This window comes from Enterobacter cloacae complex sp. HYC080_NIDB (assembly GCF_056673325.1).
Genome location: NZ_CP114212.1, coordinates 3,789,910 through 3,905,252, shown reverse-complemented (window position 1 = coordinate 3,905,252; position 115,343 = coordinate 3,789,910). Strand labels below are relative to the sequence as shown.

At 55.0% G+C, this 115,343-nt stretch carries 97 protein-coding genes, 2 pseudogenes, 1 riboswitch and 1 other annotated feature (2 of these 101 only partly in view); of the genes and pseudogenes, 53 read left to right on the top strand and 46 right to left on the bottom strand.

The features are described from left to right. Together O1723_RS18560 and O1723_RS18555 are read left to right on the top strand one after the other, a co-directional pair. On the top strand, positions 1-298 hold the 3' portion of the coding sequence (locus O1723_RS18560) for a patatin-like phospholipase family protein (RefSeq protein WP_014882451.1). It extends 755 nt beyond the left edge of the window; the window shows 298 of its 1,053 coding nt (coding positions 756-1,053); its start codon lies off the left edge, out of view; it ends in the stop codon at positions 296-298. After that, complete coding sequence (locus O1723_RS18555) at positions 295-1,077, top strand: TatD family hydrolase (protein ID WP_014882452.1); 783 nt, start codon at positions 295-297, stop codon at positions 1,075-1,077. Before O1723_RS18560 ends, O1723_RS18555 begins: the two co-directional genes overlap by 4 nt. Here the strand turns inward: O1723_RS18555 and O1723_RS18550 are convergent. Further along, positions 1,072-1,932, bottom strand: coding sequence for a YjjW family glycine radical enzyme activase (locus tag O1723_RS18550; protein ID WP_014882453.1), 861 nt, complete (start codon positions 1,930-1,932; stop codon positions 1,072-1,074). The genes O1723_RS18555 and O1723_RS18550 overlap by 6 nt on opposite strands. Further along, complete coding sequence (locus O1723_RS18545) at positions 1,907-3,442, bottom strand: YjjI family glycine radical enzyme (protein WP_014882454.1); 1,536 nt, start codon at positions 3,440-3,442, stop codon at positions 1,907-1,909. The genes O1723_RS18550 and O1723_RS18545 overlap by 26 nt, the downstream gene beginning before the upstream one ends. Before the next feature lie 262 nt (positions 3,443-3,704). Here O1723_RS18545 and deoC point away from each other — a divergent pair, with 262 nt between their 5' ends. The 4 genes from deoC to deoD all read left to right on the top strand — a co-directional run bounded on the left by deoC (position 3,705) and on the right by deoD (position 8,016). Continuing rightward, on the top strand, positions 3,705-4,484 hold the full coding sequence (gene deoC, locus O1723_RS18540) for a deoxyribose-phosphate aldolase (protein WP_014882455.1): 780 nt from the start codon (positions 3,705-3,707) through the stop codon (positions 4,482-4,484). A 109-nt stretch (positions 4,485-4,593) separates the two neighbouring features. Further along, complete coding sequence (gene deoA / locus O1723_RS18535) at positions 4,594-5,916, top strand: thymidine phosphorylase (protein WP_014882456.1); 1,323 nt, start codon at positions 4,594-4,596, stop codon at positions 5,914-5,916. A 53-nt stretch (positions 5,917-5,969) separates the two neighbouring features. Next, positions 5,970-7,193, top strand: coding sequence for a phosphopentomutase (gene deoB / locus O1723_RS18530; protein WP_014882457.1), 1,224 nt, complete (start codon positions 5,970-5,972; stop codon positions 7,191-7,193). Positions 7,194-7,296: 103 nt separating this feature from the next. Beyond that, positions 7,297-8,016, top strand: a complete 720-nt coding sequence (deoD, locus tag O1723_RS18525) for a purine-nucleoside phosphorylase (RefSeq protein ID WP_014882458.1) — start codon at positions 7,297-7,299, stop codon at positions 8,014-8,016. A 42-nt stretch (positions 8,017-8,058) separates the two neighbouring features. Here deoD and O1723_RS18520 read toward each other — a convergent pair whose 3' ends face one another. The 8 genes from O1723_RS18520 to O1723_RS18485 form a co-directional block, all read right to left on the bottom strand. Continuing rightward, complete coding sequence (locus tag O1723_RS18520) at positions 8,059-8,763, bottom strand: DUF1120 domain-containing protein (RefSeq protein WP_014882459.1); 705 nt, start codon at positions 8,761-8,763, stop codon at positions 8,059-8,061. A 112-nt stretch (positions 8,764-8,875) separates the two neighbouring features. Beyond that, on the bottom strand, positions 8,876-9,433 hold the full coding sequence (locus O1723_RS18515) for a DUF1120 domain-containing protein (RefSeq protein ID WP_014882460.1): 558 nt from the start codon (positions 9,431-9,433) through the stop codon (positions 8,876-8,878). Then, positions 9,430-11,820, bottom strand: coding sequence for a fimbrial biogenesis usher protein (locus tag O1723_RS18510; RefSeq protein ID WP_045307550.1), 2,391 nt, complete (start codon positions 11,818-11,820; stop codon positions 9,430-9,432). Before O1723_RS18510 ends, O1723_RS18515 begins: the two co-directional genes overlap by 4 nt. Positions 11,821-11,865: 45 nt before the next feature. Next, a complete protein-coding gene (locus tag O1723_RS18505; RefSeq protein ID WP_023332040.1) occupies positions 11,866-12,567 on the bottom strand; it encodes a fimbria/pilus chaperone family protein in 702 nt (233 codons plus the stop codon). Positions 12,568-12,636: 69 nt separating this feature from the next. Next, positions 12,637-13,353, bottom strand: a complete 717-nt coding sequence (locus tag O1723_RS18500; protein WP_014882463.1) for a DUF1120 domain-containing protein — start codon at positions 13,351-13,353, stop codon at positions 12,637-12,639. Between the two features lie 239 nt (positions 13,354-13,592). After that, on the bottom strand, positions 13,593-14,303 hold the full coding sequence (locus O1723_RS18495) for a DUF1120 domain-containing protein (protein ID WP_014882464.1): 711 nt from the start codon (positions 14,301-14,303) through the stop codon (positions 13,593-13,595). 234 nt (positions 14,304-14,537) lie between these two features. Further along, complete coding sequence (gene lplA, locus O1723_RS18490; RefSeq protein WP_248190957.1) at positions 14,538-15,554, bottom strand: lipoate--protein ligase; 1,017 nt, start codon at positions 15,552-15,554, stop codon at positions 14,538-14,540. A 39-nt stretch (positions 15,555-15,593) separates the two neighbouring features. Continuing rightward, entirely contained in the window at positions 15,594-16,238 is a 645-nt protein-coding gene (locus O1723_RS18485; RefSeq protein ID WP_014882466.1) for a YtjB family periplasmic protein, read from the bottom strand. 117 nt (positions 16,239-16,355) lie between these two features. On the opposite strand from O1723_RS18485, the gene serB reads away from it, so the two are divergent. From serB to nadR, 3 genes are all read left to right on the top strand, one after another. Continuing rightward, positions 16,356-17,324 (top strand): phosphoserine phosphatase, encoded by a 969-nt coding sequence (serB, locus tag O1723_RS18480; RefSeq protein WP_248190955.1) that lies wholly within the window; start codon positions 16,356-16,358, stop codon positions 17,322-17,324. Between the two features lie 74 nt (positions 17,325-17,398). Further along, the gene (gene radA, locus O1723_RS18475; RefSeq protein ID WP_014882467.1) at positions 17,399-18,784 is read left to right on the top strand and encodes a DNA repair protein RadA; all 1,386 of its coding nucleotides are present in this window, start codon (positions 17,399-17,401) and stop codon (positions 18,782-18,784) included. 35 nt (positions 18,785-18,819) lie between these two features. Beyond that, positions 18,820-20,052, top strand: coding sequence for a multifunctional transcriptional regulator/nicotinamide-nucleotide adenylyltransferase/ribosylnicotinamide kinase NadR (gene nadR / locus O1723_RS18470; RefSeq protein ID WP_023336735.1), 1,233 nt, complete (start codon positions 18,820-18,822; stop codon positions 20,050-20,052). Between the two features lie 42 nt (positions 20,053-20,094). Here the strand turns inward: nadR and O1723_RS18465 are convergent, their stop codons facing one another. Beyond that, on the bottom strand, positions 20,095-21,096 hold the full coding sequence (locus O1723_RS18465) for a zinc-binding alcohol dehydrogenase family protein (protein ID WP_023336736.1): 1,002 nt from the start codon (positions 21,094-21,096) through the stop codon (positions 20,095-20,097). Between the two features lie 109 nt (positions 21,097-21,205). Between O1723_RS18465 and O1723_RS18460 the strand changes: the two genes are divergently transcribed. After that, positions 21,206-22,105 carry a LysR family transcriptional regulator gene (locus O1723_RS18460; RefSeq protein ID WP_023336737.1) on the top strand — a complete coding sequence of 300 codons (900 nt, stop codon included), beginning with the start codon at positions 21,206-21,208 and terminating at the stop codon, positions 22,103-22,105. A 127-nt stretch (positions 22,106-22,232) separates the two neighbouring features. Here the strand turns inward: O1723_RS18460 and ettA are convergent, their stop codons facing one another. Beyond that, positions 22,233-23,900, bottom strand: a complete 1,668-nt coding sequence (ettA, locus tag O1723_RS18455) for an energy-dependent translational throttle protein EttA (protein ID WP_023336738.1) — start codon at positions 23,898-23,900, stop codon at positions 22,233-22,235. Positions 23,901-24,127: 227 nt separating this feature from the next. On the opposite strand from ettA, the gene sltY reads away from it, so the two are divergent. Then, the gene (gene sltY / locus O1723_RS18450; protein WP_023332044.1) at positions 24,128-26,065 is read left to right on the top strand and encodes a murein transglycosylase; all 1,938 of its coding nucleotides are present in this window, start codon (positions 24,128-24,130) and stop codon (positions 26,063-26,065) included. A gap of 55 nt (positions 26,066-26,120) precedes the next feature. Further along, the gene (trpR, locus tag O1723_RS18445) at positions 26,121-26,447 is read left to right on the top strand and encodes a trp operon repressor (protein WP_014882472.1); all 327 of its coding nucleotides are present in this window, start codon (positions 26,121-26,123) and stop codon (positions 26,445-26,447) included. Here the strand turns inward: trpR and yjjX are convergent. Then, positions 26,444-26,959, bottom strand: a complete 516-nt coding sequence (gene yjjX / locus O1723_RS18440; RefSeq protein WP_014882473.1) for an inosine/xanthosine triphosphatase — start codon at positions 26,957-26,959, stop codon at positions 26,444-26,446. The genes trpR and yjjX overlap by 4 nt on opposite strands. Positions 26,960-27,009: 50 nt before the next feature. On the opposite strand from yjjX, the gene gpmB reads away from it, so the two are divergent. Continuing rightward, positions 27,010-27,657 (top strand): 2,3-diphosphoglycerate-dependent phosphoglycerate mutase GpmB, encoded by a 648-nt coding sequence (gene gpmB, locus O1723_RS18435; RefSeq protein WP_014882474.1) that lies wholly within the window; start codon positions 27,010-27,012, stop codon positions 27,655-27,657. Here the strand turns inward: gpmB and robA are convergent. Further along, positions 27,654-28,523: an MDR efflux pump AcrAB transcriptional activator RobA gene (gene robA / locus O1723_RS18430; protein WP_023336739.1), complete on the bottom strand. Its 870-nt coding sequence runs from the start codon at positions 28,521-28,523 to the stop codon at positions 27,654-27,656. The genes gpmB and robA overlap by 4 nt on opposite strands. 211 nt (positions 28,524-28,734) lie before the next feature. On the opposite strand from robA, the gene creA reads away from it, so the two are divergent. Genes creA through creD form a run of 4 tightly spaced genes read left to right on the top strand, consistent with a single transcriptional unit; the run spans position 28,735 to position 32,742 of the window. Further along, the gene (gene creA, locus O1723_RS18425; RefSeq protein WP_023332045.1) at positions 28,735-29,205 is read left to right on the top strand and encodes a protein CreA; all 471 of its coding nucleotides are present in this window, start codon (positions 28,735-28,737) and stop codon (positions 29,203-29,205) included. Between the two features lie 14 nt (positions 29,206-29,219). Beyond that, on the top strand, positions 29,220-29,909 hold the full coding sequence (creB, locus tag O1723_RS18420) for a two-component system response regulator CreB (RefSeq protein WP_014882477.1): 690 nt from the start codon (positions 29,220-29,222) through the stop codon (positions 29,907-29,909). Further along, positions 29,909-31,333 carry a two-component system sensor histidine kinase CreC gene (creC, locus tag O1723_RS18415; protein ID WP_023336740.1) on the top strand — a complete coding sequence of 475 codons (1,425 nt, stop codon included), beginning with the start codon at positions 29,909-29,911 and terminating at the stop codon, positions 31,331-31,333. Before creB ends, creC begins: the two co-directional genes overlap by 1 nt. 56 nt (positions 31,334-31,389) lie before the next feature. Next, positions 31,390-32,742: a cell envelope integrity protein CreD gene (creD, locus tag O1723_RS18410; protein WP_023336741.1), complete on the top strand. Its 1,353-nt coding sequence runs from the start codon at positions 31,390-31,392 to the stop codon at positions 32,740-32,742. Positions 32,743-32,791: 49 nt separating this feature from the next. Here creD and arcA read toward each other — a convergent pair whose 3' ends face one another. Continuing rightward, positions 32,792-33,508 carry a two-component system response regulator ArcA gene (gene arcA, locus O1723_RS18405; protein WP_003856501.1) on the bottom strand — a complete coding sequence of 239 codons (717 nt, stop codon included), beginning with the start codon at positions 33,506-33,508 and terminating at the stop codon, positions 32,792-32,794. A gap of 95 nt (positions 33,509-33,603) precedes the next feature. Here arcA and yjjY point away from each other — a divergent pair, with 95 nt between their 5' ends. The 7 genes from yjjY to O1723_RS18370 all read left to right on the top strand — a co-directional run bounded on the left by yjjY (position 33,604) and on the right by O1723_RS18370 (position 40,458). Further along, positions 33,604-33,744, top strand: a complete 141-nt coding sequence (yjjY, locus tag O1723_RS18400; protein WP_085928893.1) for a YjjY family protein — start codon at positions 33,604-33,606, stop codon at positions 33,742-33,744. A gap of 399 nt (positions 33,745-34,143) precedes the next feature. Then, on the top strand, positions 34,144-34,830 hold the full coding sequence (locus O1723_RS18395; RefSeq protein ID WP_023336742.1) for a tRNA/rRNA methyltransferase: 687 nt from the start codon (positions 34,144-34,146) through the stop codon (positions 34,828-34,830). A 211-nt stretch (positions 34,831-35,041) separates the two neighbouring features. Next, positions 35,042-35,110, top strand: a complete 69-nt coding sequence (thrL, locus tag O1723_RS18390) for a thr operon leader peptide (protein ID WP_015572623.1) — start codon at positions 35,042-35,044, stop codon at positions 35,108-35,110. Then, positions 35,049-35,166 (top strand) — a sequence feature (Thr leader region). (Overlaps the previous gene by 62 nt.) 24 nt (positions 35,167-35,190) lie before the next feature. After that, positions 35,191-37,653: a bifunctional aspartate kinase/homoserine dehydrogenase I gene (gene thrA / locus O1723_RS18385; RefSeq protein WP_014882481.1), complete on the top strand. Its 2,463-nt coding sequence runs from the start codon at positions 35,191-35,193 to the stop codon at positions 37,651-37,653. Position 37,654: 1 nt separating this feature from the next. After that, on the top strand, positions 37,655-38,584 hold the full coding sequence (gene thrB, locus O1723_RS18380; RefSeq protein ID WP_014882482.1) for a homoserine kinase: 930 nt from the start codon (positions 37,655-37,657) through the stop codon (positions 38,582-38,584). A gap of 3 nt (positions 38,585-38,587) precedes the next feature. Further along, complete coding sequence (gene thrC / locus O1723_RS18375) at positions 38,588-39,874, top strand: threonine synthase (RefSeq protein ID WP_023332051.1); 1,287 nt, start codon at positions 38,588-38,590, stop codon at positions 39,872-39,874. 290 nt (positions 39,875-40,164) lie between these two features. Beyond that, complete coding sequence (locus O1723_RS18370; RefSeq protein ID WP_014882484.1) at positions 40,165-40,458, top strand: DUF2502 domain-containing protein; 294 nt, start codon at positions 40,165-40,167, stop codon at positions 40,456-40,458. A gap of 32 nt (positions 40,459-40,490) precedes the next feature. Here O1723_RS18370 and yaaA read toward each other — a convergent pair whose 3' ends face one another. Further along, entirely contained in the window at positions 40,491-41,264 is a 774-nt protein-coding gene (yaaA, locus tag O1723_RS18365; protein WP_038421288.1) for a peroxide stress protein YaaA, read from the bottom strand. A 66-nt stretch (positions 41,265-41,330) separates the two neighbouring features. Continuing rightward, the gene (locus O1723_RS18360) at positions 41,331-42,761 is read right to left on the bottom strand and encodes an alanine/glycine:cation symporter family protein (protein WP_023336743.1); all 1,431 of its coding nucleotides are present in this window, start codon (positions 42,759-42,761) and stop codon (positions 41,331-41,333) included. Positions 42,762-43,023: 262 nt separating this feature from the next. Between O1723_RS18360 and tal the strand changes: the two genes are divergently transcribed. From tal to O1723_RS18345, 3 genes and pseudogenes are all read left to right on the top strand, one after another. Further along, positions 43,024-43,977 (top strand): transaldolase, encoded by a 954-nt coding sequence (gene tal, locus O1723_RS18355; RefSeq protein ID WP_014882487.1) that lies wholly within the window; start codon positions 43,024-43,026, stop codon positions 43,975-43,977. A 110-nt stretch (positions 43,978-44,087) separates the two neighbouring features. Next, a complete protein-coding gene (gene mog, locus O1723_RS18350; protein WP_014882488.1) occupies positions 44,088-44,675 on the top strand; it encodes a molybdopterin adenylyltransferase in 588 nt (195 codons plus the stop codon). A gap of 122 nt (positions 44,676-44,797) precedes the next feature. Further along, positions 44,798-46,119: pseudogene (locus tag O1723_RS18345) on the top strand (MFS transporter). On the opposite strand, the gene satP reads toward O1723_RS18345, so the two are convergent. Beyond that, positions 46,096-46,662, bottom strand: a complete 567-nt coding sequence (gene satP, locus O1723_RS18340; RefSeq protein WP_023336745.1) for an acetate uptake transporter — start codon at positions 46,660-46,662, stop codon at positions 46,096-46,098. The pseudogene O1723_RS18345 and the gene satP overlap by 24 nt on opposite strands. 296 nt (positions 46,663-46,958) lie before the next feature. On the opposite strand from satP, the gene dnaK reads away from it, so the two are divergent. The 4 genes from dnaK (at position 46,959) to nhaR (ending at position 52,410) form a co-directional block, all read left to right on the top strand. After that, positions 46,959-48,872, top strand: a complete 1,914-nt coding sequence (dnaK, locus tag O1723_RS18335) for a molecular chaperone DnaK (protein WP_014882491.1) — start codon at positions 46,959-46,961, stop codon at positions 48,870-48,872. A gap of 87 nt (positions 48,873-48,959) precedes the next feature. Continuing rightward, positions 48,960-50,105 (top strand): molecular chaperone DnaJ, encoded by a 1,146-nt coding sequence (gene dnaJ / locus O1723_RS18330; RefSeq protein ID WP_014830600.1) that lies wholly within the window; start codon positions 48,960-48,962, stop codon positions 50,103-50,105. 172 nt (positions 50,106-50,277) lie between these two features. After that, a complete protein-coding gene (nhaA, locus tag O1723_RS18325) occupies positions 50,278-51,453 on the top strand; it encodes a Na+/H+ antiporter NhaA (RefSeq protein WP_023332057.1) in 1,176 nt (391 codons plus the stop codon). Positions 51,454-51,510: 57 nt separating this feature from the next. After that, on the top strand, positions 51,511-52,410 hold the full coding sequence (nhaR, locus tag O1723_RS18320) for a transcriptional activator NhaR (RefSeq protein ID WP_023339008.1): 900 nt from the start codon (positions 51,511-51,513) through the stop codon (positions 52,408-52,410). Between the two features lie 57 nt (positions 52,411-52,467). Here nhaR and rpsT read toward each other — a convergent pair whose 3' ends face one another. Continuing rightward, positions 52,468-52,731: a 30S ribosomal protein S20 gene (rpsT, locus tag O1723_RS18315; protein ID WP_003856458.1), complete on the bottom strand. Its 264-nt coding sequence runs from the start codon at positions 52,729-52,731 to the stop codon at positions 52,468-52,470. A gap of 327 nt (positions 52,732-53,058) precedes the next feature. Between rpsT and ribF the strand changes: the two genes are divergently transcribed. From ribF to O1723_RS18270, 9 genes are all read left to right on the top strand, one after another. Then, positions 53,059-53,985 (top strand): bifunctional riboflavin kinase/FAD synthetase, encoded by a 927-nt coding sequence (ribF, locus tag O1723_RS18310; protein WP_248190954.1) that lies wholly within the window; start codon positions 53,059-53,061, stop codon positions 53,983-53,985. 45 nt (positions 53,986-54,030) lie between these two features. Next, on the top strand, positions 54,031-56,847 hold the full coding sequence (gene ileS / locus O1723_RS18305) for an isoleucine--tRNA ligase (protein ID WP_023339009.1): 2,817 nt from the start codon (positions 54,031-54,033) through the stop codon (positions 56,845-56,847). Further along, a complete protein-coding gene (gene lspA / locus O1723_RS18300; protein WP_008502034.1) occupies positions 56,847-57,347 on the top strand; it encodes a signal peptidase II in 501 nt (166 codons plus the stop codon). The genes ileS and lspA overlap by 1 nt, the downstream gene beginning before the upstream one ends. Positions 57,348-57,464: 117 nt before the next feature. Then, entirely contained in the window at positions 57,465-57,914 is a 450-nt protein-coding gene (gene fkpB / locus O1723_RS18295) for an FKBP-type peptidyl-prolyl cis-trans isomerase (protein ID WP_003856450.1), read from the top strand. A gap of 1 nt (position 57,915) precedes the next feature. Then, positions 57,916-58,866 (top strand): 4-hydroxy-3-methylbut-2-enyl diphosphate reductase, encoded by a 951-nt coding sequence (ispH, locus tag O1723_RS18290; protein ID WP_023336749.1) that lies wholly within the window; start codon positions 57,916-57,918, stop codon positions 58,864-58,866. 205 nt (positions 58,867-59,071) lie between these two features. Continuing rightward, positions 59,072-59,893, top strand: coding sequence for a 4-hydroxy-tetrahydrodipicolinate reductase (dapB, locus tag O1723_RS18285; protein ID WP_023336750.1), 822 nt, complete (start codon positions 59,072-59,074; stop codon positions 59,891-59,893). A gap of 454 nt (positions 59,894-60,347) precedes the next feature. Then, the gene (carA, locus tag O1723_RS18280; RefSeq protein WP_014882498.1) at positions 60,348-61,496 is read left to right on the top strand and encodes a glutamine-hydrolyzing carbamoyl-phosphate synthase small subunit; all 1,149 of its coding nucleotides are present in this window, start codon (positions 60,348-60,350) and stop codon (positions 61,494-61,496) included. 18 nt (positions 61,497-61,514) lie between these two features. Continuing rightward, complete coding sequence (carB, locus tag O1723_RS18275) at positions 61,515-64,739, top strand: carbamoyl-phosphate synthase large subunit (protein WP_014882499.1); 3,225 nt, start codon at positions 61,515-61,517, stop codon at positions 64,737-64,739. A 139-nt stretch (positions 64,740-64,878) separates the two neighbouring features. Beyond that, positions 64,879-65,112 (top strand): YgdI/YgdR family lipoprotein, encoded by a 234-nt coding sequence (locus tag O1723_RS18270; RefSeq protein WP_014882500.1) that lies wholly within the window; start codon positions 64,879-64,881, stop codon positions 65,110-65,112. A 46-nt stretch (positions 65,113-65,158) separates the two neighbouring features. On the opposite strand, the gene O1723_RS18265 is transcribed toward O1723_RS18270, so the two are convergent. Further along, positions 65,159-68,077 (bottom strand): autotransporter family protein, encoded by a 2,919-nt coding sequence (locus O1723_RS18265; RefSeq protein ID WP_023339010.1) that lies wholly within the window; start codon positions 68,075-68,077, stop codon positions 65,159-65,161. A gap of 375 nt (positions 68,078-68,452) precedes the next feature. On the opposite strand from O1723_RS18265, the gene kefF reads away from it, so the two are divergent. From kefF to folA, 3 genes are all read left to right on the top strand, one after another. Beyond that, on the top strand, positions 68,453-68,983 hold the full coding sequence (kefF, locus tag O1723_RS18260) for a glutathione-regulated potassium-efflux system oxidoreductase KefF (RefSeq protein WP_014882502.1): 531 nt from the start codon (positions 68,453-68,455) through the stop codon (positions 68,981-68,983). Beyond that, positions 68,976-70,841 (top strand): glutathione-regulated potassium-efflux system protein KefC, encoded by a 1,866-nt coding sequence (gene kefC / locus O1723_RS18255; protein ID WP_014882503.1) that lies wholly within the window; start codon positions 68,976-68,978, stop codon positions 70,839-70,841. The genes kefF and kefC overlap by 8 nt, the downstream gene beginning before the upstream one ends. A 114-nt stretch (positions 70,842-70,955) precedes the next feature. Continuing rightward, positions 70,956-71,435, top strand: coding sequence for a type 3 dihydrofolate reductase (folA, locus tag O1723_RS18250; RefSeq protein ID WP_006173915.1), 480 nt, complete (start codon positions 70,956-70,958; stop codon positions 71,433-71,435). Between the two features lie 34 nt (positions 71,436-71,469). On the opposite strand, the gene apaH is transcribed toward folA, so the two are convergent. Genes apaH through lptD form a run of 6 tightly spaced genes read right to left on the bottom strand, consistent with a single transcriptional unit; the run spans position 71,470 to position 78,199 of the window. Next, positions 71,470-72,318, bottom strand: coding sequence for a bis(5'-nucleosyl)-tetraphosphatase (symmetrical) ApaH (apaH, locus tag O1723_RS18245; protein ID WP_014882504.1), 849 nt, complete (start codon positions 72,316-72,318; stop codon positions 71,470-71,472). Positions 72,319-72,322: 4 nt separating this feature from the next. Beyond that, positions 72,323-72,700 (bottom strand): Co2+/Mg2+ efflux protein ApaG, encoded by a 378-nt coding sequence (gene apaG, locus O1723_RS18240; protein ID WP_248190952.1) that lies wholly within the window; start codon positions 72,698-72,700, stop codon positions 72,323-72,325. Positions 72,701-72,703: 3 nt separating this feature from the next. Next, positions 72,704-73,525, bottom strand: coding sequence for a 16S rRNA (adenine(1518)-N(6)/adenine(1519)-N(6))-dimethyltransferase RsmA (rsmA, locus tag O1723_RS18235; protein WP_008502020.1), 822 nt, complete (start codon positions 73,523-73,525; stop codon positions 72,704-72,706). Next, the gene (gene pdxA, locus O1723_RS18230) at positions 73,522-74,508 is read right to left on the bottom strand and encodes a 4-hydroxythreonine-4-phosphate dehydrogenase PdxA (RefSeq protein ID WP_014882506.1); all 987 of its coding nucleotides are present in this window, start codon (positions 74,506-74,508) and stop codon (positions 73,522-73,524) included. Before pdxA ends, rsmA begins: the two co-directional genes overlap by 4 nt. Further along, the gene (gene surA, locus O1723_RS18225; RefSeq protein ID WP_014882507.1) at positions 74,508-75,794 is read right to left on the bottom strand and encodes a peptidylprolyl isomerase SurA; all 1,287 of its coding nucleotides are present in this window, start codon (positions 75,792-75,794) and stop codon (positions 74,508-74,510) included. The genes pdxA and surA overlap by 1 nt, the downstream gene beginning before the upstream one ends. Before the next feature lie 53 nt (positions 75,795-75,847). Next, complete coding sequence (gene lptD / locus O1723_RS18220) at positions 75,848-78,199, bottom strand: LPS assembly protein LptD (RefSeq protein ID WP_014882508.1); 2,352 nt, start codon at positions 78,197-78,199, stop codon at positions 75,848-75,850. Positions 78,200-78,438: 239 nt separating this feature from the next. Between lptD and djlA the strand changes: the two genes are divergently transcribed. Beyond that, positions 78,439-79,254: a co-chaperone DjlA gene (gene djlA / locus O1723_RS18215; protein ID WP_014882509.1), complete on the top strand. Its 816-nt coding sequence runs from the start codon at positions 78,439-78,441 to the stop codon at positions 79,252-79,254. 30 nt (positions 79,255-79,284) lie between these two features. Here the strand turns inward: djlA and rluA are convergent, their stop codons facing one another. The 6 genes from rluA to araB all read right to left on the bottom strand — a co-directional run bounded on the left by rluA (position 79,285) and on the right by araB (position 89,432). Beyond that, positions 79,285-79,944, bottom strand: a complete 660-nt coding sequence (gene rluA, locus O1723_RS18210; RefSeq protein WP_014882510.1) for a bifunctional tRNA pseudouridine(32) synthase/23S rRNA pseudouridine(746) synthase RluA — start codon at positions 79,942-79,944, stop codon at positions 79,285-79,287. Between the two features lie 13 nt (positions 79,945-79,957). Beyond that, on the bottom strand, positions 79,958-82,864 hold the full coding sequence (gene rapA, locus O1723_RS18205; RefSeq protein ID WP_038421285.1) for an RNA polymerase-associated protein RapA: 2,907 nt from the start codon (positions 82,862-82,864) through the stop codon (positions 79,958-79,960). A gap of 129 nt (positions 82,865-82,993) precedes the next feature. After that, entirely contained in the window at positions 82,994-85,351 is a 2,358-nt protein-coding gene (gene polB / locus O1723_RS18200) for a DNA polymerase II (RefSeq protein WP_479983846.1), read from the bottom strand. Between the two features lie 115 nt (positions 85,352-85,466). After that, complete coding sequence (gene araD, locus O1723_RS18195) at positions 85,467-86,162, bottom strand: L-ribulose-5-phosphate 4-epimerase (RefSeq protein WP_014882513.1); 696 nt, start codon at positions 86,160-86,162, stop codon at positions 85,467-85,469. Between the two features lie 47 nt (positions 86,163-86,209). Beyond that, entirely contained in the window at positions 86,210-87,712 is a 1,503-nt protein-coding gene (gene araA, locus O1723_RS18190) for an L-arabinose isomerase (RefSeq protein ID WP_023336752.1), read from the bottom strand. Positions 87,713-87,722: 10 nt separating this feature from the next. Beyond that, positions 87,723-89,432 (bottom strand): ribulokinase, encoded by a 1,710-nt coding sequence (gene araB, locus O1723_RS18185; RefSeq protein ID WP_014882515.1) that lies wholly within the window; start codon positions 89,430-89,432, stop codon positions 87,723-87,725. Positions 89,433-89,769: 337 nt separating this feature from the next. Here araB and araC point away from each other — a divergent pair, with 337 nt between their 5' ends. Continuing rightward, complete coding sequence (gene araC, locus O1723_RS18180) at positions 89,770-90,615, top strand: arabinose operon transcriptional regulator AraC (protein WP_014882516.1); 846 nt, start codon at positions 89,770-89,772, stop codon at positions 90,613-90,615. Positions 90,616-90,743: 128 nt separating this feature from the next. Continuing rightward, positions 90,744-91,511: a DedA family protein gene (locus tag O1723_RS18175; RefSeq protein WP_014882517.1), complete on the top strand. Its 768-nt coding sequence runs from the start codon at positions 90,744-90,746 to the stop codon at positions 91,509-91,511. 406 nt (positions 91,512-91,917) lie between these two features. On the opposite strand, the pseudogene O1723_RS18170 reads toward O1723_RS18175, so the two are convergent. The 9 genes and pseudogenes from O1723_RS18170 to sgrR all read right to left on the bottom strand — a co-directional run. Further along, positions 91,918-92,409 (bottom strand): annotated as a pseudogene (locus tag O1723_RS18170) (T6SS immunity protein Tli3 family protein); the annotation flags it as partial. 3 nt (positions 92,410-92,412) lie between these two features. Beyond that, entirely contained in the window at positions 92,413-93,108 is a 696-nt protein-coding gene (locus O1723_RS18165) for a T6SS immunity protein Tli3 family protein (protein ID WP_032664927.1), read from the bottom strand. 3 nt (positions 93,109-93,111) lie between these two features. Beyond that, positions 93,112-93,801 (bottom strand): T6SS immunity protein Tli3 family protein, encoded by a 690-nt coding sequence (locus O1723_RS18160; protein ID WP_419095432.1) that lies wholly within the window; start codon positions 93,799-93,801, stop codon positions 93,112-93,114. A gap of 2 nt (positions 93,802-93,803) precedes the next feature. Further along, positions 93,804-95,261 carry a T6SS effector phospholipase Tle3 domain-containing protein gene (locus O1723_RS18155; RefSeq protein ID WP_248190950.1) on the bottom strand — a complete coding sequence of 486 codons (1,458 nt, stop codon included), beginning with the start codon at positions 95,259-95,261 and terminating at the stop codon, positions 93,804-93,806. Beyond that, positions 95,261-97,771: a type VI secretion system Vgr family protein gene (locus O1723_RS18150; RefSeq protein WP_014882524.1), complete on the bottom strand. Its 2,511-nt coding sequence runs from the start codon at positions 97,769-97,771 to the stop codon at positions 95,261-95,263. The genes O1723_RS18155 and O1723_RS18150 overlap by 1 nt, the downstream gene beginning before the upstream one ends. Positions 97,772-98,051: 280 nt before the next feature. Then, a complete protein-coding gene (gene thiQ, locus O1723_RS18145; RefSeq protein ID WP_014882525.1) occupies positions 98,052-98,774 on the bottom strand; it encodes a thiamine ABC transporter ATP-binding protein ThiQ in 723 nt (240 codons plus the stop codon). Further along, positions 98,758-100,368, bottom strand: coding sequence for a thiamine/thiamine pyrophosphate ABC transporter permease ThiP (thiP, locus tag O1723_RS18140; protein ID WP_014882526.1), 1,611 nt, complete (start codon positions 100,366-100,368; stop codon positions 98,758-98,760). The genes thiQ and thiP overlap by 17 nt, the downstream gene beginning before the upstream one ends. Next, positions 100,344-101,327, bottom strand: a complete 984-nt coding sequence (gene thiB / locus O1723_RS18135; protein ID WP_014882527.1) for a thiamine ABC transporter substrate binding subunit — start codon at positions 101,325-101,327, stop codon at positions 100,344-100,346. Before thiB ends, thiP begins: the two co-directional genes overlap by 25 nt. A 31-nt stretch (positions 101,328-101,358) precedes the next feature. After that, positions 101,359-101,459, bottom strand: a riboswitch (TPP riboswitch). 36 nt (positions 101,460-101,495) lie between these two features. Then, entirely contained in the window at positions 101,496-103,151 is a 1,656-nt protein-coding gene (gene sgrR / locus O1723_RS18130) for an HTH-type transcriptional regulator SgrR (RefSeq protein ID WP_014882528.1), read from the bottom strand. Positions 103,152-103,239: 88 nt separating this feature from the next. On the opposite strand from sgrR, the gene sgrT reads away from it, so the two are divergent. The 3 genes from sgrT to O1723_RS18115 all read left to right on the top strand — a co-directional run bounded on the left by sgrT (position 103,240) and on the right by O1723_RS18115 (position 105,061). Beyond that, positions 103,240-103,392, top strand: a complete 153-nt coding sequence (gene sgrT, locus O1723_RS18125; protein ID WP_014882529.1) for a glucose uptake inhibitor SgrT — start codon at positions 103,240-103,242, stop codon at positions 103,390-103,392. Positions 103,393-103,512: 120 nt separating this feature from the next. Further along, entirely contained in the window at positions 103,513-104,691 is a 1,179-nt protein-coding gene (locus O1723_RS18120; protein WP_014882530.1) for a sugar efflux transporter, read from the top strand. A 217-nt stretch (positions 104,692-104,908) separates the two neighbouring features. Further along, on the top strand, positions 104,909-105,061 hold the full coding sequence (locus O1723_RS18115) for a Hok/Gef family protein (protein ID WP_010427008.1): 153 nt from the start codon (positions 104,909-104,911) through the stop codon (positions 105,059-105,061). Between the two features lie 92 nt (positions 105,062-105,153). On the opposite strand, the gene leuD is transcribed toward O1723_RS18115, so the two are convergent. From leuD to leuL, 5 genes are all read right to left on the bottom strand, one after another. After that, positions 105,154-105,759, bottom strand: a complete 606-nt coding sequence (gene leuD / locus O1723_RS18110; RefSeq protein ID WP_014882531.1) for a 3-isopropylmalate dehydratase small subunit — start codon at positions 105,757-105,759, stop codon at positions 105,154-105,156. A gap of 10 nt (positions 105,760-105,769) precedes the next feature. Next, complete coding sequence (gene leuC, locus O1723_RS18105; RefSeq protein ID WP_014882532.1) at positions 105,770-107,170, bottom strand: 3-isopropylmalate dehydratase large subunit; 1,401 nt, start codon at positions 107,168-107,170, stop codon at positions 105,770-105,772. A 2-nt stretch (positions 107,171-107,172) separates the two neighbouring features. Beyond that, entirely contained in the window at positions 107,173-108,264 is a 1,092-nt protein-coding gene (leuB, locus tag O1723_RS18100; protein WP_014882533.1) for a 3-isopropylmalate dehydrogenase, read from the bottom strand. Further along, on the bottom strand, positions 108,264-109,835 hold the full coding sequence (gene leuA, locus O1723_RS18095) for a 2-isopropylmalate synthase (RefSeq protein ID WP_014882534.1): 1,572 nt from the start codon (positions 109,833-109,835) through the stop codon (positions 108,264-108,266). Before leuA ends, leuB begins: the two co-directional genes overlap by 1 nt. A 91-nt stretch (positions 109,836-109,926) precedes the next feature. Then, positions 109,927-110,013 carry a leu operon leader peptide gene (gene leuL, locus O1723_RS18090; protein ID WP_099458923.1) on the bottom strand — a complete coding sequence of 29 codons (87 nt, stop codon included), beginning with the start codon at positions 110,011-110,013 and terminating at the stop codon, positions 109,927-109,929. 615 nt (positions 110,014-110,628) lie between these two features. On the opposite strand from leuL, the gene leuO reads away from it, so the two are divergent. The 4 genes from leuO to cra all read left to right on the top strand — a co-directional run. Then, entirely contained in the window at positions 110,629-111,573 is a 945-nt protein-coding gene (gene leuO / locus O1723_RS18085) for a transcriptional regulator LeuO (protein ID WP_032645142.1), read from the top strand. A gap of 379 nt (positions 111,574-111,952) precedes the next feature. Then, complete coding sequence (gene ilvI, locus O1723_RS18080) at positions 111,953-113,677, top strand: acetolactate synthase 3 large subunit (RefSeq protein ID WP_014882535.1); 1,725 nt, start codon at positions 111,953-111,955, stop codon at positions 113,675-113,677. Position 113,678: 1 nt separating this feature from the next. Continuing rightward, on the top strand, positions 113,679-114,170 hold the full coding sequence (gene ilvN / locus O1723_RS18075) for an acetolactate synthase small subunit (protein WP_014882536.1): 492 nt from the start codon (positions 113,679-113,681) through the stop codon (positions 114,168-114,170). 179 nt (positions 114,171-114,349) lie between these two features. Next, on the top strand, positions 114,350-115,343 hold the 5' portion of the coding sequence (gene cra / locus O1723_RS18070; protein WP_014168621.1) for a catabolite repressor/activator. Its footprint extends 14 nt past the window's final position; only the first 994 of its 1,008 coding nucleotides appear in the window; its start codon is at positions 114,350-114,352; its stop codon lies beyond the right edge, outside the window.

Genomic DNA, 115,343 nt, shown 5'->3' with positions numbered 1-115,343 from the left:
CATTGAAAAACCGCCGGGTAAGCTGCGAATTTTCGAAATCTATCCCCCTAAACCGTTGCTCAGCATGGCGCTGGGCAGCCGCGTCCCTGCGCTGCGCATGGACTACAAAACGGGGCGGCTGTGCGGACGCTACTTCCTGGCGACGGTCGGTAAGATGCTGGCGGAGCAACCGCCTCTGCATCGGCACAAACCCATCATTACGCCCCCTGCAATTGTCGCCAACGACGCCCTGACGATGCCGCTGGTGGACATTCCACAGGCGAATGACGCTTTATTAGATAACGAGGATCTGGCGTGACGCACCGCTTTGTTGATACCCACTGCCACTTTGATTTTCCGCCGTTTACGGGAAATGAGGCGCAAAGTATTGCGAAAGCCGCTGAGGCAGGCGTTCAGGCGATCGTTGTACCGTCGGTAGAAGCGGCTGATTTTTCGCGTGTGCTGACGCTCTCCACGCGTTACCCCGCTCTCTATGCTGCGCTCGGCCTGCATCCGATAGTGATTGAGCGCCACCTTGATGAGCATATTGAGGCACTTGATGAAGCCCTGCAGACCGCAGGAGACAAACTTGTCGCTATCGGCGAGATCGGGCTCGATCTCTATCGTGAGGATCCTCAGTTTGAACGCCAGCAGACGATCCTCGACGCGCAGCTTCGGCTGGCTAAGCGTCACGACCTGCCGGTGATCCTCCATTCAAGACGCACGCACGATAAGCTGGCGATGCACCTGAAACGCATCGATCTACCGCGTAGCGGCGTGGTGCACGGTTTTTCCGGCAGCCTGCAGCAGGCGCAGCGTTTTATCGAACTGGGCTATAAAATTGGCGTGGGGGGCACCATTACCTATCCGCGCGCCAGTAAAACCCGCGATGTGATGGCACAGTTGCCACTCTCTGCGCTGCTACTGGAAACGGATGCCCCGGATATGCCGCTGAGTGGTTTTCAGGGCCAGCCGAATCGTCCGGAGCAGGCTGCGCGCGTGTTTACCTCCCTGTGTGAGCTGCGAACGGAGCCTGAAGAGGTGATTGCCGATGCGTTACTGGAAAATACGCGTGCGGTATTTGGCATCACGCTATAGGTAAAGTGCCGGACGAATCACCGTTATCTTCTGTTTTTCCAGTGCCTGCGCCAGCGGTTCAATGTCCTCCGGCGTGGCGCTGCGCCATGACGCCGCCTCTCCGTAAACCCCATGCGCATGAAACGCGTTAATACGCACCGGAACATTCCCAAGCCCGCGGATAAACGTGGTCAGCGGCTTAAGATGTTCCAGATAATCGCACTGCTCCGGGATAACCAGCAAGCGCAGTTCCGTCAAACGGTGGCGATCGGCAAGCCAGCGAATGCTCTGTTTAATCAGCGGGTTTTCGCGCCCGGTCAGGAAACGGTGATGCGCGTTTCCCCATGCCTTGAGATCCAGCATCGCCCCATCCAGTACCGGCAGCAGTTTCTCCCAGCCGGTTTCGCTTAGCAGCCCGTTGCTATCCACCAGGCAGGTTAAATGCTGCAGTTCAGGATCGGTTTTGATTGCGCTAAAAAGGGCGATTAAAAACGGCAGCTGTGTTGTGGCCTCGCCGCCGCTCACGGTAACGCCTTCAATAAAGGGGGCAGCTTTTCGGATCTGCGTGAGGATCTCCTCCACGCTCAGGCGGTGCGCCATGGGCGTGGACTGCTGCGGGCAAAGATGAAGGCAGGTATCACACTGCTGGCAATGACTCTCCTGCCACCATACGCGTCCGGCCTGAATGTTGAGTGCATCATGAGGGCAGTGGGGCACGCAGTCGCCGCAGTCGTTGCAGCGTCCGATGGTCCATGGGTTGTGGCAGGTTTTACAGCGCAGGTTGCAGCCCTGCAGGAACAGGGCCAGGCGACTGCCCGGCCCGTCCACGCAGGAAAAAGGAATGACCTGACTAACTAAAGCGCATCTGTTGTTCATGGCTTATCACGCGCGGCTGACGTTCCAGGATGCGGGTATTGCGTGCGGCTTCTTCGCCAAGCCAGGTCGTATTGGTGCGCGAACCGGCTTCGCGGAATTTTTCCAGGTCCGACAGGCGCACCATGTAGCCCGTCACGCGGACCAGATCGTTACCCGCAACGTTGGCGGTGAACTCCCGCATACCGGCCCTGAACGCGCCCAGACAAAGCTGCACTATCGCCTGTGGGTTGCGTTTTACCGTCTCATCGAGCGTTAAAATATCGCTGATACCGGAGTGATAGTGTCTGTGGTGTGGCGCAACGGCCAGCAGATGGCTGATGGGATCCGGTTCGTCACCATAAGGCAGACGCGCGCCTGGCGTGGTGCCTGAATCAGAGCTGATGCCCGACTGCGCATGGAGCATGGCGCGCTGTTTCCAGCCGTGCTTCACCGGCGTGTTTTCTACAAACGCCGCAAGCTGTTCGCTGATGCGATAGCCCAGCGCGTTAGCCTGCTCGTCTTTGCCATAGCGACCGTTGATTCCGTCCTTCTCACAGAGCGTGTTTACCGCTTCTGCCAGGCCGTAAATGCCAAACATCGGCACAAAACGCCCGGCATCAATCAGCCCCTCTTTTACCAGGAAGCTATTCTCAAAGAAGCCTGATTGTTGATAGAGAAAATCACAGCGGGCATCAATGATGGCGATTTGCTGCTGACAGTAGTGCGGAAGCGTAAGGTTGAAGAAGTCGTCAACGGAGGTGCTGTGCTCCGCAATGGCTTTGAGGTTAAGGCGCACCAGGGTGCTGCCACCGCCAGCCAGCGGCAGGGAGTTGTAACAGCTCACCACGCCAAAACGGCATTTTGTGAAAATTTTATCATTCACGGGGCCGTTTGAAATATGCGGTTTACTGCATTCGCAAATGTTTTTTGCCACCTCAAGCAGCAAATCGTCCGGGGTGATTTCAGGATCGTAAATAAAGGTCAGATTCGGCGCAACCTGCTTAAGCTCAGCATCTGCACGTAGAATGGCGCGGATGATGGGGCCATCAGCGGGCCCGATGTTTGCGTGCATAAACGCATCAGGGAGCGTTCTGTCGAGATAGCGCCAGAAACGTTTTATTCGGCTATCGATTTCTTCTTGTGTTAGAATTCTAACATATGGATTCAGTATCGCATCAAGCTGCCCCAGATAGACCGGCATAGATGTCACTGAAGGAACATGATGGTAGAGAATGGTTAATAGCGAGAGGGCATCATCCAGATCCTTTGCCCCTTCCAGCTCCAGCCATTCAGAACCGTTAGCCAGGAATTTTTCATAATCCGGCAGGACGTAGCGCGGTTTGTAAGGCGCATGGCCTTCGAACATGTCGCAGATAAATCCCTCGTCCAGCGCGGCGCGGGCGGCTTCAGGAAGTGCCGGATAAGGCAGGTTGTTTTCCGCTTCCAGCGCCAGAAAATGACGTTTTTGTTCCGGGGTTAACACCGGACTTGTCACAATGTGCTGGCAACGTTGTTGCAGGGTATCTGGCATGTTCGCTTCCTTGAGTGTTCTGCTGATGATGAACAAATTGTAGAAAGCCAGCCTGTTGGGGCTTTTGATCCCACAGGGGGTATCGCGGCTTTAGTCAGCAATAAGTGCGCTAAAGTTTGAAGAGGATCTCATTACAGTAATGCAAATTTGTACGCAGTTTTCATTAACTGTGATGAATGTCGAAGTGTGGATGCGGGTGGATGTTAAAATACTCACAGACCCGCAAGGTAAAATTGATACGGCACTGCCGTTGGAGAATGTTATGACCGATTTAACTGCAAGCAGCCTGCGCGCGTTGAAACTGATGGACCTGACTACCCTGAACGATGACGACACCAATGAGAAAGTCATCGCCCTGTGCCATCAGGCGAAAACGCCAGTGGGTAACACCGCAGCCATCTGTATCTACCCGCGCTTTATTCCGATTGCCCGCAAAACGCTGAAAGAGCAGGGTACGCCGGATGTGCGCATTGCGACCGTAACTAACTTCCCGCACGGCAACGACGATATCGAGATTGCGCTGGCAGAAACCCGCGCGGCCATTGCTTACGGTGCAGACGAAGTTGACGTGGTATTCCCGTACCGCGCGCTGATCGCCGGTAATGAGCAGATTGGCTTCGACCTGGTGAAAGCCTGTAAAGACGCGTGCGCGGCGGCAAACGTGCTGCTGAAAGTGATCATCGAAACCGGCGAGCTGAAAGAAGAAGCGCTTATTCGTAAAGCGTCTGAAATCTCCATCAAAGCCGGTGCGGATTTCATTAAAACCTCTACCGGTAAAGTACCGGTGAATGCGACCCCGGAAAGCGCGCGCATCATGATGGAAGTTATTCGCGATATGGGCGTGTCCAAAACCGTTGGTTTCAAACCTGCCGGCGGCGTGCGTACTGCCGAAGACGCGCAGCAGTTCCTGGCGATTGCCGACGAGCTGTTCGGCGCCGACTGGGCCGATTCCCGTCACTACCGCTTCGGTGCGTCCAGCCTGCTGGCAAGCCTGCTGAAAGCGCTGGGTCATGGCGACGGTAAGAGCGCAAGCAGCTACTGATTGCCAGACAATGCCGGATGACGCTTTGCTTATCCGGCCTACAGGGTCGTAGGGCGGGTAAGCGTAGCGCCACCCGCCACAATTCCCCCGATTCCGCATGGAGGTTACCGTGTTTCTCGCACAAGAAATTATTCGTAAAAAACGTGATGGTCATGCATTAAGCGACGAAGAGATCCGCTTCTTTATCAATGGCATTCGTGATAACACCGTCTCTGAAGGGCAGATTGCGGCTCTGGCGATGACCATTTTCTTTCACGATATGTCGATGCCCGAGCGCGTGTCGCTGACCATGGCGATGCGAGATTCAGGAACCGTTCTGGACTGGAAAAGCCTTAACCTTAACGGCCCGATTGTGGACAAACACTCCACCGGCGGTGTGGGTGACGTGACCTCCCTGATGCTGGGCCCTATGGTGGCCGCCTGTGGCGGTTATATCCCGATGATTTCCGGGCGCGGTCTGGGCCACACCGGCGGTACGCTCGACAAACTGGAAGCCATTCCGGGCTTCGATATCTTCCCGGATGACAACCGCTTCCGCGACATTATTAAAGACGTGGGTGTGGCAATTATCGGCCAGACCAGCTCTCTTGCCCCGGCAGACAAGCGTTTCTACGCGACCCGCGACATCACCGCCACCGTTGACTCCATTCCGTTGATCACCGCCTCTATTCTGGCGAAAAAGCTGGCAGAAGGGCTGGACGCGCTGGTGATGGACGTGAAGGTGGGCAGCGGTGCCTTTATGCCGACCTATGAGCTTTCTGCCCAGCTCGCCGAAGCGATCGTTGGCGTCTCCAACGGCGCAGGCGTGCGCACCACCGCGCTGCTCACTGACATGAACCAGGTACTGGCCTCCAGCGCCGGTAACGCGGTCGAAGTGCGTGAAGCCGTCCAGTTCCTGACGGGGGAATACCGCAACCCGCGCCTGTTCGACGTGACCATGGCGCTGTGTGTAGAGATGCTGATCTCCGGCAAGCTGGCGAAAGACGAGGCGGAAGCACGCGCGAAACTGCAGGCCGTGCTGGACAACGGCAAAGCGGCAGAGATCTTTAGCCGTATGGTCGCCGCACAAAAAGGCCCGACCGACTTCGTTGAGAATTACGCCAAATACCTGCCAACCGCGACGCTCAGCAAAGCCGTATATGCCGACAGCGAGGGCTTTGTCTCAGCAATGGACACCCGTGCGCTGGGTATGGCGGTGGTCTCGATGGGCGGCGGTCGTCGTCAGGCGTCAGACACCATTGATTACAGCGTCGGCTTTACCGATATGGCCCGTCTGGGCGACAGCGTTGATGGCCAACGTCCGCTGGCGGTGATCCACGCCAAAGACGAAGCCAGCTGGCAGGACGCGGCGAAGGCGGTGAAAGCGGCCATTACGCTTGCTGATAAAGCACCAGAAAGCTCACCTTCGGTCTATCGCCGTATCACCGAATAGCGGTATACTGATCTGATCGAATTTTTATGAAGCACTACGTACGGAGAACAATTATGAAACGTGCATTTATTATGGTGCTGGACTCATTCGGCATCGGCGCAACCGAAGATGCAGAACGTTTTGGTGACGTGGGTTCCGATACCATGGGTCACATCGCGGAAGCCTGTGCGAAAGGCGAAGCGGACAACGGTCGTAAAGGCCCTCTGACCCTGCCAAACCTGACCCGCCTCGGTCTGGTGAAAGCGCATGAAGGTTCTACCGGTAAAATCGCAGCCGGTATGGACGGCAACGCGGAAGTGGTGGGCGCCTACGCCTGGGCTCACGAGCTCTCTTCCGGTAAAGATACCCCGTCTGGCCACTGGGAAATCGCCGGTGTGCCGGTCCTCTTCGACTGGGGTTATTTCTCCGATCACGAGAACAGCTTCCCGCAGGAGCTGCTCGATAAGCTGGTGAAGCGTGCCAACCTGCCGGGCTACCTCGGTAACTGCCACTCTTCCGGCACCGTGATTCTGGACCAACTGGGCGAAGAGCACATGAAAACCGGCAAGCCGATTTTCTACACCTCCGCTGACTCCGTGTTCCAGATTGCCTGCCACGAAGAGACGTTTGGCCTGGATAAACTCTACGAGCTGTGTGAAATCGCCCGTGAAGAGCTGACCGAAGGCGGCTACAACATTGGTCGCGTTATCGCCCGTCCGTTTATCGGCGATAAAGCAGGTAACTTCCAGCGTACCGGTAACCGTCACGACCTGGCCGTTGAGCCACCGGCCCCTACCGTGCTGCAGAAACTGGTCGACGAGAAAGACGGTCACGTGGTGTCCGTGGGTAAAATCGCAGACATCTACGCTAACTGCGGCATCACCAAAAAAGTGAAAGCCACCGGTCTGGATGCGCTGTTCGATGCCACCATCAAAGAGATGAAAGAAGCGGGCGATAAGACCATTGTCTTCACCAACTTCGTGGACTTCGACTCTTCCTGGGGGCACCGTCGTGACGTCGCGGGCTATGCTGCTGGTCTGGAACTGTTCGACCGCCGTCTGCCAGAGCTGATGGAGCTAGTGGGTGAAGATGACATTCTGATCCTGACTGCCGACCACGGCTGTGACCCAACCTGGACCGGTACCGACCACACCCGTGAGCACATTCCGGTGCTGGTGTACGGACCGAAAGTCAAACCAGGTTCACTGGGACACCGTGAAACCTTCGCAGACATCGGCCAGACCCTCGCGAAGTACTTTGGTACGTCCGACATGGAATATGGCAAGGCTATGTTCTGAGGTCATTGCCCGGTGGCGCTTCGCTTACCGGGCCTACGGTTTTGTAGGCCGGGTAAGGCGTAGCCGCCACCCGGCAAAAACAACAATGTAAAAGGAACTGAAGATGGCAACTCCTCACATTAACGCAGAAATGGGTGATTTCGCTGACGTCGTATTGATGCCGGGCGACCCGCTGCGCGCGAAGCACATTGCAGAAACTTTCCTCGAAGACGTGCGTGAAGTGAACAACGTGCGCGGCATGCTGGGTTTCACCGGTACCTATAAAGGCCGTAAAATCTCTGTGATGGGCCACGGTATGGGTATCCCATCCTGCTCTATCTACACCAAAGAGCTGATCACTGATTTCGGCGTGAAGAAAATCATCCGCGTGGGATCCTGCGGCGCGGTGCGCATGGATGTTAAGCTGCGTGATGTGGTTATCGGCATGGGCGCATGCACAGATTCTAAAGTGAACCGTATTCGCTTTAAGGATCATGACTTCGCGGCGATTGCTGACTTCGACATGGTGCGTAACGCGGTGGACGCGGCCAAAGCGCTGGGCGTTGACGCGCGCGTAGGCAACCTCTTCTCTGCCGACCTGTTCTACTCCCCGGACGGTGAAATGTTCGACGTGATGGAGAAGTACGGCATCCTCGGCGTGGAGATGGAAGCGGCGGGTATCTACGGCGTAGCGGCAGAATTCGGTGCGAAAGCGCTGACCATCTGCACCGTCTCTGACCATATCCGTACCCACGAGCAGACGACCGCTGCTGAACGTCAGACCACCTTCAACGACATGATCAAAATCGCGCTGGAATCCGTTCTGCTGGGCGATAAAGAGTAATGTTGTGCTGCCGGGCGGCGAAAGCCGCCCGGTTTCTGTGACTTACAGGTACACCACGCTGATGGTGGCCTGACCATCAAACTCGGTATCTTCTGTCAGAGACAGTTTCTTCAGGTTTTCCACTGCCAGCGAGATGTTCAGCGGGAAAGAGACGCTGGTCACCGCCATCGGGGCCGTTTTGCCCGCAGAGGCGACGCTCATCAAGCCCAGATCCTTATTGGCGATAGTGCCACCATTGGCTTTTTGCCAGCGACTCATGCTCACACCAGCAGTGACTGCCGTACGAATCGGTTCAACCGTCGCCCCGTTTGCCGTCACTTCACCGGTGCTGGTATAGATGGAATAGGCACCGATATTCTTGCCATCGTGCGTTTTGCCAAGGCCAAAGGTCGTCATGCTGCCGCGCAGTTCGCCGCCGTTTGACGTGGCGTTCTGCACCTTCAGGTTTGAGTCGGTTCCGGTGCTGGCGTTCGAATCCGTACGGTTGTCGGCAATACTCCAGCCCACTTTGGTAGGGGTAGGGCAGGTGATTGTCAGCGTCAGACCCTTTTCACCTAACTGCGTGGTCTGGGTTGGCGAGAGATCGCCAACCTGAACGGTACCGAAGTCAATCACGCCATCGTTGCTGAGTTCCGGCGTACAGGAGTTGCTGGTCAGTGAGGCTTTCACTTTCAGCACTGCCGTATCTCCCGCATGAGCACAGGTCGCTGTCAGCGCCAGCGCAGCGGCAAGGAGACTCTTTTTCATGGTTATTCCTTAACATAGATATATCGTTAAAATAAATGGACGAATCCACGTGTTTTACCTTTATTTTTCTTCTTTTCTCTTCACCCGAATAATCTATTCGGCGGTGAATGCGTTACTCTGTCGTTAATAGCTCCCAGGCGAGTGCGCTTTCCAGCTCGGTATTATCTGGAATGCCGCGCAGCTGATCGTCATTAATGACAGGTATAATTTTTATCGTCACACTCATTTGTTTGCCACGCACCGGCAGGCCATTTTGATATGCAAGGATGCCGTCATTATTCCTCAGAAAGACTTTTTCCTTGGGGGTTTCCGCAGAGGTGAACGATACCCGGTCAGAGGTCCTGACCAGATTATAGTGATGACCATCGACCAGAATATTGCTGGCAACCAGCGCCAGTCGGCTCTTCTGACCAAACAGAACGCCCCCGTTGCTGCCGGACGTGGATTGCAGAAAAAGCGCCATCACCCTTGGCTGCGGGCAAAAAACCGTGGCGGTGACCTCTTTACCCGGCATGCGGTTCCAGTTTTTACGCGAGGTGATAATGTCATCCTGTTTGAATCTGCCAAAGGAGACGTTCGGTTGCGACAGCGTAATTTGACACGCTTCGGCCACGACATAAGACGAAAAAAGTGATGCTGCACCGATGAGCACTGCGTTAACTATTTTCACTGGCAAACTCCTTCTGCTTTTTCGTAATAGGCGTCTTTATCTTTTTCGTCTTTCAGGGTGTAAGCGATCTGGCAGAGTTTGGTTAAATTGTCGTCCACCACATAAAGCGCAGGCGTATCCGACGCATCGGGAATAAATACGCTGCCGTTATCCATTACGCTGACAATATAGTTACCGTCCTGATCCACCACGCTCAGCCCTTTTTCCAGCCATGACCCGTTGACTCGCTTGACGTCCAGCATGACGCGACGCGTATTCAGCACGTTGAAATCGATCAGCGCAAAAGAGCCATACGCGGCGGAGACGGTCTGAATACCGTTTGATAAATCCATCCCCTGAGGTAACGAGCTGGCATTAATCACTATTTGCGATTTTTGCCATTCCCGAAGTCCGGGAACCACGGCCTGTCCCCAGCGATCTGTCCAGACGGTTCCATCGGGGGTGGTGATTTCAATACCGCTTTCCGGTTCGCTTAACCGGGCGATGCCGAATGTCTCTTTTACCGGATAGGGCGAAAACGTTATGCCATGACGATGCAGCGCTACGCCACCGTTTAAGGATGCGCTGTAGTTATGCTGATTGCCGTCATTCAGGCCAGCGGATAAACCGAGCTGCGTATAGTGAAGGTTGGTGGTGATATTGCCGTTAAAGGCGTTACTCTTATCCTGATTATCGCGGTCTGCAGAGACGTTGTAGTTAAGGTTTTGACCGATAGAGCCGCTTTCCTGAACGCCATAATTTTGTTTTTCCCCCTGAGCGCGCATGTAGGTACTGACGCGATCCTCGCCAAAAGGAACGATCAGGCTGACATAAAAGAGATCGTCATCGCGGCTGGTGCTGCTCTGGTTCTGGGTATCACTATTGCTCATGGCATGCTGCCAGTTTACGGACAGCGAGGTACGCCCGAGACTTTTACTCCAGGAAGCCATCAGATAGCGTGAATCACCGCTGTTTTCATCACCGGAATTCACGCTGTATTGCATTGAGATCGCGCCAATGTACTCATTGTTCCAGGTGAGGCTGGCGTTCCAGTTATTTTCGTAGGTCTGCGCCTCTTCATCCATGGCTTCCGTGAGTTCGCGGAAGCCGCCGCTGAACTGGGACGCACTTACCCCCATCGTCAGCTGGGCGGGCAGTAAGATATTGCTGCTAAGTTCAGCCTTGCTGCCTTTCAGTCGATCGTAAAAGTGGGACTGGCTCAGTAAAAAGCTCGGTGAGATCGCCCAGTTTTCGTTGATAGAAACGTCGAGTTTGGCACCGGTAGCCTGATATTTTTCTGCCAGTACGCCGGCGGCTACGGCGGACATGCGCGTGTTCAGCATCGTTCCGTCAGAGAGCGTAAATATCCAGGGCGTACTTGACTCATCCCCGCTGTCGCGAACCCGTCCGAGAGAGAGGTTTAACCCTTCGGCACGATTACTTCCCTGTATATTGAGGGCGGAAGAGGGAACGCTAAATTGCGTTGTCGAACCGTCCGTTTCCACCACGCTGACGTCAAGATCGACATTTCCGCGTACCAGGGGCACGTCCGTCAGGGAGAAAGGGCCGGCGTTGACCAGGGAAGAGTAGATCAGCTGTCCTGACTGGCGAACCTCAACGCGGGCCTGATTCGTCCGGGCAATTCCCGACACCTCAGTGGCCTGGATATTAGGCTGAAGGCCGGTTTCAGGCATTAGCTGAACGCCGGTGATTTGCGCGCCGCTAAACAGGGCCGAATTGACGTTGATCTGTCCAACCTGCGCCCGCATTTTCCGCTCTTCAAAAACGTGTTCAGCGTAGGTGTACAGGTTCTCTGTGCTGCGAGTCCCGTTGTCATCCGTCAAAATGAAATTGCTGCGCAGCGTCCAGTTCGCAAGGTTAATGCCTGCCCCCAAATTTCCCTGGGCATAACGGCTGCTCCCGCCCGAGCCGTACTCGTTAATGTTACTGAAGGCGCTATAGTTAATTAAGCCCGCAACACCGCCGTGCGAGTAATATTTCGCGGCATAAAATCCAGTGTCCATTGCCTCTGCGGGAACGAAAATCTCCAGTGATTCGGTATTCGGTAGAAGCGTTACCGTCGCGGAAGGGTAATCTTTCAGCAGGTTATGACATTTCTCTTTTTCGCCGATATTCAATGGCAGAAGGCCAGCAGCACGGGTGAAGTCATCATCAATGCAAAGCTGCCCCTCTTCTCCAACCCGAATGGCCAGGCTCCCCTTCTCAACGCCGTTAATTTTGACCTGCACGGCATGCTGGCCGGGCAGGTAGCGTTGTGCATCAGAGAAGTAATGGGCGAGATTAGTACTGATTCCCCGCGAGGCCAGTATATCGGTATTGAAATCCAGATCGGATGCATACAGCGCCGACGACGGCAGAAAAGCGACCGCCACTGCTGTTCGACGCATCGTGTTTTGCAAAGCGCGCAGTATCACTAAAAATTCCCTGTGATATCAGCGTGTAAGCGCGGCAGTGTACTTGTCCACTTCAATCCCGTAGCGACTGGCAGGGTTGAACTCGACGGCATTATCGCCGCTACCGATCGGGGTATTTGTCTGCACCTTCATGGTCTCACCCGGCAGGATAAAGGTTTTATTAACCACTCCCTCGGTGTGGGAAGGCAGTAGCGTCACTGATGTGGAAAAACGTACAACGTACGGCGAGGTATTACGGACCTGAACCTCTTTCTCTTGTACGGACCAGGTCAGTAATTTCCATGCATCCGTGACAACAGGAAGATTTTTAGGATGGATCAACACCGGTAAATCCTGACGAAGATTGATACCGACTTTAACGTTTTTATCTTTGGTTTTAGGCGGAATGCCTTCAAAGATCACGCGTTTATAATGTTCAACGGTCAGCGGTTCTTTGGTTTCAAGAATAAAGCGCACCTGCTGTTCCTGGCCTGGCTCAAGGCGTACAACCGGCTGAGTGACGTTGAGCTTGACCCCATTCTCCCCCTCGATGTCGTTAATGGAGGTATAAAGCAGGGTGGGGATGGAGTCCGTGTTTTTCACACTCATGACACCGCCGTGGTTGGCTTCATCAATCATCAGCAGTGTGGTTTCTGGCACCATGCCTGCAGCATAGACTGTCGCTGGAAGGGTGAGAAAAAGAGCGCAGACCAAAGGGGAGATTTTCACAATTCTTTCCATGAATATTGATATTGAACAATGGGTTAAAACTCCCCGCCTGAGCGGGGAGTTTGGCGTCGTGAATGCGGGTTACAGATAAACCAGCGTGATTGTGGACTGACCGTCCAGGTCAGTCCTGTCAGTCAGGGTCAGATTTTTGCTTGGCGCAATCGCCAGCGCGATCTTCAGAGGGAAGGCCGCCGTCGTGAAGGCCAGCGGAGCGCGTTCGCCGGTTTTGGCAACGGTCATGACGTCGGTACCATCGTTAGTGAGGATGCCGGTGGCCCACAGGTTGATCCAGCTTCTGCTGCTGATGGTACCGCCGGTATACATCGCTGCGGCGATAGGCTGAACGGTTGCACCGTCAGCAGTGACCGCGTTCATGTAAGTTGAAACTGAATAGGCACCGATACTTTCGCCAGCGCTGGTTTTTCCGACACCGTTGAGCTGGTAATCGCCGTATGCCTGTGCGCCGCTTGCGGTAGCGTTATCCACATGGAACTCGCTTGACGTTTTATGTGCGCCCGCGTTTGAGTCTTTGCGGTCATCTTTGATTGTCCAGCCGACGCGGGTCGCAGACTGACATGTGATGGTCAGAGTGACATCTTTATGCCCAGCCTGATAAGCCACACCGGAGGAGAGTGAGTCCAGACCCACTTCGCCAAAATCGGCCACGCCGCCGTTGCTAATTTCAGGAACGCAGCCTGCGCTGGTCAGCGTACCGTGAACTTTTAACATTGCAGTAGGTTCGGCATAAACTGCTGTCGCCGCCATCATCATAACGGTGGCGAGAAGGCACTTTTTCATTGTTATTCCTTAACCATAGAAAGAGATAATTCGGATATTTTTAATTTAAATGAATCTTGCCAAAAGATAATTTCTGGCATAAGAGTCGCGGCCGATTCTATTAACGAATCAACGCATTAAATAGTTAGATTTTCTTACGACAGTATTGAGATTTTATAATGTCGATTAAACATTTCTGAACGTATGTTTTATGCAGAAACGGCGGAAATATCCGCCGTTGAGTCACGCGTTTTTATCTGTTAGAGATAAACCAGAGTGATGGTGGTTTCGCCGCTCAGCTGCGCTTCGTCAGTAGTGGTCAGACGGTCAGTGTTAACAATGGCCAGAGAGACTTTGAACGGGTAGACAACGCTGGTGATGGCCAGCGGTGCGGTATAACCGGGTCTGGTAGCGGTCATGATCTCGGCGTTACCGTTGGCAATCACACCGGTGGCCAGGTTACGCCACATATATTCGCCTTTGCTGTTGAGGAAGTTTGGCGCAAAGATCGCCTGAGCAGGCACACCGTTAGCGGTGATCTCATTGATACGGGTACTGATTGCATAGGCGCCAATTTTATCGCCAGCAGCGGTGGTACCTACGCCGTAGGTGGTACCTGAACCGTAAACGTCCCCACCATTGTCTGTGGCGTCACGAATGTAAAACTCGCTGGAGTTCAGGTAGGTCGCCGCATTGGAATCTTCTTTGTTATCAGCAATACTCCATGCCACTTTAGTCGCTGACGGGCAATTGATCGTCAGAGACATATCTTTATGACCCATCTGGTTGGTCTGGGTTGGAGAAAGCTGGTCCAGCGCGATTGTACCAAAATCAATCGATCCGCCGTTACTGAGTTCCGGCGTACAGGATGCATGGTTCATCTTGCCCTGAACCTTCATGACGATGCTGCCTTCGGCGAATGCAGCCGAAGAGGTCATCGCAATCAGCGTTGCGAGAAGAAGCTTTTTCATTGTTATTCCTTAACCATTAATAAAATAAATGTATAAATTTCCGTGAAGTCATTAACTTGCTGAAATGCAAGCGCAGGGATTCTATTAATGGTTATTGTTATTTCTGTAATGAGTATATCTAATCTCTGAATTGAGTTTTATTAAAATGTGTAAATACATTCACGGTTGTATTTACACATTCCGGCAGGATAAGAACGGAGGAAGCTATTTTCTCTTCTTAACCGGGGGCGAGAATTATTTTATCGCCTGAGCGATCCACGCCGACAATTCCCGAAGTTCCCGCTCTTGTTCCGGATAATGTTCAAGCAACCCGTCGCACACATGTTGCAGCATATCGGGACGGTATACACAGCCCTGCAGGCGTGACGCCAACGCTTCCAGCGGTGCCGGGTTAAGACTATCCGTAAAAATTTGTGTGCGGGTAATATGACCTTTCTCCACGTCAAAGTGAAGCTCCACGCCGCCCCAGGTAAAACGCTCATCCAGCAGATGTGAAAACGCCGGTGCCTGGCCGAAGTTCCACTCCCAGCTGCTCTGGCGGGCAAAGGTTTCAACGAAGTTGGGCAGGTCAGGCGTTTTATCAGGGGAAATCACTTCCGCCTCCACACGCTCGCCGTAGTGCGCAAAGAAGGCCTCACGGATCGCGTCGCAAATCTGCTCGTGAGTAATACCCGGCAGAAGCTCCACCAGATTCGCCACGCGGCCGCGTACGGAGGTAATGCCCTTAGCCTGTGACTTTTTCTTGTCAGGATTGAGGTAGTTAGCCAGCCGGCTGAGATCGGCATTCAGCAGCAGAGTGCCGTGGTGGAACCCGCGATCCATTGTTTCGCGATAGGCTGAGCCGGAGACCTTCCGGTCGCCCTCGGGGGTCTTGACGACCAGATCGTTCCGGCCTGACGCCTCCGCGGTTACGCCGAGCGCATTCAGCGCGTTCAGCACAATCGACGTAGAGATGCTTTTGTCGTATTCCGGCTTGCCTGCCATAAAGGTAAAGCAAGTGTTGCCCAGATCGTGAAACACGGCTCCACCGCCGCTGCTGCGGCGCGCCAGGCGGACGTGGTCCTCTTCCATGCGGCGGGTGTTGCACTCTTTCCACGGGTTTTGCGCGCGGCCAATCACCACCGTGTCGGCATTGCGCCAGAGAAACAGTACGCGCTGGGTGGCGGGCATCTGGCGGAAGATGCACTCTTCCACCGCGAGATTAAACCAGGGATCGTAAGAGTCAGAGATAAGCAGGCGTAACGTCGTCATGGCAGAGTTCCTTTTCCATATCCTCCGCCTACTTTATCACTATTCTTTCTTCTCGCTCTCTTCGTCTTCCGGAACCGACTTGCTGGCGGTCAGCAGGAACGGCGACTGTTGCCATCGGGTGCGCTTACCCTGCAGCAGCGTGCGCGCCAGCACCACGCCAATCGCCAGTGAGAGCAATAACATCAGGCGCAGAATATTGGTGGTGTTATCCACCTGTTTGGCTTCGGTCGGCAGGGTGTGAGTGTCGAGCGTCAGGCGCAGATAGCCCAGCGGGCCATTTTTTCCCTGAACAGGTTCGACGAGCTGCTGGTTGAAATAGCCTCCGGCTTTTTTGCCGTCCAGCGCCAGCCTGTCGCGCACGTCGACGTGCTCACCGGCGCGGGCAATCAGGTCGCCTTTTTCATCGTACACGCCCGCATCGAGAATGCGGCTGTTTTCCGTAAGCTGACGCAGGATCTGGCCGATGCGCTTATCGTCCGGCGTCTCGGTGCGCATATAGGGGGCGACGTTAAGGGTCACCTGACGCGCCAGCGTGCGGGCCAGCTCTTCAAACTGCGGGTTACGCTGCCGCTGATGATTCTGGCTAAACCACGATGCCCCTTGCATCAATGCCACTAACAGTGCGAGACAGGAAAGGACAATCACGGCGCGATGAAGCCGGAATTTCAGTTTTGCGCGAGCCATATTCCACCTGCTGAAAATTTAGGGCTTAATGTTGCCAGAAGTGATGGTTACAGGGTAGCCTCATGCGTTATTTTCCCTCTGGAACCTTCCGGCGCGAACGAAATTACAGGAGCTTTGATGCCGAACATTACCTGGTGTGACCTGCCAACGGATGTCTCTTTATGGCCAGGATTGCCGCTCTCGTTAAGTGGCGATGAGGTGATGCCTCTGGATTACCACGCTGGCCGTAGCGGCTGGCTGCTGTATGGACGCGGCCTGGATAAGCAACGCCTGACCCAGTATCAAACCAAACTGGGTGCGGCAATGGTCATCGTCGCCGCCTGGTGCGTAGAAGATTACCAGGTTATCCGCCTGGCGGGTTCTCTGACGCAGCGTGCTACGCGTCTGGCGGATGACGCAGGGCTGGACGTTGCCCCGCTCGGTAAAATTCCGCACCTGAAAACGCCGGGTCTGCTGGTCATGGACATGGACTCCACCGCTATTCAGATCGAGTGTATTGACGAGATTGCTAAACTGGCAGGCAGCGGTGAGCTGGTGGCGGAAGTCACTGAACGTGCGATGCGCGGCGAGCTGGATTTCACCGCCAGCCTGAGACAGCGCGTGGCGACCCTGAAAGGGGCCGATGCTAACATCCTGCGCCAGGTGCGTGATGTGCTGCCGCTGATGCCAGGACTGACGCAACTGGTGCTGAAGCTGCAGTCCCTTGGCTGGAAGGTGGCGATTGCCTCCGGTGGCTTCACCTTCTTCGCGGATTATCTGCGCGAGAAACTGCATTTGACCACCGTGGTGGCCAACGAACTGGAAATTATGGACGGCAAGCTGACCGGACAGGTGATTGGCGACATCGTGGATGCGCAGTACAAAGCTAACACCCTGACCCGTCTGGCCGAAAAATATGAAATCCCGGTGGTCCAGACCGTCGCCATCGGGGACGGCGCGAACGACCTGCCGATGATCAAAGCTGCTGGTCTTGGCATTGCCTACCATGCTAAGCCAAAAGTGAACGAAAAGACGGAAGTGACTATCCGTCATGCTGACCTGATGGGGGTGTTCTGCATCCTTTCTGGCAGCCTTAATCAGAAATAACGGTCTGCTTTGTAGGCCGGGTAAGCGTAAGCGCTACCCGGCACGCAGTCCGCACAGAAATAACGAGGTACACCGTGGCGAAAGCTCCAAAACGCGCATTTGTCTGTAATGAATGTGGTGCGGATTATCCGCGCTGGCAGGGGCAATGCAGCGCCTGTCATGCCTGGAACACCATCACCGAAGTGCGTGGTGTGGCGGCTTCGCCGAGTGTGGCCCGCAACGAACGCCTGAGCGGCTATGCGGGCAATGCAGGCGTGTCGAAGGTGCAAAAGCTTTCAGACATCAGCCTGGAAGCGCTACCGCGCTTCTCCACCGGGTTCAAAGAGTTTGACCGCGTGCTCGGCGGCGGCGTGGTGCCGGGCAGTGCGATTCTGATCGGCGGTAACCCCGGGGCGGGTAAATCGACCCTGCTGCTGCAAACGCTTTGCAAGCTCGCCGAGCAGATGAAAACCCTGTACGTCACGGGGGAAGAATCACTCCAGCAGGTGGCGATGCGCGCGCACCGCCTTGGCCTGCCAACCGGCAACCTGAATATGCTGTCGGAAACCAGCATCGAGCAGATCTGCATGATCGCCGAAGAAGAGCAGCCGAAGCTGATGGTGATCGACTCCATTCAGGTGATGCACATGGCGGACATTCAGTCCTCGCCGGGCAGCGTGGCGCAGGTGCGCGAAACCGCGGCCTACCTGACACGCTTCGCCAAAACGCGCGGCGTGGCGATTGTGATGGTCGGCCATGTGACGAAAGACGGTTCCCTGGCCGGGCCAAAAGTGCTCGAACACTGTATCGACTGCTCGGTGATGCTCGACGGCGACGCGGATTCCCGCTTCCGCACCCTGCGCAGCCATAAAAACCGTTTTGGCGCGGTGAATGAATTAGGTGTTTTTGCCATGACGGAGCAGGGGCTGCGTGAAGTCAGCAACCCGTCGGCCATCTTCCTGAGCCGTGGCGACGAAGTCACCTCCGGCAGTTCGGTCATGGTGCTATGGGAAGGAACGCGCCCGCTGCTGGTTGAAATCCAGGCGCTGGTGGATCACTCGATGATGGGCAACCCGCGTCGTGTGGCGGTGGGTCTGGAACAGAACCGTCTGGCGATCCTGCTGGCGGTGCTGCACCGTCACGGTGGTCTGCAGATGGCGGATCAGGACGTCTTCGTGAACGTGGTGGGCGGGGTGAAGGTCTCGGAAACCAGCGCGGACCTGGCGTTGCTGCTGGCGATGGTCTCCAGCCTGCGCGACAGACCGCTGCCGCAGGATCTGGTGGTGTTTGGCGAGGTTGGCCTGGCCGGAGAGATCCGTCCGGTGCCGAGCGGCCAGGAGCGTATCTCCGAAGCGGCAAAACACGGCTTCCGCCGCGCGATTGTGCCCGCCGCTAACGTGCCGAAAAAAATCCCCGAAGGGATGCAGGTTTTTGGCGTTAAGAAACTCGCAGATGCGTTAAATGTCTTTGACGACTTATAATTACGTATTCGATTTTGCAGGAGGCACCGTAATTTATGTCATCATTTGACTACATCAAAACCGCAATCCGCCAGAAAGGCTGCACGTTGCAGCAGGTGGCGGACGCCAGCGGTATGACCAAAGGCTATTTAAGCCAGCTGCTGAACGCCAAAATCAAAAGCCCCAGCGCGCAGAAGCTCGAAGCGCTGCACCGTTTCCTGGGACTTGAATTTCCCCGTATGCAAAAGAACATCGGCGTGGTGTTTGGCAAGTTTTACCCGCTGCATACTGGTCACATCTACCTGATTCAGCGCGCCTGTAGCCAGGTGGACGAGCTGCACATCATTATGGGGTACGATGAAACCCGTGACCGCCAGCTGTTCGAGGACAGCGCCATGTCGCAGCAGCCGACGGTGCCTGACCGCCTGCGCTGGCTGCTCCAGACCTTTAAGTACCAGAAAAACATTCGCATTCATGCTTTTAACGAAGAGGGCATGGAGCCCTATCCGCACGGCTGGGACGTGTGGAGCAACGGCATCAAAGCGTTTATGGAAGAGAAGGGCATTGTGCCTAACTGGATCTACACCTCTGAAGAGTCCGACGCGCCGCAGTTCCGCGAGCATCTGGGCATCGAGACGGTGCTGATCGATCCGAAACGGACCTTCATGAACATCAGCGGGGCGCAGATCCGCGAAAACCCGTTCCGCTACTGGGATTATATCCCGACCGAGGTAAAGCCCTTCTTTGTACGTACCGTTGCGATCCTGGGCGGTGAGTCGAGCGGAAAATCCACTCTCGTTAATAAGCTGGCGAATATCTTCAACACGACCAGTGCGTGGGAATATGGCCGCGATTACGTTTTCTCGCACCTCGGCGGTGACGAGATGGCGCTGCAGTATTCCGACTACGATAAAATCGCGCTCGGCCACGCCCAGTACATTGATTTTGCGGTCAAATATGCCAACAAAGTGGCGTTTATTGATACCGATTTCGTCACCACGCAGGCGTTCTGTAAAAAGTACGAAGGGCGCGAGCACCCGTTCGTGCAGGCGCTGATTGACGAATACCGCTTTGACCTGGTGATCCTGCTGGAAAACAACACGCCATGGGTCGCTGATGGCATGCGCAGCCTCGGCAGCTCCGTAGACAGGCGCGAGTTCCAGTCCATGCTGGTGGAGATGCTCAACGAAAACAACGTTGAGTTTGTGCATGTTGAAGAGTCGGACTACGACTCCCGTTTCCTGCGCTGCGTCGAGCTTGTGAAGGAGATGATGGGGGAGCAGGGGTAAGCTTTAACCACCCTCTCCCTGTGGGAGAGGGCATCAGCTCCCTCAGAACGCAACCACCACTTTCCCTCGCATATGTCCCTCCAGCACTTTGCGGTGCGCCTCGGTAATGCTTTCCACGCTCAGTCCGTGAAGCGTTTCGCTGAGCGAGCTTTCCACCACGCCGTTGTCCACCAGCTTTGCAACCTCGTTTAAGATCTCGCCCTGACGCGCCATATCAGCGGTCTGGTACATGCTGCGGGTGTACATAAACTCCCAGTGCAGGGCGGCGGATTTCGATTTCAGCTTATCCTGGTTCAGCGGATGCGCGTTCTCAACGATGGAGCAGATGTGCCCCTGCGGTGCGATCAGTTCGCTGACGGCATCCCAGTGGCCGTCGGTGTCATTGAGGATGAAAATGTAATCCACATAAGTGATACCCAGTTTTGCCAGCTCACCTTTCAGGTCGCGGTAGTTCACTACCCGATCCGCACCGCGCTCGCGGCACCACCGGGCGGAATCTTCTCTTGATGCTGTCGCGATGATGTTCACCTTGCTGTTGTGCTTTGCTAACGGGATCGCCAGCGAGCCCACGCCGCCCGCGCCGCCAATAATCAACAGCGTTTTATCCGCGTCCGCATCCTGAATGTTCAGCCGTTCGAACAACCCTTCCCAGGCGGTCAGCGCGGTCAACGGCAATGCGGCTGCTGCCGCCCAGCCAAGGCTGGCAGGTTTGTGCCCGACAATACGCGCATCGATCAGCTGATGGGTGGTATTGCTGCCCGGACGAGTGATATCCCCCGCGTACCACACTTCGTCACCGGGTTTAAATCCCGTAACGGCCGTTCCCACGGCTGTTACGATACCGCTGGCATCCCACCCGAGAATGCGCGGCTCGTTCAGCCCGTTTTTGACAATGCCTGCATGCACCTTGGTGTCGACCGGGTTAACAGACACGGCTTTCACTTCGACAAGCAGATCGTGCTCGCCGGGCTGCGGCATCGGCGGGGCGATTTCAATGAACGTGCCGGGATTCGCAGGATTAACGGCAATGGCTTTAACTGACATGGATGGACTCCTCAATGGCATGCGTTTTGTTGAGGCTAGTCTATTAAGTGGTCAGCTGCATGATAAGATGGACAATCAAGAACGAAGTGTTCTCACAGGATGAACAATCATGTTTAAACAGCTTCAGGATATGGCGCTGTTTGCGCTGGTGGCCGAGATGGGCAGCTTTACTGCTGCGGCACAGAAGGCTGAACTGCCAAAATCCAGCGTCAGCCAGCGAATAAGCCAGCTGGAGCAGCAGGTAGGAATACGCCTGCTCAACCGCACGACGCGCAGAATCAGCCTGACTTTTGCAGGCGAGCATTATCTGGTGCACTGTCGCGAAATGCTGGCGGCCAGCGAGCGGGCGGAGTATGCCATTCAGCGGCTACGCGAAAACCCGAGCGGGCGGCTGCGCATCACCTGCCCGGCGGGAATTGGTGCGACGCTGCTGGCGCATATGAATGCCGAATTCCAGCTTCGCTATTCTGACGTGTCGCTGGACGTGTCGATCTCTGATGATGTGGTGGATCTGGTCGAGTCCGGCTTTGACGTGGCGCTGCGTACCGGTAAGCCGCAGGACTCCTCTCTGATTGGCCGGATGATCGGACATTGTCCGCGCTATATGCTGGCTTCACCCGACTATCTGGCGCGTCGGGAGCCGTTAATCCATCCCCGCCAACTGGTGGAGCACCGCTGCATTACCCACAAAGCCTGGTCTGAGTGGCTGCTGCGAAGCGAGAGTGAGGATTATCGCTACCTGCCGGATAACGCCCACATGACGGATAACCTGGTGTACGCCCGTGAATGTGCGATTGCTGGCGCCGGGATCACGCTATTACCCGCCTTTCTTCTGGAAGATAAGATTGAGACAGGATCGCTGGTAAAGGTGCTGCCGGAGTGGAACGTCGAGGGGAATGATTTGTGGCTGGCTTATCCGAGCCGCAAGCTGAACTCGCCTGCGCTGATGAGCTATATCGACTTTGCGATACAGTTTGACGAGGTGAAGCGGTATTACGTGGACAAATAAAAAAGCCGGGTGGAGCTGACGCTTACCCGGCCTACGAACTGTGCGGCCTGATGCCCTCACCCTGGCCCTCTCCCACGGGGATAGGGAACAAATACTAAAAACGGCAACCGAAGTTGCCGTTTTGCTTTTATTTCGCAATACGCTTGTACTTAATACGCTTCGGCTCCAGCGCGTCAGCGCCCAGCGTGCGTTTCTTGTACTCTTCGTATTCGGTGAAGTTACCTTCGAAGAACTCCACTTTCCCTTCATCCTGGTAGTCCAGAATGTGGGTCGCGATACGGTCAAGGAACCAACGGTCGTGCGAGATAACCATCGCGCAGCCCGGGAACTCCAGCAGGGCGTTTTCCAGCGCGCGCAGGGTTTCGATGTCCAGGTCGTTGGTCGGTTCATCGAGCAGCAGTACGTTACCGCCAACCTGCAGCAGCTTCGCCAGGTGCAGACGACCGCGCTCACCGCCGGACAGCTCGCCCACGCGTTTGCCCTGGTCGGTGCCTTTGAAGTTGAAGCGGCCAACGTAAGCGCGGCTTGGCATCTCGGTGTTGCCGATACGCATAATATCCAGACCGCCGGACACTTCTTCCCACACGGTTTTGCTGTTATCCATCGCGTCACGGAACTGGTCAACGGACGCCAGCTTCACGGTTTCACCCAGGGTGATAGAGCCGCTGTCAGGCTGCTCCTGACCGGACATCATGCGGAACAGCGTCGATTTACCCGCGCCGTTCGGACCGATGATCCCGACGATAGCCCCTTTTGGTACGGAGAAGGTCAGATCGTCAATCAGCAGGCGATCGCCGTATGACTTACGCAGATTGGCGACTTCAACCACTTTATCCCCCAGACGTGCTCCAGGCGGAATAAACAGTTCGTTGGTCTCGTTACGTTTCTGGTATTCGGTGTTGTTCAGCTCTTCAAAGCGTGCCAGACGGGCTTTGCCCTTAGACTGACGGCCTTTAGCGCCCTGACGAACCCACTCCAGCTCTTTCTCGATAGACTTACGACGCGCGGCTTCCTGAGAAGCTTCCTGCGCCAGACGCTGATCTTTCTGCTCCAGCCAGGAGGAGTAGTTACCTTCCCATGGAATACCTTCACCACGGTCCAGCTCCAGGATCCAGCCTGCGACGTTGTCGAGGAAGTAACGGTCGTGGGTAATTGCCACCACGGTGCCTTCGAAGTCGTGCAGGAAGCGTTCCAGCCACGCCACGGATTCCGCATCCAGGTGGTTGGTGGGTTCGTCGAGCAGCAGCATGTCTGGTTTTTCCAGCAGCAGGCGGCACAGCGCTACGCGGCGGCGTTCACCCCCGGAAAGATTGGCGATTTTCGCATCCCAGTCCGGCAGGCGCAGGGCATCGGCCGCGCGCTCCAGCTGCACGTTCAGGTTATGACCGTCGTGCGCCTGGATAATCTCTTCAAACTTGCCCTGCTGAGCGGCCAGCTTGTCGAAGTCTGCATCCGGCTCGGCGTATTTGGCATACACTTCATCCAGACCTTTCAGGGCGTTAACCACTTCGGAAACCGCTTCTTCAACGGATTCACGAACGGTGTGTTCCGGGTTCAGCTGAGGTTCCTGCGGCAGGTAGCCGATCTTGATGCCAGGCTGCGGACGGGCTTCACCTTCGATGTCTGTATCGATGCCGGCCATGATGCGCAGCAGGGTGGACTTACCGGCACCGTTGAGACCCAGGACACCAATTTTTGCGCCCGGGAAGAAGCTCAGCGAGATATTTTTAAGAATATGACGTTTCGGCGGGACAACTTTGCCGACACGATGCATGGTATAAACGAATTGAGCCACGTTGGACTTCGCCTCTTTTATCGTAATGAGAAGGAATTTCAGCCTCGAAGTGTAGCCTTTTTCACGCCCTAATCCCAGCCAGGAACGTCGGGAGTGTTAAAACGCGCAAGAAAGGTAAAAAAGTGTCCATAACGTGGCGCGTTGCAGGATGCCTGGTTAGCATAAGTTGGTGTGACTTTGACGTGGCAAGACGCTGCAATTGACGAAAAAACAATGAGGAAGAGCTTGTGGAAAAAGCCAAACAGGTGGTCTGGCGTCTGCTGGCTGCCAGCGTATGCGTAATGGCGGTAAGCCAGGCGGTGCATGCCGATTCACTGGATGAACAACGTAATCGCTACGCCCAGATTAAACAGGCGTGGGACAATAAGCAGATGGATACCGTGCAGGCGCTGATGCCGACGCTGAAGGATTATCCACTGTATCCGTATCTGGAGTATCGCCAGATCACTGACGATCTCATGAACCAGCCGACCGTCACTGTGAATAATTTCATTCAGGCGAACCCGACCCTGCCGCCTGCGCGAACCCTGCAATCTCGTTTTGTGAATGAACTGGCGCGTCGCGAAGACTGGCGCGGGCTGCTGGCATTTAGCCCTGATAAGCCGAATACCACTGAAGCGCAGTGTAACTACTACTATGCGAAATGGGCGACCGGACAGCAGGAAGAGGCCTGGGCCGGGGCGAAGGATCTTTGGCTGACCGGCAAAAGCCAGCCGAATGCCTGTGATTCGCTGTTTGGCGCGTGGCGAGCCTCCGGCAAGCAGGATCCGCTGGCCTATCTTGAGCGTATTCGCCTGGCGATGAAAGCCGGCAACACGCGCCTGGTGACCGCGCTGGCGGGGCAGATGCCCTCCGATTATCAGACGATCTCTACGGCCGTTATCGCGCTGGCAAACGATCCGAACAGCGTTCTGACCTTTGCCCGCAGCACGGGCGCGACTGACTTTACCCGTCAGATGGCGGCGGTGGCTTTTGCCAGCGTGGCGCGCGACGATGTGGAAAACGCCCGGCTGATGATCCCGCAGCTGGTGCAGGCGCAGCAGCTAAATGACGATCAAACCCAGGAGCTGCGTGACATCGTGGCGTGGCGACTGATGGGCACGGATGTGACCGACGAACAGGCACGCTGGCGAGATGATGCCATTATGCGTTCGAACTCCACGTCGCTGGTGGAGCGCCGCGTGCGCATGGCGCTGGGCACCGGCGATCGCCGGGGGCTGAATACCTGGCTCGCACGTTTGCCGATGGACGCCAAAGAGAAAGATGAATGGCGCTACTGGCAGGCCGATCTGCTGATGGAGCGCGGTCGTGATGATGAAGCCAAAGAGATCCTCCACGGCCTGATGCAGCAGCGCGGCTTCTACCCGATGGTAGCCGCGCAGCGCCTGGGCGAGGAGTATACCTTCCGCATTGATAAAGCGCCCGCGAATGCGAACCCGGCGCTGACGCAGGGGCCAGAGATGGCGCGCGTGCGCGAGCTGATGTACTGGAATATGGACAATACCGCGCGCAGCGAGTGGGCGAATCTGGTAACCAGTCGCACCACCGACGAGAAAGCCCAGCTTGCCCGCTATGCGTTTGATAACCACTGGTGGGATCTGAGCGTGCAGGCGACGATCGCCGGTAAGCTTTGGGATCATCTTGAAGAGCGTTTCCCGCTGGCGTACAACGATCTTTTCGAACGCTACACCAGCGGCAAAGATATCCCGCAAAGTTACGCGATGGCGATTGCCCGTCAGGAGAGTGCCTGGAATCCGAAAGTCCGCTCCCCGGTGGGGGCCAGCGGTCTGATGCAAATTATGCCGGGAACGGCGACCCATACGGTGAAGATGTTTAACATCCCCGGGTACAGTAGCCCCTCACAGCTTCTCGATCCGGATACCAACATCAACATCGGTACCAGCTATCTGCAGTATGTTTATCAGCAGTTTGGCAATAACCGCATTTTCTCTTCGGCGGCGTATAACGCGGGGCCGGGGCGCGTGCGTACCTGGCTCGGCAACAGCGCCGGACGCATCGATGCCGTGGCGTTTGTGGAGAGCATTCCGTTCTCAGAAACGCGCGGTTATGTGAAGAACGTGCTGGCGTACGATGCTTACTATCGCTACTTCATGGGGCAGAAAGATACCCTGATGAGCGATGCCGAGTGGCAGAGACGTTACTGATCGGCGTGGGTTGTGTTATGCTGTACTCGCTAATGAGTACAAGAGGCAGCATAACATGACCCAGCATTCCCCGTATTCCTCGGCAATGGCCGAACAGCGTCACCAGGAGTGGCTTCGTTTTGTGGAGCTGCTTCGCCAGTCTTACGATCAGGATTTGCACTTACCTCTTATGCAGCTGATGCTGACCCCAGACGAGCGTGAAGCGCTGGGCACGCGCGTGCGGATCATTGAAGAGCTACTGCGCGGTGAAATGAGCCAGCGTGAGCTGAAAAATGAGCTGGGCGCGGGCATCGCGACGATCACCCGCGGCTCGAACAGCCTGAAGTCTGCGCCGGTCGAGCTGCGCCAGTGGCTGGAAGCGGTGTTGTTGAAAAATACCTAACGATATATCGCGTTATGGAACGGGCTTAACGCTAAAATCACCGCCTGGTGGTAAACGCCTGAACGCGTGAGCGTGCCCGCAGTAAAGACGCCAATCGCCCCTTCTTTGCGCCCAATCTCATCAATGCCGGTGTACTGTGACATCACCGGCCCGAGCGCTTCGCCTTCGCGCACTTTGTTCAGAATGATCTCTGGCAGCGGCAGGGTGGCAGAACGCGCTTCACCGCGCTGCTCTCGGCTTTCTATCACTACCCAGCTAAAGGTGGCACCTTCGTCGATCCCGGCTTCAATGGCGACCCAGAAGTCCGCCTTTGGGGCCGCGGCTTTAGCATTTGCCACGCGATTTCGTGCGCCAGCGCGCGTTTCCTCGCTGCCAAACGGCTGTTCAGGTACGCCACTCTCGACGCCGATGGCTTCGATATGGCAGGATCCTTCGCCGAAAATCTCTTCAAAAGCCTTTAGAATTGCCTGAATTTTGGCAGGATTGGTGGTAGCAGAGACAACATGGTGCATAATTAAGCTCGATTCAAAAAAAACTCATCGCAGTATAACGGAAAAAAAGCATGTTACAGGTATACCTTGTTCGCCACGGTGAGACGCAGTGGAACGCCGAGCGACGTATTCAAGGCCAGTCAGACAGTCCTCTCACTGAGAAGGGGATCCAGCAAGCGTGGCAGGTGGCAGAGCGTGCCAGGACGCTGGGCATTACCCACGTGATCACCAGCGATTTAGGTCGCACGCAGCAGACAGCGCGCATCATCGCAGATGCCTGCGGCTGTGACGTGATGCTTGAGCCGCGTCTGCGCGAGCTGGATATGGGCGTGCTGGAAAAACGCCATATCGATACGCTGACCGAAACGGAAGAGGGCTGGCGTCGTACGCTGGTCAACGGTACCGAAGATGGCCGCATCCCGGAGGGGGAATCCATGCAGGAGCTGAGCGTGCGTATGCATGCCGCACTGGCGGAATGTCTGAAGCTTCCGGCAGGTAGCCGTCCGCTGCTGGTGAGTCACGGTATTGCGCTGGGCTGCCTGGTGAGCACCATTCTGGGATTACCGGCTTATGCTGAACGTCGTCTGCGTCTGCGCAACTGCTCTATTTCCCGAATTGATTATCAGGAAAGTGCGTGGCTGGCGTCGGGTTGGGTCGTGGAGATGGCAGGGGACATTTCGCATCTCGATGCCCCTGCGCTTGATGAACTGCAGCGTTAACGACGTATCGGAATTAAGAATTCCATCCGCAGATTGATTGGGCCTTCTTCCGGTTTCGCATCCTGCGCCGGGTAGTAGCGCTCAATGTCCTGACCTTTACGGCGATTCAGATTCAGCATCGGCATGCAGGTTCCGTAAACGGTCAGGATGAACTCCTGAACGCCCGTTCCCAGTCCTTCATACGAGAACATCACGTATTCGCCGCCTTCCAGCACGACCGGTTTAGACCCCTGAATATAACCATTTGCCATCTCTGGCGTCAGCGCGGTGGTGTAGAACACCTCCTGCTCGTCGTCTTTTTCCTGGCTTGGGTGCGTTTCGTTGAGACCATAGAGGATCGGTGGGATCGCTGGCGCATGACTCAGGAAGTCGCGCCAGAACTGGACACGCATCTGATGACGGAACTCAGAAATCTGCTCAAGAGAACAGGAGTAGCTCTGGGTCGTACCGATCAGATGGGTTTCCGGCAGCGTGACAATTTCGTATTTCGGCATGGCGAACTCGCCCAGACGCAGCGGCGGGCGCATACCAAACGAGCTCCAGTCTGGCGAGCGGCGATAGAGCGCTGGCGTCAACGAGAACTGTTTTTTAAACGCACGGGTGAAGGTCTGCTGCGAATCAAAACGATACTGCAAGGCAATATCCAGAATGGGCCGCGCGGTCAGGCGCAATGCCACCGCAGACTTGGACAAACGACGTGCGCGAATATAGGCCCCGATAGCATGACCGGTGACATCCTTGAACATCCTTTGCAGATGCCACTTGGAATAGCCTGCTTTAGCCGCCACATTATCCAGTGACAAAGGCTGGTCGAGATGACCTTCCAGCCAGGTGAGCAGGTCGCGAATAATTCCAGCCTGATCCATATACTATCCTCATCCTTAAAACAGCAGGTGCCTGATAACAGGTTAGCGGATAATAGCATTTTTTGATGTTTTAGCATTCAGTGTTTTTTTTGCGCATTAATGCCTTTTCTCCCCCTTTTTGGGCGAATATATTCTAATCCTGTGATCTTGCTACATTTTTGTCTAAAGTGTTGAATAATCGCTCAATGCAATTTTAAAGAATGGTAACAATATGAAATACAAGACTTTGCTTCTTACCGCTCTGTTGCTGGTTGTTGGCCGTGCGGCGCAAGCGGAACAGATTGGATCTGTCGATACCGTGTTCAAAATGTTTGGCCCGGACCACAAAATTGTGGTGGAGGCGTTTGACGATCCAGATGTGAAAAACGTCACCTGCTACGTCAGCCGTGCGAAGACGGGCGGGATTAAAGGCGGTCTGGGGCTGGCGGAAGATACCTCCGATGCGGCGATCTCCTGCCAGCAGGTGGGGCCGGTTGAGCTGAGCGATAAAATTAAAAACGGTAAAGCGCAGGGTGACGTGGTGTTCCAGAAACGGACGTCGCTGGTGTTCAAAAAGCTGCAGGTAGTGCGTTTCTATGATGCGAAGCGCAATACGCTGGCTTATCTTGCCTATTCCGACAAAGTGGTGGAAGGCTCGCCGAAAAACGCCATCAGCGCCGTGCCGATTATGCCATGGCATTAATTCAGGGATGAACCATGCAACAACCTGTGGTCTGGCTGGTTGAAGACGAAACCAGTATCGCCGATACGCTTATCTACATGCTTCAGCAGGAAGGCTTTGCGGTAAAGGCGTTTGAGCGCGGTTTACCGGTGCTGGAGGAGGCGCGGCGGCAGATCCCGGCGCTCGCCATTCTGGATGTTGGGCTGCCGGACATCAGCGGCTTTGAACTCTGCCGCCAGCTGCTGGCGCAGCATCCGTCACTTCCGGTGCTGTTTCTCACGGCACGCAGTGATGAAGTGGATAAACTCCTCGGGCTGGAAATGGGCGCCGACGACTACGTCGCCAAGCCTTTTTCTCCGCGAGAGGTCTGCGCCCGGGTAAGGACAATTTTACGGCGGATGCAAAAATCCGCCGCGCCAGCAGAAACGATGCGTATCGGGCAATTTGAGCTAAATGAACCTGCCGCCCGAATAAGCTGGTGCGGTGAAGTTTTACCCCTGACCCGCTACGAGTTCTTGCTGCTCAAAACCTTTTTACAGGCCCCCGGGCGGGTATTTTCTCGCCAGCAGCTGATGGACAAGGTATGGGGTGAAGACGGCGACAGCTTCGATCGTACCGTGGATACCCATATCAAAACCCTGCGCGCCAAGCTGCGGGCGGTAAACGATGAACAGTCTCCCATTAGTACCCATCGCGGTATGGGCTACAGTCTGGGCCTTTACTGATGCGCATTGGGATGCGGTTGTTGCTGGGATATTTCCTGATCGTGGGCATCGCCGCGTGGTTTGTGCTGTCGATTTTTGTTCAGGAAGTGAAGCCCGGCGTGCGCAGGGCCACCGAGGGGACGTTGATCGATACCGCGACCTTGCTTGCCGAAATCGGGCGCGACGATCTTCTTTCGGGGAATGCTCAGCAGGGCAAACTGGCGCAGGCCTTTTCACAGCTCCATCAGCGGCCTTTCCGCGCCAACCTCGGCGGCATCTATAAGGTGCGTAACGAGTATCACGTCTATATGACCGATGCGCAGGGCAGAGTGGTGTTTGATTCCGCCGGTCTGGCCGTGGGGCAAGATTACTCGCGCTGGAACGATGTCTGGCTGACGCTTCGCGGTAAATACGGCGCGCGCAGCACTCAGAGCAATCCAGACGATCCTGAGAGTACGGTGATGTATGTTGCCGCGCCGGTTGTGGAGCAGGGTAAGATTATCGGCGTGCTGTCGGTCGGGAAACCGAACAGCGCGATGGCACCGGTTATCCACCGCAGCGAGCGGCGGATCCTCTGGGCGGGTGGCGCGTTGCTCGGCATTGCCTTGCTGATTGGTCTCCTTGTCGCCTGGTGGATCAATCGTTCTATCAGTACGTTATCGCGCTATGCCGATTCGGTGACCACCGACACGCCTCTCCCGCTACCTAATCCGGGCAGCAGCGAACTGCACAAGCTGGCCCAGGCGCTGGAGAATATGCGCATTCGTCTCGAAGGGAAAAATTACATTGAACGCTATGTCCATGCGCTCACCCACGAGCTGAAAAGCCCGATGGCGGCCATACGCGGCGCGGCGGAAATCCTTGCCGAGCAGCCGCCGCCGCAGGTGGCAGCACGCTTTATTGATAACATTCTGGTACAAAACGCACGCATGCAGTCGCTGGTTGAAAAACTGCTCGCGCAGGCGCGGCTTGAAAATCGGGTCGAGATTACGCCGGAGGTCATCCGGGTCAATTCACTGTTTACGCGGCTTGCTGACGCGCGCTCGGCCCTGCTATCGGCAAAAGCGATTGTGCTGACTATCCAGCCTGTTCCGTTTAATGTTGAAGGCGATCCCGATCTCCTCGAACAGGCGCTCGGCAATTTGCTGGATAACGCCATCGATTTTACGCCTCAGGGCGGAACCATTGAACTGGCGGCCCGGGAAGAGCAGGGGCAGATACAGCTTGTCATCATCGACAGCGGAAGCGGGATCCCGGATTACGCGCTGGATCGTATTTTTGAACGCTTCTATTCCCTTCCGCGCGAGAACGGGCTTAAGAGCAGTGGGCTCGGGCTGGCCTTTGTGCAGGAGGTGGCGCGTCTGCATCAGGGAGAGATTACATTGCGCAATCGTGATGAGGGCGGCGTGATGGCCACGCTGACACTTCACCGTCCCTTCACATAACTTCAAACTGCCCCCACACAGCCTGGTTACGCTCTCTTCATCACAAAGGAGACGTAATGATGAAATCCCCCCTGTTCTGGAAAATAAGCACCCTGCTGGGGTGCATTCTGCTGCTGTTAGTCCCGCTGTTTATGGTAAGTAACCTCATTGCAGAGCGTGAAAGCTACCGTAATGATGTCGAAAATACGCTTCGCCAGAGCACCAGCGGACCGCAAAAACTGATCGGCCCGCTGATTGCGATTCCGGTGACAGAGATCTTTTACAAGCTAGAGGATGAGAAGAAGGTCGAGTACAAGAAAAGCTATCTGCATTTTATCCTGCCGGAGTCGCTGCTTGTTGAGGGTAACCAGCGCGTTGAGTCCCGAAATATCGGCATCTATGACGGACAGATCTGGAACACCGATCTCAAAATAAAAGCGCAGTTCAGCACCGAAAAAATGACGCAGCTTAAAGGGGAGACGATGACCCTTGGGCAGCCGTTTATCGTTGTTGGAGTGGGCGATGCACGCGGTATTGGCACGGTGAAAGTCTCCAGTATCAATGGCGAGACGCTGAGCGTAGAGCCGGGTTCGGGCGTATCTGGCGCGCTTTCCGGTGTTCATATCCCGCTGACGGATAAAGCGCTGGAGTCAAAAACGTTTGCCATGGAGATGTCGCTGAATCTGGCGGGGACGGGGAGTTTTGCCGTGGTGCCCGTGGGACGTAACAGCGAAATGGCGCTGAACAGCAACTGGCCGCATCCGGGCTTCATGGGCAACTATCTGCCGGTGAAACACAAAATCGGTGATTCAGGTTTTCAGGCGAACTGGCAGAGCAGCTGGTTTGCGAACAACCTTGAGAGCTGGTTCAACGGGAGTGAATCTCCTGCGTGGGAGTCGATCCCGGCTTTTAGCGTCACGGTAGCCACACCTGCCGATCAGTATCAGCTGACTGACCGGGCAATCAAGTATGCTATTTTGCTGATTGCGCTGACGTTTATGGCCTTCTTTGTCTTCGAAACCTTAACCGGGCTGCGCCTGCACCCAATGCAGTATCTGCTGGTGGGGCTGTCGCTGGTGCTGTTCTATCTGGTGCTGCTGGCGCTGTCAGAACACGTCGGCTTTACGCCTGCCTGGGTTGTTGCAAGCCTGGTGGGTGCTGCGATGAACGGGATGTACCTGCAGGCGGTGCTAAAAAGCTGGAAGCGCAGCGGGTTGTTTGTGCTGGCCTTGCTGGGGCTGGACGTGGTGATGTGGTTCCTGCTGCGCTCGGAGGATAGTGCGCTGCTGTTGGGGTCAGCGGTGCTCGCACTGGCACTGTTCGCCGTGATGTACCTGACCCGGCATTTCGACTGGTATTCGCTTTCACAGCCGAAGCGCCCTGAGCCACCCGCAGAGCCCGATAACGACACGATGCGGATCTGGAAATAAAAAAAACGGCGCGAATGCGCCGTTTTTCTTTATTGCATTGACTGCGGGATTACTCCTGCAGGTCTCCGCAGAAACGGTACCCTTCGCCGTGGATAGTGGCGATGATTTCCGGCGTATCAGGCGTAGATTCGAAATGTTTACGAATACGACGGATGGTCACGTCTACGGTACGGTCGTGTGGCTTCAGCTCACGGCCGGTCATTTTCTTCAGCAGTTCTGCACGGGACTGAATTTTGCCCGGGTTTTCGCAGAAGTGCAGCATCGCGCGGAATTCGCTGCGCGGCAGTTTATACTGCTCACCGTTCGGGCTAATCAGCGAACGGCTATTGATATCAAGTTCCCAGCCGTTGAATTTGTAGCTATCGACGCTACGACGCTCTTCACTGACCGTGCCCAGGTTCATGGTGCGGGACAGCAGGTTGCGTGCACGAATGGTTAACTCGCGTGGGTTGAACGGCTTGGTGATGTAGTCATCCGCACCGATTTCCAGGCCAAGAATTTTATCAACTTCGTTGTCACGGCCTGTCAGGAACATTAACGCGACGTTCGCCTGCTCACGCAGTTCGCGCGCCAGAAGAAGCCCGTTTTTGCCCGGCAGGTTGATATCCATGATTACCAGGTTGATATCATTTTCAGAAAGGATCTGATGCATCTCTGCGCCATCGGTCGCTTCAAAGACATCGTAGCCTTCTGCTTCGAAAATGCTCTTTAACGTGTTGCGTGTTACCAACTCGTCTTCAACGATAAGAATGTGCGGGGTCTGCATGTTTGCTACCTAAATTGCCAACTAAATCGAAACAGGAAGTACAAAAGTCCCTGACCTGCCTGATGCATGTCGCAAATTAACATGATCGGCTTAACGTGACTAAAGTACGTAATTGCGTTCTTGATGCACTTTCCATCAACGTCAACAACATCATTAGCTTGGTCTTGGGTACTTTCCCTTTGGACCCGACAGTGTCAAAAACGGCTGTCATCCTAACCATTTTAACAGCAACATAACAGGCTAAGTGACACCAGACACCCAATAAAACTACGCTTCGTTGACATATATCAAGTTCAATTGTAGCACGTTAACAGTTTGATGAAATCATCGTAGCCGAATGCTAGCCTTTGTCACAATTTTTCAATAAACCAACTAGTTGCGGACATTGATATATAAACGAAGCGAATCCAATCAGAATAGGGTATTCATGATGCCATTATCATTATAAAACATAAGGATAATGGTCTTCTGTTAACATTCTAACTGATTGTTCAGACACAAAATAGTTTAGCGTCTTTAATTTGTTATGAAACGCTATTTCGGTGATTTGTGTTGCAAATTTGTAAATTTGCGCTGCGTAATATGTTGAAGTGCATCACATTTTTACCCGCTAACTGATTAAAAAGAGAGCATAAATGCATCTGTCGATTGTACTGGTCGCCCCAGCCAGAGCAGAAAATATAGGCGCTGCGGCGCGTGCCATGAAGACCATGGGTTTTACCGATTTACGTATTGTGGACAGCACTGCGCACCTGGAGCCTGCTGCCCGCTGGGTGGCGCATGGTTCGGGAGATATTCTCGATAATATAACGACTTACGCTACGCTTGCCGACGCACTGCATGACATTTCGTTTACCGTTGCGACCACCGCCCGCAGCCGCGCGAAGTTCCATTACTACGCCACGCCTGCTGAGCTGGTGCCCATGCTGGAAGAGAAAAGCCAGTGGCTTGAGAAAGCGGCGCTGGTGTTTGGCCGCGAAGATTCCGGACTCACTAACGAAGAGCTGGCACTGGCGGACGTTCTGACTGGCGCGCCGATGGTCGCGGATTATCCGTCTCTGAATTTAGGCCAGGCGGTCATGGTCTATTGCTATCAATTAGCATCCTTAATACAAATCCCCCAGCCGCCCGATACAGGAACCGATGAAAACCAGCTGGCTGCACTTCGCGCTCGCGTGGAGAACTTGCTCTTGCGGCTGGATGTGGCGGACGATCAAAAAATGGCTGACTGGCTACACCAGCGTCTCGGACGACTTGAGCAGCGGGACACGGCAATGTTGCACCGTTTGCTGCACGATATTGAAAAAAAATTAGCCGAGTAAAATGCTGTCATAAGTTTTCACTATGGCGAAATTGTCTGTCATGGAGGGTTGCATTTGGGGGAATCGGATGAAAATAAATCGGCAAACAGCGGGGCGTGAGTCTCTGCGGAATTGTGATCAAATTAAAAATTCATTGACTTAAGGTGCCCGATCCTTTAACCCTAAAAGAATACAGCACAGACAGATAATAATGGCAGAGTACACAACATCCATGAAACGCATCAGCATCACCACCATTACTACAACCATCATCATTACCACAGGTAACGATGCGGGCTGACGCGTACAGGAAAAACAAAAAAAAGCCCGCACCTGAACAGTGCGGGCTTTTTTTTCGGCTAAAGGAAACGAGGTAGAACCATGCGAGTGTTGAAGTTCGGCGGTACATCAGTGGCAAATGCAGAACGTTTTCTGCGTGTTGCCGATATCCTGGAGAGCAACGCCAGGCAGGGGCAGGTTGCGACCGTGCTCTCTGCCCCGGCAAAAATCACGAACCATCTGGTGGCGATGATTGAAAAAACCATCGGTGGTCAGGATGCACTTCCGAACATCAGCGATGCCGAGCGTATCTTCGCTGAGCTGCTGCAGGGGCTGGCGGAGGCACAGCCCGGCTTCCCGCTCGCACAGCTGAAGTCTTTCGTTGAGCAGGAGTTTGCTCAGATCAAACATGTACTGCACGGTATCAGCCTGCTGGGCCAGTGTCCGGACAGCATCAACGCGGCGCTGATCTGCCGCGGTGAGAAACTGTCAATCGCCATCATGGCTGGCCTGCTGGAAGCGCGTGGCCACGGCGTGACCGTCATCAATCCGGTTGAAAAACTGCTTGCGGTGGGCCACTACCTCGAATCTACCGTTGATATTGCCGAATCAACCCGCCGTATCGCCGCGAGCAAAATCCCGTCTGACCACATGATCCTGATGGCGGGCTTTACCGCCGGAAATGAGAAGGGTGAGCTGGTGGTGCTGGGCCGTAACGGCTCCGACTACTCTGCCGCCGTGCTGGCTGCCTGTTTACGCGCAGACTGTTGTGAGATCTGGACTGACGTCGACGGCGTGTATACCTGCGACCCGCGCCAGGTACCGGACGCCAGGTTGCTGAAGTCGATGTCTTACCAGGAAGCGATGGAGCTTTCCTACTTCGGCGCCAAAGTGCTTCACCCACGTACCATCTCCCCGATTGCCCAGTTCCAGATCCCTTGCCTGATTAAAAACACCGGTAACCCGCAAGCGCCAGGCACGCTGATTGGTGCCAGCTCCGATGAAGATGGCCTGCCGGTGAAAGGCATCTCCAACCTGAATAACATGGCGATGTTCAGCGTCTCCGGTCCGGGGATGAAGGGCATGGTCGGCATGGCGGCGCGCGTATTTGCCGCAATGTCACGCAATGGTATCTCGGTGGTGCTGATCACGCAGTCCTCTTCCGAGTACAGCATCAGCTTCTGCGTGCCGCAGGCCGACTGCCTGCGCGCACGCCGTGCGCTGGAAGAAGAGTTTTATCTGGAGCTGAAAGAGGAGTTGCTGGAGCCGCTCTCCATTCAGGAGCGTCTGGCCGTCATCTCCGTCGTGGGCGACGGGATGCGCACCCTGCGCGGTATCTCCGCGAAGTTCTTTGCCGCGCTGGCCCGCGCCAACATCAATATCGTGGCGATTGCCCAGGGCTCGTCTGAGCGTTCTATCTCCGTCGTGGTGGATAACGACGATGCCACCACCGGCGTGCGCGTGGTGCATCAGATGCTGTTCAATACCGATCAGGTCATTGAGCTGTTCCTGATTGGTGTGGGCGGTGTCGGCGGCGCGCTGCTCGAGCAGGTGAAGCGTCAGCAGGCGTGGCTCAAGAAGAAACATATCGATCTGCGCGTCTGCGGTATTGCCAATTCCAGAGCGCTACTGACCAATGTGCATGGTCTGAATCTTGAAAACTGGCAGGCCGGGCTGGAAGAGGCGAAAGAGCCGTTTAATCTGGGTCGCCTTATCCGTCTGGTAAAAGAGTACCATCTGCTTAACCCGGTGATTGTCGACTGTACGTCAAACCAGGCCGTTGCCGACCAGTATGCGGATTTCCTGCGCGAAGGCTTCCACGTGGTGACGCCGAACAAAAAGGCCAACACCTCGTCGATGGATTACTATCACCAGCTGCGTCTGGCGGCGAGCAAGTCGCGCCGTAAGTTCCTGTACGACACCAACGTGGGCGCCGGCCTGCCGGTTATCGAAAATCTGCAAAATCTGCTGAATGCGGGCGACGAACTGCAGCGTTTCTCCGGCATTCTCTCCGGCTCCCTGTCGTTTATCTTTGGCAAGCTGGACGAGGGCATGAGCCTCTCGGAAGCCACCCGCGCCGCGCGCGAGCTGGGCTATACCGAGCCGGATCCACGTGACGATCTCTCCGGCATGGACGTGGCGCGTAAGCTGCTGATCCTCGTGCGCGAAACCGGTCGTGAGCTGGAGCTTTCGGACATTGTGATTGAACCCGTGTTGCCAGCCGAGTTTGACAGCAGCGGTGATGTCAGCACCTTTATGGCGAATTTACCCCAGCTTGACGATGCTTTTGCCGCGCGCGTGGCGAAAGCCCGTGATGAAGGTAAGGTATTGCGCTATGTTGGCAACATTGAAGAAGATGGCGTGTGCCGGGTGAAGATTGCCGAAGTGGATGGCAACGATCCGCTGTACAAAGTCAAAAACGGCGAAAACGCCCTCGCGTTTTACAGCCACTATTATCAGCCATTACCGCTGGTGCTTCGCGGCTATGGCGCAGGGAACGATGTTACAGCGGCGGGTGTGTTTGCCGATCTGTTGCGTACCCTGTCATGGAAGTTAGGAGTTTAACATGGTCAAAGTTTATGCCCCGGCTTCCAGCGCCAATATGAGCGTCGGATTCGATGTGCTGGGTGCGGCGGTCACGCCGGTGGACGGTTCGCTGTTGGGCGATACGGTTACGGTTGAGGCGGCGGCGAGTTTCAGCCTCAATAACGTGGGCCGATTCGCCAGCAAACTGCCGTCCGACCCGCGCGAGAATATCGTCTATCAGTGCTGGGAACGCTTCTGTCAGGAGATCGGCAAAAACGTGCCGGTCGCCATGACGCTGGAAAAAAGTATGCCGATTGGTTCGGGGCTGGGCTCCAGCGCCTGTTCCGTGGTTGCCGCGCTGGTGGCGATGAACGAGCACTGCGGCAAGCCTTTGAATAACAGCCGCCTGCTGGGGTTAATGGGCGAGCTGGAAGGGCGTATCTCCGGCAGTATCCACTATGACAATGTGGCACCGTGCTTCCTTGGCGGTATGCAGCTGATGATCGAAGAAAATGGCATCATCAGCCAGCAGGTGCCAGGGTTTGATGAGTGGCTGTGGGTGCTGGCGTATCCGGGGATTAAGGTCTCTACCGCGGAAGCGCGTGCGATCCTGCCTGCGCAATATCGTCGTCAGGACTGTATTGCTCACGGACGTCATCTGGCGGGCTTTATCCACGCCTGCTATACCCGTCAGCCGCAGCTGGCGGCGAAGCTGATGAAGGATGTCATTGCCGAGCCGTACCGCACGAAGCTGCTGCCTGGCTTTAACGAGGCGCGACAGGCCGCCATGGATATCGGCGCGCAGGCGTGCGGCATCTCCGGCTCCGGCCCGACGCTGTTCGCCCTGTGCGATAAGCCAGACACCGCGCAGCGCGTGGCGGACTGGCTCTCTAAACACTACCTGCAAAATCAGGAAGGCTTTGTTCATATTTGCCGTCTGGACACGGCTGGCGCACGAGTACTGGGATAACGAATGAAACTCTATAACCTTAAAGATCATAACGAGCAGGTCAGCTTCGCGCAGGCAGTGACTCAGGGGCTGGGCAAAAATCAGGGGCTGTTCTTCCCGCATGACCTGCCGGAATTTCAGCTGACCGAGATTGATGAACTGCTGAAGCAGGACTTTGTCACCCGCAGCACCAAAATTCTGTCTGCGTTTATCGGCGACGAAATCCCTCAGGAGCTGCTGGAAGAGCGCGTGCGTGCGGCGTTTGCCTTCCCGGCTCCGGTGCAGCAGGTGGAGCCTGACGTCGGTTGTCTGGAGCTGTTCCACGGCCCGACCCTGGCGTTTAAAGACTTCGGCGGCCGCTTTATGGCGCAGATGCTGACCCACATCAGCGGCGACAAGCCGGTGACCATTCTGACAGCCACCTCTGGCGATACCGGTGCCGCGGTCGCGCATGCGTTCTACGGCCTGAAAAACGTCCGCGTGGTGATCCTCTATCCAAAAGGCAAAATCAGCCCGCTGCAGGAAAAACTGTTCTGTACGCTCGGCGGCAACATTGAGACCGTGGCGATCGACGGTGACTTTGATGCCTGTCAGGCGCTGGTCAAGCAGGCGTTCGATGATGAAGAGCTGAAGGCCGCGCTGGGGCTGAATTCCGCCAACTCCATCAACATCAGCCGTCTGCTGGCGCAGATTTGCTACTACTTCGAAGCGGTAGCGCAGCTGCCGCAGGAAGCGCGCAATCAGCTGGTGGTGTCCGTACCAAGCGGTAACTTCGGTGACCTGACGGCGGGATTACTGGCGAAATCGCTCGGTCTGCCGGTGAAGCGCTTTATCGCCGCTACCAACGCCAACGACACCGTGCCGCGCTTCCTGAAAGACGGGAAATGGGCACCGAACGCGACGCAGGCAACGCTCTCCAATGCCATGGATGTGTCACAGCCAAACAACTGGCCGCGCGTGGAAGAGCTGTTCCGCCGCAAGGTATGGCGTCTGGTGGACCTGGGCTACGCGGCGGTGACGGATGAGACCACTAAAGCGACCATGCGCGAGCTGAAGGCGGTGGGATATACCTCTGAGCCGCACGCGGCAATTGCGTATCGCGCACTGCGCGACCAGCTCAACCCGGGGGAATATGGTCTGTTCCTCGGTACCGCCCATCCCGCCAAGTTCAAAGAGAGCGTGGAAGCGATCCTGGGCGAAACGCTGCCGCTGCCAAAAGAGCTGGCCGAGCGTGCCGACCTGCCGCTGTTGTCACACGAGCTGCCTGCGGATTTTGCCGCGCTGCGTAAGCTGATGATGACTCGCGCGTGATTGTGTTGCCCGGTGGCGGCTACGCCTTACCGGACCTACGGGGTTTGTAGGCCGGGTAAGCGCAGCGCCACCCGGCAAAAGCAGCACCGATTTTTAGGCCGGGAAAGGCGAAGCCGCCACCCGGCTTTTTTTGTGAAGAAAATAAGGAGGAATAAAGCAGGAAAAAAGCAGAAATTCCCAATAAATGCGGTCACTTAGCGTTTAGGATTGCAGAGAATAACATCCCCCGTTCCCCTCGCGTACTCTCCTTACATCGGCCCACGTTGGGCAAGAAGAATAAGGAGTCACAGATGTCTACACTGAAACCTGCACTCATCGCGCTTTCACTGGTGCTGGTCGCTCCCATGGCGGCACAGGCATCCGAAATCACCCTCGTACCGGCGGTTAAACTGCAGATTGGCGACCGGGACAACAGCGGGCATTACTGGGACGGCGGCCGCTGGCGCGACCACGACTGGTGGAAGGCGCATTATGACTGGCGTGATAACCACTGGCGCCCGCATGACGAACATCGCGATCGTGACGATCGACACGACCATCATCATGACGATCGCCATCCAGGGCCGGACTGGAAGCACCATTAATGCAACACCCCGCCAGCAGGCGGGGTGTTGTTTTACTGTTCGTGGCGTTTAAAGACCAGTTCGCCTTTCCCCGACGCGTCTTCGTCAAAGAAATAGCCTTCGCTGTTAAAACCGGTCAGCTGCTCCGGCTTGGTCAGGCGGTTCTGAATGATATAGCGGCTCATGAGGCCCCGCGCCTTTTTGGCATAGAAGCTGATGACCTTGAACTTGCCGTTTTTCTCATCCAGGAAGACCGGCTTGATGATCTCCGCATCCAGCTTTTTCGGTTTCACCGACTTGTAGTATTCATCGGATGCCAGGTTAATCACCACGTTATCGCCCTGAGCGCGTAGCGCCGCGTTCAGCTTGTCGGTGATAATTTCGCCCCAGAAATGGTACAAGTCTTTGCCTTTGGCGTTTTCAAGACGAATGCCCATCTCCAGACGGTACGGCTGCATCAGATCCAGCGGACGCAGTACGCCATACAGACCCGACAGCATACGCAGATGCTGCTGGGCAAAATCGAAGTCGGCTTCACTGAAGTCTTCCGCCTGCAGACCGGTATAGACATCACCTTTAAACGCCAGAATCGCCTGACGCGCGTTAGCAGGGGTGAAATCCGGATGCCATTCATGGAATCGGGTCGCGTTCAGGTCTGCCAGCTTGTCGCTGATGCCCATCAGCGAGGCGATTTGCGGCGCAGAGAGCTTGCGCGCTTCACGGATCAGCTGCTGTGAATAATCCAGCAGTTCTGGCTGGGTATAGCGCTCAATGGCGAGCGGGCTCTGGTAGTCGAGCGTTTTTGCAGGTGAAATCAGAATCAGCATATCCAGTCCTTGCAGGAAATTTAGAGCGACTTTAACAAAAAATCGCCCTGAATTGATCGATAGCTGTTATCGCCGGGGCAAATCATCCCAGGTGCCAGGGGCTAGTTGTGACGCAATTTCGGGGTAACGTGACGCATCAAATACCGGGGCAACCCCCAGCTTGCGCTGGCGAAGATAATCTTTGGCAATAAGCGTCACAACGGGGGAGAGCAGCAGGATCGCCGTCAGGTTAGTGATTGCCATTAGCGCCATAATGACATCCGCCAGCTGCCAGATCATAGGCATCGTCAGAAGGGCGCCCGCGAACACCATCAGTATCACCCCCAGGCGAAGCAGGAGGATAGCAGGGCGAGCGTTGAATCTCAGGAAAATGAGGTTGTTTTCAGCGTACAGATAGTTGACCACAATTGAGCTGAAGGAGAACAACATCAGTATGAGCGAGACAAAGCCAGCCCCCCAGCCGCCGGTCAGGTTCACCAGCGCCTGCTGAAGAAATTGTATCCCGACGGCATCCGAGGTATGGGGTACCGGGCCGGCCAGCAGGAGGATCATGGCACTGGCGGAACAGATGATCACCGTATCCATAAAGACGCCGATCATCTGCACAATACCCTGCGCAGCCGGGTGTGGCGGCCACGAAGAGGCGGCCGCTGCGACGTTGGGAGTGGAACCCATTCCGGCTTCATTGGAGAACATGCCCCGTTGAAAACCTGCCATCAATGCCTGGCTCAGGGTATAGCCCAGCGCGCCTGATGCGACTTCTCGCCAGCCAAAGGCGCTTTTAAAGATGGACGCAATGACCCCCGGAACCTGTTCGAAATGCAGTGCTGCAACGACCAGACTCGCGGCAACCCAGAGCAGGGCCATAATGGGCACCAGCCACTGCATCAGGCGGGCGACGCCCCTAAGGCCGGCAGAAATGGCGAGCAAAACAAAGAGGGCTAACACGCTGCCCGTGAGCCACTCCGGACAGGAGAAGGTATAGCGCAGAGCATGGGCAACCGAGTTTGACTGGACGGTATTAAAAATGAGGCCGTATGCGAACAGTAAAAAAAGCGAGAACAGCACGCCCATCCAGCGCATCCCTAAACCACGCGCCATATACCATGACGGGCCGCCACGAAACTGTCCGCTTTTATCCTTCTCTTTGTAGAGTTGCGCCAGCGAACTTTCGGCGAAAGAGGTGGCCATTCCCAGAAGTGCCGTGACCCACATCCAGAACACTGCGCCAGGCCCTCCTGCGCTGATGGCCAGTGCAACGCCTGCCAGATTGCCGCTGCCAAGGCGTGCCGCAAGGCTGGTACACAGCGCCTGAAACGAGGTGAGTCCGCCCGGATGGGGCGTGACGCTGTTTTTCAGACTTCTGCCAAACTTGCGAATATAGCGAAACTGGATAAACCCACTGCGTAGCGTAAACCAGATACCTGCTCCCAGGAGCAGGTAAATCATTATCGAGCCCCAGAGGACTTCGTTAATAAAGAAAAAGAAATCAGGCATTAACGTCCCTCTTGTTGATGCCAATGTGAATATGTAAGCGCTACCACTGATTGGGGATGCTGTTGCTTAGCAGCCTGTTAATATTCTCAGTTTATCATACTCTGCCTAAGCGCACTGTCTGCGGTTGCGCTACCCCTCCGTCGTGTTATCATCAGGGCAGACCGGTTACATCCCCCTAACAAGTAAACCTGTCATTTTTCCGCTGCAGGCATGCTGTCGGTAGCGTGAATTATCCAGGGCACGTTAAAAGAGAAACACTATCATGACGGATAAATTGACCTCCCTTCGTCAGTTCACCACTGTCGTAGCTGACACCGGAGATATCGCGGCAATGAAGCTGTACCAGCCGCAGGATGCCACAACTAACCCTTCTCTGATCCTTAACGCCGCACAGATCCCTGAGTATCGCAAACTGATTGACGAGGCCGTGACCTGGGCGAAAGCACAGAGCAATGACCGCGCCCAGCAGGTTGTGGATGCCACTGATAAACTGGCCGTGAACATCGGTCTGGAAATTCTGAAACTGGTCCCGGGCCGTATCTCCACCGAAGTGGATGCACGTCTGTCCTACGACACCGAAGCGTCAATTGCTAAAGCAAAACGTCTGATCAAACTGTACAACGATGCGGGCATCAGCAACGACCGTATCCTGATCAAACTGGCGTCTACCTGGCAGGGCATCCGCGCGGCGGAGCAGCTGGAAAAAGAAGGCATCAACTGTAACCTGACCCTGCTGTTCTCCTTCGCGCAGGCGCGTGCTTGTGCTGAAGCTGGCGTATACCTGATTTCTCCGTTCGTAGGCCGTATTCTGGACTGGTACAAAGCCAACACCGACAAGAAAGAGTACGCGGCGTCTGAAGATCCAGGCGTGGTTTCCGTGACTGAAATCTACGAATACTACAAACAGCATGGTTATGAGACCGTGGTGATGGGCGCAAGCTTCCGTAACGTCGGTGAAATCATCGAACTGGCTGGCTGTGACCGTCTGACCATCGCACCTGCGCTGCTGAAAGAGCTGGCTGAAAGCGAAGGTACCATCGAGCGCAAACTGTCTTACACCGGTGAAGTGAAGGCGCGTCCAGAACGCATCACCGAATCCGAGTTCCTGTGGCAGCACAACCAGGATCCAATGGCGGTAGACAAACTGGCGGACGGTATCCGTAAGTTTGCTATTGACCAGGAAAAACTGGAAAAAATGATCGGCGACCTGCTGTAATCATTCTGCGTGACCGGGTCCCCGGTCACGCTACTTCTTTCGTACTCTGTCTGAATTTCCCCTCTGCGTGTATCATTCCCTTTAATCAGTACTTTTTGAATGGAATGGATATGAATACCTTACGCATCGGCTTAGTGTCGATTTCCGACCGCGCCTCCAGCGGCGTTTACCAGGATAAAGGCATCCCTCTTCTGGAAGAGTGGCTGGCAAGCGCGTTGACCACCCCGTTTGAGATCCAGACCCGCCTGATCCCGGACGAACAGCCAATCATCGAGCAGACCCTGTGTGAGCTGGTGGATGAAATGAGCTGTCACCTTGTGCTGACGACGGGCGGAACCGGCCCTGCGCGCCGCGATGTTACCCCGGACGCGACGCTGGCGATTGCCGATCGTGAAATGCCAGGCTTCGGTGAACAGATGCGTCAGATCAGTCTACACTTTGTCCCGACGGCCATTTTGTCTCGCCAGGTGGGGGTGATCCGCAAACAGGCGCTGATTCTGAACCTGCCGGGCCAGCCGAAGTCCATCAAAGAGACGCTGGAAGGACTGAAAGCGGAGGATGGCAGCGTCATCGTCCACGGCATCTTTGCAAGTGTACCGTATTGTATACAGCTGCTGGAGGGGCCGTACGTCGAGACGGACGACAAAGTGGTAGCAGCATTTCGTCCTAAAAGCGCCCGCCGCGAGACAATCTCCTGAAGTTAATTAAAATGTGACATTAGCGTCAGCCGCAGTGGCGTGTAAATGGATTTACGATATAGTAATTTTTTCTTTACGATTGCTGTAAAAAATAATCCACAACACATGCACAATGGTTCGCTATGTCACATAACACCCGACCTCTGAATCGACAGGATTACAAAACCCTCTCGCTCGCCGCTCTGGGCGGCGCGCTGGAGTTTTACGACTTCATCATCTTTGTTTTCTTCGCCGCTGTGGTAGGGGAGTTGTTCTTCCCGGCGGATATCCCGGAATGGCTGCGACAGGTGCAAACCTTCGGCATTTTTGCTGCCGGATATCTGGCACGTCCGCTGGGCGGCATTGTGATGGCGCACTTTGGCGATCTGGTCGGGCGCAAGAAAATGTTTACCCTGAGTATCCTGCTGATGGCCGTGCCGACGCTGGCGATTGGCCTGCTGCCAACCTATGCCTCAATGGGTATTGTTGCCCCGTTATTGCTGCTACTGATGCGTATTCTTCAGGGGGCGGCGATCGGTGGTGAGGTACCGGGGGCGTGGGTGTTTGTTGCGGAACATGTTCCGGCGCGCCGCATTGGTATCGCCTGCGGCACCTTAACCGCGGGGTTAACGGTGGGGATTTTGCTTGGTTCCGTCGTTGCGACCATTGTAAACACCAGCATGACGCAGCAGGCTGTGCACGACTGGGGCTGGCGCTTACCGTTCCTGCTGGGCGGAGCGTTTGGCCTGGTGGCGATGTATCTGCGTCGCTGGTTGCAGGAGACGCCGATTTTCCTTGAGATGCAGCAGCGCAAAGCGCTGGCTCAGGAGTTGCCGGTCAAGGCCGTGGTGGTGCGCCATAAAAAGCGGTCGTGGTGTCGATGCTGCTCACCTGGCTTCTCTCGGCGGGCATCGTAGTGGTGATTTTGATGTCGCCGGTCTGGCTGCAAAAGCAGTACGGGTTTGCCCCGGCAGTAACGTTACAGGCGAACAGTATCGCGACCATTATGCTTTGCTTTGGCTGTCTGGCCGCCGGGCTGGCTGCCGATCGCTTCGGTGCCAGCGTGACCTTTATCGTCGGCAGCCTGTTACTGGCCGCATCAAGCTGGGCGTTTTACCATTTGGCAGGCAGCCACCCTGAACAGCTGTTCCTGCTGTACGGTGTGGTAGGCCTGTGCGTAGGCGTTGTCGGGGCGGTACCGTATGTGATGGTACGTGCGTTCCCGCCTGAGGTGCGCTTCACCGGCATCTCATTTTCTTACAACGTCTCGTATGCCATCTTTGGCGGACTGACGCCGATTGCGGTGACGGTATTAATGGGCGTGTCTCCCCTGGCGCCGGCCTGGTACGTGCTGGCGTTATCGTTAATGGGGCTGGTATTGGGGATTTGGCTTCGGCAGTCAGGGGAAAATCGTGCCCGCGAGGCGGGCACGACAGACGAATCAGTGTTTTTCACCAATCGGTAGAATAGTGCGGCCGAACTGCTCGTTCAGCACTTCACCCATGGCCAGGTAGATAGCGCTTGCGCCGCATACCAGGCCAATCCAGCCTGCAACGTGTACGATGCCTTCGTTATCCACCAGGTGGCCGATGGACAGCAGGGCGAACAGTACGGTCAGGCTCAGGAAGACGAACTGCAGCGCGCGGTTCCCTTTCAGCGTGCCGAAGAACATGAACAGGGTGAAGACGCCCCACAGACCCAGATACACGCCCAGGAAGTGGGCATTCGCTGCGTCTGCCAGACCCATTTTAGGCATCAGCAGGATAGCGACCAGCGTCAGCCAGAACGAGCCGTAAGAGGTGAAGGCGGTTAAGCCGAAGGTGTTGCCTTTCTTATATTCCAGCAGACCCGCGAAGATTTGTGCGATGCCGCCGTAAAAAATGCCCATCGCCAGGATAATGCCATCCATCGGGAACATCCCGATGTTGTGCAGGTTCAGCAGGATAGTGGTCATGCCAAAACCCATCAGGCCCAGCGGAGCCGGATTAGCCAACTTAGTGTTGCCCATAAGTCCTCAAAAAAATCATCATTAATATGGTGAAATGGTTAAACCCGCGTCATTACTCCCTGACGGGGCGCGGCATCATAATGGGCGCAATCGATGCCGTCTATGATCTCATCAGGGTGAAATTAAAAATTTTTTTACGCTTGCCCCTTGATGGATGCCGTAGCGACCCCATCTTGTAGTCAACCGCAGTGTGTGGACCTGAAAAAAATCAAATCTGGGCAGTTGAAAAAGCACGTTCTGCCCTTATTACAGGTACACAACCACATGTTGACTGAATTTTTAGTGGAGACGTTTAGATGGGTAAAATTATTGGTATCGACCTGGGTACGACCAACTCTTGTGTAGCGATTATGGACGGCACTACTGCACGCGTGCTGGAGAACGCCGAGGGCGATCGCACCACGCCTTCTATCATTGCTTATACCCAGGATGGTGAAACTCTGGTTGGTCAGCCGGCTAAACGTCAGGCAGTGACAAACCCGCAAAATACCCTGTTTGCGATTAAACGCCTGATCGGCCGCCGCTTCCAGGACGAAGAAGTTCAGCGTGACGTTTCTATCATGCCTTACAAAATCATCGCAGCAGATAACGGCGATGCATGGCTTGATGTGAAAGGCACCAAAACTGCACCACCGCAGATCTCTGCTGAAGTGCTGAAAAAAATGAAGAAGACTGCTGAAGATTACCTGGGTGAGCCAGTAACTGAAGCCGTTATCACCGTACCTGCCTACTTTAACGATGCTCAGCGTCAGGCTACCAAAGATGCTGGCCGTATCGCAGGTCTGGAAGTAAAACGTATCATCAACGAACCTACCGCAGCGGCTCTGGCTTACGGTCTGGATAAAGAAGTGGGCAACCGCACTATCGCGGTTTACGACCTGGGTGGTGGTACCTTCGATATCTCTATTATCGAAATCGACGAAGTTGACGGCGAAAAAACCTTCGAAGTTCTGGCAACCAACGGTGATACCCACCTGGGTGGTGAAGACTTCGATACCCGTCTGATCAACTACCTCGTAGACGAGTTCAAGAAAGATCAGGGCATCGACCTGCGTAACGACCCGCTGGCCATGCAGCGCCTGAAAGAAGCCGCTGAGAAAGCGAAGATCGAACTGTCTTCCGCTCAGCAGACCGACGTTAACCTGCCGTACATTACTGCAGATGCGACCGGTCCTAAACACATGAACATCAAAGTGACCCGTGCAAAACTGGAAAGCCTGGTCGAAGACCTGGTGAACCGTTCTATCGAGCCACTGAAAGTTGCTCTGCAGGATGCTGGCTTGTCCGTGTCTGATATCAATGACGTTATCCTCGTTGGTGGTCAGACCCGTATGCCAATGGTCCAGAAGAAAGTGGCTGAGTTCTTCGGTAAAGAGCCACGTAAAGATGTTAACCCGGACGAAGCCGTTGCTATCGGTGCTGCCGTTCAGGGTGGTGTATTGACCGGTGAAGTGAAAGACGTTCTGCTGCTGGACGTTACCCCGCTGTCTCTGGGTATCGAAACCATGGGCGGCGTGATGACTGCGCTGATCACTAAAAACACCACTATCCCGACCAAGCACAGCCAGGTGTTCTCTACCGCTGAAGACAACCAGTCTGCGGTAACCATCCATGTGCTGCAGGGTGAGCGTAAACGTGCGTCTGATAACAAATCTCTGGGTCAGTTCAACCTGGATGGTATCAACCCGGCACCACGCGGCATGCCGCAGATCGAAGTGACCTTCGATATCGATGCTGACGGTATCCTGCACGTTTCCGCGAAAGACAAAAACAGCGGTAAAGAGCAGAAGATCACCATTAAGGCTTCTTCCGGTCTGAACGAAGAAGAGATCCAGAAAATGGTTCGTGAAGCAGAAGCGAACGCGGAATCTGACCGTAAGTTCGAAGAGCTGGTTCAGACCCGTAACCAGGGTGACCATCTGCTGCACAGCACCCGTAAGCAGGTTGAAGAAGCGGGCGACAAACTGCCAGCGGAAGATAAAACGGCTATCGAAGCTGCACTGACCGCGCTGGAAACGTCTCTGAAAGGCGAAGACAAAGCGGATATCGAAGCGAAGATGCAGGAGCTGGCACAGGCTTCCCAGAAGCTGATGGAAATTGCTCAGCAGCAGCACGCGCAGCAGCAAGCGGGCGCTGACGCTTCCGCGAACAACGCGAAAGACGACGACGTTGTCGACGCTGAGTTCGAAGAAGTTAAAGACAAAAAATAATCGCCCTGATGCAGGGTAATTAATCGGCACGGGCGTAGGAGAACTCTCCACGCCCGTGCTCGCATGTTAAGGGGCTTAAAAAAACCAATGGCAAAGCAAGACTATTACGAGATTTTAGGCGTTCCGAAAACTGCGGAAGAGCGTGAAATCAAAAAGGCGTATAAGCGCCTGGCCATGAAATTCCACCCGGACCGCAACCAGGGGGATAAAGAGGCTGAAGCAAAATTTAAAGAGATCAAAGAAGCCTACGAAGTCCTGACCGATGCACAAAAACGTGCGGCCTATGACCAGTACGGCCACGCAGCCTTTGAACAGGGCGGCATGGGCGGCGGCGGATTCGGTGGCGGCGGCTTTGGCGGCGGTGCTGATTTCAGCGACATCTTCGGCGACGTGTTCGGCGATATCTTTGGCGGCGGTCGTGGTCGTCAGCGCGCAGCGCGCGGCGCAGACCTGCGCTACAACATGGAGCTGACGCTGGAAGAGGCCGTTCGCGGTGTTACCAAAGAGATCCGTATCCCGACGCTGGAAGAGTGTGACGTGTGCCACGGCAGCGGCGCGAAAGCGGGTACCCAGCCGCAGACCTGTCCAACCTGTCACGGTTCCGGTCAGGTGCAGATGCGTCAGGGCTTCTTCGCAGTACAGCAGGCCTGTCCTCACTGTCATGGCCGCGGTACGCTGATTAAAGATCCGTGCACTAAATGCCACGGTCATGGTCGCGTTGAGAAAACCAAGACCCTGTCCGTCAAAATCCCGGCAGGCGTGGATACGGGCGACCGCATCCGTCTGGCAGGTGAAGGTGAAGCCGGTGAGCACGGCGCACCGGCAGGCGATCTGTACGTTCAGGTTCAGGTGAAGCAGCATGCCATCTTCGAGCGTGAAGGTAACAACCTGTACTGTGAAGTGCCGATCAACTTCGCCATGGCGGCGCTCGGTGGTGAAATTGAAGTGCCTACCCTGGATGGTCGCGTCAATCTGAAGATCCCGGGCGAAACCCAGACCGGTAAGCTGTTCCGCATGCGCGGTAAAGGCGTGAAGTCCGTTCGCGGCGGTGCTCAGGGCGACCTGCTGTGCCGTGTGGTTGTAGAAACCCCAGTGGGGCTGAACGACAAGCAGAAACAGCTACTGAAAGAGCTGCAGGAGAGCTTTGGCGGCCCAACGGGCGAGAAAAACAGCCCGCGCTCCAAAAGCTTCTTTGATGGCGTCAAAAAATTCTTCGACGATTTGACCCGCTAATCTGTTAGCCGGTTTTCCACGATATAAAGCCTGGAAGCGATTCCGGGCTTTTTTATTTTGGGGGATAGATCGGTAAAACTGAGTCTACACTCAATATTAATCTGTTTTTGCCGAGCTATTTGGCTTGGTATTATGGTTTTATCGAGGTATTGTTGTAAAAGAGAGAACTTAAATGAAATTACTACACCGTTTCTTTAGCAGTGAGGCGTCCGGTGGTGTGATCCTGATTATTGCCGCGGCAGCCGCAATGGTGCTGGCGAACCTGGGCATGACGCGCGATCTCTATCACGCATTTTTGGAAACACCCGTTGAGCTGAAGGTCGGGGCGCTGGAAATTAACAAGAACATGCTGCTGTGGATCAACGATGCGCTAATGGCGGTGTTCTTCCTGCTGGTGGGACTTGAGGTCAAACGGGAGCTGGTGTTGGGCTCCCTCGCCAGCCGTCAGCGCGCCGCCTTTCCGGTGATCGCCGCTATCGGCGGGATGGTCGTTCCGGCACTGCTGTTCCTTGCGTTTACCTGGCAGGATCCTGTTGCGCGTGACGGGTGGGCTATCCCGGCGGCAACGGATATCGCGTTTGCGCTCGGTGTCTTAGCCTTGCTCGGCAGCCGCGTGCCGATGGCGTTGAAAATCTTCCTGATGGCGCTGGCGATCATTGATGATCTGGGCGCGATCGTGATTATCGCGCTGTTTTATACCAGCGATCTGTCGATTCTGTCGCTGAGCGTGGCAGCAGGTGCAATTGCGGTCCTGGCGCTGCTGAACATTTTCAATGTCCGCCGCATCGGCATTTACATCCTCGTGGGGATGGTACTCTGGACAGCGGTATTGAAATCCGGCGTGCATGCCACGCTGGCCGGGGTGATTGTTGGCTTCTTTGTGCCGCTAAAACCGCAGGAGGGTAAATCCCCTGCTAAACAGCTTGAGCACGTCCTGCACCCGTGGGTCGCCTTTATGATCCTGCCACTGTTTGCCTTTGCTAACGCCGGTGTTTCCCTGCAGGGCGTGACGCTGGATGGGCTGACGTCTGTCCTTCCGCTGGGCATTATTGCCGGGCTGTTTATTGGTAAACCGCTGGGGATCAGCCTGTTCTGCTGGCTGGCGCTGAAGATGAAGCTGGCATCGCTGCCGAACGGCACCACCTTTGGTCAGATTATGGCTGTCGGCGTGCTGTGTGGTATTGGATTTACCATGTCGATCTTTATCTCGACGCTGGCGTTTGGCGCAAATGCCCCTGAACTCATCGTCTGGGCGAAGCTCGGCATTCTTATCGGGTCATTACTGGCCGCGGTAATCGGTTATACCTTGTTGAAGGTGAAATTGCCCGGACAGGCTGTCCAGGCATAACGGAAACCGGGAGAAGATGAGCCTTCTCCCGTTACATACTCAGGGAGTGAAGACGCTATGTCTCATTTGAATTACAACCATCTTTACTACTTCTGGCACGTCTACAAGCAGGGCTCGGTGGTGGGGGCGGCTGAGGCGCTCTATCTCACGCCGCAGACCATTACCGGCCAAATCAAGGCGCTGGAAGAGCGCCTGCAGGGCAAGCTGTTCAAGCGTAAAGGCCGCGGGATTGAGCCAAGCGAACTTGGGGAACTGGTCTTTCGCTATGCGGACAAGATGTTCACCCTGAGCCAGGAGATGCTGGATATCGTCAACTATAGCAAAGAGTCTAACCTGCTCTTTGACGTCGGCGTGGCGGATGCGCTGTCCAAACGGCTGGTGAGCGGCGTGCTGGATGCCGCGGTGGTGGAAGATGAACAAATCCATCTGCGCTGCTTTGAATCTACCCACGAGATGCTGCTGGAACAGCTGAGCCAGCATAAGCTGGATATGATTATCTCGGACTGCCCCATCGACTCCACGCAGCAGGAAGGGCTGTTCTCAGTGAAGATTGGCGAATGCGGTGTCAGCTTCTGGTGCATTAATCCGCCGCCGGAAAAACCCTTCCCGGCCTGTCTGGAAGAGCGTCGCTTATTGGTGCCGGGAAGGCGGTCAATGCTCGGGCGTAAGCTGTTGAACTGGTTTAACTCGCAGGGGCTGAAGGTGGAGATCCTCGGTGAATTCGACGATGCGGCACTGATGAAAGCCTTTGGCGAAGCGCACAATGCCATCTTCGTTGCGCCAACGCTGTACGTGCTCGATCTCTATTCAGACAACAAGATTACGGAGATTGGCAGAGTGGATAACGTGATGGAGGAGTATCACGCCATATTTGCCGAAAGAATGATTCAGCACCCGGCGGTGCAGCGAATCTGCAACCGTGACTACTCGGCGCTGTTTACGCCACCGGCAATCTGAAGACATAAAAAAACCCGCGTTAAGCGGGTTCTTTAAACAAGCAACAACAAGTAGCGATTAAGCCAGTTTGTTGATCTGCGCGGTCAGGTTTGCTTTATGACGCGCTGCTTTGTTTTTGTGGATCAGACCTTTAGCAGCCTGACGATCCACGATTGGTTGCATTTCGTTAAATGCGTTCTGCGCTGCAGCTTTGTCGCCAGCTTCGATTGCTGCGTATACTTTCTTGATGAAAGTACGCATCATAGAGCGACGGCTTGCGTTGTGCTTACGAGCCTTTTCAGACTGAACGGCACGTTTCTTAGCTGATTTGATATTAGCCAAGTCCAACTCCCAAATATGATCTATGTGGACAATTCAAAGGCCGAGGAATATGCCCTCTTTGCCTTCTTTTGTCAATGGATTTGTGCAAATAAGCGCCGTTAAAAAGCGACGCTACGTTACGTAGTGATGGCGCAGGATTCTACCAGCTTGTCTTGCGTGAATACAGCCTTTCGGCATAAAAATCGCAGTTCACGAGCAGATTTTTTCGCTGTGAAAGGTCAGCCTGATGAAATCATTACGGCTTTCTGTTTTGCGCGAACAATCGCCGGTTAACCTTAACCGCGGTACAAGGTATACTTTGGCGATTTTCACTGTTTTGAGCCAGACATGAAGCTGATACGCGGCATACATAATCTCAGCAGCGCACCACACGGGTGCGTGCTGACTATTGGTAATTTCGACGGCGTGCATCGTGGTCATCAGGCGCTGTTGCAGGGATTGCGTAAAGAGGGGGAGGCCCGTGGCCTGCCCGTGGTGGTGATGATTTTCGAACCGCAACCGCTGGAGCTGTTTGCGGGGGATAAATCGCCCGCCCGTCTCACTCGCCTGCGTGAGAAGCTGCGCTACCTGGCAGAGTCCGGCGTGGACTACGTGCTGTGCGTGCGTTTCGATCGTCGCTTTGCCGCACTGACAGCACAAAATTTCGTCAGCGACCTGCTGGTTAAGCGTCTTGGCTTACAGTTTCTCGCCGTGGGGGATGATTTCCGCTTTGGCGCTGGTCGGCAGGGCGATTTCTTGCTATTACAGAAGGCGGGCCTGGAGTACGGTTTTGACGTGACCAGCGCGATGACCTTCTGTGAAGGCGGCGTGCGCGTCAGCAGCACGGCGGTGCGTCAGGCGCTGGCGAATGATGAACTGGATACGGCAGAAACGCTGCTGGGGCATCCGTTTACCATCTCAGGCCGCGTCGTGCATGGCGACGCCCTGGGGCGCACGATAGGTTTCCCGACGGCGAATATCCCGCTGCGTCGTCAGGTTTCCCCGGTTAAAGGGGTCTATGCGGTGGAAGTGGCAGGACTGGGCGATAAGCCGTTTTACGGCGTTGCCAACATTGGCACGCGTCCCACTGTCGCCGGTGTACGTCAACAGTTAGAAGTGCACCTGCTGGACGTTGTAATGGACCTTTATGGTCGCCATATAGATGTAATACTGCGTAAAAAAATACGCAATGAGCAGCGATTTGCTTCACTGGATGAACTAAAAGCGCAGATTGCGCGTGATGAATTGACGGCCCGCGAGTTTTTTGGGCTATGAACCCGGCTTAAATGCCTACGTGATAAATACGGAACCGAGAATCTGATGAGTGACTATAAATCAACCCTGAATTTGCCGGAAACAGGGTTCCCGATGCGCGGCGATCTCGCCAAGCGTGAACCGGGAATGCTGGCGCGTTGGACCGATGATGACCTGTACGGCATCATTCGTGCAGCCAAAAAAGGCAAAAAAACCTTCATTCTGCATGATGGCCCTCCCTATGCGAATGGCAGCATTCATATTGGTCACTCTGTAAACAAGATTCTGAAAGACATTATCGTGAAGTCCAAAGGGCTCGCGGGATATGACTCGCCTTACGTTCCGGGCTGGGATTGCCACGGTCTGCCAATCGAGCTGAAAGTAGAGCAAGAGTTTGGCAAGCCAGGTGAGAAGTTCACCGCCGCTGAGTTCCGCGCAAAATGCCGCGAATACGCTGCCACGCAGGTTGACGGCCAGCGTGCGGACTTTATCCGTCTGGGCGTATTGGGCGACTGGTCGCACCCGTACCTGACTATGGACTTCAAAACTGAAGCCAACATCATCCGTGCGCTGGGCAAAATCATCGGTAACGGCCACCTGCACAAAGGCGCGAAGCCGGTGCACTGGTGCGTGGACTGCCGTTCTGCGCTGGCAGAAGCCGAAGTAGAGTATTACGACAAAACCTCGCCTTCTATCGACGTGGCGTTCGACGCCGTCGATCAGGATGCGGTGAAAGCCAAATTTGGCGTCTCCTCCGTTAACGGCCCGGTCTCGCTGGTGATCTGGACCACCACGCCGTGGACGCTGCCAGCCAACCGTGCAATCTCCCTGTCCGGTGAGTTTGACTACGCGCTGGTGCAGATTGAGGGTCGCGCGGTTATCCTGGCGAAAGATCTGGTGGAGAGCGTGCTGAAACGCGCGAACATCACCGACTACACCGTGCTGGGTACCGTGAAAGGCGACGCGCTGGAACTGATGCGCTTCAAACACCCGTTCCTGGGCTTCGACGTTCCGGCCATCCTGGGCGACCACGTTACGCTGGAAGCCGGTACCGGTGCGGTACACACCGCCGGTGGTCACGGCCCTGACGACTACAACATCAGCCTGAAGTACGGTCTGGAAATCGCTAACCCGGTGGGGCCGGACGGCTCGTACCTGCCTGGTACTTATCCGGCTCTGGACGGTATCAACGTCTTTAAAGCCAACGACATCATCGTGGATATGCTGCGCACCAGCGGCGCGCTGCTGCACGTTGAGAAAATGCAGCACAGCTATCCATGCTGCTGGCGTCACAAGACGCCGATCATCTTCCGTGCAACCCCGCAGTGGTTCGTCAGCATGGATCAGAAAGGCCTGCGTGAGCAGTCTCTGAAAGAGATCAAAGGCGTGCAGTGGATCCCGGACTGGGGCCAGGCGCGTATCGAATCCATGGTCGCTAACCGTCCTGACTGGTGTATCTCTCGTCAGCGTACCTGGGGCGTGCCGATGTCTCTGTTCGTGCATAAAGAGACGCAGGAACTGCACCCGAATACCCTGGAACTGATGGAAGAAGTGGCGAAGCGCGTCGAAGTTAACGGCATTCAGGCGTGGTGGGATCTCGATGCCCGCGACATCCTGGGCGCGGACGCGGACAACTACGAGAAAGTGCCAGATACCCTGGACGTGTGGTTCGACTCTGGTTCGACCCACGCCTCGGTGGTTGACGTGCGTCCAGAGTTTGCCGGTCACGCTGCCGACATGTATCTGGAAGGGTCTGACCAACACCGCGGCTGGTTCATGTCATCCCTGATGATCTCCACCGCCATGAAAGGTACAGCACCTTATCGCCAGGTACTGACTCACGGCTTCACCGTGGATGGTCAGGGTCGTAAGATGTCTAAATCCATCGGGAACACCGTTTCTCCGCAGGATGTGATGAACAAGCTGGGCGCAGACATTCTGCGTCTCTGGGTGGCTTCTACCGACTACACCGGCGAAATGGCAGTGTCTGACGAGATCCTGAAGCGTGCTGCCGACAGCTATCGTCGTATCCGTAACACCGCGCGCTTCCTGCTGGCGAACCTGAACGGTTTTGATCCAGTGAAGGACATGGTGAAACCGGAAGAGATGGTCGTGCTGGACCGCTGGGCGGTAGGCTGTGCGAAAGCGGCGCAGGACGATATCCTGAAAGCCTATGAGTCTTATGATTTCCACGAAGTGGTGCAGCGCCTGATGCGCTTCTGCTCCATCGAAATGGGCTCGTTCTATCTCGACATCATCAAAGACCGCCAGTACACCGCGAAAGCGGACAGCGTGGCGCGTCGTAGCTGCCAGACCGCACTGTTCCACATCGCTGAAGCGCTGGTTCGCTGGATGGCGCCGATCATGTCCTTCACCGCGGATGAAATCTGGGGCTACCTGCCAGGCGACCGTGAGAAATATGTCTTCACGGGCGAGTGGTACGAAGGTCTGTTCGATCTCTCCAGCACCGAAGCGATGAACGATGCCTTCTGGGACGAGCTGCTGAAAGTGCGTGGCGAAGTGAACAAGGTTATCGAACAGGCGCGTGCGGACAAGAAAGTCGGCGGCTCTCTGGAAGCGGCAGTCACCCTGTACGCCGAACCTGAGCTGGCGGCAAAACTGACCGCGCTGGGTGATGAATTACGATTTGTCCTGTTGACCTCCGGTGCGAAAGTTGCGGATTATGCCGAGGCCTCTGCTGATGCTCAGCAGAGCGAGCTGCTCAAAGGACTGAAAGTCGCGCTGAGCAAAGCCGACGGTGAGAAATGCCCGCGTTGCTGGCATTACACCACGGATGTCGGCCAGGTGGCGGAACACGCAGACATCTGCGGACGCTGTGTAAGCAACGTCGCCGGTGACGGCGAAAAACGTAAGTTTGCCTGATGAGTAAAACTCTCTGTTCAACAGGACTGCGCTGGCTGTGGCTGGTTGTGGTAGTGCTGATTATCGATCTGGGCAGCAAGTTCTTGATCCTCCAGAACTTTGCTCTGGGGGAGACGGTCCCGCTGTTCCCGTCGCTTAACCTGCACTACGCACGTAACTACGGTGCGGCGTTTAGCTTCCTTGCTGACAGCGGTGGCTGGCAGCGCTGGTTCTTCGCGGGTATCGCTTTAGGTATTTGCGTCATACTGGCAGTGCTGATGTACCGTTCGAAGGCAACGCAAAAGCTGAATAACATCGCCTACGCGCTGATCATTGGCGGCGCGCTGGGCAATCTGTTCGATCGCCTGTGGCACGGCTTTGTGGTCGATATGATCGACTTCTACGTCGGCGACTGGCACTTCGCGACCTTTAACCTCGCCGATAGCGCAATTTGCATCGGTGCGGCGTTAATCGTGCTGGAAGGTTTCTTGCCGAAACCGGCCGCGAAAGAGCAGGCGTAAGCATCAATGCCGGGTGGCGCTACGCTTACCCGGCCTACAGAATTTGTGGCCTCCCGTAGGCCCGGTAAGCGTAGCGCCACCGGGAAACAGGTGACCCAAAACAAGCGAGCAATTTGCATGTCTAAATCCGTACAGAGCAACAGCGCGGTTCTCGTTCACTTCACGCTGAAGCTGGATGATGGCTCCACGGCTGAATCCACCCGCAATAACGGCAAACCGGCCCTGTTCCGTCTTGGCGATACCTCCCTGTCTGAAGGTCTTGAGCAGCAGCTTCTTGGCCTGAAAGAGGGCGAGAAAAAAGCCTTTTCGCTGGAGCCAGATGCTGCGTTTGGTGTGCCAAGCCCGGATCTGATCCAGTATTTCTCGCGTCGCGAATTTATGGACGCGGGTGAGCCGGAAATTGGGGCGATTATGCTCTTTACCGCTATGGACGGCAGCGAAATGCCTGGCGTGATCCGCGAAATCAACGGTGACTCCATTACCGTTGATTTCAACCATCCGCTTGCCGGGCGTACCGTTCATTTTGATGTTGAAGTGCTGGAGATTGACCCAGCACTGGAGGCTTAAAATGCAGATCCTGTTGGCTAACCCGCGCGGCTTCTGCGCCGGTGTAGACCGCGCTATCAGCATTGTTGAAAACGCGCTGGAAATTTACGGCGCGCCGATTTATGTGCGTCACGAAGTGGTGCACAACCGCTACGTGGTCGACAGCCTGCGCGAGCGTGGTGCTATTTTCATCGAGCAGATTAGCGAAGTACCGGACGGCGCGATCCTGATCTTCTCCGCGCACGGCGTCTCTCAGGCCGTCCGTAACGAAGCGAAAAGCCGCGATCTGACGGTCTTTGATGCCACCTGTCCGCTGGTGACAAAAGTACATATGGAAGTGGCGCGCGCCAGCCGTCGTGGTGAAGAGTCGATTCTGATTGGCCACGCGGGTCATCCGGAAGTCGAAGGCACGATGGGGCAGTACAGTAACCCGGAAGGGGGCATGTACCTGGTGGAGTCGCCTGAAGATGTCCTGACGCTGAACGTCAAAAACGAAGCCCGTCTGTCGTTTATGACCCAGACGACGCTCTCCGTTGACGATACCTCTGATGTAATTGACGCACTGCGCCAGCGCTTCCCGAAGATCGTCGGGCCGCGTAAAGACGATATCTGCTACGCCACCACCAACCGTCAGGAAGCGGTGCGCGCGCTGGCTGAACAGGCGGATGTGGTGCTGGTGGTCGGATCGAAAAACTCCTCTAACTCTAACCGTCTGGCCGAACTGGCACAGCGTATGGGTAAAGCGGCATTTCTGATCGACGACGCGACGGATATTCAGGAAGCGTGGGTGAACAATGCGGCCTGCGTCGGCGTGACCGCAGGCGCTTCCGCGCCGGATATTCTGGTGCAGAACGTCATTGTCCGCCTGCAGGAACTCGGCGGCGGCGAAGCGGTTCCGCTCGAAGGACGCGAAGAGAACATTGTTTTCGAGGTCCCGAAAGAACTGCGTATCGATGCGCGCGAAGTGGAATAACCCCTTATCTGATGAAAGGCCAGCATCTCATGTGCTGGCCTTTTTTTTGCCCCGTACTTTATCGTGACGACAAAATCATGTCTTTTACTGATATTTAAGTCTGTTTCACGTTAAATTCTAATTATCGGTGTTTTCAGTTGGCAGCCTTTGCGAAGGCTGGTTAATCTGAAAACGATTTACATCATTTTAACGTAAGAGAATAACTATGCATGATGCACAGATCCGTGTCGCCATTGCGGGCGCGGGTGGACGTATGGGCCGTCAGCTGATTCAGGCGGCACTTCAGATGGATGGCGTGGCACTGGGCGCGGCGCTGGAGCGTGAAGGGTCATCACTGTTGGGAGCCGATGCAGGTGAACTGGCGGGCGCAGGAAAGACCGGCGTCACCGTACATAGCAGCCTGGAAGCGGTTAAGGATGACTTCGATGTATTTATCGATTTTACCCGCCCGGAAGGGACGCTGACGCATCTGGCGTTTTGCCGGCAGCACGGTAAGGGGATGGTGATCGGCACCACCGGTTTTGACGACGCAGGTAAGCAGGCCATCCAGGATGCATCGAAAGAAATTGCGATTGTCTTCGCGGCAAACTTTAGCGTGGGCGTTAACGTCATGCTGAAGCTACTGGAGAAGGCGGCGAAGGTGATGGGCAACTACACCGACATTGAGATTGTTGAAGCGCACCACCGCTACAAAGTTGATGCGCCGTCAGGCACGGCGCTGGCGATGGGCGAAGCGATTGCTCATGCACTTGATAAAGATTTAAAAGACTGCGCGGTCTATACCCGCGAAGGTCATACCGGCGAACGCGTACCGGGCACGATTGGTTTTGCTACCGTCCGTGCGGGTGACATCGTCGGCGAACATACGGCGATGTTCGCCGATATTGGCGAACGCGTCGAAATTACGCATAAAGCTTCCAGCCGAATGACGTTTGCCAATGGTGCAGTGCGTTCCGCTTTGTGGCTGAAAGGCATGAAGAGCGGCCTTTTTGATATGCGAGATGTGCTTGATCTCAACAATCTGTAAGCATTATTACCCATCGTGATGTGGTTATTGCAGTCGTAATATATTGATTGCATAGGGCAATATTTTATTGCCCTTTTATTTTACCTCATTTTCTTTAATTTTTGCTCTAAAGCTTAAAAACAAGCGCTTTTATCTCTTGTTTTCGTTACTGAAATGTAAATTTTGACCATTTGGTCCACTTTTCACTGCCTCGCCGAATAATTTTTCATTAAACCTTGCACGCAAGCGTTTTCTACAGTGATTTACCTGATCTTTTTGTCGCTTAAGTGGCTTTACTCTCTCCAGGCTTGCAAAAGGATAAACAAAATATCCGTTTTAAGTTGACTTTTAGCCTCCAAATCTCCAGAATGCCGCCGTTTGCCAAAAATCCGCTGGCAACACATTTGCATTGATTCATGACATGGTTATGAATTAATATGCAAATAAAGTGAGTGAATATTCTCTGGAGGGTGTTTTGATTAAGTCAGCGCTATTGGTTCTGGAAGACGGAACCCAGTTTATCGGTCGGGCCATAGGGGCAACGGGTTCGGCGGTTGGGGAAGTCGTTTTCAATACTTCAATGACCGGTTATCAAGAAATCCTCACTGATCCTTCCTATTCTCGCCAAATCGTTACTCTTACTTATCCTCATATCGGCAATGTCGGCACCAATGCGGCTGACGAAGAATCTTCTCAGGTACATGCGCAAGGCCTGGTCATCCGCGACCTGCCGCTGATTGCCAGCAACTTCCGCAGCACTGAAGATCTCTCGTCTTACCTGAAGCGCCATAACATCGTGGCGATTGCTGATATCGATACCCGTAAGTTAACGCGTCTGCTGCGCGAGAAGGGTGCACAGAACGGCTGCATCATCGCGGGTGATAACCTCGATGCCACGCTGGCGCTGGAAAAAGCGAAAGCCTTCCCGGGTTTGAACGGCATGGACCTGGCGAAAGAAGTGACTACCGCTGAAGCCTATAGCTGGACGCAGGGTAGCTGGACGCTGGAAGGCGACCTGCCGGAAGCGAAAAAAGAGAGCGAGCTGCCGTTCCACGTGGTGGCCTATGATTTCGGCGCCAAGCGCAACATCCTTCGCATGCTGGTTGACCGCGGCTGCCGTCTGACGGTGGTTCCGGCGAAAACCTCTGCCGAAGACGTACTGAAGATGAACCCGGATGGCATCTTCCTTTCTAACGGTCCTGGCGACCCGGCACCGTGCGACTACGCTATCGACGCCATCAAGTCCTTCCTGGAAACCGACATCCCGGTATTCGGCATCTGCCTCGGCCATCAGCTGCTGGCGCTGGCGAGCGGTGCGAACACCATCAAGATGAAGTTCGGCCACCACGGTGGTAACCACCCGGTGAAAGATATTGATAACAACACGGTGATGATCACCGCGCAGAACCACGGTTTTGCCGTCGATGAAGCGTCAATGCCGGCTAACCTGCGCGTGACGCATAAATCACTGTTCGATGGCACCCTGCAAGGGATTCATCGTACCGATAAGCCAGCGTTCAGCTTCCAGGGCCACCCGGAAGCCAGCCCAGGCCCGCACGACGCCGCGCCGCTGTTCGATCACTTCATCGAACTTATCGAGCAATACCGTAAGACCGCTAAATAATCAGGAGCCGAGAAGACCATGCCAAAACGTACAGACATAAAAAGCATCCTGATCCTTGGCGCTGGCCCGATTGTTATCGGCCAGGCCTGTGAATTTGACTACTCCGGTGCGCAGGCATGTAAAGCCCTGCGTGAAGAGGGTTACCGCGTTATCCTGGTCAACTCCAACCCGGCGACCATCATGACCGACCCGGAAATGGCGGATGCAACCTACATCGAGCCGATTCACTGGGAAGTGGTACGCAAAATCATTGAGAAAGAGCGTCCGGATGCTGTGCTGCCAACCATGGGTGGCCAGACGGCGCTAAACTGTGCGCTGGAGCTGGAGCGTCAGGGCGTACTGGCCGAGTTCGGCGTGACCATGATTGGCGCGACCGCCGATGCGATTGATAAAGCAGAAGACCGTCGTCGCTTCGACGTGGCGATGAAAAAAATCGGCCTCGACACCGCACGTTCTGGTATCGCGCACAATATGGAAGAGGCGCTGGCCGTTGCGGCTGAAGTGGGCTATCCGTGCATCATCCGTCCATCCTTCACCATGGGGGGGACCGGCGGCGGTATCGCCTACAACCGCGAAGAGTTCGAAGAGATTTGCGAACGCGGTCTGGATCTCTCGCCAACCAAAGAGCTGCTGATTGATGAATCGCTGATTGGCTGGAAAGAGTACGAGATGGAAGTGGTGCGTGATAAAAACGACAACTGCATCATCGTCTGCTCCATCGAAAACTTCGATGCGATGGGTATCCACACCGGCGACTCCATCACCGTTGCGCCAGCCCAGACGCTGACCGACAAAGAGTACCAAATCATGCGTAACGCCTCGATGGCGGTGCTGCGTGAAATCGGCGTGGAAACCGGCGGTTCAAACGTGCAGTTCTCGGTGAACCCGAAAACGGGGCGTCTGATTGTTATCGAAATGAACCCGCGCGTGTCCCGTTCCTCCGCGCTGGCCTCCAAAGCGACCGGCTTCCCGATTGCGAAAGTGGCGGCGAAACTGGCGGTGGGTTACACCCTCGATGAGCTGATGAACGATATCACCGGTGGGCGCACGCCAGCCTCCTTCGAACCGTCCATCGACTACGTTGTGACCAAAATTCCACGCTTCAACTTCGAGAAATTCGCCGGTGCGAACGACCGCCTGACCACCCAGATGAAATCTGTCGGTGAAGTGATGGCGATTGGCCGCACGCAGCAGGAATCCCTGCAGAAAGCGTTGCGCGGCCTGGAAGTGGGTGCAACCGGCTTTGACCCTAAAGTCAGCCTGGACGACCCGGAAGCACTGACCAAAATTCGCCGCGAACTGAAAGATGCGGGTGCAGAGCGTATCTGGTACATCGCCGATGCCTTCCGTGCTGGCCTGTCAGTCGACGGCGTATTCAACCTGACCAACATTGACCGCTGGTTCCTGGTGCAGATTGAAGAGCTGGTGCGTCTGGAAGAGAAAGTGGCAGAGCTGGGCATCAACGGCCTGGACGCAGACTTCCTGCGTATGCTGAAGCGTAAAGGTTTCGCCGATGCGCGTCTGGCTAAACTGGCGGGCGTACGTGAAGCGGAAATCCGCAAGCTGCGTGACCAGTATGACCTGCACCCGGTTTACAAGCGCGTGGATACCTGTGCGGCGGAGTTCTCCACCGACACCGCGTACATGTACTCCACCTATGAAGACGAGTGTGAAGCGAACCCGTCCGTCGACCGCGACAAGATTATGGTGCTGGGCGGCGGTCCAAACCGTATCGGTCAGGGCATTGAGTTTGACTACTGCTGCGTACACGCCTCGCTGGCGCTGCGCGAAGACGGTTACGAGACCATCATGGTCAACTGTAACCCGGAAACGGTCTCAACCGACTACGACACCTCCGACCGCCTCTACTTCGAGCCGGTTACTCTGGAAGACGTGCTGGAAATCGTGCGCATTGAGAAGCCAAAAGGCGTTATCGTGCAGTACGGTGGCCAGACTCCGCTGAAGCTGGCCCGTGCGCTGGAAGCCGCAGGCGTACCGGTTATTGGTACCAGCCCGGATGCGATTGACCGTGCGGAAGACCGCGAGCGTTTCCAGCAGGCGGTTGACCGTCTGAAGCTGAAACAGCCAGCCAACGCCACCGTCACCGCCATTGAGATGGCCGTTGAGAAGGCGAAAGAGATTGGCTATCCGCTGGTGGTGCGTCCTTCTTACGTCCTGGGCGGTCGCGCGATGGAAATCGTGTATGACGAAGCTGACCTGCGTCGTTACTTCCAGACGGCGGTGAGCGTTTCTAACGATGCGCCAGTGCTGCTCGACCGCTTCCTCGACGACGCGGTGGAAGTGGACGTTGACGCCATCTGCGACGGCGAAATGGTGCTGATTGGCGGCATCATGGAGCATATCGAGCAGGCGGGCGTGCACTCAGGTGACTCAGCCTGTTCTCTGCCAGCCTACACCCTGAGCCAGGAAATTCAGGATGTGATGCGTCAGCAGGTGCAGAAGCTGGCCTTCGAGCTGCAGGTTCGCGGCCTGATGAACGTCCAGTTCGCGGTGAAAGACAACGAAGTCTACCTGATTGAAGTGAACCCGCGTGCGGCACGTACCGTCCCGTTCGTCTCCAAAGCCACCGGTATTCCGCTGGCGAAAGTGGCGGCGCGCGTGATGGCGGGCCAGACGCTGGCGCAGCAGGGCGTGACCAAAGAGATCATTCCGCCGTACTACTCGGTGAAAGAAGTGGTGCTGCCGTTCAACAAATTCCCGGGCGTTGACCCGCTGTTAGGGCCAGAAATGCGCTCTACCGGGGAAGTGATGGGCGTGGGCCGCACCTTCGCTGAAGCGTTCGCGAAAGCGCAGCTCGGCAGTAGCTCCACGATGAGAAAATCAGGCCGTGCGCTGCTCTCCGTTCGCGAAGGCGATAAAGAGCGTGTGGTTGACCTGGCGGCCAAGCTGCTGAAACAGGGCTTCGAGCTGGATGCAACTCACGGTACGGCGATTGTGCTGGGTGAAGCCGGTATCAACCCGCGCCTGGTGAACAAGGTGCATGAAGGTCGTCCGCACATTCAGGACCGTATCAAGAATGGCGAATACACCTACATCATCAACACCACCGCAGGTCGTCAGGCGATTGAAGACTCCAAGCTGATTCGCCGCAGCGCGCTGCAGTACAAAGTGCACTACGACACTACCCTGAACGGCGGTTTCGCAACGGCTATGGCGCTGAACGCGGATGCCACCGAGAAGGTGATTTCAGTGCAGGAAATGCACGCGCAGATTAACAAGTAAGACAAAATGCCCGGTGCCATTCGGTTGCCGGGCATTCTTCCCCTCTTCAGAACCTTCTGGTTTTCCATCCGCTTTCAGTCAGTTAGCCTAAAATGGTTAGGTCGATAACGAAATTCATCTGAGAGCAGGGGAAAACACCATGCAAAATAAATTACTGATCGCTTCCGTTCTGGCTGCCACTGCACTGTTTACCGTAGCAGGCTGTTCGTCTAACCAGGCAGTCAAAACCACCGATGGCAAAACCATCGTGACTGACGGTAAACCGCAGGTAGATGATGACACCGGACTGGTGTCGTACAAAAACGCCGAAACCGGTCAAACGGAGCAGATTAACCGTGACCAGGTAAAATCCATGGGCGAGCTGGATAACTAAAAAAAAGCCGTGGCAAATGCCACGGCTTTTCGCTTTTGCTGGACGATTACCAGCGGTGGTTCAGCAGGATATGGCCGCCATAGGCAGCATAGCTGTTCTCACCCCATTCGCCGCTGGCGCGCAGCGAAAGCGTCGTGGTTTCGTTCAGGTTGCCGGTGACGCCCAGTTCTAACTGACCACGATCTTCCGGCGTATCGTTGCTCACGGTTTCATCATTAAACGCCAGATCGTTTTGGCCTGCCCCTTTCAGCCAGTTCACCGCAACGTACGGCTGCCAGGCTTTCACGTCCTTCTGCTCGAAGTAGCTGGACTTAACGCCCAGACGACCAAAGATGCTGTCGTTGTCCAGGGTCGTTACACGTACGCCGTCGCGATCGGTATGATTTTCCTGATCGAGATAGCTGTAGATCACCTGCGCCTGCGGCTCGATCTTCCAGGTACGCGCGTTTTCTGACGGGATAACCCACGCGTGGCCGACTTCGACAGACGCAGCGAAGCCTTCGCTGTCGTAGTCTTCATCATTGCGGTTGCTGGTCACTTTATTGTTGTACCAGCTATAAGCGGCCCAGGTATCAATGTAGCTGCCCAGACGTAATTTCTGATCTTCCTGCCAGGTGGCATACACCCCAACATTGAAACCGTCCACCTTGCCTTGAGCATCACGCACGTTGTGCTTCGCATCCGAATGCGTCTTCGCCTGGCCAGCACCGAACATGCCACCGGCACGCAGGATCCCATTGTCCATTGGCTTGCTCATGAAATCGCTGCCGACTTGCAGAACGGTCGTGGTGGTGTCGTAGCTGACTTTATCGCCACCCGCGTCGTTCTCGTGATAACGCCCCTTAACGTACATCCAGGTGTTCAGATCGTCTTCATTGCGGAAGGTGATTTGATCGCGATCGTCACGCTTGTGCAGGAACATACCCTGGGCAGCAAGGTAGTTGCCTAAGTAAGCGCCAACTTCAGGGGCCATAACTTCAGGGGCTGAGTTGCCACCGTTATCGCTATTACCACCGTTATCGCTATTACCGCCGTTATCCGTGTTGCCATCGGTATCGGTATTGCCACCGTTGTCGGTATTGTCGCCGTTGTCGGTATTGTCGCCGTTATCGGTATTACCACCGTTATCGGTATTGTCACCGTCGGTGTTTCCGCCGTCATCATTATCGTCTGCCGGCTCATCTGATGGCGTCGCCTTCGATTCCAGATACCAGTTGCCGTCGCCGTGCTGATACAGATTGTATTCATACGCCCCGGCAACAACCGGTGCTGCCAGCGTCAGTTGGGCTTCAGAACTGCCACCGACGCTCACAATTTCCATACCATTTACCGTTTGAGCGCCCAGACCGCCTATATTCTTAACGCTGACATCAGACTGACCGAAGCTGCTGCCCGTAATGGTGAGGTGGTCGGTTGGTGCGTTATCTTCGCCGAGGCTGCTGTTCATTACGATCTGGCTACCAGAAGAACCCGTGTAGTCGCCGTTTATTATGAAATTGTTGCCAACACTGTTATTGGCCGCGCCGAGTAGCAGCGTGCCACCGTTGGTAACGTTGCCGTTGACCGTATCGATACCTGAAACGCTCAGGGTCGTGTTACCCTGAATCGCATTCCATGCCGCCAGCGTACCGCCGGTCAGGATATCAATGTTGTTATTCACTTCACCTGCCGTGGCAAACGCTGCACCATTTTCAACGGTGACGGTGGCGTTACTGCCTTTCACGCCGAGCGTTGCACCACTGGCGATCAGCGTCGTACCGTTATGCAGAACGGTATTTCCCGTGTAGCTATTATTGCCGGAGAGCGTCAGGGTGTTTGAATCTGCTTTTTCGACATTACCGCTGCCGGTAATGCCGGTTGTGAATGTGGAGGAACTGCCCTGATTAAAAATAACGGTGCCGTTGTTGGTCAGGCCACCGCTCAGCGTGGCGGTGTTCTTGCCATCACCAAGCTGGAGAGAGGCATCTTTTGCAACGAGGGTATTACCGGCATTCGCGACGGCGCCTGACAGGACTAAATCACCGCTGTTGACCTGTAAAGAGTCATCTGCGCCGATAATGTCTAAATTGCCTGACAGCGTCCACTTTTCACCATCCATTTTTACTGATGCAAAGCCATCCCCTTCCTTCAGTCCGATGAAATTGCTGTCTTCTGTGCCCGTACCAACCAGTGAAAGCGTGTTGCCTTTTGACGCGGTGGAGATGACATCTCCTTTGAGTGACGATCCTGTGTTCAGTACCAGCGTATTATTTTTCGTGCTGGCAAACATAATAGCTGTCGTATCGCCACTAATCGCGCCACTGTTTGTGATGTCCGCTTTCGACGTGTCCGTGACGTTGATACCGTACTGCGTTCCCTCTAAGGTGCCGGTATTAATAATTTTGGTATTACCATCGCTCAGGCTGATACCATCGCCGTTTGTACCCGTTATTTTTCCGCTATTATTTATTCCCACACCAATCTGAGAACTCAGGCCTGTGTTTCCTCTGATTATGCCTGTGTCAGTGTTAGCGATATTGACGGCTGAAGAGCTTTCACTGACGAACACGCCATTCTCTGTGCCTGTGATGTTTCCATCATTGTTTAGATCGCCAAGCATTGACTGAACATTTACGGCATTGGCTGTTGTAGAGGAAATGGTTGCACCGCTTTCATTATGAATAATGACTCGCTGAGCCCCGGTATTAATATCTAATCCATTCCCTTTCCCGGAAATATTACCTTTGTTGGTCGTGGATGTGACATTGATGCCTGTGACCGATACGGCACTCTCGCTTCCTGCGGAGGAAATGGTGACATCTTTATTTATCACGTATTCTACATCAGCGGAAAAATCCTGGGGTACTGAGGTTGACTGGCTAATAGTTCCAGCGAAGGCCACTACCGGTGTGAATATAAGTAAAGCAGGAAATATATTTCCCAGAGTTTTTGTGGTCTTGTTTAATTTGAATATTTTGTTGCGCATTTACACGTCCATTTGAAAAGAAGTGGCGCTAATTAATGACTTAAAATAGCGCTTCTGGGCTACTTAAAAGAATGATTCAACGATAAAAAGCGTAAAATTATTAATTTTCAATGTGTTATGTATAGATCATTTTGCTAAAGAATAATTTTATATTTTCTTAATTGATCACTTGCTAATATGCTTTAGCGCTTAATTATTCATTTCAAATATCATCTGATAACAGTTATTTTTATTGGTTTGAGGTCTGCTATACCCGCCAGGAAGGAGGGTTGCCAATAGTTGCGTTTTACCTTTACGCGGCCTGTTGACCCTTTCACCGGGCGGGTTAACTGTCTACACTCACTGCTACAAGAAGAGAAGAAGACAGGTCATTTGATGATACTCATAATTTACGCGCACCCTTATCCGCAGCACTCGCATGCGAATAAGCGGATGCTTGAGCAGGTAAGGACGCTTGATAACGTAGAGATACGTTCCCTCTATCAACTTTATCCCGATTTTAATATCGATATCGCTGCTGAACAGGATGCGCTCTCCCGTGCCGATCTGATTATCTGGCAGCATCCAATGCAGTGGTACAGCACGCCTCCGCTCCTGAAACTGTGGATTGATAAAGTCTTCTCCCACGGTTGGGCGTATGGCCACAATGGCAATGCGCTAAAAGGGAAAAGCCTGATGTGGGCGGTGACCACTGGCGGAGGAGAAAGCCACTTTGATATTGGTTCTTTCCCGGGGTTTGACGTGCTGGCCCAGCCGCTACAGGCTACTGCACTTTATTGTGGTTTGAACTGGATCCCACCTTTTGCGATGCACTGCACGTTTGTCTGCGACGATGAAACGCTGCAGGCGCAGGCTCGCCATTACAAACAACGCTTACTTGAGTGGCAGGAGACGCACCATGGATAGCCATACGCTGATACAGGCGCTGATTTATCTCGGCGCGGCGGCGCTGATTGTGCCCGTGGCGGTACGCCTGGGGCTGGGCTCGGTTCTCGGCTACCTGATTGCGGGCTGCGTCATTGGGCCGTGGGGTTTTCGTCTGGTTACGGATGCAGAGGCGATTCTCCATTTCGCTGAAATCGGTGTTGTGCTGATGCTCTTTGTGATTGGTCTGGAGCTCGATCCGCAGCGCCTGTGGAAACTTCGCGCCTCGGTATTTGGCGGCGGGGCATTGCAGATGGTGGCCTGCGGCTTGCTGCTGGGCGGGTTCTGCATCCTGCTGGGAATGGACTGGAAAGTGGCTGAGCTCATCGGCATGACGCTGGCGCTCTCCTCGACGGCCATTGCCATGCAGGCGATGAACGAGCGAAACCTGACGGTCTCCCAGATGGGGCGCAGTGCATTCTCGGTGCTGCTGTTCCAGGATATAGCGGCGATTCCGCTGGTGGCGATGATCCCGCTGCTGGCGGCAAGCGGCTCCTCCACGACGCTGGGCGCGTTCGCGCTGTCGGCACTGAAGGTTGTAGGGGCGTTGGCACTGGTGGTCCTGCTGGGCCGCTACGTGACCCGTCCGCTGCTGCGTTTCGTCGCCCGCTCGGGTCTGCGCGAAGTGTTCAGCGCCGTGGCACTGTTCCTGGTCTTTGGTTTTGGTTTGCTGCTGGAAGAAGCCGGGCTGTCGATGGCGATGGGGGCATTCCTTGCGGGCGTTCTGCTGGCAAGCTCTGAATACCGGCACGCGCTGGAAAGCGATATTGAGCCGTTCAAAGGGTTGCTGCTGGGACTGTTTTTCATCGGCGTGGGGATGTCCGTTGACTTCGGCACGCTGGTCACACACCCGCTGCGGATTATCATCCTGCTGGTCGGTTTCCTGGTCATTAAAATGGCAATGCTGTGGCTGATTGCGCGGCCATTAAATGTGCCGGGTAAACAGCGCAGCTGGTTTGCCGTACTGCTGGGGCAGGGGAGTGAATTTGCGTTCGTGGTCTTTGGCGCCGCGCAGATGGCAAACGTGCTGGATCCTGAGTGGGCAAAAGCGCTGACGCTGGCGGTCGCACTCTCGATGGCGGCAACGCCTGTTCTGCTGGTGGTGCTGACTCGCCTCGAAAAATCGGGTAGCGATCAGGAGCGCGAAGCCGATGAAATCGACGAGGAGCAGCCACGCGTGATCATTGCTGGTTTTGGTCGCTACGGACAGATCGTAGGGCGTTTGCTGCTGTCGAGTGGGGTGAAAATGGTCATCCTCGACCACGATCCCGACCATGTCGATACGCTGCGTAAATTTGATATGAAAGTGTTTTACGGTGATGCCACCCGTGTCGATCTGCTGGAATCCGCGGGGGCCGCAAAAGCGGAGGTGTTGATTAACGCCATTGACGATCCGGAGACCAGCATACAGATGGTGGAGCTGGTAAAAGAACATTTCCCGGCGCTGACGATCATTTCCCGCGCGCGCGATGTGGATCATTACATCCGACTACGTCAGGCAGGCGTTGAGGCACCCGAGCGTGAAACATTCGAAGGTGCGCTGAAATCCGGGCGTATGGCGCTCGAGAATCTGGGGCTCGGGGCGTATGAAGCGCGCGAACGTGCGGATCTGTTCCGCCGCTTTAACACCGGGATGGTGGAAGAGATGGCGGCGATGGCAGGCAGTACGGCCACGGAGCGGGCGGCGGTGTTTAAACGCACCAGTGCGATGCTGACGGAAATTATCAATGAGGACCGTAATCATCTGTCGCTGATCCAGCGTCATGGCTGGCAGGGGACGGAAGAGGGCAAGCATACCGGCGATCCGGCAGACGAGCCCGAGAGTAAACCTTCACTGTGAAGTGGCGTTGCCAGCAATATTAAAAAATTTCTGTATCTTTACTCTGCCGCCAGTCGACGAAAGATTAAGCTTTCCGTATAGTGGCGGCAATTTTTTGCATCCGGGAAATTTTCAATGATCAGTCTGATTGCAGCGCTGGCGGTAGACCGCGTTATCGGTATGGAAAATGCCATGCCGTGGAACCTGCCTGCCGATCTCGCATGGTTTAAACGTACGACGTTAAACAAGCCGGTAGTGATGGGCCGCCTGACCTGGGAGTCGATTGGTCGTCCATTGCCGGGCCGTAAGAATATCGTTATCAGTAGCCAGCCGGGTACTGACGATCGCGTCGAATGGGTTAAGTCCGTAGATGAAGCGATTGCTGCCTGTGGTGATGCCGAAGAGATCATGGTGATCGGCGGTGGTCGTGTGTATGAGCAGTTCCTGCCTAAAGCGCAGAAGCTGTATCTGACCCACATTGATGCGGAAGTGGAAGGGGATACCCATTTCCCGGATTACGATCCGGACGAGTGGGAATCCGTATTCAGTGAATTCCATGACGCCGATGCGCAGAACTCCCACAGCTACTGCTTCGAGATTCTGGAACGTCGTTAAGTTTTTCCCCCTCACCCTGGGTGAGGGGGATTCATCAGGAGGCGACGGCCTCACTCTCCCCTGAGTCCTGCTGTCGGTTGGATGGCTGCACGAAGTAAGCTTTATCTTCCCAGCGTAAGCAGGTTAACTCGCCTCCCCAGCAGCAGCCGGTATCCAGACCGTAGATACCCTCTGGCATGCCTTTGCCCTCCAGTGCCGCCCAGTGACCAAACGCTATGCTGTATTCGGTTGTTACCGGCCCCGGAATGGCAAACCACGGTTTGAGGGGGGCAGGTGCGCTTTCCGGCGTTTCCTTGGAATACATGTCCAACTGCCCGTTCGGGAAGCAGAATCGCATGCGGGTGAACGCATTGGTGATAAAGCGCAGGCGGGCCAGACCGCTGAGCTCTTCGCTCCAGTGGTTCGGCATATCGCCGTACATGGCATCCAGGAAGAAGGGATACGAGTCGCTCGCCAGTACCGCTTCTACGTCACGCGCACAGGTTTTTGCCGTCTCAAGATCCCATTGCGGGGTGATCCCGGCATGGGCCATGACCAGTTTTTTATCCTCGTCGACCTGCAACAAGGGCTGACGGCGCAGCCAGTTAATCAGATCGTCCGCGTCTGGCGCTTCCAGCAGCGGAGTGAGGCGATCTTTAGGCTTGTTGCGGCTGATCCCGGCAAACACGGCCAGCAGATGGAGATCGTGATTGCCCAGCACCATGCGCACGCTATCGCCCAGCGATTTGACGAAACGTAAAACCTCAAGCGAGCCCGGGCCGCGCGCGACTAAATCGCCCGTCAGCCAGAGGGTGTCCTGCCCTGGCGTAAAGTCGACCTGTTTTAACAATGCGATCAGTTCATCGTAGCAACCGTGAACGTCGCCAATCAGATATGTAGACATTAGATTAATGAATGAGTGTGGATACGGCGAGACGGAACACAGGAATAGCAACGCGGAACACATTGCCATCGACGTCGACCATTTCGTAATGGCCTTGCATGGTACCCAGCGGTGTTTCAATCACCGCACCGCTGGTGTACTGGTACTCTTCGCCAGGGGCGATGTGGGGCTGTTCGCCCACGACACCTTCACCCTGAACTTCAATTTCGCGGCCATTGCCGTTGGTGATAAGCCAGTAGCGCCCGCGCAGCTGCACGGGCATCCGCCCCAGATTGCGAATGGTCACGGTGTAAGCAAAGACAAAACGCTCTTCATCGGGTGAGGATTGCGATTCAACATAGACGCTTTGTACATGGACACATACGCGGGGCGAATCAATCATGGCTTAACTCTCCTTCGGGGGCGCATTTTCGCTGATGTAATTAGCCAGCTTGCAGTACTGCTCTACGGAAATGTTCTCCGCACGCATTGCCGGGTCGATCCCCAGCTCGGCTAACACCTCAACGGTAAATGAATTGCTCAGGCTGTTACGGATCGTTTTACGGCGCTGGTTAAAGGCTTCTGTGGTAATGCGGCTGAGGACACGCAGATCTTTAACCGGATAGGGTTTCGTTTTATGTGGCACAAGGCGCACAACCGCTGAATCCACTTTCGGTGGTGGTGTGAACGCTGACGGCGGCACTTCGAGTACCGGGATCACGTTACAGTAATATTGTGCCATCACGCTTAAACGACCATACGCTTTACTGTTCGGCCCTGCAACCAGACGGTTAACCACCTCTTTTTGCAACATGAAGTGCATATCGGCAATGGCATCAGTATAGCTAAACAGGTGGAACATGAGCGGCGTGGAGATGTTGTACGGCAGGTTGCCGAAGACGCGCAGCGGCTGACCCATTTTCTCCGACAGTTCGCCAAAGTTCATGGTCATGGCGTCCTGCTGGTAGATGGTCAGCTTCGGTCCGAGGAACGGGTGCGTTTGCAGGCGTGCGGCAAGATCGCGGTCCAGTTCGATGACGGTCAGCTCGTCGAGGCGTTCGCCTACCGGCTCGGTCAGTGCAGCAAGGCCCGGACCGATTTCGACCATAGCCTGACCTTTTTGCGGATTAATAGCCGAAACAATGCTTTCGATCACGAACTGATCGTTGAGGAAGTTTTGCCCGAAGCGTTTTCGGGCTAAGTGGCCCTGATGGACTCGATTAGTCATTGAGTATTAACAATCATTTTGATGGCGAGATTAAGCGCCGTAATAAAACTGCCGACATCCGCTTTCCCCTGTCCTGCCAGATCCAGCGCAGTACCGTGGTCAACGGACGTTCGAATAAAGGGTAAACCGAGGGTGATATTCACCCCGCGGCCAAAGCCCTGGTATTTTAGCACGGGCAGGCCCTGATCGTGGTACATCGCGAGGACGGCGTCGGCATTATCCAGGTATTTCGGCTGAAAAAGCGTGTCCGCAGGGAGCGGCCCGCTAAGATTCATACCTTTAGCGCGCATTTCTTCAAGCACCGGAATAATGGTGTCGATCTCTTCGGTGCCCATGTGTCCACCTTCTCCCGCATGCGGATTCAGGCCGCAAACCAGAACGTGTGGCTGTTTGATGCCGAATTTGGTTTGCAGGTCATGATGCAGGATCCCGATGATCTCCCGCAGCAGTGCCGGGGTGATGGCATCAGGAATGGCCTTAACAGGCAGATGGGTGGTCACGAGCGCAACGCGCATTGCCTCCGTCGCCAGCATCATCACTACTTTCGGGCTGTGCGAGCGCTCTTCAAAGAATTCCGTGTGCCCGGTGAAGGGGATACCCGCTTCGTTGATGACGCCCTTGTGCACGGGGCCGGTGATCAGGGCAGCAAATTCACCCTTCAGGCAACCGTCGCAGGCGCGCGCGAGGGTTTCCACGACGTAGTGGCCGTTTTCCGTGCTGAGCTGGCCTGGAATGACCGGTGTACGAAGAGGGACAGAAAGAACCGTGAGCGTACCGGCTTGCTGTGGTGCTGGCTGTTGGCCTTCAACGTAAGGAATAAGCGTTAAAGGCAGACCGAGCAGCTTCGCCCGGTCTTGTAACAGTGTTGCATCTGCGCAGACAACCAGTTCCACCGGCCAGCTTCGCTGGGCGAGCTGGACAACGAGGTCTGGCCCAATCCCGGCGGGTTCGCCGGGGGTGATCACAACACGATGCGGTTTCATTAGTTACTCAGAACTTTCACGTAAGCACTGGCGCGTTGTTCCTGCATCCAGGTTGCCGCTTCTTCAGAGAACTTACGGTTAAACAGCATACGGTAAGCGCGGTCTTTCTGCGCCGCATCCGTTTTATCCACGTTACGGGTGTCCATCAGCTCGATCAGATGCCAGCCAAATGAAGAGTGTACCGGAGCACTGATCTGGCCTTTGTTCAGCTTCATCAGCGCATCGCGGAAGGCAGGATCGTAAATATCTGCTGCAGCCCAGCCCAGATCGCCGCCCTGATTAGCAGAGCCTGGATCCTGAGAGAACTCCTTCGCGGCATTGGCAAACGAGGTTTTACCGCTCTTAATGTCTGCCGCAATCTGCTCCAGCTTCGCACGTGCCTGATCGTCAGTCATGATCGGTGACGGTTTCAGCAGAATATGACGAGCGTGAACTTCAGTCACGGAAATGTTCTGGCTCTGACCACGCAGATCGTTCACTTTCAGAATGTGGAAGCCCACACCGGAACGGATTGGACCCACGATATCGCCTTTCTTCGCCGTACTCAGCGCCTGGGCAAAGATGGATGGCAGCTCCTGAATACGTCCCCAGCCCATCTGGCCGCCTTTCAGCGCCTGTTGGTCAGCGGAGTAGGTGATAGCCAGCTTGCCAAAGTCGCCGCCGTTACGCGCCTGTTCGACAATAGAACGTGCCTGACTTTCTGCTTCCGCAGCCTGATCGGAGGTTGGGTTCTCTGGCAGTGGGATCAGAATGTGGCTCAGGTTCAGCTCTGTGCTCGCATCGTTCTGGTTACCCACCTGTTTTGCCAGCGCGTCCACTTCCTGCGGCAGGATCGTGACGCGACGACGGACTTCATTGTTACGCACTTCCGAAATCAGCATCTCTTTACGGATCTGGTTGCGGTAGGTGGCGTAGCTGATGCCGTCATAGGCCAGACGACTGCGCATCTGATCCAGAGACATGTTGTTTTGCTTTGCGATGTTAGCGATGGCCTGATCGAGTTGCTCGTCAGTCACCTTCACGCCCATTTTCTGACCCATCTGCAGAACGATCTGATCCATGATCAGTCGTTCCAGGATCTGATGGCGCAGCGTGGCGTCATCCGGAAGTTGCTGACCTGCTTCGCCCGAATTGAGCTTCACAGATTTCATCAGACCGTCAACGTCACTTTCGAGAACGACGCCGTTGTTAACAACAGCGGCGACCTTATCAACAACCTGGGGGGCCGCGAAGCTGGTATTCGCAACCATAGCGACACCGAGCAGCAGCGTTTTCCAGTTCTTCATACTTTTTCCATTTCAATTAACCGCAAAGCGGATTACGTTGTAAATCAAATACATTACAAGGAACTACGGTATGGCAGGATGTTCGAACGCAGCATCTGCTGGGTGCCCAGGCCGTAGTTGGAACTCAGGCCGCGCAGTTCGACATTAAAGCCAATCACGTTATCGTATTTGCTCTGATTGTTTTGAGTATCCCAGCCGTTAAGCTTACGTTCGTAGCCGACACGCAGCGCATAACAGCAGGAGTTATATTGCAGACCCACCATCTGGTCAGCAGGTTTATTGGCGTTAGTGTCAAAGTAGTAAGCGCCTACGATTGACCAGCGATCGGCGATAGGCCAGCTTGCTGCGCCACCCACCTGCGAAATCCCATCTTTGTATTGGTCAGCATTGGCGTAGTTCGGCAATGTCGCCTGAATATATTCCGGACTGGCATAACGGTACGTCAACTGCATCATACGGTCTTCATCGCGACGGTATTCAATAGCTGCACTGCTCGTCGCGATATTGTCCAGTCGCGTATCGTACTGCAACCCACCGCGCAGACCCCAGCGATCGGTCATGCGCCAGTAGGTATCACCCGCCCACACCAGTGAACCCGTTTTGTTGTCTTTCTCCCAGTTAATGTCGTCATCACCCGTACGAGACTCGGTGAAATAGTAAATTTGACCAACAGAAACGTTAAAACGTTCAACGGCAGATTCATCATAAACGCGCGTTGTGACACCGGTCGTTAACTGGTTAGCGGAAGCAATTCGGTCGAGACCACCGTAGGTACGGTCGCGGAACAGGCCGCTATAGTCCGATTGCAGGAAAGAGGAGTCGTAGTTCTGAATCTTGCTCTGATCGCGATAAGGCACGTAAAGATACTGCATACGCGGTTCAAGCGTCTGAGTATAGCCATCCGCCAGGAGTGCCATATCACGTTCGAAAATCAGTTTACCGTCCATCTTAAACTGGGGAAGCGTACGGTTTACTGATTCTTCAAGATCGGTACCATAGCGATTGTTGTACCAGTCCAGATTTTTCTGCTGATAGTGCGTCGCCATGAGCTTGGCTTCGGTATTCAGACTTGCCCAGTCATTTGACCAGGGCAGGTTGACCGTCGGCTCAATATGAACGCGTGTGGATTCTGGCATATCCGAGTTGGTATTAACGAAATGCACCGCCTGAGCGTAGACGTGGGTGTCGAAAGGACCGACATCGTTTTGGTACCAGTTCACGTCCAGTTGCGGTTCAGCACCGTAGGTACTTGCTGTTTGGGTATTAAAGACCTGGAACTGCTTGGTTGACACCGTGGCGTTAAAGTTTTGAATCGCATAGCCAACGCTGAATTTCTGCGTGGCATAACCATCGGTACTTGAACCGTACTTGGAGTCAAAGTCATTAAAGTAGTAAGGATCGCTGACCTTGGTATAGTCGACGTTAAAACGCCAGACCTGATCCAGTACCCCTGCATGCTGCCAGAAATACATCCAGCGGTGCTTGTCGCCTTCGGTCGGGTGCTCATCCTGGAAGACTTTATCTGACGGCAGATAATCCAGCTCCATCAGACCCGCACCGGCCTGAGTCAGGTAGCGGAACTCGTTCTCCCACATGACGTTGCCGCGCTTATGGATATAGTGCGGCGTGATCGTGGCGTCCATGTTGGGCGCGATGTTCCAGTAATACGGCAGGTAGAACTCAAAGTAGTTCGAGGTGCTGTATTTGGCGTTAGGGATCAGGAAGCCCGAGCGACGCTTGTCACCCACGGGAAGCTGAAGATAAGGGCTGTAGAATACCGGTACCGGACCCAGCTTAAAGCGGGCGTTCCAGATCTCCGCGACCTGCTCTTCACGGTCGTGGATCACTTCGCTCCCGACCACGCTCCAGGTGTTTGACCCTGGCAAACAGGAGGTAAAGGAGCCATTTTCCAGGATCGTATAGCGGTTTTCACCGCGCTGTTTCATCAGGTCCGCTTTACCGCGTCCCTGGCGACCCACCATCTGGTAATCACCTTCCCAGACGTTAGTATCTTTCGTATTCAGGTTTGACCAGGCTTTCGGACCTTTCAGGATGACCTGATTGTCGTCATAGTGCACATTACCCAGCGCATCCACCGTTCGTACCGGCTCGGCCGCGCCTTCCGGCTGCTTCTGGTGCAACTGCACTTCATCTGCCTGCAGGCGGCTATTGCCCTGGTTAATATCCACATTGCCCGTAAACGTGGCGTTGTCAGGATAAGTACCCTTAGAACTGTCTGCAGTAATGGTTACCGGCAAGCTATTTGTATCACCCTGCACCAGTGGGCGATTATAACTTGGAACGCCAAGCATACACTGCGAGGCGAGATCGGCCGCCAGCCCCTGTTGACTGTACAGGGCGGTGCCAATCATTGTGGCCAGAAGGGTGGGGATACGTTTTTTCATACGTTGTATTTTATTGTTCCGTCATCAGTGGCTACGGCTTACAAACGCTCAGAGACTATCTTACTCATCAGCGCAGTACCAGCGTTAATCCTGCCCGTTTGCGTGCCAGAGTGTTAGGCTCGCTATCGAATGACGAGTATGATAAAGCAAATTATAGGCGATGTCCTTCAATTGACCGTGGCTTGAACACTGTGATGATGACGTTGCGTCGGCCAGGAATATGACTATCCGGGGAGTATATGCAGTATTGGGGTAAAATAATCGGCGTTGCGTTCGCCATCATCATGGGTGCCGGGTTCTGGGGAATCGTGCTTGGGCTCATTATCGGTCATATGTTTGATAAGGCGCGCAGCCGCAAAATGGCCTGGTTTGCGAATCAGCGCGAGCGCCAGTCACTCTTTTTCTCCACCACCTTTGAAGTCATGGGGCATTTAACCAAATCCAAAGGCCGCGTGACCGAAGCCGATATTCAAATCGCCAGCATCTTTATGGACCGCATGAATTTGCATGGTGAATCCCGTGTGGCCGCGCAGAATGCGTTTCGCATTGGGAAATCAGATAACTATCCGCTGCGTGAAAAAATGCGTCAGTTCCGCAGCATCTGCTTCGGACGTTTTGATTTAATTCGGATGTTTCTGGAAATTCAAATCCAGGCGGCGTTTGCTGACGGTTCACTGCACCCTAATGAACGTGATGTTCTGTACGTCATTGCAGAAGAGTTGGGCATCTCCCGAATGCAGTTCGACCAGTTCTTACGCATGATGCAGGGCGGCGCGCAGTTTGGCGGGGGGTATCACCAGCAGTCTTCCGGCGGTGCATGGCAGCAGGCGCAGCGTGGACCGACGCTGGACGATGCGTGCAACGTACTTGGCGTGAAACCCACTGACGATCAAACCACCATCAAACGCGCCTATCGCAAGCTGATGAGCGAGCATCACCCGGACAAACTGGTCGCGAAAGGCTTACCGCCGGAAATGATGGAGATGGCGAAGCAGAAAGCGCAGGAAATTCAGAAGGCTTACGAGCTGATTAAAGAGAAGAAAGGTTTCAAATAAAAAAGGGCCCGACACTGTCGGGCCCTTTTTTCAGAAGTCCACCGGGGCGTTAAACGTCATCGTGTTACCGAAGGCCGGATGGGTAATGGTCAGCGTCTGGGCGTGAAGCTGCAGACGCGGCGCTAACGCCAGCGCTTCCGGCGGCGCGTAAAACCGGTCGCCTAAAATCGGATGACCTAGCGCAAGCATATGCACGCGCAGCTGGTGTGAACGTCCGGTAATCGGCTTAAGGAGTATGCGCGCGGTGTTATTCGGTGCGTACTCCAGCACTTCATACTCGGTCTGCGCGGCCTTGCCGGTTTCATAGCAGACCTTCTGCTTAGGCCGGTTCGGCCAGTCGCAGATCAGCGGCAGATCCACCAACCCTTCTGCCTGTGCAGGATGTCCCCAGACGCGCGCCACGTACTGCTTCTTCGGCTCGCGCTCGCGGAACTGGCGCTTCAGCTCGCGTTCCGCCGCTTTATTGAGCGCCACCACAATCACGCCGCTGGTTGCCATATCCAGACGATGCACAGATTCCGCCTGTGGATGATCGCGCTGAATGCGCGTCATCACGCTGTCTTTGTGCTCATCCAGACGCCCCGGTACGGACAACAGGCCGCTCGGCTTGTTAACTACCATAATGTGTTCATCCTGATACAGGATGACCAGCCAGGGATCCATCGGCGGATTGTAGGGCTCCATTACCATTTTTTTGCTCCGCTTACTGATGCGTGACAACAATCAGACGCAATGCGTCCGGTCGCCAGCCCGCCTGATTCAGGCTTTCCATAATTTGCTGACGGTTGCTTTCAATGGCAGCCAGTTCATCGTCACGGATGTTCGGGTTCACCGCCTTCAGCGCTTCCAGACGGGACAGCTCCGCTGAGAGTTTCTCATCGGCCTCGGTGCGTGCAGCATCGATCAGCGCACGGGCCGCTTTCTCGATCTGGCTTTCGCCCAGCTGCAGAATGGCATGCACGTCCTGCTGTACCGCATTCACCAGCTTGCTGCCCGTATGGCGATTCACCGCGCTCAGCTGACGGTTGAAACTCTCGAATTCAACTTGCCCTGCCAGGTTGGTACCGTTTTTATCCAGCAGCAGACGCACAGGCGTTGGCGGCAGGAAGCGGGTCAGCTGGAGCTGTTTCGGTGCCTGGGCTTCCACAACGTAGATCAGTTCTACCAGCAGCGTACCCACCGGCAGTGCCTTGTTCTTGAGGAGTGAAATCGTGCTGCTACCGGTATCGCCGGAAAGGATCAGATCCAGTCCGTTACGGATCAGCGGGTGTTCCCAGGTGATGAACTGAGCATCTTCGCGGGACAGCGCCACATCACGCTCGAAGGTGATAGTACAACCATCTTCCGGCAGGCCCGGGAAATCCGGCACCAGCATGTGATCGGACGGGGTCAGGACAATCAGGTTCTCGCCGCGATCGTCCTGGTTAATACCGACGATGTCGAACAGGTTCATGGAGAAGCTGATCAGACTGGTGTCATCATCTTGTTCTTCAATGCTTTCAGCCAGCGCCTGCGCTTTCTCACCGCCGTTGGAGTGAATTTCCAGCAGGCGGTCGCGACCCTGCTCAAGCTGCGCTTTCAGCGCTTCATGCTTCTCGCGGCAGGATTTGATCAGATCGTCAAACCCGTCACTGTTTTCCGGTGCGGCCAGGTAGCCGATCAGATCGCTATGCACCTGATCGTAAATGGTGCGGCCCGTCGGGCAGGTATGCTCAAACGCATCCAGACCTTCGTGGAACCAGCGCACAAGCACGGACTGGGCAGTTTTTTCCAGATACGGCACGTGGATCTGAATATCATGCGCCTGGCCGATACGATCCAGACGACCGATACGCTGTTCCAGCAGATCCGGGTTGAACGGCAGATCGAACATCACCAGATTACTGGCAAACTGGAAGTTACGGCCTTCAGAACCGATTTCCGAGCACAGCAGAACCTGTGCGCCACTGTCTTCTTCACCGAACCATGCCGCGGCGCGGTCACGTTCAACGATGGACATCCCTTCGTGGAACACGGCAGCGCGAATACCTTCACGCTCGCGCAGCACCTGCTCCAGCTGCAGCGCGGTAGCCGCTTTGGCGCAGATCACCAGCACCTTCTGGGAGCGGTGGGCGGTCAGGTAGCCCATCAGCCACTCCACGCGCGGGTCGAAGTTCCACCAGGTGCCGGTATCGCCTTCAAATTCCTGGTAGATTTGTTCCGGGTAGAGCATGTCGCGGGCGCGCTCTTCCTGGGTTTTGCGCGCGCCCATAATGCCAGAGACTTTGATCGCCGTCTGATACTGGGTGGGCAGCGGCAGCTTGATGGTATGCAGCTCGCGTTTCGGGAACCCTTTCACGCCGTTACGGGTGTTGCGGAACAGCACGCGGCTGGTGCCGTGGCGGTCCATTAGCATGTCGATGAGCTCTTTACGCGCAGGCTCCGCGTTATCGCTATCGCTGTTCGCGGCCTGCAGCAGCGGTTCAATATCCTGCTCGCCAATCAGCTCGCTCAGGGTGTTGAGTTCCTCATTAGAAAGACGATTGCCTGCCAGCAGCATGGCCACGGCATCCGCGACCGGACGGTAGTTATTCTGTTCTTCCACGAACTGCCCGAAATCGTGGAAACGGTTTGGGTCAAGCAGGCGCAGACGGGCGAAGTGGCTTTCCAGACCCAGCTGTTCCGGCGTTGCGGTCAGCAGCAGGACGCCAGGGACGCGCTCCGCAAGCTGTTCGATAGCCATATACTCGCGGCTTGGCGCGTCTTCGCTCCAGACTAAATGGTGCGCTTCGTCAACGACCATAATGTCCCACTCGGCGTCGCACAGGTGCTCGAGACGCTGCTTGCTGCGGCGCACGAAGTCCAGGGAGCAAATGACCAGCTGTTCGGTTTCAAACGGGTTGTCGGCGTCGTGCTGCGCTTCGGCATAGCGTTCGTCGTCAAACAGGGAGAAGCGCAGGTTAAAGCGGCGAAGCATCTCGACCAGCCACTGGTGCTGCAGGGTTTCAGGCACCACGATCAGCACGCGCTCGGCGGCACCGGAAAGCAGCTGTTGATGCAGGATCATACCCGCTTCAATGGTTTTACCCAGGCCCACTTCATCGGCCAGCAGTACGCGAGGGGCATGGCGACGGCCCACGTCATGGGCGATATTCAGCTGGTGGGGGATCAGGCTGGTGCGCTGACCGCGCAGGCCGCTCCACGGCATGCGATACTGTTCACTCTGGAACTTGCGCGCGCGATAGCGCAGCGAGAAGCGATCCATACGGTCAATTTGCCCGGCAAACAGGCGGTCCTGCGGCTTACTGAAAACCAGTTTGCTGTCGAGCAGCACTTCACGCAGGATGACATTGGCTTCGTCTGTATCAAGACGCGTACCAATGTAAGCGAGCAGTCCATTCTCTTCTTTTACGTCTTCAATCTTGAGCTGCCAGCCGTCATGGCTGGTCACGGTGTCACCCGGATTGAACATCACGCGGGTTACAGGGGAGTCATTGCGAGCGTACAGGCGGTTTTCACCGGTGGCAGGGAAGAGGAGGGTAACCATACGCGCATCGACGGCAACGACGGTTCCTAATCCAAGTTCGCTTTCTGTATCGCTGATCCAGCGTTGACCAAGTGTAAAAGGCATAGTTGTTCGGCTCTAATCTTTAATTGCAGGCAATAGTTCGACCCCCGTCAAAAAAAGACGGTCATCGAAAAATGGGTCCGGGAATGGAAAGGGCGCTATGGTACTGGATGGCAGCCATTTCGTCACGTGTCAAAATAGGCCAAGTTGCCCTGTCACTAGTGTAGCAAAATCGTCGTCGATGAAGGGCAAAATTCCGTCGGCGACCGGCTGAAGCTGACGCGTCAGGTAGTGATCGTAATCGAGCGGTGAGTATTGATAATCCACCGGTTCCGGACCGTTAATTGTCCAGACGTATTTGATCGTTCCTCGGTTCTGATACTGCGGGGCGCGGCCGCGCTTCACGTTCTCTTCATCCGCCAGGCGCGCGGCGCGTACGTGGGGAGGCACATTACGTTGATACTCTGCCAGCGGGCGGCGCAGGCGTTTGCGGTAAACCAGTTGGTTATCCAGCTCACCCGCCATCAGGCTGGCGATGGTTTCGCGCACGTAATCCTGATAGGGCTCATTGCGGAATACCCGCAGGTAAAGCGTTTGCTGGAACTGCTGCGCCAGCGGGGTCCAGTCGGTGCGCACCGTCTCCAGCCCTTTGAACACCATCCGCTGCGTGTCACCTTCCTGAATCAGCCCGGCGTAGCGCTTCTTACTGCCCTGGTCGTTACCGCGAATGGTGGGCATTAAAAAGCGGGCGAAATGGGTTTCAAATTCCAGTTCTAACGTGCTGGTTAACCGCTCTTTTTGCAAACTTTCGCGCCACCAGGCGTTCACGAAGGCGACCAGTTCTTTGCCGATTCGCGCGGCGTCCTCTTCAGAATGGGCGGCTTTCAGCCAGACAAAGGTGGAGTCGGTATCGCCATAAATGACGTCATAGCCCCGGGATTCAATCAGCGCTTTGGTTTGACGCATGATTTCATGCCCGCGCATGGTGATGGATGACGCCAGTCTGGGGTCGAAAAAGCGGCAGGCGCTGGTGCCCAGCACGCCGTAAAAGGCATTCATAATGATTTTCAGCGCCTGCGAGAGGGGCTTATTGCCGTGACGCTTCGCCTCGTCGCGCCCGTGCCAGATGTTTCCCACAATTTCAGGCAGGCAGTGTTTTTCACGCGAGAAACGGGCGCCGAGAAAGCCTTCAGTGCTGTGCGCGTCGTCCGGCTGCGCCATCCCTTCCACCAGCCCCACCGGGTCAATCAGGTACGTGCGGATAATCGACGGATACAGGCTTTTATAATCCAGAACCAGCACCGAATCGTAAAGCCCTGGCCGGGAGTCCATCACATACCCGCCGGGGCTGGCCTGTGGCGGTACGTCCCCGAGGTTGGGGGCAACGTACCCTGCCCGGTGCATGCGGGGGAAATAGAGGTGGCTAAAGGCCGCTACCGAGCCGCCGTGCCTGTCGGCCGCGAGGCCGTTTACCGTCGCGCGCTCCAGCAGGAATGGCATGATCTCGGTTTTGTGGAAAATCTGCGTAACCAGCTCGCAATCTTTCAGGTTATAGGTGGCGAGCGCCGGTTTATCTTCGTTAAAGCGTCGGTCAATCTCATCCATTCTGTCCCAGGGATTGTCAATGGATTTGCCCTCGCCAAGCAGCGCCTGCGCTACGGCTTCAAGAGAGAATGACGAGAAGTTCCAGAAGGCGGATTTCAGTGCCTCGATGCCGTCGATAATCAGGCGGCCATTGGCCTGGGCGAAGAAGACGCCATTCTTAAAGCCGTGCTCGCGCCACTCCAGCTCGCTGTTGCCGCGCCCGAGTATCAGCGGAATGCGATACCGCTCGGCATGTTTTTGCAGCACGCGCAGGTCGAACTGCACCACGTTCCAGCCGATCAGGACATCGGGATCGTAGTTGGCAAACCACTGGTTAAGCTTTTCCAGCAGCTGGGGTCGGCTATTGACATATTCAAGCCGGAAATCCAGCGTGGACGCATCGCCATTTGGCGGCCCAAGCATGTACACAACCCGATCGCCGCAGCCTTCCAGACCAATGCAGTACAGCTCGCCGTGGCGGGTGGTTTCAATGTCCAGGGAGACCCATTTTAGCGGCGGGCGATAGCCCGGGTTAGGCTTCAGACGAGCGTTAACGAGGCGACCGTTTTGCGCTGTGCCATCCACCCAGACGGGCGCGGTAATAAACCGTTCCATCAGGAAACGCTCGGGGGGACGGATATCCGCTTCGTAAAGCGTTACGCCCGCCTCGCGCAGCAGCTTTTCATAGCGCATCAGTTGACGATGGGCGCGACAGTAAAGGCCGTATACCGGATGACGGTGGAAATCTTTCAGCTCAAGAGGGGTGATGCGCCAGCCGTTTTCGCCGCGCAGCAGTTGTTTGACTTTTTCGACGTGCGATCCAGGAATAAACGCCACGGACTCCTGCGGCGGCAGCGTTACGTGCAACGGGCCGCTGTCCGTCGCCAGCCAGAATTCAACCTCAGTGCCCTGAGGCGTATCCCGCCAGTGCCGGGTCAGTAAAAAGCCTTCTTGCGCCTGCGTCACACCGTTATCCCATAAACAAAACCAGGCTTGATTATAGCCTGGTTAAGGGGTGTTTGCTGGGGTTTTATACAGTGTCTGTTTTGCCGGATGGCGCTGTGCTTATCCGGCCTACAAGCTACTGCCCGTAATACGCTTTCGCGCCGTGCTTGCGCAGGTAATGCTTATCCAGCAGGGTTTGCTGCATATCCGGTAGCTGCGGCGCGAGCTGGCGACAGAAGATCCCCATATAGGCGACCTCTTCCAGCACGATGGCGTTATGTACCGCGTCTTCCGCGTTTTTACCCCAGGCGAAGGGACCATGGGAGTGCACCAGCACGCCAGGCATCTGCGCCGCGTCGATACCCTGTTTTTCGAAGGTTTCGACAATCACGTTGCCGGTTTCCCACTCGTACTCACCGTTGATTTCCGCCTCGGTCATTAAGCGCGTGCAGGGAATGGTGCCGTAAAAGTAATCCGCGTGGGTGGTACCCGTGGCCGGAATGGACTGGCCCGCCTGCGCCCAGATGGTGGCGTGACGCGAATGGGTATGCACGATGCCGCCGATGGTCGGGAATGACTGATACAGCAGACGGTGGGTAGGCGTATCGGAGGAGGGTTTTTTGTTGCCTTCCACCACTTCACCCGTTTCGATGCTGACCACCACCATATCGTCTGCCGTCATCACCGTGTAATCCACGCCAGAAGGCTTGATCACGAACACACCTTTTTCGCGGTCAACGGCACTGACGTTGCCCCAGGTCAGGGTCACCAGGTTATGTTTCGGCAGCGCCAGGTTGGCTTCGAGCACCTGTCGTTTGAGATCGTCTAACATTGTTGTCTCCCTGCCCGGTGAACACGGTGCCACCGGGCATTTCGTACTTAGCGTTTCGAACCGTAATAGACTTCGTTCCAGCGCAGCGCATCTTTGAACGCAGGCAGGCGGGTGTCGTTATCAATCACGGTCAGTTCGATATCGTGCAGCTCGGCGAACTGACGCATGTCATTCAGATCCAGCGCGTGGCTGAACACCGTGTGGTGCGCGCCACCTGCCAGGATCCAGGCTTCTGACGCGGTTGGCAGGTCTGGCTGTGCTTTCCACAGGGCGTTGGCGACAGGCAGTTTTGGCAGTGAATGCGGCGTTTCAACTGCATCGACGCAGTTCACCAGCAGGCGGAAACGATCGCCCAGGTCGATCAGACTGGCGTTGATGGCCGGGCCCGTGCGGGTGTTGAAGATCAGACGAGCCGGATCGGCTTTACCGCCAATGCCGAGGTACTGCACGTCAAGAATCGGTTTCTCTTCCACCGCAATAGACGGGCACACTTCCAGCATGTGCGAGCCGAGTACCAGGTCGTTGCCGTTTTCGAAGTGGTAGGTGTAGTCCTCCATAAAGGAGGTGCCGCCCTGCAGACCGGTTGACATCACCTTCATGATGCGAAGCAGAGCGGCAGTTTTCCAGTCGCCTTCGCCTGCAAAGCCGTAGCCCTGCTGCATCAGACGTTGTACTGCCAGACCCGGGAGCTGTTTCAGGCCGTGGAGGTCTTCAAACGTTGTCGTAAAGGCGTGGAAGCCGCCCTGTTCCAGGAAGCGCTTCATGCCAAGCTCAATTCGCGCGGCATCCAGCACGTTCTGGCGCTTGTCGCCGTTGATTTGTGCCGCAGGCGTCAGGCGGTAACGGCTTTCGTACTCGTCTACCAGCGCGCTCACGTCGCCATCGCTGATTTCATTCACTACCTGCACCAGGTCGCCCACCGCCCAGGTATTGACGGAGAAACCGAACTTGATTTGTGCCGCGACTTTATCGCCATCGGTGACCGCCACTTCACGCATGTTGTCACCGAAACGCACCACTTTCAGATGGCGGGTATCTTGTTTCGATACCGCCTGACGCATCCACGAGCCGATACGGTTTTGCGCCTGGCTGTCGTGCCAGTGACCAGTCACGACGGCATGCTGCTGACGCATACGCGCGCCGATGAAGCCGAACTCGCGGCCGCCGTGCGCGGTCTGGTTCAGGTTCATGAAGTCCATATCGATGCTGTCCCACGGCAGGGAGGCGTTAAACTGGGTATGGAACTGCAGCAGCGGTTTGTTGAGGATAGACAGGCCGTTGATCCACATTTTGGCCGGTGAGAAGGTGTGCAGCCACACGACCAGACCGGCGCACTTGTCGTCGTAGTTCGCGTCGCGACAGATATGGGTAATCTCATCCGGCGTTGTACCCAGGGGTTTCAGCACCAGTTTGCATGGCAGTTTGGCTTCCGCGTTGAGGGCATTAACGACGTGCTCCGCATGTTTCGTCACCTGCTGCAGCGCTTCCGGCCCGTACAGGTGCTGGCTGCCAATCACAAACCACACTTCATAATTATTAAAAATGGTCATCATCGTGTCCTTAATGGGTCAGGGTTGCCGTCGTGTCCGCGGTGTGTTTTGACGGGGCGGCGACAGGGAGATAGTGAAGTTCGGCGCTTTTTGCCCATTGCTGGTAGCGCTGATAAAGCTGTTCAAAGCGTTGTGCCTGCTGGGCACGCGGCTCGAGTGTGTTTTCGACGGCGCTCGCCATATGCTGCTGCGCGGTGGGGATATCCGCGTGGACACCGGCTGCCACGGCGGCGAAAATCGCCGCGCCCAGCGCGCAGCATTGATCGGACGCGACAATCTGCAGCGGACGGTTCAGCACGTCGCAGCAGGCCTGCATAATGACCGGATTTTTACGGGCGATGCCGCCCAGTGCCATCACGTTATTCACGTCGATACCCTGTTCGGTGAAGCACTCCATAATGGCGCGCGCGCCGAAGGCAGTTGCGGCAATCAGGCCACCGAACAGCGCAGGGGCGTCGGTCGCCAGGTTGAGATCGGTAATCACCCCTTTCAGTCGCTGGTTGGCAAACGGCGTGCGGCGGCCGTTAAACCAGTCCAGCACCACCGGCAGGTGATCGAGAGACGGATTTTTCGCCCAGGCTTCCGTGAGCTGTGGCAGAAGCTGTTTTTTGCTGTCGGCGATCTGGCTTTTCAGTTCAGGATGCGCAGCCGCGAGCTGATCCAGCGGCCAGCCCAGCACGCGGCCAAACCAGGCGTAGATATCGCCGAACGCGGATTGACCCGCTTCGAGACCGATGAAGTCCGGCACCACGCTGCCGTCAACCTGGCCGCAAATGCCTTTTACCGCGCGATCGCCAACGGTGGCTTTATCCGCCGTCAGAATGTCGCAGGTGGAGGTGCCGATAACTTTCACCAGCGTGTTAGGTTGTGCGCCCGCCCCCACGGCACCCATATGGCAGTCAAACGCGCCCCCGGAAATCGCCACGTTCTGCGGCAGGCCGAGGCGTTTTGCCCACTCTTCGCAGAGCGTGCCCACCGGAATATCGGCGGTGAAGGTGTCGGTAAACAGCGGGTAGGTCAGGTTTTTATTGATAATTGGATCGAGTTCATCGAAGAAGGCTGCCGGAGGCAGACCGCCCCAGCTTTCATGCCACAGGGATTTATGCCCGGCGCTGCAGCGTCCGCGGCGAATATCCTGCGGACGGGTGGTGCCGGAGAGCAGGGCGGGAACCCAGTCACACAGCTCAATCCACGATGCCGCAGCCTGCGCAACGGTCGCATCGGCACGGGTGACATGCAGGATTTTGGCCCAGAACCATTCGCTGGAGTAAATCCCGCCGATATAGCGTGAGTAGTCTGTTTTGCCAGGCTGATGGCAAAGACGGGTGATGGCTTCGGCCTCTTCCACGGCGGTATGGTCTTTCCACAGCACGAACATGGCATTCGGGTTGTCGGCGAATTCCGGGCGCAGCGCCAGTACGCGGCCTTCGGCATCCACCGGGGCAGGCGTTGAGCCGGTGCTGTCGACGCCAATCCCAACGACATCGGCCCGCTGGGCATCCGTCAGTTCCGCCAGAACGGTTTTGACTGCCGCTTCCATCGACTCGATATAGTCACGCGGGTGGTGACGGAACTGGTTATTTGGCGCATCACAGTAGCGCCCCTCTTGCCAGCGCGGGTACCACTCAACGCTGGTTGCTATCTCCTGGCCAGTCGTACAGTCCACTGCCAGCGCGCGAACCGAGTCGCTGCCAAAATCGAGGCCAATTGCAATTGCCATGGTGTTGCTCCATCCGAAAAACAGGTATGGAAGAACATTAGAGACTGGGGACAAAAATCGTCAGGCAGGATCCGCTAATCTTATGGATTAAATTGCTGTTACAGCGGAAAGTGTGACGCCGTGCAAATATTCAATGTGGACATTTCTGCCGCACTTATAGACACTTTTGTTACTGCTTATCTGCCTCCTCTGGCGGAGAAATCAGGGGGAAAGGCTGAAACATGGCGGACGTAAAAGAGGCGTGATGCTTTCTGGATCTTTTCGCAGACCATTTTTGACCTGCTTTTAGTGATATGGACAATTGGTTTCCTTCAGGACCGTTGGGAGAACTGAATCTATGGCCGAAACGCAAAACGATCCCTTGTTGCCGGGATACTCGTTTAACGCGCACCTTGTGGCAGGGCTGACCCCTATCGAGGCTGAGGGATATCTCGATTTTTACGTCGACCGACCGCTCGGGATGAAAGGGTATATCCTCAACCTGACCGTGCGCGGAGAGGGGATCATCAAGAATGGCGACCAGCAGTTCGTCTGCCGCCCCGGCGATATCCTGCTGTTCCCGCCGGGGGAGATCCACCACTATGGCCGTCATCCGGATGCCAAAGAGTGGTATCACCAGTGGGTCTATTTCCGTCCGCGCGCCTACTGGCAGGAGTGGCTTACCTGGCCTGCTATTTTTGCGCACACCGGTTTTTATCGTCCGGATGAAGTGCATCTGGCGCAGTTCCGTGAGCTGTTCGCGCAGATTATTGACGCGGGGCAGGCTGGTGGTCGCTACGCTGAACTGCTGGCGATAAACCTGCTTGAACAACTGCTGCTGCGACGGATGGAGGCCATTAACGAGTCGCTTAATCCTCCGCTGGATAACCGCGTGCGCGACGCCTGCCAGTACATCAGCGACCATCTCGCCGACAGCCAGTTCGATATTGCCAGCGTCGCCCAGCATGTGTGTCTGTCGCCGTCACGGCTGTCACATCTGTTTCGCCAGCAGCTTGGCGTCAGCGTCCTGAGCTGGCGTGAGGATCAGCGTATCAGCCAGGCGAAACTGTTGCTCAGCACCACCCGGATGCCGATTGCCACCGTGGGGCGTAACGTCGGCTTTGAAGATCAGCTCTATTTTTCTCGCGTCTTTAAAAAATGCACCGGTGCCAGCCCGAGTGAATTCCGCGCGGGATGTGAATAAACGGTAAAAAAAGATAAACAAACAGGTGAACGCAGAAAGCTACCTGTAAACTATTCAGACAATTGTTGCCTTGACGCAGTGCGGGGCGCTAAGCAGAATCGCTGATTCGTTTTCTGACCGGAATAGTTATGCAGGCATTGCTGGAACACTTTATTACCCAGTCCGTTATGTATTCGCTCATCGCCGTGGCGCTGGTGGCCTTTCTGGAGTCGCTGGCGCTCGTGGGGTTAATCCTGCCCGGCACCGTGATGATGGCGGGTCTTGGCGCGCTGATTGGCAGCGGTGAGGTCAATTTCTGGCAGGCGTGGCTGGCCGGGATAATCGGCTGCCTGCTGGGCGACTGGATATCCTTCTGGCTGGGCTGGCGCTTTAAGAAGCCGCTGCACCGCTGGTCGTTCATGAAAAAGAACAAAGCGCTGCTGGATAAAACCGAGCATGCGCTGCATCAGCACAGCATGTTTACTATTCTCGTCGGCCGCTTTGTTGGACCCACGCGTCCTCTGGTGCCGATGGTTGCCGGAATGCTGGATCTGCCCGTTGCAAAGTTTGTGGTGCCGAACATCATCGGCTGCGTCTTCTGGCCGCCGTTCTACTTCCTGCCGGGGATCCTGGCCGGTGCGGCCATCGATATTCCTGACGGCATGCAAAGCGGTGAGTTTAAGTGGCTGTTGCTGGCAACGGCGGTGCTGCTGTGGCTGGCTGCGTGGCTGTGCTGGCGGTTGTGGCGCAGCGCGAAAGCCAGTGTCGATCGCCTGACACGCTATCTTCCGCGCACTCGTCTTTTGTGGCTGGCCCCCCTGATGCTGGGCGTTGCGGTGGTGGCGCTGGTCGCGCTAATTCGCCATCCTCTGATGCCGGTGTATGGTGAAATCCTGTTGAAGGTGGTGAGCCGTTAATGTGTTTCCCTCTCTAGCATCCCATATCTCTGCAAGCCCGGTTTGAGCTGGTGATAGAGAGGAAAACTCCTGTTACCGCCGGAACCAACACAGAGAGCATGCTGCTTGCCCCTAATACCGGTATGGAAGGTATCTCTCCGGGTTTATTTGTTATTATCATAATGAGAAATAACGAAAATAATAAAAAGAGCCCCATCATAACCCCGTTAACTAAGGGAAGGATCCAAACGTCCCATCGGCATGTTTCGGGGACATGAGTTTCCTGTGAGGAAAGCGCGGTGATGGAAAATTTATTCATTGCTGAATTGGCCACCAGATGAGTTCCCTGGGCATATTTTACCGCATCGGCCGCAAGCGCCAGCGCCAGCCATCTGTATCCCTCGCTCTGCACCCCATCCGGAAGCTCGTAGTGAATACCCTCGCCACTAGGCAGCAGACGAGGATCGTCAAATGGTTTAGATGACATATAAAGACTGTGCTTTGTCTGCAGAAATCCCTGGTCATTCACGACAGTTAGAGAAAGCACGTCATCATATGTTGGTGAGGAATCACCATTTGGCTCGTTTTCTCCGGGAGAAAACTGCGCTAACTGCCATGTCTTTCCGAAATCTTTTGATACCGTAAAGGCACCACCACCCCATGATGTGAGGGCAATATATCGTTCTGAAGGATGTATAAATTTTTTGGTAAAAATGCGATAAAATTGTGAATATGGCTGTGAATGAATTCTCTTCAGCGTATCGGTATACCAGAGTTCACCTTCACAGTCCCAGCCTTTCAGCTCCAGATAACGATGGTCATCAAAACGGTAAACTACTTGCGTCGGCGTCTCTTTCGCCTGGCAGCCTGAAGCCATCAGTACGGCAGCTGCAGCTATGCCTGAGCATAATGTTTTCATCGGTTAGCGCCCCGCGTCCATGTCACAGCGCATATGGTCCCAGCCGGTGTAACCTTTCACTTCCGGGATCGTATCGGGCAAATTCTGATAATTGGATTCTCGTCTGACGACTTTTCCTTCCAGCCATCCTTTTGTGAAATACACCATCCCCCATTTCCAGCCTGGTGCATCTGAAGTTATTTCATCCACTTCTCCATTTTCAAGCTGGTACTTAATTCCTGAACCTCCGGGCATCACGCGCGGGTCGTCAAATGGTTTAGATGACATATAAAGACTGTGCTTTGTCTGCAGAAATCCCTGGTTATTCACGACAGTGAAGGAAAGAATGTCATCATAGGGAGGGGCATTGTCTCCATTCGGTTCATTTTCTCCGGGCGAGAATGAGGACGGGTACCAGGTTTTGCCGTAATCCTTTGAGACTATTGAGCCTGGTGAATGCCAGGTTGGAATAGCAATGTAACGCTCCGACGGATGGACGTATTTTTTAGTAAAGATGCGATAGAACTGACTGACTGGTTCAGAATGTATTCCCCGCAGCGTATCTGTATACCAGAGCTCTCCTTCGCAGTCCCAGCCTTTCAGCTCCAGATAACGATGGTCATCAAAACGGTAGACCACCTGCGTTGGTGGTTCTTTCGCCTGGCAGCCTGAAGCCATCAGTACGGCAGTTGCAGCTATGCCTGAGCATAATGTTTTCATTGGTTAGCGCCCCGCGCCCATATCACAGCGCATATGGTCCCAGCCGGTGTAGCCTTTAACTTCGGGTACCTTATCTGGCAAGTTTTGGTAATTGGTATGGAATTTTGCCGTATCGTTCTCCAGCGCCTCTTTAGTGATGTAATCCAGCCCCCACGCCGGCCCCGGGAATTGGGGTTTAATTCTGTGAGTTACGCCTTCAACTACATAATCAATCCCTGGTCCACCCGGTGCCAGGCGTGGATCATCAAATGGTTTGGATGACATATAAAGGCGGTGCTTTGTCTGCAGAAACCCCTGGTCATTCACGACAGTGAAGGAAAGCACGTCATCACGAGGAGGCGAGTTCATGCCGTCCGGCTCGTTTTCTCCGGGAGAAAATTGTGCAACCTGCCATGTTTTCCCGTAGTCCTTTGAGACACGAAAACCACCGACCCCCCAGCCTGTAATAGCGATATATCGCTCTGAGGGATGTACAAACTTTTTAGTAAATATTCTGTAAAACTGGCTGACAGGTTCAGAATGAATCCCCCGCAGCGTATCGGTATACCAGAGTTCACCTTCGCAGTCCCAGCCTTTCAGCTCCAGATAACGATGGTTATCAAAACGGTAGACCACCTGCGTCGGCGGTTCTTTCGCCTGACAGACTGAAGCCATCATTAATACAACTAATGCTCTTCCTGCCGCATATTTCATTTTCATAGGCTTCCCTGTCCTGCTCCGTAGGGGCGGAGATCGAGTGCCGACACCTGATTTTGTAATCCCAGTTCACGGTCACTTTTTGTCTTCGGCATATCCCACTGCAAATTAGCAATTTCCTGATTACCGGCAGCCAAATCCTTCGATGGTTTCACCGTTATTGCATTGTTAAATTCATTTACCACCCCAAAATTCCCTGTTGGTAAAATGTCATCAGGTCTGTTCATAAACCATTTTGTAGTTTCATCAGGCAGTATCCCTGAACGGTAATACTCCACTGCCTGCTGGTTTTTATTCAGCGGATCCCGCCAGTCTGCTCGATGCAGCAGCTCTTCCCAGAATTTACCTGCCTTAAAATCAAATGAGCGGCACTGGCCGATTGCCAGGTCAAAGGCCATCGCATGGGACGGTGCGTATTCACTCATCACGATTGACGAGTGCTGGCTGTAACTTACGGGATCGGACTTTGCCCATTCCTTTTCCAGCGCTTCGCGAGGGCGAAGCCAGGTTAATGTCACGGTTGGAAAATCCTTTGTACCGGTCACAACGCCCTTTATCACCTCCACACCGAGCTCATAGCTTTCCATTTTCAGCTCGTCAGGCGTCAGGACATGGCCGGGACGCCAGCTGAGGCTCTGGTACCTGCTGACAACGTACGTGGCGCTTTGCGTCCGTTTGATGGCATAGGCTTTTGCTGAATAGGAGATATAGGCGTCCGGGCTGTCCGGATCGATATAGGCGGTATAGGGTTTATCGCTGGTTTTGGGATCGTCGTCCTTATGATTACCTGCCCCCTGCAGCATAAAGGTAAACTTCACGGGTAACTCTTCACCGTTCACAATCACGTCATGCGCGGTGTAAGAGGCGTTCCCGATTGAACTGTAATCCGCATCACCCGTTCTGGCTGACGGCAGGCTAAACGTTTTCCCATCCGGCTTCGCTCCTACCTCACCATGTTGATAAAACACCCGCTGATACAGATTTGGGATATGACTGGCAATATCTTCAGGAATACCGCGCCAGCCGAACCCCTGTATGTTCTTGAGGGAGACGGTGCCGTCATTCGGGCAAAAATAGTTATAAACCCGTCCGTTATTATCGCGCCTGTATCTTTCATCCTTCCTTAATGGGTTATCGGACGGTTTACGCAGCGCGCAGGCAGCTTCCATTGCCAGAATATCGGCTTCTGTTATCTCACCACCTTTGTAGTGCGTTGCCATCAGTGCGCAAAAGTTCTTAAACGTCTGCACCCGCGCATCGGATGTCTGGTGATGACCCGGCTGAATATCTTCAGCCAGACGGCTTTCGAGCGAGTATGGGGAGTGATTGAGAATGACGCAGTTAACCGGCTCATATCCCGCCTGCTTCACCAGCATGTTTGCCAGCATGGTGATAACGGGAATATCGTTCTCAGAGACCACGCGCGGGCAATACGGGCTTTTCTTCTCATCAGCCATCAGAGTACCTCCAGTTTGTACGAATCAAGGTCGGCCGCATCCAGCAGCGGGGAACAGCCATTGCTGTCGGTCACGCCTTCAACAATCTGGCCTGTCGAGCTTTTAAGGCGGAACGCGCGATTAGCGAGGATCTGCTCCGGGTCGTCAGATGCATGCAGCTGATAGCGCTGTGCAAACGCGCCCTTGTCAAACGCAGGCGGTTGCGTTTGCACGCTTTCCGCCCCTTTATAGGCAAAATTCGGCGCTTTAATGTCCACGCCGGTTGGTGAGAAAATTTCAACCAGCCCGCTGGGGCTAATGCGGATCCCACCTCCGCCGCACACCAGCTGTATTCCCTGCTTCGCGCTGCCGTTAATTTTGCCTGCCGTGCTCGTGACCGTGAAATCATCCTGAGAAAGCATGTGCAGGGCTCCGCGCTGCGCCTCCGTTTTGATATCACCCGCACCGGCAATCAGCTGAATGCCAAGTTTGCGGGCGAACAGAGAGAGCCTTTCCCCGACGGCCAGCGAGAATTTTTTCACCACGTTAACGCTGCTGTTGCGGCCAGCGGTGGCAATCAGATCCTGACCGGCTGAAAGTTGCAGGCTTTGCGGCGTGACGTGGGCCTGTCCTTCTCCGGCATAGGTCAGCAGGCCTGCGCCGGTAAGCTTATTCAGCGTCTTAAGCAGGGCATTTTGCCGTTCCGTATCCACATTATCGACACCGGCCGTCATTGCGCTCTGCTGCAGCGTCATTGCCAGTGAGAGGGCTTTTTCGAGCTGCGCGATCGCGGCCGCCATATCCAGCTGTTGTCCCTGAGCACGCGGCTGCGCTTCAGTGGTGATCATGACCCCTTTAGCGGCTCGCAGCGCCATCCAGTCATCTGTGCGTGCTTCAAGGCCTTCCCCGCGCGGTTTTCCTTCCGCATCGACAAGATGGCCTACGCTGAGCTGCCCTTTACCGCGCTCCGTTGAAATCTTGATATGCTCCTGGCCCCGCCTGTCTTCCAGACGGATTTTATTCAGGCCTGCAGTACGGATGATATTGCGGGTATCATTGCGGTTTGTGACTACATCAGTATGCGCGCCGTCATGCATGGCATGGGCGATGAACGGCCGATCCGGATCGCCGCCTTCAAACGCAATGGCAACTTCCGTGCCTTCCAGCAGCGGAAAATGAAAACCGTACACCTCTCCGGCGTACGGTCTGGCAAGGCGCACCAGCGCACTTTCAAAGCCTGCACGTTTCTCATCAAGATCAAAATCGAACTTCACCCGATAGCGGCCAGCAGCATCAACCCCCGCATAGATTTTATTGCTGCTTATTGCCATCACCCTTCCGGGGACAGTACCTGCGATTTGGGGGCGGGGAAGACATTCTGGCCGGAAACTATACTCAGGCTGGCAGGGGATGCCCGACAGCAGAGCTCGATAATGCTCTGCGCGACTGCCCGTTATCGTCATTGACGTCACGAGCAAACCTTTCTTAAAGCCATCGGGGATTTGACCGGTTATATCGAACTTTATACCCGGCTGCAGTTCCGCTGCGCTGGTTGTGGCGCCGAGTACACGCTGGGTATTTAGCAGGCGTTCATAGCGCAAACGCGCATAGAACGTAGCGGTTTCGCCTTCTTTTCCATAAAAATCCCCGGCGACCAGAAAATGATCGGAATGGTGGTACTCTCTTCCCGTGGTAATGCCACCGGGAATGTCGTGACTTACAATCGTTTTATCCGCCTGCGGTGAGACGGGATCGCGGTAGTTATAGGATCTCACCATAATATTTTCGGGTATTAACGCGTGCCGTTCTTCCAGTTCTGTCACGTACTCATCATGACTGGTCATCCCGGAGCGGCGGACAAAGGGGAATGTCTTCTCGCTGATAATATAGCGGCTGGCAGAGTCACCAAAAATAACCACCGTTTCCGTCGGCGTGGTGTTGTGATTTTCAAGACGGAACCATATTCCCACTTCGGCCAACAGGCGGCGAATAAACTGCAGGTCGGTCTCTTTCCACTGAATAATCATTTCCCTGCGGGGATAGGTATAACTGAGGTTGTCGAAATCAATGTTGAAGCCTTCAAAATAACGGCTCTCTTTCATTAACTGCGTAACGACCTCCGGCACGGTGACATCGGTGTAGACTGCCGAACGGAAGTTTCTGTCCAGTAACGCAAGCTCATGTTCAAGCACGCATTCATAGAGCGCTTCATCTGAAGACGACTTAAGGCGGGCAAACGCAGTAATTGTCCCGTTAATCTGGCGCACTGGCAGCCAGGATGGCTGGCCATGCCATGAGGCCTCAGGATTAGGGGCGCGAAGAAGAAACTCCGCTTTCTGATTCAAAACGGCGTCAGGCGATATATTTGCATTGGGGCTGGTAAAACGAATGGCATAGCGGTAGGGCTGGCTAAGTGCTTCTTCGCCGGTAAAGGAATGTACATCATTTAACGCGTTAGCGTTACGTGGGAAAAGAAGTAAATAGCGGTTTAGCGTGTCATTTTGCTGAAAGTTACCTGGGGGTACTGCCATGTCTATATCCCTTTCAGGAGCAGTAGAATCATAAAATAATACGCTTATAAAAAACAAACGTAAGTATTAAATCCATTTTGCTGTATTAATTTTTGGTTTGTTTATTCATTGTTTTTATATATTGAAGGCATCAATTCATAAACAAAATGTGATTTAAAATAATAATGTGAAGAGCTCGGTTCATTATTAGTCAGGACCATCGGTTTCCAGGTGGATTAATATGCGCTCTGACTTTCCATTCAGAGCGACTTTCTGGCTATGGCCTTACAAAAATGGATATTTATGAGTCCAGCGAGTGAAGGGGAGGTGCGCTGATGCCCAGCAGCGACGACGCGTTAGCGTTACCCTTCAGAAGTTCTTCTGTCATCCCATCCCACACAATTCGTCCTTCGGCAATGACCACCGATCTGGGGGCAATCCGTGCGGCATCTTCGATGCTGTGCGAAACCATCAGCATCGTCAGCTGCTGGCGCTGGCAGACGTCCTGCACAAGCGCCAGCATCTGCTGGCGCAGGGCCGGGTCGAGCGCAGAGAACGGTTCATCCAGCAGCAGTATCGGCTGTTCGCGGACCAGACAACGGGCAAGCGCCACGCGCTGACGCTGGCCGCCGGAAAGCTCGCCGGGCAGCCTGTCGAGAAATTCCGCGATCCCCATCTGGGCGGCAATGACCTCTAGCTTCTGGCGCTGGGGGGCGTTCAGCTTGAGTCCCGGATGCATCCCCAGCGCGATGTTTTGCCGCACCGTCAGGTGGGTAAACAGGTTGTTTTCCTGAAACAGCATGGAGACAGGACGTTTTGCAGGCGGCGTATGGGTATGGTCCCGATTTTCAATGACTATCGATCCGCTTGCCGGCTGCAGAAACCCCGCAACCAAATTGAGCAGCGTGCTTTTTCCCGCACCGCTTGGGCCAAGCACGGCGATCATCTCCCCCTGGCGCGCGGAGAGCGTGAAGCGCATCGGCAGATGCTGGTAAAGCCAGGTTACATCAGTCAGTTTTAACATCACGCCCCGGAAGTTTTTCGATAACGGTAAATAAGGCAAAGCACAGCAGCAGCAGTAACAGCGCGGTGACCGCGCCGTCCTGACTGCGATAAGAGCCGATCTGCTGATAGAGCCAGTATGGCAGCGTGCGGAAATCTTCATTGCCAAAGAGAGCCACCACGCCAAAATCCCCAATAGAGAGCACGCAGGCAAACGCCAGCGCCTGCGCCAGTGGACGTTTCAGCGCGCGGAGTTCGACCACCTTCAGCCGCTGCCAGCCCTGCATGCCCAGCGACTGGCACAGCAAACCGTAGCGGCTGTTGACGTCGCGCATCGGGTTTTCCAGCACTTTGAGCGCGTAAGGAATGGCCATCAGGGCGTTGGTGAAAATCACAATGCCGTCAGCACTTTCCGGCAGGCCGATGGTGCTGTTGAACAGTAAAAAGAAGCCCGTCGCCAGCACGATGCCCGGCATCGCCAGAATTAGCATGCCCGTCAGCTCCAGCGCTTGTCCGGCTTTACGGGCATGACGCGCGTAGAGCTCGCGGCTGCTCCAGAGCAACATCATGGTCAGGATCACGCATAGCGCTCCGGCTGCCAGCGCAATGCGTACCGAGGTCCACGTCGCTTGCCACAGCACGGGCTGTTGCAGTACTGACACCACATTCCTGTTCAGACCATCAACGATAACGGCCAGCAGCGGTGGCAACAGAAGCAGGAGTGCCAGCACGATCAGGATAAAATCGGAGACGCGGCTGTGCAGGCTATCCTGCGGATCGCGCCAGCCCGAGAGGCTATTGCTGCCCGGGGGAATCGCTTTGCTCAGGCGCTGGCTCAGCAGCACCAGGACCAGACAGCACGCCATCTGCACGATCGCCAGAAGCGCGGCGCGGCCCGGATCGTAGTCGTAACTTAAGGCCTGATAAATCGCCAGCTCAATGGTGGTCGCCTGTGGCCCGCCGCCGAGAGAAAGCACGGTGGCGAAGCTGGCGAAGCAGAGCATAAAGATCAGCGCGGCAACCGGGGCAATCTGACGTCTTAACCAAGGCCATTCGACAAAGCGGAAAAACGACCATCCACGCATGCCAAGCTGAGCGGCAATCTGGCGTTGTTCGCCGGGAATATTCTCCAGTGCCTGCAAAAAGAGGCGCGTTGCCATCGGCATATTGAAAAACACGTGCGCCAGCAGAATGCCCTGCAGACCGTATGGCGAGAAGGTCCATTCCAGACCAAGCCGGGCAAACAGCAACGCCAGCCAGCCCTGTCGACCGTAAACACTCAGGATACCAAATACCGCGACCAGCACGGGCAGGATCAGCGTCATGGCGCACAGGCGCAGCAGGACTACTCTTCCGGGGAAATGCCGACGATACAGAGCCCGCGCAAGAAAAATAGCCGGGATCGCTGACAGCAGGGCAGAAAGAAACGCCTGCCAGAAGGAGAAACGAATGACGTGCCAGAGATAGCTATCGCGCCAGAGCGCGAGCAGATCGCTCTCCGGCGCGTTAAACCACAACGCAAGGAATGCTCCCAGACTGACTACCACCATCAGCATGGCGGCGAGCAGTCCGGGAAGTAACCAGCCAGGAATTAACGGCTGACGGCGCGTTGCCATTCACTTACCCATGCTGCTCGCTGCGCGGCCACCTGCTGCGGCGTAAACTCCAGCGACGTTTGTGGTTTGGTTAACTGTTCGAAACCGGCCGGCAGTGCAACGTGGGTGACGGGATACATCCAGTTGCCCGCAGGAATGGCATTCTGAAACGCCGGAGAAACCATAAATTTCAGGAACTTCTCGGCGAGTTCCGGCTGTTTGCTGGCAGCGGTACGCGCGGCAACCTCCACCTGCAGATAATGCCCTTCGGCAAAATTCGCGGCGGCGTAGTTGTCTTTCTTCTCGGCGATAATGTGGTAAGCCGGCGAGGTGGTGTAGCTGAGCACCAGATCGCTTTCGCCTTTCAGGAACAGACCATACGCTTCACTCCAGCCTTTGGTCACAGTGACGGTTTTGGCGGCCAGCTTCTGCCACGCTTGCGGCGCGTTATCCCCGTAGACCTTCTGCATCCAAAGCAGCAGTCCCAGGCCTGGCGTGCTGGTACGCGGATCTTCATAAATCACGCGCCATTTCTGGTCGCTCTCCACCAGCTCCTTCAGGCTCTTCGGCGGATTTTTCAGCTTGTTTTTGTCATAGACGAAAGCAAAGTAGCCGTAGTCGAACGGCACAAAGGTGTCGTTGTTCCAGCCGCCCGGCACGTTGACGGCCTCTGCCGCTACGCCGCTTTTGGCAAACAGTTTGGTTTGCGTGGCGGCTTCCAGCAGGTTGTTATCCAGCCCGAGCACCACGTCGGCTTTGCTGTTTTTCCCTTCCATACGCAGACGGTTAAGCAGCGACACGCCATCTTCCAGCGCCACGAATTTCAGCTCGCAATTACAGTCAGCTTCGAAGGCTTTTTTGACTAACGGGCCAGGGCCCCAGTCGGCAGAGAACGAGTCGTAGGTATAGACCGTCAGGACGGGCTTCGCGAACGCAGGCAGCGCAAACAGCGCCAGCAGAGGAAGAACTTTTTTTAACACTTTGCACCTCAGGGTTGAGTGGCAAAGGATTTTGAGCGACAGCCTCAAATCCCTTCGCCGGCGTTATCCGGATCAGGTTCGACGGGTATTATCTCAGCGCACATCTGTGATGCAGCACCCCGTTGAGAACGGCGCTATTGTAATGATTTGGTGAATATTACGAAAGCGTTATGGCTCCGGCGGCGCAAACCAGGCTGATTTGAAATCAAACCAGCCCAGGGTGTTCATCCGCAGACCCCGCATACTGCGTTGACCCTGGATCATCAGCCAGTGGTGTATCAGAGGTACAATCGCCTGTTCAGCCAGCAATTGCTGGCACCACACGGCAAGATTCATGTCGCCAGCGCGCCACTGGGCAGCGTCCTGCTGCCAGTCACGGTTGATACAGTGCTGGATCAGCGGGATCTCATACAGATGAGAAAAGAGCGAGAAATCGAGCGGCAGGGTGAAGTTGGCGCTGTTTAGCCAGATATCACTGACGATCTCCCCCCGGTGCCATTCGTCATAGTCCACTTCTCTGATCTCCAGCGTCACGCCTTCGGCTGCCAGCAGCCTGGCCATGATCCCGGCGATAAAACGATGCTCCACGTGCTCGCGGTAGTAGGTCAGGGTGATGGACTCCAGCCCGGCAGGTTTGTCGCAGTGCGCCGGGCGGGCGTGGTGCCAGCGCGGAAGCAGGCCGTACGCCGGGAACCAGTATGTCTGGTACTGCTCTTCCGCATGGTAGATCAGATTGGAGGGGGACAGCACGTGGCTGACCCACTGACGAACGGCCTGGTTTGCCCCGCGGTGGGTGCGGCTATCAAACAGCAGGTAGTAGCATCCCTCCTCCAGACGACTCTCTACCGCTTTTTCTCCCGTGGTGGGGCCTTCCAGCGTCAGCCCGCAGCTGAGATCTTCATTAAGATCCGGTAATACCCAGACGTTCACTTCGTCGATCAGTGCCCGATAGCCAAAGTAGTCATCAAACGCGCGAATTTTCAGCTGGTTGTTGTTATTGCGGGACACGGAGTAGGGGCCGGTGCCAATCGGCAGGCTGGCGAAATTGTTCAGCGACTCCCACTCGGCGGGCAAAATCATCGACGGCACATAGCCCAGCAGCCAGGGAAGCCATTTGTCCTGCTGCGACAGCTCAATATCCAGCGTCCATGCCGTCGGGGAATGAACGCGGGAAATGTGTGAATAAAGCGGTAGCTTGCGGGCACGTTCCAGAGAGGCGATGACGTCGCGCATGTCCAGTTCGCGACCGTGGTGAAAGTGGATGCCGGGGCGTAAGAAGAAGCGCCAGTGGCACGGGGAAAGTTGCTGCCAGTGATGCGCGATATCCGCTTCCAGTTCCCCATTTTCCTCATTTATCCGCGTCAGGCCGCTGAAAATCTGCCGGGCCATGTGGGTTTCAGAACGCCGTAACGCCGTGCCGGGTAACAGATTTTTCATCGGACGGTAGTAGAGCACCCGCAGAATGTGGCGGCCCTGACGAAAGCTACGTCCAAGATGTGAGACCAGCATCTGGCGCACGGCGGCTTTGTCGCCCACCAACTGCACCAGCTGGTCGATGCGATCCTGCTCCAGCAGATCCTCCGCGCGCTGCTGTTGCAACGCCAGACCGGTATAGAGAAAGGTCAAACGTGAGCGCTTCCCGCGTCCTGCCTCCGCTTCCCAGCTTAACCAGCCCTGCTGCTGCATGGTGTTAAGCAGCGTGCGCATATGACGGCGCGAACAGTTGAGCAGGTCAGCCAGCTCGTTGAGCGTGGTCTCCTGCGATTGCCCCTCGCAGCACTGCCAGAGGCGGATAAATTGTTGTTGCAGACGACCAGAAGGCATAAAAGGGGAACTCCTGACAAAAAACCAGCAATTTATTTATCCCTATATTAGGCCAATAATTCTCCCCGATGAAGTGAGGAGGTAAATTATGAAGAGGTCTACCGCACGTCAGTTTTATCAGCAGTACTTTTCAGCGACAAAAGGAGCGTCCTGGCTGGCCCGCCGGTGTGCAGAGCAGCGGCTGAAAATGTTAGAAGAACTGATGCAGTGGGACGTTACGAAACCGACCTCTTCCCGCTAACTCGCCTCGATCATGTGTGACTGAGTATTGGTGTTTATCACCCGCCAGCAAAATATTTTTGCTGGCTTTTTTCGTTTATTCTTTCACCCAATTTCGATTCGCTTTCACAAGGACTTGCGTATGCTGTGGTTGATGACGATGGGGCGCCGCCTGAATGGCGTATATGCCGCTTTTATGCTGGTAGCCTTTATGATGGGTGTGGCGGGGGCGTTGCAGGCGCCGACGTTGAGCCTGTTCCTCAGCCGCGAGGTGGGGGCGCAGCCGTTTTGGGTCGGCCTGTTTTACACCGTTAACGCCATTGCCGGGATCCTGGTCAGCCTCGCGCTGGCGAAACGATCGGACAGCCAGGGCGATCGCCGCAAGCTGATCCTCTTTTGCTGCGCCATGGCCGTGGGCAACGCGCTACTCTTTGCGTTCAATCGCCATTACCTGACGCTCATTACCTGCGGCGTCCTGCTGGCGTCGCTGGCGAATACCGCCATGCCGCAGCTTTTCGCCCTGGCCCGAGAATACGCGGATAACTCCGCGCGGGAAGTGGTGATGTTCAGCTCGGTGATGCGTGCTCAGCTTTCACTTGCATGGGTCATCGGCCCGCCGCTGGCCTTCATGCTGGCGTTGAACTACGGTTTTACCGCCATGTTCTCCATCGCCGCGGCCATTTTTGCCATCAGCCTGGCGCTGATTGCCTTCGTGCTACCGTCTGTGGCGCGCGTCGAACAGACGACGGATAAGCCGATTACGCAAGTGAGCGGCTGGCAGGACAAAAACGTCCGTATGTTGTTTATCGCCTCCACGCTGATGTGGACCTGCAATACCATGTACATCATTGATATGCCACTGTGGATCAGCAGCGATCTCGGTCTGCCGGACAAGCTCGCCGGGATCTTAATGGGAACGGCTGCCGGGCTGGAGATTCCGGCGATGATTCTTGCAGGATATTACGTAAAGCGCTTCGGTAAACGCAAAATGATGGTGGTTGCGGTTGCCGCCGGGGTGTTGTTCTATCTTGGGCTGATCTTCTTCCATTCGCGCGAAGCACTGCTGGCGCTGCAGCTGTTCAATGCCATATTCATCGGGATCGTGGCCGGGATCGGCATGCTCTGGTTCCAGGACTTAATGCCGGGACGCGCTGGCTCGGCGACCACGCTTTTCACCAACAGCATTTCGACAGGCGTCATTCTGGCGGGGGTGATTCAGGGAGCGCTGGCGCAGAGCTACGGACATGCCTCGGTTTACTGGATGATTGCCGCGATTTCGGTCATCACGTTTGGGCTGACATGCCGGGTTAAGGATGTTTGATTCTGGAAGGCGGCTTCACGAAATGAAACGACTTTCTGACAGATGAAGGGAAGGCGCATAGAGTGCGTGGCGGGTGCTTGAGGCTGTTTGCCTCAGGCTTTCGCAAGAGGCAAACAGTGGAGAGTCCCACATCAATAGAACTGATGGGGAGACCAACTTCACAACACACATTGCGAGGTTAGTCTCTTCATTGCCGAAAAGCAATAAGGAGGCTGGAATGCCAAAACGTACTCTGCTGTTAGGTTTGTTTCTGATCTGTACGACGCTGTTGATCTTCACCTGGATGGTGCGTGATTCGCTATGTGAATTGCATTTCAGACAGGAGAAAACAGAGCTGGCAGCAGTGTTGGCTTACGAAGCAAAACGTTAGCGGTATTGGCGGGGAAGGTTTCCCCGCCTCTCCAGAGTGGTTGAGCCTCAACGCACCCTTATCAATGGCCCGCTTTTCGCGGGCCATTGCCTTTAGCCCATAAAAGCAGGCTGTTTTTTCTCGTACGCTGAGATGGCGTCTTCATGCTGGAGCGTCAGACCAATGCTGTCCAGACCGTTCAGCATGCAGTGACGGCGGAATGCATCAATGCTGAAGCTGTAGGTCTTCTCACCCGCTTTAACCACTTCCGCTTCCAGATCCACTTCAAACGCCATGCCCGGATTCGCCTTAACCAGCGCAAACAGCTCATCAACCTGTTCGTCACTCAGCGTCACCGGCAGCAGCTGGTTGTTGAAGCTGTTACCGTAGAAGATATCCGCGAAGCTCGGGGCGATAACCACCTTAAAGCCGTAATCGGTGAGCGCCCAGGGAGCATGTTCACGCGAAGAACCGCAGCCAAAGTTTTCCCGCGCCAGCAGAATGGACGCGCCTGTGTATTCCGGGAAGTTCAGCACAAATTCTGGATTAGGCACTTCGCCTTTGTCATCCAGGAAACGCCAGTCGTTGAACAGGTGTGCACCAAAACCTGTGCGGGTCACTTTCTGCAAAAACTGCTTAGGAATGATGGCGTCAGTATCGACGTTAGCGGCATCCAGGGGGACAACCCGGCCTGTGTGTTGGGTAAATTTCTCTGCCATGATTGTCTCCTTATTTCAGGCTGCGAATGTCGGCGAAATGGCCGGTAACGGCTGCAGCGGCGGCCATTGCCGGGCTGACCAGATGGGTACGCCCACCGCGGCCCTGACGGCCTTCAAAGTTACGGTTGCTGGTGGAAGCACAACGTTCGCCTGGATTCAGACGGTCGTTGTTCATGGCCAGACACATGGAGCATCCCGGCAAACGCCACTCAAAACCTGCTTCGATAAAGATCTTATCCAGCCCTTCCGCTTCTGCCTGAGCCTTCACCGGACCGGAACCGGGAACCACCAGCGCCTGCACGCCCGGCGCAACTTTGCGGCCTTTAGCAATCTCTGCAGCAGCACGTAAATCTTCGATACGGGAGTTGGTACAGGATCCAATGAAGACTTTATCAATGGTCACGTCGGTCAACGGCACACCGGGCTTCAGTCCCATATAGGCCAGCGCTTTCTCCGCACTGGCACGCTCGACCGGATCGGCAAAGGAGGCCGGGTCAGGAATGCTGTCGTTAACGGAAATCACCTGACCCGGGTTGGTGCCCCAGGTCACCTGAGGCGCAATCTCTTCTGCCTGCAGCGTGACAACGGTGTCAAAGGTTGCCCCGTCGTCGGTTTTCAGGGTTTTCCAGTACGCGACCGCATCGTCAAAATCCTGGCCTTTTGGCGCGTGCAGACGACCTTTCACATAGTTGAAGGTCGTTTCGTCTGGTGCCACCAGGCCTGCTTTGGCGCCCATCTCAATGGCCATGTTGCACAGGGTCATACGACCTTCCATGCTCAGCGCCTGAATAGCGTCGCCGCAAAATTCCACTACGTGACCGGTACCGCCTGCGCTGCCGGTTTTGCCGATGATAGCCAGCACGATGTCTTTCGCCGTGATCCCCGGTGCGGCTTTACCTTTCACTTCAATCTTCATGGTTTTGGCGCGGCCCTGTTTCAGGGTCTGCGTCGCCAGAACGTGTTCCACTTCAGACGTACCGATACCAAACGCCAGCGCGCCAAACGCGCCGTGCGTTGCGGTATGAGAGTCACCGCAGACGATGGTCATGCCCGGCAGGGTAATCCCTTGCTCCGGCCCCATCACGTGGACGATGCCCTGATAAGGGTGGTTCAGATCGTACAACTCCACGCCAAATTCGTTGCAGTTCTTGATCAGTTCCTGCATCTGGATACGTGCCATCTCACCCGACGCATTGATGTCTTTGGTCTGAGTGGAAACGTTATGATCCATCGTCGCGAAGGTTTTTCCCGGCTGACGCACGGGACGCTTGTGCGCACGCAGGCCGTCAAATGCCTGCGGGGAGGTCACTTCGTGTACCAGATGACGGTCGATATACAGCAGTGGGGTTTCGTTTGGTGCTTCGTAGACAACGTGTGCATCAAACAACTTTTCATATAAGGTTTTGGCCATGATTACACCCCTTCAGCGACATAGCGGGCAATGATGTCGCCCATTTCATCAGTACTGACTGCTGCCGTGCCGCGTGCTAAATCACCGGTACGGACGCCTTCTTCTAACGCCCGGTTAATGGCGTTTTCAATTGCGGTTGCTGCATCACCTGCATCAAGGCTGTAGCGCAGCAGCAGAGCCAGGGAGAGGATCTGTGCAATCGGGTTGGCGATGTTTTTGCCTGCGATATCCGGTGCGGAGCCCCCGGCAGGTTCGTACAGCCCGAAGCCTTCTTCATTCAGGCTGGCGGATGGCAACATCCCCATGGAGCCGGTGATCATCGCGCACTCGTCAGACAGGATATCGCCGAACAGGTTAGAGCAGAGCAGCACGTCAAACTGGGAGGGATCCTTAATCAGCTGCATGGTCGCGTTATCAATGTACATATGCGACAGCTCAACGTCCGGATATTGCTTCGCGACTTCGCTGACGATCTCACGCCACAAAATGGACGACTGCAGCACGTTTGCTTTATCAATGGAGGTCACTTTATGACGGCGTTTACGCGCCGACTCAAAGGCGATATGGGCAATACGTTCAATTTCGAAACGGTGATATACCTCGGTATCGAATGCTTTTTCATGCTGGCCGCTGCCTTCGCGACCCTTTGGCTGACCGAAGTAAATTCCGCCGGTCAGCTCGCGCACGCAGAGAATGTCGAAACCGTTGGCCGCGATATCCGCGCGCAGCGGGCAGAACTCTTCCAGGCCCTGATACAGCTTCGCCGGACGCAGGTTGCTGAACAGCTTAAAGTGTTTACGCAGCGGCAGCAGCGCGCCGCGCTCTGGCTGCTCAGCCGGCGGCAGGTGTTCCCATTTTGGGCCACCGACGGAGCCAAACAGCACGGCGTCGGCATTTTCGCAGCCTTCAACGGTGGCTTTTGGCAGCGGCGTTCCGTGGTTATCAATGGCAATACCGCCCACGTCGTAATGGCTGGTGGTGATTTTCATCGCAAAACGCGAGCGAACGGCTTCCAGTACTTTCAGCGCCTGTGCCATCACTTCCGGGCCAATACCGTCACCCGGCAACACAGCAATATGGTAATTCTTCGACATTACACGGTTTCCTTGTTGTTCTCTTTATTCTGAGCTTTGCGTTGCAACTCTTTTTCGACTTCAGCGGCGCGCCAGATGTTGTTCAGGACATGCACCATTGCTTTCGCGGAGGATTCGACAATATCCGTCGCCAGACCCACTCCGTGGAAACGGCGACCGTTGTAATTGACGACGATATCCACCTGGCCTAAAGCGTCTTTACCATGCCCTTTCGCCGTCAGGTCATATTTCACCAGCTCAACGTCGTATTCGGTGACGCGGTTGATTGCCTGATAGATGGCGTCGACAGGGCCGTTACCGTTTGCCGCTTCGGCTTTAATCTCGTCACCACAGGCCAGTTTGACCGAGGCGGTGGCGATGTCGCTGGAGCCGGACTGCACGTTGAAGTAATCCAGACGGAAGTGCTCTGGCTCTTCCTGCTGTTTGTTAATAAAGGCCAGCGCTTCCAGGTCATAGTCGAACACCTGACCTTTTTTGTCGGCCAGCTTCAGGAATGCGTCGTACAGCTGATCCATGTTGTAATCGCTGTCCTGATAACCCATCTCTTCCATACGGTGTTTCACCGCGGCGCGGCCGGAACGGGAGGTCAGGTTCAACTGCACCTGGTTCAGACCGATAGATTCCGGGGTCATGATTTCGTAGTTTTCGCGGTTTTTCAGTACGCCGTCCTGGTGGATACCAGAGGAATGCGCGAACGCGCCCGTGCCGACAATCGCTTTGTTGGCCGGGATTGGCATGTTGCAAATCTGGCTGACGGTCTGGCTGGTGCGCCAGATTTCGTTGTGATTGATACGGGTGTGCACGTTCATGATGTCTTTGCGGACTTTGATCGCCATGATCACTTCTTCCAGCGAACAGTTGCCCGCGCGTTCACCGATACCGTTCATCGCGCCTTCTACCTGGCGCGCACCGGCGTGGACAGCGGCGATGGCATTGCCCACCGCCAGCCCTAAATCATCGTGGGTGTGGACGGAGATAATTGCTTTATCAATATTCGGTACGCGGTCATACAGGCCGGTGATGATGTTTGAGAACTCAAACGGCATGGTGTAGCCGACGGTGTCCGGGATGTTGATGGTTTTCGCGCCCGCGTTGATGGCGGCTTCCACAACGCGCGCCAGGTCTTCGATTGGCGTACGGCCCGCGTCTTCGCAAGAGAATTCAACGTCATCGGTATAGTTACGTGCGCGCTTAACCATATACACCGCGCGTTCAATCACCTCATCCAGCGTGCTGCGCAATTTGGTTGCGATATGCATTGGCGAGGTAGCAATGAAGGTGTGAATACGGAAGGCTTCGGCCACTTTCAGCGACTCGGCCGCAACGTCGATGTCTTTCTCTACACAGCGTGCCAGGCCACAGACGCGGCTATTTTTAATGGTGCGCGCAATGGTCTGTACGGATTCGAAATCACCCGGAGAAGAGACCGGGAACCCCACCTCCATGACGTCGACGCCCATTCGCTCGAGAGCCAGCGCAATCTGCAGTTTCTCTTTTACACTCAGGCTTGCCTGTAATGCCTGTTCACCGTCACGTAAAGTAGTATCGAAAATAATGACTTGCTGGCTCATGGGTTAGGTCCTTGTCAGTCTTAGGGCGCCTTGCTACGAGCATAAAAAAACCCGCGCAGTGGCGCGGGTTTTTAGTCTTACTGGTGACGATTCAACGCTGAATTTCGCCCGCCAGTCTACCGCGCACAGAAGATGCGTTTAGTAGTAGTAGACCGGTGAAACGATGGGTGCGTGTCATGAATCGTGCTCCGTTAAATTCAATATACTTTTAGTGGTACTGGATACGGCTGTTCATGTCAACCCCTGACGGTAAAAACGGTTCCGACAGACTGAACAGACAGGTTATAGGCTTTAGCTTATTGTGCTGGATTTTGCTTTTCAGGCTATATGAATTGTCTAAAATTGGACTCAAAAAGCATTTGCAGAAATAAGTACATTTAGCAGGTATTTTGAAATATGTATTTTTCGTCGTGGATGTTTTCTTTTTAAAGTATTTAATATCATTGATTTACCATTCACATAGGCATTCTTTCTCTCTGGCCGTGAATGAATGGGAATAACAGATTATTAACGTAAGTATACGCAAAGTCGATAACAGTTTAATTATACTTAAGTCATCCTTAACTAGATGACCATTGTGTATTGACTTGGTTTATGGTTTCATTCTAACTATAAAGTCAAATATATCTGTTATGCCGGTTTTTATTTGTGTGTTATCGCGTGGTCTTTATATATTCCGATTTTTAAACAATTCTCTTTTGTTGGACGTATTGGCATGGTAAATCATATTTTTCGGGATTATTACAATGCGTCGGCGAAGGACGTGCTGTGTAGCGTGACAGTGGAGTCAGAAGTGTCAGAAAATAATATTAAACAACCTCAAGTTACAGATGGGATTAAACCCCAGCTACGCACGGTGGATCTTAATCTACTGACGGTGTTTGATGCTGTCATGCAGGAGCAGAATATCACCCGGGCGGCGCAAGCGTTGGGGATGTCACAACCTGCCGTGAGTAATGCCGTTGCCAGGCTTAAGGTGATGTTCAACGACGAATTATTCGTTCGCTACGGACGAGGGATTCAGCCTACTGCGCGGGCATTCCAGCTCTTCGGCTCTATTCGCCAGGCTCTGCAACTGGTGCAAAATGAGCTGCCGGGCTCGGGTTTTGAACCGCTAAGCAGTGAACGCGTATTCCATCTCTGCGTCTGCAGTCCGTTAGATAATTATCTGACATCTATTATTTATAATAAGGTTGAAGAGATTGCGCCAAATATTAATCTGGTGTTCAAATCATCCTTAAATCAAAACACAGAACACCAGTTACGTTACCAGGAAACCGAATTTGTTCTGGGATACGAAGAGTTCCGTCGCCCTGAATTTTCGTGCGTGCCGTTGTTTAAAGATGAAATGGTATTGGTTGCCAGTAAAAAACATCCACGACTGAATGGTCCGCTACGTGAAAGTGATGTTTATAGCGAACAACATGCCGTGGTTGCGCTCGACAGATATGCCTCATTTAGTCTGCCATGGTACGACACAGCAGATAAACAGGCGAGCGTGGCATATCAAGGAATGGCTATGGTCAGCGTATTAAACGTCGTTTCCCAGACGCAGCTGGTGGCTATTGCACCGCGCTGGCTGGCGGAAGAGTTCTCTGACGCGTTAAATCTGCAAATTTTGCCTCTGCCGCTTAAGCTTAATAGCCGTACCTGTTATCTCTCCTGGCATGAAGCTGCAGGGCGGGACAAAGGGCATCAGTGGATGGAAGAATTACTTATCAGCATCTGCCGCCGTTAATCAGGTCAGGATAAATTACATCTTTGCATGTGGTTTATCCTGGTTTTGTTTTGTTAACTGCTATTTTATTCTGTTCTGAATCTTTTCTGACGGTTGCCAGACCTGTAAAAATAGATGATTTCCTGAATCATCGCGCTTTTCAGCGATGATTTATCATCTCCTCCTCTAATTACAGATGAATTAACCATATCCTCTGGCAATGTCTGTTTTTTCTGCTTTCACTGCCTCTTCGCTCTCCGGGTTTGCTAATTGCCTGCCTCATAACGAGCGGTTAAGGTAAGTATCACTCAGCTAATAGAAGACGGGTTCATCCCGATCGCAAGACGGTGCAGAAATGAATTCGGCGGTCCGTCTATAACAAAATGCCTGGAGGCAAAGCATGGAGATGTTGTCTGGCGCGGAAATGGTCGTCCGATCGCTTATCGATCAGGGCGTGAAACAAGTGTTCGGCTATCCTGGCGGCGCGGTCCTTGATATTTATGATGCACTGCATACGGTAGGCGGCATTGACCATATCCTTGTACGTCATGAACAGGCGGCGGTGCATATGGCTGATGGTCTGGCGCGTGCGACGGGGGAAGTGGGCGTGGTGTTAGTCACGTCGGGCCCCGGCGCGACAAACGCTATTACCGGCATTGCGACCGCGTACATGGACTCTATTCCTCTGGTGATCCTCTCCGGGCAGGTAGCAACCTCACTGATTGGCTACGACGCATTTCAGGAGTGCGACATGGTCGGGATATCGCGTCCCGTTGTGAAGCACAGCTTCCTGGTCAAGCAAACCGAAGACATTCCTGGCGTGCTGAAAAAAGCATTCTGGCTGGCGGCAAGCGGACGTCCGGGACCGGTGGTGGTCGATCTGCCTAAAGATATCCTGAATCCGGCAAACAAGCTGCCTTATGTCTGGCCGGAATCGGTAAGCATGCGTTCTTACAACCCCACTACTCAGGGTCACAAAGGCCAGATCAAACGTGCGCTGCAGACGCTGCTGGCCGCTAAAAAACCGGTGGTCTATGTCGGCGGTGGGGCAATCAATTCTGCGTGTGAGCCACAGCTTCGTGAACTGATCGAAAAGCTCAATCTTCCTGTTGCATCGTCGCTGATGGGACTCGGGGCGTTTCCCGCCACCCACCGTCAGGCGCTGGGCATGCTGGGTATGCACGGTACCTATGAAGCCAACATGACGATGCATCATTCCGATGTGATCTTTGCCGTCGGCGTGCGCTTTGACGATCGTACGACCAACAATCTGGCGAAGTATTGCCCGAACGCCACGGTGCTGCACATTGATATCGACCCCACGTCGATTTCAAAAACGGTGTCGGCTGATGTGCCTATCGTCGGCGATGCCCGGCAGGTTCTGGAGCAAATGCTGGATCTGCTGACCCAGGAGAGCACGACTCAACCGCTGGATGAGATCCGCGACTGGTGGCTGCAAATTGAGCAGTGGCGCGCGCGCCAGTGTCTGAAATATGACACTCAAAGTGAGCATATTAAGCCTCAGGCCGTGATTGAAGCGGTCTGGCGACTGACGAAAGGCGACGCCTATGTCACTTCAGACGTGGGTCAGCATCAAATGTTCGCCGCCCTCTATTATCCCTTTGATAAACCGCGTCACTGGATCAATTCGGGGGGGTTAGGAACGATGGGCTTTGGTTTGCCTGCCGCGCTGGGCGTGAAGCTGGCACTGCCAAATGAAACCGTCGTCTGCGTGACCGGGGACGGCAGTATCCAGATGAACATTCAGGAACTATCCACCGCGCTGCAATATGAGTTGCCGGTACTGGTGCTTAACCTCAACAACGGCTATCTCGGTATGGTGAAGCAGTGGCAGGATATGATCTACTCTGGCCGTCACTCTCAGTCATACATGCAGTCGCTGCCGGATTTTGTTCGTCTTGCTGAAGCTTATGGCCACGTGGGGATGCGGGTGACCGATCCCGCTTTGCTGGAATCGTCGCTCGCACAAGCGCTTGAGCAGGTTAAAAACAACCGCCTCGTCTTTATGGATGTCATCGTTGATGGGACCGAGCACGTTTATCCGATGCATATTCGCGGCGGTGGTATGGATGAAATGTGGTTAAGCAAAACGGAGAGAACCTGATATGCGCCGGATATTATCTGTATTGCTGGAAAACGAGTCTGGCGCACTGTCGCGCGTCATTGGGCTTTTCGCGCAGCGCGGCTATAACATAGAAAGCCTGACCGTTGCCCCCACGGACGACCCGACGTTGTCGCGTATGACGATTCAGACCGTTGGTGATGCCAAAGTGCTTGAGCAGATTGAGAAACAGCTGCATAAACTGGTTGATGTCCTGCGCGTGAGCGAGCTGGGGCAGGGGGCTTACGTTGAGCGTGAGGTCATGCTGGTAAAAATTCAGGCCAGCGGCTACGGGCGTGAAGAGGTCAAACGCAATGCGGATATTTTCCGCGGGCAGATCATTGACGTCACGCCTTCTCTTTATACGGTTCAACTGGTCGGGACCAGTGACAAGCTGGACGCTTTTCTGGCGTCCGTGCGGGATGTAGCAAAAATTGTTGAAGTGGCCAGATCGGGCGTTGTGGGTCTGTCACGCGGCGAGAAAATCATGCGTTAGTTGTCAAAAAGGTTCGCCTCTTTCTGCCCGGTCACCAAAGCCGGGCTTTTTTTTGCGTAATCAGCCAATAACGCAGATAAAAGCGGTTGCCGCGAAGGCTTTTCTGCGTTTAGATGTTAAAAGATTTAACCATAACCTTGACAGGGCCATGGACTCTTTTCTTTTTTTAAGGGGCAATTGTGAAACTGGATGAAATCGCCCGGCTAGCCGGCGTGTCACGAACAACGGCCAGCTATGTGATTAACGGTAAAGCAAAGCAGTACCGTGTCAGCGATAAAACCGTTGAAAAAGTTATGGCGGTGGTTCGTGAGCATAACTACCATCCGAATGCTGTCGCTGCCGGCCTGCGCGCCGGGCGCACCCGATCGATTGGTCTGGTGATCCCCGATCTGGAAAATACCAGCTATACCCGTATCGCCAACTATCTTGAGCGTCAGGCTCGCCAGCGCGGCTACCAGTTGCTGATTGCCTGTTCTGAAGATCAGCCGGACAACGAGATGCGCTGCATTGAACATCTGCTCCAGCGCCAGGTGGATGCCATCATTGTATCGACCTCCTTACCGCCAGAGCATCCTTTCTACCAGCGCTGGGCGAACGATCCTTTCCCTATCGTTGCGCTGGATCGTGCGCTCGATCGCGAGCATTTCACCAGCGTAGTGGGTGCCGATCAGGATGATGCGGAAATGCTTGCCGCGGAGCTGAGAACCTTCCCTGCTGAAACGGTACTCTATCTTGGCGCATTGCCTGAACTTTCAGTGAGCTTCCTGCGTGAGCAGGGGTTCCGAACCGCCTGGAAAGACGATCCGCGTGAAGTTCACTATCTCTACGCCAATAGCTATGAACGTGAAGCCGCTGCGCAGCTCTTTGAGAAATGGCTGGAAACGCACCCGATGCCCCAGGCGCTGTTCACGACATCCTTTGCACTCTTGCAGGGGGTGATGGATGTGACCCTACGCCGTGAAGGTAAGCTTCCCTCCGACCTGGCTATTGCCACTTTCGGGGATAACGAGCTGCTCGACTTCCTGCAGTGTCCGGTGCTGGCCGTGGCACAGCGTCACCGTGATGTGGCTGAACGCGTACTGGAGATTGTTCTCGCGAGCCTGGATGAGCCGAGAAAACCGAAGCCGGGTCTGACACGTATCAAACGTAATCTCTATCATCGCGGAATTCTTA

What these genes read in the sequence shown, in the direction of transcription:
- lplA (WP_248190957.1), bottom strand. Translation starts at nt 15,554, where the DNA reads ATGACGACGTTACGCCTGCTTATCTCTGACTCTTACGATCCCTGGTTT.
- kefC (WP_014882503.1), top strand. Translation starts at nt 68,976, where the DNA reads ATGGATAGCCATACGCTGATACAGGCGCTGATTTATCTCGGCGCGGCG.
- thrA (WP_014882481.1), top strand. Translation starts at nt 35,191, where the DNA reads ATGCGAGTGTTGAAGTTCGGCGGTACATCAGTGGCAAATGCAGAACGT.
- mog (WP_014882488.1), top strand. Translation starts at nt 44,088, where the DNA reads ATGAATACCTTACGCATCGGCTTAGTGTCGATTTCCGACCGCGCCTCC.
- leuC (WP_014882532.1), bottom strand. Translation starts at nt 107,170, where the DNA reads ATGGCCAAAACCTTATATGAAAAGTTGTTTGATGCACACGTTGTCTAC.
- O1723_RS18155 (WP_248190950.1), bottom strand. Translation starts at nt 95,261, where the DNA reads ATGGCTGATGAGAAGAAAAGCCCGTATTGCCCGCGCGTGGTCTCTGAG.
- sgrT (WP_014882529.1), top strand. Translation starts at nt 103,240, where the DNA reads ATGAAGAGGTCTACCGCACGTCAGTTTTATCAGCAGTACTTTTCAGCG.
- leuL (WP_099458923.1), bottom strand. Translation starts at nt 110,013, where the DNA reads ATGACACGCACCCATCGTTTCACCGGTCTACTACTACTAAACGCATCT.
- O1723_RS18500 (WP_014882463.1), bottom strand. Translation starts at nt 13,353, where the DNA reads ATGAAAAAGTGCCTTCTCGCCACCGTTATGATGATGGCGGCGACAGCA.
- tal (WP_014882487.1), top strand. Translation starts at nt 43,024, where the DNA reads ATGACGGATAAATTGACCTCCCTTCGTCAGTTCACCACTGTCGTAGCT.
- araD (WP_014882513.1), bottom strand. Translation starts at nt 86,162, where the DNA reads ATGTTAGACGATCTCAAACGACAGGTGCTCGAAGCCAACCTGGCGCTG.
- yjjX (WP_014882473.1), bottom strand. Translation starts at nt 26,959, where the DNA reads ATGCACCATGTTGTCTCTGCTACCACCAATCCTGCCAAAATTCAGGCA.
- surA (WP_014882507.1), bottom strand. Translation starts at nt 75,794, where the DNA reads ATGAAGAACTGGAAAACGCTGCTGCTCGGTGTCGCTATGGTTGCGAAT.
- O1723_RS18175 (WP_014882517.1), top strand. Translation starts at nt 90,744, where the DNA reads ATGCAGGCATTGCTGGAACACTTTATTACCCAGTCCGTTATGTATTCG.
- O1723_RS18520 (WP_014882459.1), bottom strand. Translation starts at nt 8,763, where the DNA reads ATGAAAAAGAGTCTCCTTGCCGCTGCGCTGGCGCTGACAGCGACCTGT.
- arcA (WP_003856501.1), bottom strand. Translation starts at nt 33,508, where the DNA reads ATGCAGACCCCGCACATTCTTATCGTTGAAGACGAGTTGGTAACACGC.
- apaH (WP_014882504.1), bottom strand. Translation starts at nt 72,318, where the DNA reads ATGTCTACATATCTGATTGGCGACGTTCACGGTTGCTACGATGAACTG.
- thrC (WP_023332051.1), top strand. Translation starts at nt 38,588, where the DNA reads ATGAAACTCTATAACCTTAAAGATCATAACGAGCAGGTCAGCTTCGCG.
- thrB (WP_014882482.1), top strand. Translation starts at nt 37,655, where the DNA reads ATGGTCAAAGTTTATGCCCCGGCTTCCAGCGCCAATATGAGCGTCGGA.
- satP (WP_023336745.1), bottom strand. Translation starts at nt 46,662, where the DNA reads ATGGGCAACACTAAGTTGGCTAATCCGGCTCCGCTGGGCCTGATGGGT.
- rsmA (WP_008502020.1), bottom strand. Translation starts at nt 73,525, where the DNA reads ATGACTAATCGAGTCCATCAGGGCCACTTAGCCCGAAAACGCTTCGGG.
- O1723_RS18395 (WP_023336742.1), top strand. Translation starts at nt 34,144, where the DNA reads ATGCATCTGTCGATTGTACTGGTCGCCCCAGCCAGAGCAGAAAATATA.
- yaaA (WP_038421288.1), bottom strand. Translation starts at nt 41,264, where the DNA reads ATGCTGATTCTGATTTCACCTGCAAAAACGCTCGACTACCAGAGCCCG.
- nadR (WP_023336735.1), top strand. Translation starts at nt 18,820, where the DNA reads ATGTCATCATTTGACTACATCAAAACCGCAATCCGCCAGAAAGGCTGC.
- O1723_RS18265 (WP_023339010.1), bottom strand. Translation starts at nt 68,077, where the DNA reads ATGCGCAACAAAATATTCAAATTAAACAAGACCACAAAAACTCTGGGA.
- dnaK (WP_014882491.1), top strand. Translation starts at nt 46,959, where the DNA reads ATGGGTAAAATTATTGGTATCGACCTGGGTACGACCAACTCTTGTGTA.
- kefF (WP_014882502.1), top strand. Translation starts at nt 68,453, where the DNA reads ATGATACTCATAATTTACGCGCACCCTTATCCGCAGCACTCGCATGCG.
- leuA (WP_014882534.1), bottom strand. Translation starts at nt 109,835, where the DNA reads ATGAGCCAGCAAGTCATTATTTTCGATACTACTTTACGTGACGGTGAA.
- araB (WP_014882515.1), bottom strand. Translation starts at nt 89,432, where the DNA reads ATGGCAATTGCAATTGGCCTCGATTTTGGCAGCGACTCGGTTCGCGCG.
- O1723_RS18160 (WP_419095432.1), bottom strand. Translation starts at nt 93,801, where the DNA reads ATGAAATATGCGGCAGGAAGAGCATTAGTTGTATTAATGATGGCTTCA.
- apaG (WP_248190952.1), bottom strand. Translation starts at nt 72,700, where the DNA reads ATGATTGATTCGCCCCGCGTATGTGTCCATGTACAAAGCGTCTATGTT.
- ileS (WP_023339009.1), top strand. Translation starts at nt 54,031, where the DNA reads ATGAGTGACTATAAATCAACCCTGAATTTGCCGGAAACAGGGTTCCCG.
- fkpB (WP_003856450.1), top strand. Translation starts at nt 57,465, where the DNA reads ATGTCTAAATCCGTACAGAGCAACAGCGCGGTTCTCGTTCACTTCACG.
- leuD (WP_014882531.1), bottom strand. Translation starts at nt 105,759, where the DNA reads ATGGCAGAGAAATTTACCCAACACACAGGCCGGGTTGTCCCCCTGGAT.
- ilvI (WP_014882535.1), top strand. Translation starts at nt 111,953, where the DNA reads ATGGAGATGTTGTCTGGCGCGGAAATGGTCGTCCGATCGCTTATCGAT.
- gpmB (WP_014882474.1), top strand. Translation starts at nt 27,010, where the DNA reads ATGTTACAGGTATACCTTGTTCGCCACGGTGAGACGCAGTGGAACGCC.
- dnaJ (WP_014830600.1), top strand. Translation starts at nt 48,960, where the DNA reads ATGGCAAAGCAAGACTATTACGAGATTTTAGGCGTTCCGAAAACTGCG.
- creA (WP_023332045.1), top strand. Translation starts at nt 28,735, where the DNA reads ATGAAATACAAGACTTTGCTTCTTACCGCTCTGTTGCTGGTTGTTGGC.
- araA (WP_023336752.1), bottom strand. Translation starts at nt 87,712, where the DNA reads ATGACCATTTTTAATAATTATGAAGTGTGGTTTGTGATTGGCAGCCAG.
- deoB (WP_014882457.1), top strand. Translation starts at nt 5,970, where the DNA reads ATGAAACGTGCATTTATTATGGTGCTGGACTCATTCGGCATCGGCGCA.
- ispH (WP_023336749.1), top strand. Translation starts at nt 57,916, where the DNA reads ATGCAGATCCTGTTGGCTAACCCGCGCGGCTTCTGCGCCGGTGTAGAC.
- sgrR (WP_014882528.1), bottom strand. Translation starts at nt 103,151, where the DNA reads ATGCCTTCTGGTCGTCTGCAACAACAATTTATCCGCCTCTGGCAGTGC.
- O1723_RS18485 (WP_014882466.1), bottom strand. Translation starts at nt 16,238, where the DNA reads ATGGCTCGCGCAAAACTGAAATTCCGGCTTCATCGCGCCGTGATTGTC.
- rapA (WP_038421285.1), bottom strand. Translation starts at nt 82,864, where the DNA reads ATGCCTTTTACACTTGGTCAACGCTGGATCAGCGATACAGAAAGCGAA.
- deoD (WP_014882458.1), top strand. Translation starts at nt 7,297, where the DNA reads ATGGCAACTCCTCACATTAACGCAGAAATGGGTGATTTCGCTGACGTC.
- thiP (WP_014882526.1), bottom strand. Translation starts at nt 100,368, where the DNA reads ATGGCAACGCGCCGTCAGCCGTTAATTCCTGGCTGGTTACTTCCCGGA.
- lspA (WP_008502034.1), top strand. Translation starts at nt 56,847, where the DNA reads ATGAGTAAAACTCTCTGTTCAACAGGACTGCGCTGGCTGTGGCTGGTT.
- thiQ (WP_014882525.1), bottom strand. Translation starts at nt 98,774, where the DNA reads ATGTTAAAACTGACTGATGTAACCTGGCTTTACCAGCATCTGCCGATG.
- folA (WP_006173915.1), top strand. Translation starts at nt 70,956, where the DNA reads ATGATCAGTCTGATTGCAGCGCTGGCGGTAGACCGCGTTATCGGTATG.
- leuB (WP_014882533.1), bottom strand. Translation starts at nt 108,264, where the DNA reads ATGTCGAAGAATTACCATATTGCTGTGTTGCCGGGTGACGGTATTGGC.
- creD (WP_023336741.1), top strand. Translation starts at nt 31,390, where the DNA reads ATGATGAAATCCCCCCTGTTCTGGAAAATAAGCACCCTGCTGGGGTGC.
- O1723_RS18550 (WP_014882453.1), bottom strand. Translation starts at nt 1,932, where the DNA reads ATGAACAACAGATGCGCTTTAGTTAGTCAGGTCATTCCTTTTTCCTGC.
- O1723_RS18270 (WP_014882500.1), top strand. Translation starts at nt 64,879, where the DNA reads ATGCAAAATAAATTACTGATCGCTTCCGTTCTGGCTGCCACTGCACTG.
- O1723_RS18120 (WP_014882530.1), top strand. Translation starts at nt 103,513, where the DNA reads ATGCTGTGGTTGATGACGATGGGGCGCCGCCTGAATGGCGTATATGCC.
- carB (WP_014882499.1), top strand. Translation starts at nt 61,515, where the DNA reads ATGCCAAAACGTACAGACATAAAAAGCATCCTGATCCTTGGCGCTGGC.
- djlA (WP_014882509.1), top strand. Translation starts at nt 78,439, where the DNA reads ATGCAGTATTGGGGTAAAATAATCGGCGTTGCGTTCGCCATCATCATG.
- rluA (WP_014882510.1), bottom strand. Translation starts at nt 79,944, where the DNA reads ATGGTAATGGAGCCCTACAATCCGCCGATGGATCCCTGGCTGGTCATC.
- ribF (WP_248190954.1), top strand. Translation starts at nt 53,059, where the DNA reads ATGAAGCTGATACGCGGCATACATAATCTCAGCAGCGCACCACACGGG.
- deoC (WP_014882455.1), top strand. Translation starts at nt 3,705, where the DNA reads ATGACCGATTTAACTGCAAGCAGCCTGCGCGCGTTGAAACTGATGGAC.
- O1723_RS18165 (WP_032664927.1), bottom strand. Translation starts at nt 93,108, where the DNA reads ATGAAAACATTATGCTCAGGCATAGCTGCAACTGCCGTACTGATGGCT.
- creC (WP_023336740.1), top strand. Translation starts at nt 29,909, where the DNA reads ATGCGCATTGGGATGCGGTTGTTGCTGGGATATTTCCTGATCGTGGGC.
- O1723_RS18115 (WP_010427008.1), top strand. Translation starts at nt 104,909, where the DNA reads ATGCCAAAACGTACTCTGCTGTTAGGTTTGTTTCTGATCTGTACGACG.
- araC (WP_014882516.1), top strand. Translation starts at nt 89,770, where the DNA reads ATGGCCGAAACGCAAAACGATCCCTTGTTGCCGGGATACTCGTTTAAC.
- nhaR (WP_023339008.1), top strand. Translation starts at nt 51,511, where the DNA reads ATGTCTCATTTGAATTACAACCATCTTTACTACTTCTGGCACGTCTAC.
- serB (WP_248190955.1), top strand. Translation starts at nt 16,356, where the DNA reads ATGCCGAACATTACCTGGTGTGACCTGCCAACGGATGTCTCTTTATGG.
- O1723_RS18370 (WP_014882484.1), top strand. Translation starts at nt 40,165, where the DNA reads ATGTCTACACTGAAACCTGCACTCATCGCGCTTTCACTGGTGCTGGTC.
- robA (WP_023336739.1), bottom strand. Translation starts at nt 28,523, where the DNA reads ATGGATCAGGCTGGAATTATTCGCGACCTGCTCACCTGGCTGGAAGGT.
- trpR (WP_014882472.1), top strand. Translation starts at nt 26,121, where the DNA reads ATGACCCAGCATTCCCCGTATTCCTCGGCAATGGCCGAACAGCGTCAC.
- O1723_RS18505 (WP_023332040.1), bottom strand. Translation starts at nt 12,567, where the DNA reads ATGGAAAGAATTGTGAAAATCTCCCCTTTGGTCTGCGCTCTTTTTCTC.
- O1723_RS18495 (WP_014882464.1), bottom strand. Translation starts at nt 14,303, where the DNA reads ATGAAAAAGCTTCTTCTCGCAACGCTGATTGCGATGACCTCTTCGGCT.
- creB (WP_014882477.1), top strand. Translation starts at nt 29,220, where the DNA reads ATGCAACAACCTGTGGTCTGGCTGGTTGAAGACGAAACCAGTATCGCC.
- lptD (WP_014882508.1), bottom strand. Translation starts at nt 78,199, where the DNA reads ATGAAAAAACGTATCCCCACCCTTCTGGCCACAATGATTGGCACCGCC.
- O1723_RS18510 (WP_045307550.1), bottom strand. Translation starts at nt 11,820, where the DNA reads ATGCGTCGAACAGCAGTGGCGGTCGCTTTTCTGCCGTCGTCGGCGCTG.
- nhaA (WP_023332057.1), top strand. Translation starts at nt 50,278, where the DNA reads ATGAAATTACTACACCGTTTCTTTAGCAGTGAGGCGTCCGGTGGTGTG.
- ilvN (WP_014882536.1), top strand. Translation starts at nt 113,679, where the DNA reads ATGCGCCGGATATTATCTGTATTGCTGGAAAACGAGTCTGGCGCACTG.
- O1723_RS18465 (WP_023336736.1), bottom strand. Translation starts at nt 21,096, where the DNA reads ATGTCAGTTAAAGCCATTGCCGTTAATCCTGCGAATCCCGGCACGTTC.
- O1723_RS18150 (WP_014882524.1), bottom strand. Translation starts at nt 97,771, where the DNA reads ATGGCAGTACCCCCAGGTAACTTTCAGCAAAATGACACGCTAAACCGC.
- pdxA (WP_014882506.1), bottom strand. Translation starts at nt 74,508, where the DNA reads ATGAAACCGCATCGTGTTGTGATCACCCCCGGCGAACCCGCCGGGATT.
- O1723_RS18460 (WP_023336737.1), top strand. Translation starts at nt 21,206, where the DNA reads ATGTTTAAACAGCTTCAGGATATGGCGCTGTTTGCGCTGGTGGCCGAG.
- O1723_RS18545 (WP_014882454.1), bottom strand. Translation starts at nt 3,442, where the DNA reads ATGCCAGATACCCTGCAACAACGTTGCCAGCACATTGTGACAAGTCCG.
- dapB (WP_023336750.1), top strand. Translation starts at nt 59,072, where the DNA reads ATGCATGATGCACAGATCCGTGTCGCCATTGCGGGCGCGGGTGGACGT.
- O1723_RS18360 (WP_023336743.1), bottom strand. Translation starts at nt 42,761, where the DNA reads ATGCCTGATTTCTTTTTCTTTATTAACGAAGTCCTCTGGGGCTCGATA.